Annotated in this window: 102 protein-coding genes and 2 tRNA genes (2 of these 104 cut by a window edge); 52 read left to right on the top strand and 52 right to left on the bottom strand. The window is 70.4% G+C overall.

Annotation, left to right across the window (positions count from 1 at the left end):
- On the bottom strand, positions 1–478 hold the 5' portion of the coding sequence (locus K7957_RS00755) for a bactofilin family protein (RefSeq protein WP_246616594.1). The gene continues 11 nt to the left of window position 1, outside the view; 478 of the gene's 489 nt are visible here — the first part of the coding sequence; its start codon is at positions 476–478; its stop codon lies beyond the left edge, outside the window.
- 2 nt (positions 479–480) lie between these two features.
- Positions 481–1,581 (bottom strand): M23 family metallopeptidase, encoded by a 1,101-nt coding sequence (locus K7957_RS00750; protein ID WP_223010107.1) that lies wholly within the window; start codon positions 1,579–1,581, stop codon positions 481–483.
- Between the two features lie 225 nt (positions 1,582–1,806).
- Between K7957_RS00750 and mobA the strand changes: the two genes are divergently transcribed.
- Entirely contained in the window at positions 1,807–2,337 is a 531-nt protein-coding gene (gene mobA, locus K7957_RS00745) for a molybdenum cofactor guanylyltransferase (protein ID WP_223010106.1), read from the top strand.
- Between the two features lie 10 nt (positions 2,338–2,347).
- Here mobA and K7957_RS00740 read toward each other — a convergent pair whose 3' ends face one another.
- On the bottom strand, positions 2,348–3,070 hold the full coding sequence (locus K7957_RS00740; RefSeq protein WP_343228254.1) for a FadR/GntR family transcriptional regulator: 723 nt from the start codon (positions 3,068–3,070) through the stop codon (positions 2,348–2,350).
- A gap of 246 nt (positions 3,071–3,316) precedes the next feature.
- Here K7957_RS00740 and K7957_RS00735 point away from each other — a divergent pair, with 246 nt between their 5' ends.
- From K7957_RS00735 to K7957_RS00715, 5 genes are all read left to right on the top strand, one after another.
- Positions 3,317–4,459 (top strand): cellulase family glycosylhydrolase, encoded by a 1,143-nt coding sequence (locus K7957_RS00735; protein ID WP_223010104.1) that lies wholly within the window; start codon positions 3,317–3,319, stop codon positions 4,457–4,459.
- Positions 4,456–5,370, top strand: a complete 915-nt coding sequence (locus K7957_RS00730) for a family 43 glycosylhydrolase (RefSeq protein ID WP_223010103.1) — start codon at positions 4,456–4,458, stop codon at positions 5,368–5,370. The genes K7957_RS00735 and K7957_RS00730 overlap by 4 nt, the downstream gene beginning before the upstream one ends.
- Before the next feature lie 315 nt (positions 5,371–5,685).
- Entirely contained in the window at positions 5,686–6,867 is a 1,182-nt protein-coding gene (locus tag K7957_RS00725; RefSeq protein WP_223010102.1) for an HlyD family secretion protein, read from the top strand.
- A gap of 1 nt (position 6,868) precedes the next feature.
- Complete coding sequence (locus K7957_RS00720; protein WP_223010101.1) at positions 6,869–8,449, top strand: MDR family MFS transporter; 1,581 nt, start codon at positions 6,869–6,871, stop codon at positions 8,447–8,449.
- Positions 8,449–9,972 carry an efflux transporter outer membrane subunit gene (locus K7957_RS00715; protein ID WP_223010100.1) on the top strand — a complete coding sequence of 508 codons (1,524 nt, stop codon included), beginning with the start codon at positions 8,449–8,451 and terminating at the stop codon, positions 9,970–9,972. The genes K7957_RS00720 and K7957_RS00715 overlap by 1 nt, the downstream gene beginning before the upstream one ends.
- A 103-nt stretch (positions 9,973–10,075) precedes the next feature.
- On the opposite strand, the gene K7957_RS00710 is transcribed toward K7957_RS00715, so the two are convergent.
- Together K7957_RS00710 and K7957_RS00705 are read right to left on the bottom strand one after the other, a co-directional pair.
- Positions 10,076–10,819, bottom strand: a complete 744-nt coding sequence (locus K7957_RS00710; protein ID WP_223010099.1) for a hypothetical protein — start codon at positions 10,817–10,819, stop codon at positions 10,076–10,078.
- Positions 10,820–11,223: 404 nt separating this feature from the next.
- Positions 11,224–11,814 (bottom strand): TetR/AcrR family transcriptional regulator, encoded by a 591-nt coding sequence (locus tag K7957_RS00705; RefSeq protein ID WP_223010098.1) that lies wholly within the window; start codon positions 11,812–11,814, stop codon positions 11,224–11,226.
- Positions 11,815–11,917: 103 nt separating this feature from the next.
- On the opposite strand from K7957_RS00705, the gene ychF reads away from it, so the two are divergent.
- Positions 11,918–13,018: a redox-regulated ATPase YchF gene (ychF, locus tag K7957_RS00700; protein ID WP_223010097.1), complete on the top strand. Its 1,101-nt coding sequence runs from the start codon at positions 11,918–11,920 to the stop codon at positions 13,016–13,018.
- A gap of 345 nt (positions 13,019–13,363) precedes the next feature.
- Here ychF and K7957_RS20505 read toward each other — a convergent pair whose 3' ends face one another.
- On the bottom strand, positions 13,364–13,495 hold the full coding sequence (locus K7957_RS20505) for a hypothetical protein (RefSeq protein WP_281422786.1): 132 nt from the start codon (positions 13,493–13,495) through the stop codon (positions 13,364–13,366).
- Between the two features lie 202 nt (positions 13,496–13,697).
- On the opposite strand from K7957_RS20505, the gene K7957_RS00695 reads away from it, so the two are divergent.
- The 4 genes from K7957_RS00695 to K7957_RS00680 all read left to right on the top strand — a co-directional run bounded on the left by K7957_RS00695 (position 13,698) and on the right by K7957_RS00680 (position 17,459).
- On the top strand, positions 13,698–14,000 hold the full coding sequence (locus K7957_RS00695) for a hypothetical protein (RefSeq protein WP_223010096.1): 303 nt from the start codon (positions 13,698–13,700) through the stop codon (positions 13,998–14,000).
- Between the two features lie 52 nt (positions 14,001–14,052).
- Positions 14,053–15,516 carry a hypothetical protein gene (locus tag K7957_RS00690; RefSeq protein ID WP_223010095.1) on the top strand — a complete coding sequence of 488 codons (1,464 nt, stop codon included), beginning with the start codon at positions 14,053–14,055 and terminating at the stop codon, positions 15,514–15,516.
- 84 nt (positions 15,517–15,600) lie between these two features.
- The gene (locus K7957_RS00685; RefSeq protein ID WP_223010094.1) at positions 15,601–16,938 is read left to right on the top strand and encodes an alkaline phosphatase family protein; all 1,338 of its coding nucleotides are present in this window, start codon (positions 15,601–15,603) and stop codon (positions 16,936–16,938) included.
- Positions 16,939–17,009: 71 nt separating this feature from the next.
- Complete coding sequence (locus tag K7957_RS00680) at positions 17,010–17,459, top strand: MaoC family dehydratase (protein ID WP_223011049.1); 450 nt, start codon at positions 17,010–17,012, stop codon at positions 17,457–17,459.
- 134 nt (positions 17,460–17,593) lie between these two features.
- Here K7957_RS00680 and K7957_RS00675 read toward each other — a convergent pair whose 3' ends face one another.
- The 3 genes from K7957_RS00675 to gap are packed head-to-tail and all read right to left on the bottom strand — an operon-like array spanning position 17,594 to position 20,266.
- On the bottom strand, positions 17,594–18,784 hold the full coding sequence (locus K7957_RS00675; protein ID WP_223010093.1) for a phosphoglycerate kinase: 1,191 nt from the start codon (positions 18,782–18,784) through the stop codon (positions 17,594–17,596).
- Positions 18,709–19,263, bottom strand: coding sequence for an MOSC domain-containing protein (locus tag K7957_RS00670; protein ID WP_223010092.1), 555 nt, complete (start codon positions 19,261–19,263; stop codon positions 18,709–18,711). The genes K7957_RS00675 and K7957_RS00670 overlap by 76 nt, the downstream gene beginning before the upstream one ends.
- Before the next feature lies 1 nt (position 19,264).
- Positions 19,265–20,266 (bottom strand): type I glyceraldehyde-3-phosphate dehydrogenase, encoded by a 1,002-nt coding sequence (gap, locus tag K7957_RS00665; protein ID WP_219747281.1) that lies wholly within the window; start codon positions 20,264–20,266, stop codon positions 19,265–19,267.
- A gap of 137 nt (positions 20,267–20,403) precedes the next feature.
- Between gap and K7957_RS00660 the strand changes: the two genes are divergently transcribed.
- From K7957_RS00660 to K7957_RS00645, 4 genes are all read left to right on the top strand, one after another.
- The gene (locus K7957_RS00660; RefSeq protein WP_223010091.1) at positions 20,404–20,580 is read left to right on the top strand and encodes a hypothetical protein; all 177 of its coding nucleotides are present in this window, start codon (positions 20,404–20,406) and stop codon (positions 20,578–20,580) included.
- On the top strand, positions 20,580–20,885 hold the full coding sequence (locus K7957_RS00655; RefSeq protein WP_223010090.1) for a cell division protein ZapA: 306 nt from the start codon (positions 20,580–20,582) through the stop codon (positions 20,883–20,885). Before K7957_RS00660 ends, K7957_RS00655 begins: the two co-directional genes overlap by 1 nt.
- 185 nt (positions 20,886–21,070) lie before the next feature.
- A complete protein-coding gene (locus K7957_RS00650; RefSeq protein ID WP_223010089.1) occupies positions 21,071–21,622 on the top strand; it encodes a 5-formyltetrahydrofolate cyclo-ligase in 552 nt (183 codons plus the stop codon).
- Positions 21,619–21,825: a DUF2842 domain-containing protein gene (locus K7957_RS00645; RefSeq protein WP_223010088.1), complete on the top strand. Its 207-nt coding sequence runs from the start codon at positions 21,619–21,621 to the stop codon at positions 21,823–21,825. Before K7957_RS00650 ends, K7957_RS00645 begins: the two co-directional genes overlap by 4 nt.
- Positions 21,826–22,084: 259 nt before the next feature.
- Here the strand turns inward: K7957_RS00645 and K7957_RS00640 are convergent.
- The 5 genes from K7957_RS00640 to K7957_RS00620 all read right to left on the bottom strand — a co-directional run bounded on the left by K7957_RS00640 (position 22,085) and on the right by K7957_RS00620 (position 26,135).
- A tRNA-Asp gene (locus K7957_RS00640) sits at positions 22,085–22,161 on the bottom strand.
- Between the two features lie 75 nt (positions 22,162–22,236).
- Positions 22,237–22,313 (bottom strand) — tRNA-Asp (locus tag K7957_RS00635).
- Between the two features lie 53 nt (positions 22,314–22,366).
- Complete coding sequence (locus K7957_RS00630; protein WP_223010087.1) at positions 22,367–23,584, bottom strand: AI-2E family transporter; 1,218 nt, start codon at positions 23,582–23,584, stop codon at positions 22,367–22,369.
- Positions 23,585–23,630: 46 nt separating this feature from the next.
- Positions 23,631–24,368 carry a Crp/Fnr family transcriptional regulator gene (locus K7957_RS00625; RefSeq protein ID WP_223010086.1) on the bottom strand — a complete coding sequence of 246 codons (738 nt, stop codon included), beginning with the start codon at positions 24,366–24,368 and terminating at the stop codon, positions 23,631–23,633.
- A gap of 30 nt (positions 24,369–24,398) precedes the next feature.
- Entirely contained in the window at positions 24,399–26,135 is a 1,737-nt protein-coding gene (locus K7957_RS00620) for a class I adenylate-forming enzyme family protein (RefSeq protein WP_223010085.1), read from the bottom strand.
- Positions 26,136–26,396: 261 nt separating this feature from the next.
- On the opposite strand from K7957_RS00620, the gene K7957_RS00615 reads away from it, so the two are divergent.
- The 4 genes from K7957_RS00615 to K7957_RS00600 all read left to right on the top strand — a co-directional run bounded on the left by K7957_RS00615 (position 26,397) and on the right by K7957_RS00600 (position 32,029).
- Positions 26,397–28,415, top strand: coding sequence for a 3-hydroxyacyl-CoA dehydrogenase NAD-binding domain-containing protein (locus K7957_RS00615; protein WP_223010084.1), 2,019 nt, complete (start codon positions 26,397–26,399; stop codon positions 28,413–28,415).
- A 322-nt stretch (positions 28,416–28,737) separates the two neighbouring features.
- The gene (locus K7957_RS00610) at positions 28,738–29,925 is read left to right on the top strand and encodes an acyl-CoA dehydrogenase family protein (protein ID WP_223010083.1); all 1,188 of its coding nucleotides are present in this window, start codon (positions 28,738–28,740) and stop codon (positions 29,923–29,925) included.
- Between the two features lie 98 nt (positions 29,926–30,023).
- The gene (locus tag K7957_RS00605) at positions 30,024–31,151 is read left to right on the top strand and encodes an acyl-CoA dehydrogenase family protein (protein WP_223010082.1); all 1,128 of its coding nucleotides are present in this window, start codon (positions 30,024–30,026) and stop codon (positions 31,149–31,151) included.
- An 8-nt stretch (positions 31,152–31,159) separates the two neighbouring features.
- Positions 31,160–32,029 carry an acyl-CoA thioesterase gene (locus tag K7957_RS00600; protein WP_223010081.1) on the top strand — a complete coding sequence of 290 codons (870 nt, stop codon included), beginning with the start codon at positions 31,160–31,162 and terminating at the stop codon, positions 32,027–32,029.
- A gap of 175 nt (positions 32,030–32,204) precedes the next feature.
- Here the strand turns inward: K7957_RS00600 and K7957_RS20500 are convergent, their stop codons facing one another.
- From K7957_RS20500 to alaS, 4 genes are all read right to left on the bottom strand, one after another.
- Entirely contained in the window at positions 32,205–32,852 is a 648-nt protein-coding gene (locus K7957_RS20500; protein ID WP_343228253.1) for a methyl-accepting chemotaxis protein, read from the bottom strand.
- Between the two features lie 71 nt (positions 32,853–32,923).
- The gene (locus K7957_RS00590) at positions 32,924–33,994 is read right to left on the bottom strand and encodes a catalase family protein (RefSeq protein WP_223010080.1); all 1,071 of its coding nucleotides are present in this window, start codon (positions 33,992–33,994) and stop codon (positions 32,924–32,926) included.
- 67 nt (positions 33,995–34,061) lie between these two features.
- Positions 34,062–36,104 carry a S9 family peptidase gene (locus K7957_RS00585; protein ID WP_223010079.1) on the bottom strand — a complete coding sequence of 681 codons (2,043 nt, stop codon included), beginning with the start codon at positions 36,102–36,104 and terminating at the stop codon, positions 34,062–34,064.
- A 298-nt stretch (positions 36,105–36,402) separates the two neighbouring features.
- Positions 36,403–39,081, bottom strand: coding sequence for an alanine--tRNA ligase (gene alaS / locus K7957_RS00580; protein WP_223010078.1), 2,679 nt, complete (start codon positions 39,079–39,081; stop codon positions 36,403–36,405).
- A 160-nt stretch (positions 39,082–39,241) separates the two neighbouring features.
- Between alaS and K7957_RS20205 the strand changes: the two genes are divergently transcribed.
- Positions 39,242–39,979, top strand: a complete 738-nt coding sequence (locus K7957_RS20205; protein WP_246616593.1) for a choice-of-anchor E domain-containing protein — start codon at positions 39,242–39,244, stop codon at positions 39,977–39,979.
- A gap of 4 nt (positions 39,980–39,983) precedes the next feature.
- On the opposite strand, the gene K7957_RS00570 is transcribed toward K7957_RS20205, so the two are convergent.
- On the bottom strand, positions 39,984–41,273 hold the full coding sequence (locus K7957_RS00570) for a M24 family metallopeptidase (protein WP_223010077.1): 1,290 nt from the start codon (positions 41,271–41,273) through the stop codon (positions 39,984–39,986).
- Positions 41,274–41,347: 74 nt separating this feature from the next.
- Here K7957_RS00570 and K7957_RS00565 point away from each other — a divergent pair, with 74 nt between their 5' ends.
- Positions 41,348–42,670: a dicarboxylate/amino acid:cation symporter gene (locus K7957_RS00565; RefSeq protein ID WP_223010076.1), complete on the top strand. Its 1,323-nt coding sequence runs from the start codon at positions 41,348–41,350 to the stop codon at positions 42,668–42,670.
- A gap of 25 nt (positions 42,671–42,695) precedes the next feature.
- Here the strand turns inward: K7957_RS00565 and K7957_RS00560 are convergent, their stop codons facing one another.
- Complete coding sequence (locus K7957_RS00560) at positions 42,696–44,219, bottom strand: YifB family Mg chelatase-like AAA ATPase (protein WP_223010075.1); 1,524 nt, start codon at positions 44,217–44,219, stop codon at positions 42,696–42,698.
- A gap of 189 nt (positions 44,220–44,408) precedes the next feature.
- Here K7957_RS00560 and rpmH point away from each other — a divergent pair, with 189 nt between their 5' ends.
- The 5 genes from rpmH to yihA are packed head-to-tail and all read left to right on the top strand — an operon-like array spanning position 44,409 to position 47,483.
- Positions 44,409–44,543, top strand: coding sequence for a 50S ribosomal protein L34 (gene rpmH, locus K7957_RS00555; RefSeq protein ID WP_076743215.1), 135 nt, complete (start codon positions 44,409–44,411; stop codon positions 44,541–44,543).
- 44 nt (positions 44,544–44,587) lie between these two features.
- Positions 44,588–44,905 (top strand): ribonuclease P protein component, encoded by a 318-nt coding sequence (gene rnpA, locus K7957_RS00550; protein WP_223010074.1) that lies wholly within the window; start codon positions 44,588–44,590, stop codon positions 44,903–44,905.
- On the top strand, positions 44,902–45,114 hold the full coding sequence (gene yidD, locus K7957_RS00545) for a membrane protein insertion efficiency factor YidD (protein WP_223010073.1): 213 nt from the start codon (positions 44,902–44,904) through the stop codon (positions 45,112–45,114). The genes rnpA and yidD overlap by 4 nt, the downstream gene beginning before the upstream one ends.
- An 18-nt stretch (positions 45,115–45,132) precedes the next feature.
- The gene (gene yidC / locus K7957_RS00540) at positions 45,133–46,836 is read left to right on the top strand and encodes a membrane protein insertase YidC (RefSeq protein WP_223010072.1); all 1,704 of its coding nucleotides are present in this window, start codon (positions 45,133–45,135) and stop codon (positions 46,834–46,836) included.
- Entirely contained in the window at positions 46,833–47,483 is a 651-nt protein-coding gene (gene yihA, locus K7957_RS00535) for a ribosome biogenesis GTP-binding protein YihA/YsxC (RefSeq protein WP_223010071.1), read from the top strand. Before yidC ends, yihA begins: the two co-directional genes overlap by 4 nt.
- A 298-nt stretch (positions 47,484–47,781) precedes the next feature.
- Here yihA and K7957_RS00530 read toward each other — a convergent pair whose 3' ends face one another.
- Positions 47,782–48,069: a hypothetical protein gene (locus K7957_RS00530; protein WP_223010070.1), complete on the bottom strand. Its 288-nt coding sequence runs from the start codon at positions 48,067–48,069 to the stop codon at positions 47,782–47,784.
- Between the two features lie 37 nt (positions 48,070–48,106).
- Between K7957_RS00530 and K7957_RS00525 the strand changes: the two genes are divergently transcribed.
- Positions 48,107–48,775 (top strand): glutathione S-transferase family protein, encoded by a 669-nt coding sequence (locus tag K7957_RS00525; RefSeq protein WP_223010069.1) that lies wholly within the window; start codon positions 48,107–48,109, stop codon positions 48,773–48,775.
- Here the strand turns inward: K7957_RS00525 and K7957_RS00520 are convergent.
- A complete protein-coding gene (locus K7957_RS00520) occupies positions 48,772–49,230 on the bottom strand; it encodes a cupin domain-containing protein (protein ID WP_223010068.1) in 459 nt (152 codons plus the stop codon). The genes K7957_RS00525 and K7957_RS00520 overlap by 4 nt on opposite strands.
- A 14-nt stretch (positions 49,231–49,244) precedes the next feature.
- On the opposite strand from K7957_RS00520, the gene dapE reads away from it, so the two are divergent.
- Positions 49,245–50,366, top strand: a complete 1,122-nt coding sequence (gene dapE / locus K7957_RS00515; RefSeq protein ID WP_223010067.1) for a succinyl-diaminopimelate desuccinylase — start codon at positions 49,245–49,247, stop codon at positions 50,364–50,366.
- Positions 50,367–50,555: 189 nt separating this feature from the next.
- Here the strand turns inward: dapE and K7957_RS00510 are convergent, their stop codons facing one another.
- From K7957_RS00510 to K7957_RS00500, 3 genes are read right to left on the bottom strand one after another with little or no spacing between them, the layout of a single operon-like run.
- Positions 50,556–51,092 (bottom strand): Smr/MutS family protein, encoded by a 537-nt coding sequence (locus tag K7957_RS00510; protein WP_223010066.1) that lies wholly within the window; start codon positions 51,090–51,092, stop codon positions 50,556–50,558.
- Positions 51,067–52,398 carry a murein transglycosylase A gene (gene mltA / locus K7957_RS00505; protein ID WP_223010065.1) on the bottom strand — a complete coding sequence of 444 codons (1,332 nt, stop codon included), beginning with the start codon at positions 52,396–52,398 and terminating at the stop codon, positions 51,067–51,069. Before mltA ends, K7957_RS00510 begins: the two co-directional genes overlap by 26 nt.
- Positions 52,399–52,437: 39 nt before the next feature.
- Positions 52,438–53,082, bottom strand: coding sequence for a Tim44/TimA family putative adaptor protein (locus K7957_RS00500; RefSeq protein ID WP_223010064.1), 645 nt, complete (start codon positions 53,080–53,082; stop codon positions 52,438–52,440).
- Positions 53,083–53,275: 193 nt separating this feature from the next.
- Between K7957_RS00500 and secB the strand changes: the two genes are divergently transcribed.
- The 4 genes from secB (at position 53,276) to K7957_RS00480 (ending at position 57,069) form a co-directional block, all read left to right on the top strand.
- Positions 53,276–53,776, top strand: a complete 501-nt coding sequence (secB, locus tag K7957_RS00495) for a protein-export chaperone SecB (protein ID WP_223010063.1) — start codon at positions 53,276–53,278, stop codon at positions 53,774–53,776.
- Positions 53,777–53,882: 106 nt separating this feature from the next.
- Positions 53,883–55,472 carry a murein biosynthesis integral membrane protein MurJ gene (gene murJ / locus K7957_RS00490; protein WP_223010062.1) on the top strand — a complete coding sequence of 530 codons (1,590 nt, stop codon included), beginning with the start codon at positions 53,883–53,885 and terminating at the stop codon, positions 55,470–55,472.
- A gap of 5 nt (positions 55,473–55,477) precedes the next feature.
- On the top strand, positions 55,478–56,485 hold the full coding sequence (trpS, locus tag K7957_RS00485; RefSeq protein WP_223011046.1) for a tryptophan--tRNA ligase: 1,008 nt from the start codon (positions 55,478–55,480) through the stop codon (positions 56,483–56,485).
- Between the two features lie 293 nt (positions 56,486–56,778).
- On the top strand, positions 56,779–57,069 hold the full coding sequence (locus tag K7957_RS00480) for a PspC domain-containing protein (protein WP_223010061.1): 291 nt from the start codon (positions 56,779–56,781) through the stop codon (positions 57,067–57,069).
- A 7-nt stretch (positions 57,070–57,076) separates the two neighbouring features.
- Here K7957_RS00480 and dnaA read toward each other — a convergent pair whose 3' ends face one another.
- From dnaA to mutM, 3 genes are all read right to left on the bottom strand, one after another.
- Positions 57,077–58,438 (bottom strand): chromosomal replication initiator protein DnaA, encoded by a 1,362-nt coding sequence (gene dnaA, locus K7957_RS00475; protein ID WP_223011045.1) that lies wholly within the window; start codon positions 58,436–58,438, stop codon positions 57,077–57,079.
- A gap of 462 nt (positions 58,439–58,900) precedes the next feature.
- Positions 58,901–59,164 (bottom strand): 30S ribosomal protein S20, encoded by a 264-nt coding sequence (gene rpsT, locus K7957_RS00470; protein WP_132909366.1) that lies wholly within the window; start codon positions 59,162–59,164, stop codon positions 58,901–58,903.
- 97 nt (positions 59,165–59,261) lie between these two features.
- Complete coding sequence (gene mutM / locus K7957_RS00465; RefSeq protein WP_223010060.1) at positions 59,262–60,077, bottom strand: bifunctional DNA-formamidopyrimidine glycosylase/DNA-(apurinic or apyrimidinic site) lyase; 816 nt, start codon at positions 60,075–60,077, stop codon at positions 59,262–59,264.
- Positions 60,078–60,184: 107 nt separating this feature from the next.
- Between mutM and K7957_RS00460 the strand changes: the two genes are divergently transcribed.
- Genes K7957_RS00460 through coaBC form a run of 4 tightly spaced genes read left to right on the top strand, consistent with a single transcriptional unit; the run spans position 60,185 to position 64,705 of the window.
- Positions 60,185–60,943, top strand: a complete 759-nt coding sequence (locus tag K7957_RS00460) for a class I SAM-dependent methyltransferase (RefSeq protein ID WP_223010059.1) — start codon at positions 60,185–60,187, stop codon at positions 60,941–60,943.
- A complete protein-coding gene (gene ubiB / locus K7957_RS00455) occupies positions 60,940–62,478 on the top strand; it encodes a 2-polyprenylphenol 6-hydroxylase (protein WP_223010058.1) in 1,539 nt (512 codons plus the stop codon). The genes K7957_RS00460 and ubiB overlap by 4 nt, the downstream gene beginning before the upstream one ends.
- Complete coding sequence (locus tag K7957_RS00450; RefSeq protein WP_223010057.1) at positions 62,475–63,521, top strand: hypothetical protein; 1,047 nt, start codon at positions 62,475–62,477, stop codon at positions 63,519–63,521. The genes ubiB and K7957_RS00450 overlap by 4 nt, the downstream gene beginning before the upstream one ends.
- Entirely contained in the window at positions 63,518–64,705 is a 1,188-nt protein-coding gene (gene coaBC, locus K7957_RS00445; RefSeq protein ID WP_223010056.1) for a bifunctional phosphopantothenoylcysteine decarboxylase/phosphopantothenate--cysteine ligase CoaBC, read from the top strand. The genes K7957_RS00450 and coaBC overlap by 4 nt, the downstream gene beginning before the upstream one ends.
- Before the next feature lie 222 nt (positions 64,706–64,927).
- Here coaBC and K7957_RS00440 read toward each other — a convergent pair whose 3' ends face one another.
- The 4 genes from K7957_RS00440 to K7957_RS00425 form a co-directional block, all read right to left on the bottom strand.
- Positions 64,928–66,379, bottom strand: a complete 1,452-nt coding sequence (locus K7957_RS00440) for a family 43 glycosylhydrolase (protein ID WP_223010055.1) — start codon at positions 66,377–66,379, stop codon at positions 64,928–64,930.
- Positions 66,376–67,098 carry an acetylxylan esterase gene (locus K7957_RS00435; RefSeq protein ID WP_246616592.1) on the bottom strand — a complete coding sequence of 241 codons (723 nt, stop codon included), beginning with the start codon at positions 67,096–67,098 and terminating at the stop codon, positions 66,376–66,378. Before K7957_RS00435 ends, K7957_RS00440 begins: the two co-directional genes overlap by 4 nt.
- 139 nt (positions 67,099–67,237) lie before the next feature.
- Entirely contained in the window at positions 67,238–68,842 is a 1,605-nt protein-coding gene (locus tag K7957_RS00430) for a glycoside hydrolase family 43 protein (protein ID WP_223010054.1), read from the bottom strand.
- Positions 68,839–70,080, bottom strand: a complete 1,242-nt coding sequence (locus K7957_RS00425; protein ID WP_343228251.1) for an MFS transporter — start codon at positions 70,078–70,080, stop codon at positions 68,839–68,841. Before K7957_RS00425 ends, K7957_RS00430 begins: the two co-directional genes overlap by 4 nt.
- Before the next feature lie 144 nt (positions 70,081–70,224).
- On the opposite strand from K7957_RS00425, the gene K7957_RS00420 reads away from it, so the two are divergent.
- Positions 70,225–71,283, top strand: coding sequence for a LacI family DNA-binding transcriptional regulator (locus K7957_RS00420; RefSeq protein WP_223010053.1), 1,059 nt, complete (start codon positions 70,225–70,227; stop codon positions 71,281–71,283).
- A gap of 123 nt (positions 71,284–71,406) precedes the next feature.
- On the opposite strand, the gene K7957_RS00415 is transcribed toward K7957_RS00420, so the two are convergent.
- Both K7957_RS00415 and K7957_RS00410 read right to left on the bottom strand, forming a co-directional pair.
- Positions 71,407–72,366, bottom strand: coding sequence for a cupin domain-containing protein (locus K7957_RS00415; RefSeq protein WP_223010052.1), 960 nt, complete (start codon positions 72,364–72,366; stop codon positions 71,407–71,409).
- Between the two features lie 24 nt (positions 72,367–72,390).
- On the bottom strand, positions 72,391–73,704 hold the full coding sequence (locus K7957_RS00410) for an MFS transporter (RefSeq protein ID WP_223010051.1): 1,314 nt from the start codon (positions 73,702–73,704) through the stop codon (positions 72,391–72,393).
- Positions 73,705–73,822: 118 nt separating this feature from the next.
- Between K7957_RS00410 and K7957_RS00405 the strand changes: the two genes are divergently transcribed.
- Genes K7957_RS00405 through K7957_RS00395 form a run of 3 tightly spaced genes read left to right on the top strand, consistent with a single transcriptional unit; the run spans position 73,823 to position 76,157 of the window.
- Positions 73,823–74,716 (top strand): cupin domain-containing protein, encoded by an 894-nt coding sequence (locus K7957_RS00405; protein WP_343228250.1) that lies wholly within the window; start codon positions 73,823–73,825, stop codon positions 74,714–74,716.
- Between the two features lie 20 nt (positions 74,717–74,736).
- Entirely contained in the window at positions 74,737–75,153 is a 417-nt protein-coding gene (locus K7957_RS00400) for a hypothetical protein (protein WP_223010049.1), read from the top strand.
- A gap of 2 nt (positions 75,154–75,155) precedes the next feature.
- A complete protein-coding gene (locus tag K7957_RS00395; RefSeq protein ID WP_246616591.1) occupies positions 75,156–76,157 on the top strand; it encodes an SMP-30/gluconolactonase/LRE family protein in 1,002 nt (333 codons plus the stop codon).
- A gap of 217 nt (positions 76,158–76,374) precedes the next feature.
- Here K7957_RS00395 and K7957_RS00390 read toward each other — a convergent pair whose 3' ends face one another.
- Positions 76,375–76,716, bottom strand: a complete 342-nt coding sequence (locus K7957_RS00390; protein WP_246616590.1) for a hypothetical protein — start codon at positions 76,714–76,716, stop codon at positions 76,375–76,377.
- A gap of 11 nt (positions 76,717–76,727) precedes the next feature.
- On the bottom strand, positions 76,728–78,599 hold the full coding sequence (locus K7957_RS00385) for an outer membrane protein assembly factor BamB family protein (protein ID WP_246616589.1): 1,872 nt from the start codon (positions 78,597–78,599) through the stop codon (positions 76,728–76,730).
- Between the two features lie 208 nt (positions 78,600–78,807).
- On the opposite strand from K7957_RS00385, the gene K7957_RS00380 reads away from it, so the two are divergent.
- Positions 78,808–79,995: a CaiB/BaiF CoA transferase family protein gene (locus K7957_RS00380; RefSeq protein ID WP_223010047.1), complete on the top strand. Its 1,188-nt coding sequence runs from the start codon at positions 78,808–78,810 to the stop codon at positions 79,993–79,995.
- A complete protein-coding gene (locus tag K7957_RS00375) occupies positions 79,992–80,768 on the top strand; it encodes an enoyl-CoA hydratase (protein ID WP_223010046.1) in 777 nt (258 codons plus the stop codon). Before K7957_RS00380 ends, K7957_RS00375 begins: the two co-directional genes overlap by 4 nt.
- 146 nt (positions 80,769–80,914) lie before the next feature.
- Here K7957_RS00375 and K7957_RS00370 read toward each other — a convergent pair whose 3' ends face one another.
- The 9 genes from K7957_RS00370 to K7957_RS00330 all read right to left on the bottom strand — a co-directional run bounded on the left by K7957_RS00370 (position 80,915) and on the right by K7957_RS00330 (position 94,670).
- Positions 80,915–81,361, bottom strand: coding sequence for a c-type cytochrome (locus tag K7957_RS00370; RefSeq protein WP_223010045.1), 447 nt, complete (start codon positions 81,359–81,361; stop codon positions 80,915–80,917).
- Positions 81,362–81,363: 2 nt separating this feature from the next.
- Positions 81,364–83,475: an outer membrane protein assembly factor BamB family protein gene (locus tag K7957_RS00365; RefSeq protein WP_223010044.1), complete on the bottom strand. Its 2,112-nt coding sequence runs from the start codon at positions 83,473–83,475 to the stop codon at positions 81,364–81,366.
- Entirely contained in the window at positions 83,472–84,938 is a 1,467-nt protein-coding gene (locus K7957_RS00360; protein WP_246616588.1) for an NAD-dependent succinate-semialdehyde dehydrogenase, read from the bottom strand. The genes K7957_RS00365 and K7957_RS00360 overlap by 4 nt, the downstream gene beginning before the upstream one ends.
- A gap of 17 nt (positions 84,939–84,955) precedes the next feature.
- Positions 84,956–86,200, bottom strand: a complete 1,245-nt coding sequence (locus K7957_RS00355) for an iron-containing alcohol dehydrogenase (protein WP_223010042.1) — start codon at positions 86,198–86,200, stop codon at positions 84,956–84,958.
- Positions 86,201–86,217: 17 nt separating this feature from the next.
- Positions 86,218–87,552 (bottom strand): MFS transporter, encoded by a 1,335-nt coding sequence (locus tag K7957_RS00350; protein ID WP_343228249.1) that lies wholly within the window; start codon positions 87,550–87,552, stop codon positions 86,218–86,220.
- Complete coding sequence (locus tag K7957_RS00345) at positions 87,549–88,949, bottom strand: amidohydrolase family protein (RefSeq protein WP_246616587.1); 1,401 nt, start codon at positions 88,947–88,949, stop codon at positions 87,549–87,551. The genes K7957_RS00350 and K7957_RS00345 overlap by 4 nt, the downstream gene beginning before the upstream one ends.
- 92 nt (positions 88,950–89,041) lie before the next feature.
- Positions 89,042–89,758, bottom strand: a complete 717-nt coding sequence (locus K7957_RS00340; RefSeq protein WP_246616586.1) for a GntR family transcriptional regulator — start codon at positions 89,756–89,758, stop codon at positions 89,042–89,044.
- A 246-nt stretch (positions 89,759–90,004) separates the two neighbouring features.
- Positions 90,005–93,025 carry a TonB-dependent receptor plug domain-containing protein gene (locus K7957_RS00335; protein WP_223010040.1) on the bottom strand — a complete coding sequence of 1,007 codons (3,021 nt, stop codon included), beginning with the start codon at positions 93,023–93,025 and terminating at the stop codon, positions 90,005–90,007.
- A 454-nt stretch (positions 93,026–93,479) separates the two neighbouring features.
- Positions 93,480–94,670 carry an alpha/beta hydrolase-fold protein gene (locus tag K7957_RS00330; RefSeq protein ID WP_223010039.1) on the bottom strand — a complete coding sequence of 397 codons (1,191 nt, stop codon included), beginning with the start codon at positions 94,668–94,670 and terminating at the stop codon, positions 93,480–93,482.
- Between the two features lie 258 nt (positions 94,671–94,928).
- Here K7957_RS00330 and K7957_RS00325 point away from each other — a divergent pair, with 258 nt between their 5' ends.
- Positions 94,929–96,587 carry a glycoside hydrolase family 43 protein gene (locus tag K7957_RS00325; RefSeq protein WP_223010038.1) on the top strand — a complete coding sequence of 553 codons (1,659 nt, stop codon included), beginning with the start codon at positions 94,929–94,931 and terminating at the stop codon, positions 96,585–96,587.
- A 174-nt stretch (positions 96,588–96,761) separates the two neighbouring features.
- Here K7957_RS00325 and K7957_RS00320 read toward each other — a convergent pair whose 3' ends face one another.
- From K7957_RS00320 to K7957_RS00310, 3 genes are read right to left on the bottom strand one after another with little or no spacing between them, the layout of a single operon-like run.
- Complete coding sequence (locus tag K7957_RS00320; protein WP_223010037.1) at positions 96,762–99,104, bottom strand: glycoside hydrolase family 95 protein; 2,343 nt, start codon at positions 99,102–99,104, stop codon at positions 96,762–96,764.
- A 16-nt stretch (positions 99,105–99,120) separates the two neighbouring features.
- A complete protein-coding gene (locus tag K7957_RS00315) occupies positions 99,121–100,110 on the bottom strand; it encodes a cupin-like domain-containing protein (RefSeq protein WP_343228248.1) in 990 nt (329 codons plus the stop codon).
- A gap of 8 nt (positions 100,111–100,118) precedes the next feature.
- Positions 100,119–100,805, bottom strand: coding sequence for a SapC family protein (locus K7957_RS00310; RefSeq protein WP_223010035.1), 687 nt, complete (start codon positions 100,803–100,805; stop codon positions 100,119–100,121).
- A 224-nt stretch (positions 100,806–101,029) separates the two neighbouring features.
- On the opposite strand from K7957_RS00310, the gene K7957_RS00305 reads away from it, so the two are divergent.
- From K7957_RS00305 to K7957_RS00290, 4 genes are all read left to right on the top strand, one after another.
- Complete coding sequence (locus K7957_RS00305; protein ID WP_246616585.1) at positions 101,030–104,128, top strand: TonB-dependent receptor; 3,099 nt, start codon at positions 101,030–101,032, stop codon at positions 104,126–104,128.
- 115 nt (positions 104,129–104,243) lie between these two features.
- The gene (dut, locus tag K7957_RS00300) at positions 104,244–104,759 is read left to right on the top strand and encodes a dUTP diphosphatase (protein ID WP_223010034.1); all 516 of its coding nucleotides are present in this window, start codon (positions 104,244–104,246) and stop codon (positions 104,757–104,759) included.
- A gap of 109 nt (positions 104,760–104,868) precedes the next feature.
- Positions 104,869–105,231 carry a hypothetical protein gene (locus tag K7957_RS00295; protein WP_223010033.1) on the top strand — a complete coding sequence of 121 codons (363 nt, stop codon included), beginning with the start codon at positions 104,869–104,871 and terminating at the stop codon, positions 105,229–105,231.
- Positions 105,228–105,989, top strand: coding sequence for a HesA/MoeB/ThiF family protein (locus K7957_RS00290; protein ID WP_223011037.1), 762 nt, complete (start codon positions 105,228–105,230; stop codon positions 105,987–105,989). Before K7957_RS00295 ends, K7957_RS00290 begins: the two co-directional genes overlap by 4 nt.
- Positions 105,990–106,071: 82 nt before the next feature.
- Here the strand turns inward: K7957_RS00290 and galU are convergent, their stop codons facing one another.
- On the bottom strand, positions 106,072–106,941 hold the full coding sequence (gene galU, locus K7957_RS00285) for a UTP--glucose-1-phosphate uridylyltransferase GalU (RefSeq protein WP_219747336.1): 870 nt from the start codon (positions 106,939–106,941) through the stop codon (positions 106,072–106,074).
- 201 nt (positions 106,942–107,142) lie between these two features.
- Here galU and K7957_RS00280 point away from each other — a divergent pair, with 201 nt between their 5' ends.
- Positions 107,143–107,901, top strand: coding sequence for a metallophosphoesterase family protein (locus tag K7957_RS00280; protein ID WP_223010032.1), 759 nt, complete (start codon positions 107,143–107,145; stop codon positions 107,899–107,901).
- A 108-nt stretch (positions 107,902–108,009) separates the two neighbouring features.
- A complete protein-coding gene (locus K7957_RS00275) occupies positions 108,010–108,255 on the top strand; it encodes a hypothetical protein (RefSeq protein WP_223010031.1) in 246 nt (81 codons plus the stop codon).
- A 327-nt stretch (positions 108,256–108,582) separates the two neighbouring features.
- On the opposite strand, the gene K7957_RS00270 is transcribed toward K7957_RS00275, so the two are convergent.
- From K7957_RS00270 to K7957_RS00260, 3 genes are all read right to left on the bottom strand, one after another.
- Positions 108,583–109,149 carry an FKBP-type peptidyl-prolyl cis-trans isomerase gene (locus K7957_RS00270; protein ID WP_223010030.1) on the bottom strand — a complete coding sequence of 189 codons (567 nt, stop codon included), beginning with the start codon at positions 109,147–109,149 and terminating at the stop codon, positions 108,583–108,585.
- 128 nt (positions 109,150–109,277) lie between these two features.
- On the bottom strand, positions 109,278–109,484 hold the full coding sequence (gene rpsU / locus K7957_RS00265) for a 30S ribosomal protein S21 (protein WP_007404630.1): 207 nt from the start codon (positions 109,482–109,484) through the stop codon (positions 109,278–109,280).
- A 105-nt stretch (positions 109,485–109,589) separates the two neighbouring features.
- Positions 109,590–110,417, bottom strand: coding sequence for a carbon-nitrogen hydrolase family protein (locus K7957_RS00260; RefSeq protein ID WP_223010029.1), 828 nt, complete (start codon positions 110,415–110,417; stop codon positions 109,590–109,592).
- Positions 110,418–110,555: 138 nt separating this feature from the next.
- Between K7957_RS00260 and K7957_RS00255 the strand changes: the two genes are divergently transcribed.
- The 3 genes from K7957_RS00255 to K7957_RS00245 all read left to right on the top strand — a co-directional run.
- Positions 110,556–111,320, top strand: coding sequence for a response regulator (locus K7957_RS00255; protein WP_223010028.1), 765 nt, complete (start codon positions 110,556–110,558; stop codon positions 111,318–111,320).
- Between the two features lie 10 nt (positions 111,321–111,330).
- Entirely contained in the window at positions 111,331–112,668 is a 1,338-nt protein-coding gene (locus tag K7957_RS00250; protein WP_223010027.1) for a sensor histidine kinase, read from the top strand.
- A 229-nt stretch (positions 112,669–112,897) separates the two neighbouring features.
- Positions 112,898–113,669, top strand: the 5' portion of a protein-coding gene (locus tag K7957_RS00245; protein ID WP_223010026.1) for a dioxygenase family protein. Its footprint extends 128 nt past the window's final position; 772 of the gene's 900 nt are visible here — the first part of the coding sequence; its start codon is at positions 112,898–112,900; the stop codon falls past the right edge of the window.

Genomic DNA, 113,669 nt, shown 5'->3' with positions numbered 1-113,669 from the left:
AGTGCTCCTCCTCTTCGATCTGCTCGACATATTCCTCTTCCGGCGCGGCGAGCTCGGGCGGCACCACGATCGTGCTCTGCGCCGAGAAGCGTCCCTCCACCTCCGCGCCGTTCTCGACCGCGAGCGTGCCGTAGCGGCAGTCGCCGAAGATGCGTGCGCTGCGCTCGATCACGAGATTGTCGGCGTTGATGCTCCCCTCGACCTGGCCGGCGATGCGCGCGGCCTTCGCGACGATATTGCCGCGGATCACGCTCTCGGCGCCCTGGACCAGCGCGGCGCATTCCAGGTCGCCGTCGATCCGTCCGTCGATATGGATGTCCACCGTCGCCGCGATGTTGCCCGTCACCACGACGTCGCCGCCGATCAGCGAGAAGGGCGTGTGCTTGGCGCCGGTCGCGGGCGCGGGCGGCACCAGCGCGGCGGCGCGGGTGGGCGGCGGCGGCGATGGCGGCGCGTGCCGGCTGCCGAACATCGACATCTTCATTTTCCTTTCGTGTCGCCGAAGACGAGGAAGGGTTGCGGGTTCACCGCAGTGCCGTGGAGCCGCACCTCGAAATGGACGTGGGTGCCGGTGGATCGGCCGGTCGAGCCCATCCGCGCGATCCGCTGACCGCGCGCCACCTGCTCGCCCACGCTGACATCGGCGCCGGAGAGATGGCCGTAGCGCGAGGCGATGCCGTTGCCGTGATCGATCTCGACGAGCCGACCATAGCCCGCGCGCTCGCCGACGAAGCTGACCCGCCCCGCCGCCGCGGCGTAGATCGGCTCGCCGTAGCGGCCGCGGAAATCGAGACCGGCGTGGAAGGTCGGTCTGCCGGTGAACGGATCGGCGCGCACCCCGAAACTGCTCGTCTGGCTCGAGTCGCGCGTCGGGCGGCCGGACGGAACCGCGGTCGCCCCCTGCCCCACGGCGGCCCAGTGCACCACCGCCGCGGCGAGCGTCTCGAGCGCCGCGGGCACCGGCGTGCCATCGTCAGGCCAGGGGATCAGCGGCCCGCCCTCGGCGCGCCGCCCCTGCGCCGCGAGCCGCTCGGCATCGAGCCCGAGCCGGTGCAGCGCCGCGCCGCGTCTCTCCCGGTCCGCGTCAAAGGCTCTGCCGAGCGCACGCGCGAACGATTGCTGCGCCGCGCCGAGTGCGCCCAACGTATCGTCGCCGGGCTTCACAGGTCGGCCGAGCGCGGTGTGCGGCACCGGCTGCCCCAATTTCGAAGCGACGAGCTGCTCGATCAGGCGTTGGCGCCGCAGCAGCTCGCGCATCGCCGCGACGGCATGCCGGTCATCCGCCGCGCGTGTCGGTTGCGGCGCGGAGGCGGGTGCCGCATGAGAGACAGCGACCGCGATCCGCGGCTCGACGCGGCGCGGCGGCGTTGCCGGCGCGCGCAAGCTCCAGACGACGGCGGTGAGCGTCCCACCGCCCCAGACGGTCAGCACGAGCACGCCGGCGGCGGCCGCGCGCAATTGCGTCCGGCGGCTGACGCGGATGAAGCGCACGCGCCCGTCGGTACGCAGGAATAGCTCGCGGTCGACGAAGGTCTGTCGCGACCATGCCGTGATCGCCCGCCACGAGCCGTTCCTCGACAAAAGACGTCATCCCGCCGTTGATCCCACTTGCGCCTAACAATCGCACCCGCCGTACGCCAATGCGTCACGAGCCATTCTCGCCAGAACGGGCTAGCCGCTGATCCGCGACTTGGAGATATTCTCGCCAGGACATGGAGTTGCTCTGCGATCCTCGATCGGAACTCCTCACGTGGTTGACGACACGATCACGCTTTCCAGCCGCGCGGCGGCGCGCGACAAGGGAGCATGAACAGGATACTCGGCGCCGTTCTCGCCGGCGGCCAGGCGCGCCGCTTCGGCAGCGACAAGGCGCTCGCCGCGCTCGGCGGGATCAGGCTGCTCGACCACGCGCTGTCAAGCCTCGCGCCGCATGTCGCCGCACTGGTGGTCGTGGGTCGCGATGCCGCTCCGGTCCCCGTCGTGCCCGACCGGCCCTGCCCGGGACTCGGTCCGCTCGGCGGCATCGCCGGTGCGCTGGCGCATGCCGCGGCGAACGGCTTCGACGCGGTGCTGACGACGGCGTGCGACACGCCCGTTCTGCCCGAGTCGCTCGTTACCGCGCTACGCGGCGCCGGGGCGGCGCACGCCGCGGAGGCGCCGACGGTCGGCTACTGGCCGGTGACGCTGGCCGCGCCGCTCGTCCAGCATCTCGCCGCCGGTGGCGAGCGCTCGGTCCGGCGCTGGGCCGCGGGAGCCGGCGTCATCGCGGTCTGCCCCGGCGTCACGCTCGCCAACGTCAACACGCCCGACGATCTGGCGCGGCTCGTGCCCCGCTGAGGCGCGCCAATCAGCGCGCGGCGGCGACCTCGCGTTCCTTGGCCTCGACCTGGTCGATCAGCGTGAGCACGTTGACGATGAGGACGCGCATCGCCGCGCGCGCGGCCTCGGTGTCTCTCGCCAGGATCGCGTCGCGCACGGCGGTATGTTCGGCGATGCTGGCGGAGCGACCCGAGATCCGGTTGGTGAAACGGATCGAGGTGCGCAACGCCGTCTCGACGATGTCGCGCAGCCGGGTGTAGAAGGGGTTGTTGGAGGCGCGCAGCACCGCGACGTGGAACGCGATATCGGCGTCGAGCGTGTCGTCCTCGCCGCGCTCGGCGGCGCGCATCCGGTCCAGCCCGGCGCTGATCGCCGCCTGCTGCTCGGGCGTGGCACGCTGCGCCGCCAGCGCGGCGCCCTCGGGCTCCATCGCGATGCGCAGCTCGTTGAATTGGCGGAGCAGCTCGATCGAGAGCTTGCGTTCGAGCAGCCAGCGCAGCACGTCGGGATCGAACAGGTTCCACACGTCCTGCGGTCGGACGAACGTGCCCTGCTTTGGCCGCGCGCCGAGCAGCCCCTTGGCCGCCAGCATCTTCACGGCCTCGCGCGTGACCGAGCGGCTGACGCCATGCGCCTTGACGATCTCGGCCTCGTTGGGAAATGGTCGATCGGTATAGTCGCCGACCACGATCGCGCGCCCGAGTACCTCCTGCAGGCCGTAGGTCAGGTTGCGACCGAGTTCATGCTGCACTGCCGAAGCCCCGTAGCTGGACGCGGGCCCCGATCGACCCAACGCGCGACACTAGCCGACGCGATCCATATCGAGAAGATTAATCATGCTTGAGGCGGAGCGGGCTGGGACGCGGGGGCCATACCGTTGCCATGAACAAGGCTTTGATATGATTATACTGCTTCTCTCCTCACCGACGCTCGGCTAGATCGCCGTCGGCCCCCCGCAAGGCCTTATCCCGCGGCACAAAATACGAGAGGAGACGAGATGATCCGCCACCTGCTGCTCGCCGGCACCGCCGCCGCCGGCGCCCTGACCGGGCTGGCGGGAGCACTGCCCGCCGACGCGCGCGCGATGTGGTCGAAGACCGAGGCGAACCGGTGGTACGGCGGTCAGCCCTGGCTCGTCGGCGCGAATTACACCAATCGCTCCGCGATCAACCAGTTCGAGATGTGGCAGGCCGATACGTTCAACCCGCAGCAGATCGACCAGGAACTCGGCTGGGCGCAGGCGATGGGGATGAACGTCATGCGCGTCTATCTTCACAACATGCTCTGGGAGAATGACGCCGCCGGGCTGAAGCGGCGCATGGCGCAGTTCCTCGACATCGCCGAGCGCCATCATATCCGCATCATGTTCGTGCTCTTCGACAGCTGCTGGGACCCCGATCCTGTCGCAGGTCCCCAGCGGCCGCCCATCCCGGGCGTGCACAATTCCGGCTGGATGCAGGCGCCGGGCGCCGCACGGCTCGCCGACGCCAGCCAATATGGCAAGTTCGAGGCCTATGTGAGGGACATCGTCGGTACCTTCGCGCGCGACAAGCGCGTCGTCGCCTGGGACGTGTGGAACGAGCCCAACAACTCGGGCGGCGGCAACTACAAGCCCACGCCGCGCAAGACCGAGCTGGTCGCCGGGCTGCTCGGCCAGGTGTTCGACTGGGCGCGCAGCGTCGATCCGACCCAGCCGCTCACCAGCGGCCTATGGACCGGCGAGACCTGGGACCGGCAGGACACGCTCGACGCGGTCGAGAGGATCCAGGTCGCGCAGTCCGACGTGATGAGCTTCCACGACTACAACTGGCCGGAGCAGTGGGAGAAGCGTGCGCGCCAGATGGCGAGCTACGGCCGCCCCGTGCTGTGCAGCGAATATATGGCGCGCGGCAACGGTTCGACCTTCGACGGCTCGCTGCCGCTCGGGAAGAAACTCAAGGTGGCGATGTTCAACTGGGGCTTCGTCGACGGCAAGACCCAGACCCGCATGCCGTGGGACAGCTGGAAGAAGCCGTACACGTATGAGGAGCCGACCGTGTGGTTCCACGAGGTGCTGCGCGCCGATGGTACGCCCTATCGCGCGGCCGAGGTCGCGTTGATCAAGCGGCTGACCAGCGAGGCCGACGGCGCGCCGCAGTGAGGTGTCGTGCGTCGCTCGCGCTCGCCGCCGCGCTGCTCGCCGGTTGCGCGACGCCGACGCACAACCCGCTGTTCGCGGGCGCCGACCCGGCGGTGCTCGTGGAGCAGGGCACGGTGCGGCTGCTGCCGACCGGCGGAGGCGACACGCTGCGCGGCTGGGTGCGCGAGCGCGGCCACTGGCGTGCCGGACCGCCGCTGATCGCCTTGTCCGATATCCGCTGGGCGCCCGACGGCGCGCCGCGTCACTACCTCTGGGCGCCCGACATGCTGGCGGCGAACGGGCGCTATTACCTCTATTACTCGATCGGGCCACAGGACCCGACGCCCAGCCGCATCGGCGTCGCCACCGCCACCAGCGCAGACGGTCCCTTCGTCGACTCGGGGAAGCCGCTGCTCACCGGCGGCGCCGGGTTCGAGGCGATCGATCCAGCGGTGTTCGCTGACCCGCGCGACGGCCGGACCTATCTGCTCGCGGGTGGCAGCGCGGGCGCGCGGCTGCGCCTGTTCGAGCTCGCGCCCGATCGCGTCTCGATCGCGCGCGAACTGCCCGTGACGCAGCCGCCCGACTTCACCGAGGGCGCCTATCTGCACGAGCGCGGCGGCATCTATTACTTGTCGTACAGCCACGGCCGCTGGAATCGCGGCGACTATTCGATCCACTACGAGACCGCGCCGAGCGTGAACGGGCCCTGGACCTATCGCGGCCGCCTGCTCGCCAGCGATCAGCGCTACAAGGGGCCGGGTCACCACAGCTTCTTCCGCGATCCGGCGGACGGCCGCTGGAAGATCGCCTATCATCGCTGGGAGCGTGTCGCCGGCGACGGCCCGTATCACGGCGAGCGCCAGGTCGCGATCGAGACGATCCGCTACCTCCCCGACGGCCGGATCGCGCCGATCCGGATGACTCCTTAGCGCAGGGGTGAGCCGCCCCTGAGATCCCCCCCGCTTGCGGGGAAGGGAACCGCCGGCCGCGGGCCGGTGGTGGAGGGAGTTCTCCGCGCAGCGCAGCACTCGTGGTGAGTTCCCTCCACCATGCTGCGCATGGTCTTCCTCCCCGAGCCAGGGAGGAGCTTGGGCGTCGCGCCACCTTTCTCCCGCGGCGACGTTACGTCACGACGGCATCCCCTTGCCACGGAGCGTAACCGGACATATTGTCCGCTTACAACGACTCGCCGGCCGCCCGCGGAACGCCTCCGCGGGCGGTCTGCTGCTGCTGGACGAGACGATATGGCTGAACAGGCTGGGCACGAGAACGACACGCCTGGAGAGGAAGCCGACAGCAAGGACACGAGTCAGCAGGCGCCGGCCAAGCGCAAGCTGAGCGGACGTGCGAAGACGATCCTGATCGCGCTCGCACTCGGCGCGCTGGCGGGGATCGCGATCTGGTACCTACGCTACGAGAGCCGCGGGAAATACCTGCAGGACACCAACGACGCCCAGGTGCGCGCCGACATGGTGATCGTGGCGCCCCGGGTGGCGGGCTATGTCGCCGAGGTGTTCGTGCAGGACAATCAGGATGTCCGCGTCGGCCAGCCGCTGGTCCGCATCGACCCGCGCGACTCGCGCGCCCAGGCCGCCCAGGCCAACGCGCAGATCGCGGTGGCCAACGCGCAGGCCGACAGCGCGCGCGCGCAGGTCGAGGAACAATATGCCGCGATCGATCAGGCGCAGGCGCAGCTCACCGCCGCGCAGGCGCGCGCCGCGCACGACGCCGCCGAGGTGAGGCGCTACCGCCCGCTGGCCGCCACGGGCGCGGAGAGTCGCGAGCAGCTCGCCTCGCTCGAGCTCGCCGCGCGCCAGTCCGCCGACCAGGCGCGCGCCCAGGCGGCCGCGGTCGAGATGCAGCGCCGCCGCGTCGCCTCGTACGAGACCCAGATCCGCCAAGGTCTGGCGCAGGCACAGGCCGCGCGCGCGCAGCTCGCCTCGGCCGACGTCAACGTCGGCGCGACGCTGATCCGCGCCGTGATCAACGGCCGCATCGGCGACAAGACGGTGGAGGTGGGCCAATACGCGCAGACCGGCACGCGGCTGATGTCGCTGGTGCCGCTCGACAAGCTCTACGTCACCGCCAACTTCAAGGAGACGCAGCTGGCGCTGATGCGGCCGGGGCAGCCGGTCGAGATCAAGGTCGACGCGCTCGACGGGATCACGCTCAAGGGCCGCGTCGCCAGCTTCTCGCCGGGCACGGGCGCGCAATTCTCCCTGCTGCCGCCGCAGAACGCGACGGGCAATTTCACCAAGATCACCCAGCGCGTGCCGGTGCGGGTCGAGATCGAGGCCACGCCGGAGGTGCGGCGCCTGCTCGTGCCCGGCCTGTCGGTGACCGCGACGGTCGACACGATCTCGGCCAAGGACGAGATCGATCGGCTGCGTGACCGTCAGCAGCAGCTCAACCAGCGGGAGCGCTGAGGTGGCGAGCGCGGCCGCGCCGCGGCGCGGCGCCTCGCCTGCCCCGACGCCGGCGGCACCGCAGCGCGCCGACCTCGCGGCCTGGCTGGCGGTGGCGGCGGGCACGCTCGGCGCCTTCATGGCGACGCTCGACATCTCGATCGTCAACTCGGCGCTGCCGACGATCCAGGGCGAGATCGGCGCGAGCGGTACCGAGGGCGCCTGGGTCGCGACCGCTTATCTCGTCGCCGAGATCGTCATCATCCCGATGTCCGCCTGGCTCACCCGGCTGCTCGGACTGCGCACCTTCCTGCTGATCGCGGCGGTGCTGTTCACGATCTTCTCGGTGCTGTGCGGCACCGCCGACACGCTGCCGCAGATGATCGTCGGCCGCATCGGCCAAGGCTTCACCGGGGGCGCGATGATCCCCACCGCGCAGACCATCATCGCCCAGCGATTGCCGCGCGAGCAGCAGCCGATCGGCATCTCCGCCTTCGGCATGACCGCGATCCTCGGCCCCGTGCTCGGCCCGCTGGTGGGGGGCTGGCTGACCGAGAACATCAGCTGGCACTACGCCTTCTTCATCAACCTGCCGATCTGCGCGATCCTGGTAGTGCTGCTGCTGGTCGGGCTCAAGCACGAGAAGGCGCAGCTGCACCTGATCGGCGAGGCCGACTGGCTGGGCATCCTCGGCCTCGCGCTCGGGCTGGGCGGCCTGACGGTCTTCCTCGAGGAGGGCCAGCGCGAGCAATGGTTCTCGTCCGAGCTGATCCGCTACATGGCCGCCATCTCGCTGCTCGGCTTCGGGTTGCTGATGGCCGGGCAGTTCCTCGCGCGGCGGCCGATCATCAGGCTGAAGCTGCTGCTCGACCGCCAGTTCGGCTCGGTCGCGCTGATGGGGATGGTCGTGGGCGTGGTGCTCTACGGCACGTCCTATGCCATCCCGCAGTTCCTCGCCGCGATCGCGGACTATAACGCGCTGCAATCGGGCAAGGTGGTGCTGCTGTCGGGCATACCGAGCTTCTTCATGATGGCGATCGTGCCGATCCTGCTGCGCCACGTCGACGTGCGAATCGCGGTGGGCGCGGGTCTGCTCATCATGGGGACCTCGGCGCTGCTCGACTCGACGCTGACGATCGACGCGACCGGCACTGACTTCGTCGAGTCGCAGCTGCTGCGCGGTGTCGGCCAGATCCTCGCCATGCTGTTCCTCAGCCAGGCGGCGGTGCGCTCGGTGCCGCCGGTCGAGGCCGGCGACGCCTCGGGTCTGTTCAACTCGGCACGCAACCTCGGCGGCAGCTTCGCGCTCGCGGGAATCTCGGTGATCCAGGACCAGCGCAGCTGGTTCCATAGCCGCCGCATCGAGGAGACGCTCAACGCCAACTCGGTGATGGTGCAGGATTATATCAACAATACCGCGCAATCGCTGGGCGGCCGGTCGACCGCGCTACGCGCGCTCGGCCAGCAGATTCAGGGGCAGGCCCTCGTGATGACCTATAACGACATCTTCTGGATCATGGGCATGGGCACGCTGGCGGTGCTGCCGCTGGTGCTGTTCCTCCGCCCGCTACCAAAGGGCGCCCCTCCGGCGGCGACACATTGATGCGACACGCTCCCTCCCCAGCCCTCGCGTGGCTGCCGCTGGCGCTGCTCGGCGCCTGCACCGTCGGTCCCGACTATCACGGCCCGCCCGCGACTGCCGCGGACGCGGTACAGCGCGGCAGCTTCGTCCGCGCCGCCGACCCGTCGCTCCGCCCCGGCCCTGGTGTGGCACGCTGGTGGGAGGGACTCGGCGACGCCACGCTCACGGCCTTGGTCGACGACGCGCTCGCGCACAGCCCGACGATCGACGCGGCGCAGGCGCGCATCCGAGAGGCCGGTGCGCGGCTTCGGACCCAGCGCGCCGACCGGCTTCCGAGCGTCAGCCCCACCGCCGCCTATGTCCACGCGCGCCTTCCGGGAGGGCTGCTGGGCAGCGGGAGCAGCGGTGGGGAGAGCGGTGGCGCGGAGAGTTCGAGCAGTTCGGGCAGCAATGCACTCGACTTCTACAATCTCGGCGGCACCGCCTCGTGGGAACCCGATTTCTTCGGCGCGCGGCGGCGCAGCGTGGAGAGCGCGCGGGCCACGGTCGAGGAACGCTTCGCCGACCTCGCCGACGCGCAGGTGAGTCTGTCCGCGCAGGTGGCGCAGACCTATGTCGCGCTGCGCGAGGTCCAGGAACGGTCGCGGCTCAACGCCGAGTCGAGCCGGCTCCAACAGCGGCAGCTCGAGCTGACGCGCCAGCGCTACGACGCGGGCGCCGCGTCGCAGCTCCAGGTCGAGCGGCTGCAGAACCAGCTGGCGAGCACCGACGCGCAGCGCATCCCGCTCGCCGCGGAGGTGTCGCAATATCTCGATCAGCTCGCGGTCCTGACCGGGCGCTCGCCCGGCTCGCTGGACCAGACTCTGACGCCCATCGTGCCGGTCCCCTTGCCGCCGACCGAGGTGCCGATCAGTGATCCAGCGGCGCTGATCGCGCATCGGCCCGATATCCGCTCGGCCGAGCGGGCGCTCGCGGCGAGCAACGCGCAGATCGGCGTTAATACCGCCAAGCTCTTTCCATCGCTGAATTTCCTCGGGATCTTCGGCCTTGGCGGCACCAACATCGGCGACGTGGTCGACCCAAGCAAGCTGACCGCGTTGGCGACGCCGATGCTGAGCTGGTCGTTCCTCGACTTCGGCCGAACCCGCGCCGCGATCGATCAGTCGGACGCGCAACGCGACCTCGCTGCCGCACAATACCGCCAGCGCGTGCTCGAGGCGCTGCAGGACGCCGAGACCAGCCTCTCGCGCTTCGGCAATACGCGGCTTCAATATGCGCAGCTGCTTCGTGCCGAACAGTCCGCGGTGCGCGCGGCCACGCTCAACGGTCAGCGGGTCGCCGCCGGGACCAGCAACGTCATCGACCAGCTCGACATCGAGCGCCAGCGTCTCTCCGCCGCGCTCGCGGTCGTGCAGGCGAAGGCGCAACTGACCGACAGCTACATCGCGGTGCAGAAGAGCCTTGGTCTGGGCTGGAGCGAGCCGCCGGCGAGCGCGCCCCTGTCCGGCGCGCAACCGGCCGAGGATCGAGCCGCGACGCGCTAAGACGATGCCTGGCGAGCGGCACCTTCTCGTTGAGCGAGCTCCAGCGAGAGGGGGAGCAAGAGGGGCCAGACGCCGCGCGCGCGAGCGAGCGTCGGCCCTCCTCCTAGGCGATGCTCGCCTCGACCATGCCGAATAGGCCTACGCTGCCCAGCGACGCGGCGATCGCACTCGCGTCCATGCGCGCGCGCGCGTCGATCTCGCCGGGTCGCCGCCTCGCCCGATAGGCTGCGCGCCGCAGCGAGCGGATCAGATTGGCGGCGTCGGTCGCCACCGCGTCCGGACCGTCGCTGGTGTCGAACAGCGGCAGAAGCGGCGACGAGCGCTTCGACAGCACCGCGCTGAGTTCGCGTAGATCATATCGATCGGGGGCGCCACGCACCGAGGCCGCCGCATGCGCGAGCTCGGCAGCCTCAGTCAACGAATCTTCCAAGGTCACCGGCGGCGCCACCGTAGCCATCTCCAGCTCGGCCTCGCCGGCGATCGGCGGCAGGCCCTTCTTGGCGGGCGTCTGCGGACCCAGGATCGGTACCGCATCGGCGATATCAGCGCCGCCACCGCCAGCCGTGGCACAGTCGCGCTCGGCGGCGATGATCGCGCGGGCGAGCTCTTCGAGCTCATCCGCCAGGGCGAGCGCGACGGGCCGATCGCCCCGCAGGATCGCTGCCAACGCCTGCATCTTGAGCAATGTCAGCTTCTGCCGCAACGCCTCGAGCGCGCGCACGGCCAAGTCCTTCCGGTTCGACTCGGCGAGCTTGGCCAAACGCGCCGCGACCTCTTCCATCACTTGGAGACGCCGCTTGGCGGCGCCGTCGTCGCGGGCGGCCAGCGGAGTCTCGGTCGCTGCCACGCCGCTGGCGGCCAGCCGCGACGGACGCGAGCTCGACTCCAGCAAAGTCGCATAGGAGGTGCGCCCCCAGTCGCCGCGCCCGAACGCGAACGCTGACGGGTCGATATATTCTGGCACATGTTGCACGGGCCGTGCCGCGCTCACTGCTGTCACGATGCTCATGGTCGCTCCCCGATTTTTCCTCGCCGTCCAGGACGAGGTGTCAACACAGCGGAACCCGGTCGACGTACATCAGAGACGAACAATGCCGCGCGCGGTACTCCGTAGCTGTCTAGCTTTATAGCAGAGCAGCGCCGCAGCAGGAGGCAGGCCAAGTCTTTAGATTCACCATTATGACGCGGCGACGTGCGAAACTCGACATTCAGCGTGACGTAGGCGATGCTTCGTGCTTACGCATCAAGCGTCTAGGATGTTGGTCGCGGCCGCAGGCCCGCCAGCAGCAGCCGCAGCGCGTCGTCGATCTGCTGGCGCCGTTCCGCCGCGCTGTTATGTTTGAGCAGCAGTCCGCTCAGCATCCGCATCGCCAGCACCAGGTCGCGTGCCCCCAGCTCGAGGGCGAGCGTGCCGTCGCGATGCGCACGCGCGGCGATCGGCTCGAACAGCCGTTCGAGCCGCTGACGCAATCCGTCGAAGGCGGCGCGATCGGCACCGTCGCGCGGCATGTCGAGCGCGAGCCGAGCGAACAATGCTGCCGTCTCGGCGCCGTCCAGGACGATCTGCGCCAGCGCCTCGTCGAGCGGCAGCGCTGGATCGAGTCGCGCGTGCATCCGCTCGATCTCCTGCTCGAACACCGCGAGCGCGAGCGCCATCCGATCCTTGAAGTTGCGGTAGAAGGTACCGCGCCCGACGCCGGCGGCGTCGGCGATGTCCTCCAAGGGCACGAGATAGCCCGCGCGTGCGAAGCACAGTCGTGCCGCCGCGATCAGTGCGTCGCGACGCGCCTGGGCGTCGCGGCGCAGGGGGCGCGCCGCCGCCACGCTGATCTCGTCGCTCATGCGCTCCTGTTAGAGGTTGCGCGGCGGCGGGGAAAGCATGGCCTAGCCAGCGGCGCGCCCCTCGCCTATCTGGCGCGCTTTCCCCATCACACAGGTTCTTCCCATGGGTTTCCGCTGCGGCATCGTGGGCCTGCCCAACGTCGGCAAGTCCACCCTCTTCAACGCGCTGACCGAGACGGCCGCGGCGCAGGCGGCCAATTATCCGTTCTGCACGATCGAACCGAACGTCGGCAACGTCGGCGTGCCCGATCCGCGACTAGCGAAACTGGCCGAGATCGCCAAGTCGGCCAAGGTGATCGAGACCCAGCTCGGCTTCGTCGACATCGCCGGGCTGGTGCGTGGCGCCAGCAAGGGCGAGGGCCTGGGCAACCAGTTCCTCGGCAACATCCGCGAGGTCGACGCGATCGTCCACGTGCTGCGCTGCTTCGAGAACGACGATATCCAGCACGTCGACAACCGCGTCGATCCGATCGCCGACGCCGAGACGGTCGAGACAGAGCTGATGCTCTCGGACCTGGAGAGCCTCGAGAAGCGCGTCCCCAATCTCGTCAAGAAGGGCCAGCAGGGCGACAAGGAGGCCAAGCTCGCGGCGATGGTGCTCGGCCGCGCGCTCGACCTGCTGCGCGACGGCAAGCCCGCGCGGCTGACCGAGGCCACTGACGCCGAGGAGGCGCGCGTGCTCGACCAGGCGCAGCTGCTCACCGCCAAGCCGGTGCTGTACGTCTGCAACGTCAACGAGGAACATGCGTCGGCGGGCAACGATTATTCCGCGCGCGTCTTCGCCAAGGCCGCGGCGGAGGGCGCGCAGGCGGTGGTGGTCTCCGCCGCGATCGAGGCCGAGATCGCGACCATGCCCGCGGACGAGCGCGGCGAGTTCCTGTCCGAGCTGGGGCTGGAGGAGACCGGGCTGACGCGCGTGATCCGCGCCGGCTACGAGCTGCTCCACCTGCTCACCTTCTTCACCGTCGGGCCGAAGGAAGCGCGCGCCTGGACGATCGAGGCGGGTTCCAAGGCGCCGCAGGCGGCGGGCGCGATCCACTCCGACTTCGAGCGCGGCTTCATCCGCGCCGAGACGATCGCCTTCGACGATTATGTCGCCTGCGGCGGCGAGGCCGGCGCGCGCGACGCGGGCAAGCTGCGCCAGGAGGGTAAGGAATATGTCGTCCACGACGGCGACGTGATGCTGTTCCGCTTCAACGTGTGACGTCGCCGCGGCCGGTCGCGCTGGTGGAGCTCGGCCTCGCGATCGGCGCGGCCTTCCACATGGCCGACCTCCTCCTTGACGGATGGTGGCCCTAAGGTTCGGGCCGGCAGCGGGCCGGCTGTTCTGGAACGCGCTGCTGCCGCTCGATCTGGCCGTCATCGCGCTGCTCGCCTGACGCTGCCGCGTCGGCCTGTCCGCGGCGACCTTACTGATGGCGGCGGACGTCGCGGTGGACGGCTATGCGTGGCACATCCCCGGCTATCACGCCTTCGCCATCGCGGTCCCGATCCAACCGGCCTTCGCCCTCCTCGTCCTAGTCGTGACCTGCCTAGTCGTGACCTGCCGCTATTTGGCGGGCGGTCCCTTGACGACCGGCTGGTCGAGCAGGTTGGCATAAGGGGCGCTGGTCGGGGCACCGGGCGCGTCGCGCGGCTCCATCCACTCGGCCTCGTTGCCCGGCGCGGGCGTGATCTGCATCACCGGCGTCCTCGGTGCCGGGCCGGTCGGGCTCGGCGCGGGCGCGGCCCGGTTGCCGCTGCCCTCCTTGCCACCGCTACCGCAGGCCGTCAGCGAGAGGAGGATCAGGAGGGAAAGCGCGCGCATGATGGGACAAAGCGCCAGCGCCCCGCGCGTTCCCGCCGGCTGGTGCGAGCGCGTGCGAACGGCTAGAGCCGCGGTGATGCTTCGCCTGCTCGTCTCCCTCCTCGCGCTGCTGCTCGCGCTGCCCGCGAGCGCGGCGCCGGCGTGCCACGTCGCGACGGTCGCGGTGTCGGCGCCGATGCAGCACCACCAGCACCCGCCGTCCGCACCCGCGACCCAAGCGGCGCACGACTGCCTCGGCTGCGTGCCGCCGCTCGATCTCGCGGCCGGCGTGGTCGCGTCGCCGTGGCAGCCGACAGAGCGGCAGCGACCGCCGATGCGCGCGAGCATGACCGCCGGGGCGCTGCTGGTGCCGCTCTCCCCGCCTCCGCGCGCGGCGTGATCCGCCGGGGCGTCGCGCCCCGGCCCGTCACGACCGCAACCGGAGAGAATCGATGTTTCGCTACACCCTGTTCGCCGCCACCGCGGCGGCGGCCCTCTGCCCGACGCTCGCGTCGGCGCAGGACCATCCGCACGCCGCGACATCAACGCTTTCGCCCACACCTGCCCCGACCCCCGCGGATGCCGCGATCATGGACCACAGCGCGATGGATCATGCGGCCATGGCGCGAGCGACGCCGGCGCGGAGCGACCCCCATGCCGACATGAACCACGCGACGGCGACGGTCACTGCCCCGCCGCGCTGGCGAGACGCGTCCGACGCCGCCCTCGCGCGCGCGCCCGCCGGTGCCGCCATGCCCGGCATGACGATGGGCACCGCCGATGGCTGGTACACGCCGGGCAGCGGCACCGCGCGCAACCCGGCCGGCGAGGGACCGATGCGCGGCGCGATGCTCCACGCCGGCGACTGGATGCTGATGGCGCACGGCTACGCCTGGACGATGGTCACCGACCAGGGCGGACCGCGCGGCGGCAACGGTGCCTATGTGCAATCCATGGCCATGGTCATGGCCGACAACGACCTGACCGACCGCATCCACCTCCAGCTCCGCGGCATGGGCAGCCTGGAGCCCGCGATGGGCGCACGCGGCTATCCCAACCTGTTCGCCACCGGCGAGACCGCGCATGGCCGCGCGCTGGTCGACCGACAGCACCCGCACGACCTGTTCATGGAGCTGGCCGCGCGGGTCGACTACCGGCTCGGCGGCGCCACCAGCCTGTTCGTCTACGCCGCCCCCGTGGGTGAGCCCGCGCTGGGGCCGAGCGCCTTCATGCACCGCGGCTCGGCGCGCTACCTGCCGATGTCGCCGATCACCCACCATTGGTTCGACTCGACCCATATCACCTACGGCGTGCTCACCGCGGGCGTGTCCGCGCCCACGCTCCAGCTCGAGGGGTCGTGGTTCAAGGGCCGCGAGCCCGACGAGCGGCGCTGGGGCTTCGATCCCCTACGACTCGACTCGTGGAGCGTGCGCGGCACCTGGACGCCCTCCCCCTTTGTCGCGCTGCAGGTCAGCCACGGGAGGCTGAAGGAGCCCGAGGCGCTGCACCCCGGCGAGGACGAGGACCGCACCACCGCGAGCGTGCAATATGCGCGCGCCGGGCTCGCGACGACGCTGGCCTGGTCGCGCAAGGACCGTCAGCCCGGCGACGTGCTCAACGCCTTCCTCGCCGAGGCGACCTACGAGGTGACGCCGCGCCACGCGGTCTTCGCGCGGGTGGAGAATGTCGCCAACGACGAGCTCTTCCCCGATCACGACGACCCGCTCCACGACCGACGCTTCCGCGTCACTAAGGCGGAGGCGGGCTATGCCTATCGGTTGCCGATCGTCGGGCCGCTCGGCGTCGCGCTGGGCGGCACGGTCGCGGCCTATGCCAAGCCGGCGGCGCTCGACGCCGCCTACGGCGACTCGCCGGTGAGCTGGACGCTGTTCGCCAAGTTCGCGGTCGGGCTCTAACGATGGAGGATCTCCTCTCGCGGCGACGCTCCCCTCGTCGCCGCGAGACTTTCAGCCGTCATCGCAGCGGCGTAAGCGCGCGGCATGACGCTCCGCCCGCTTCTCGCCGCCGCGCTCCTCACTCTCGGCGCCTGCGCCTATCGCTACACGCCGCCGGCCTTGCCGGCGGTGACCGCGCCCGCGCCGGGCGCCTCGTCGCATGCCGCTCAAGCCGGCGTGGCAGCGACCGCGGCGCGCGCGTCGGTCCTTCCTCCGGTGACGATCCTCGTCTCGATCGACGGCTTTCGCCACGATTATCTCGATCGCGGAGTGACGCCCCGCCTCTCGGCGCTCGCGGCCGGCGGGGTCAGCGCGGCGATGCGCCCCTCGTTCCCGTCCAAGACCTTCCCCAATCATTGGACGCTCGTCACCGGGCTGGTGCCGGACCGGCACGGGATCGTCGCCAACCGGATGGAGGACGAGGCGCGGCCCGGCGAGACCTTCACCATGGCGAGCGACGACCCGTTCTGGTGGAACGCCGCCGAGCCCCTATGGGTCACCGCCGAGCGCGCCGGCATGCCGACCGCGACGATGTTCTGGCCGGGCTCAAACGTCGCCTGGGGCGGCACGCGCGATCCCGCTCGCCCGCACGAGGTCGCCGGTATCCGCCCGCGCGACTGGCAGCAGTATAACGAGGCAGTGAGCGATCGACAGCGCGTCGACGCGGTGATCGACTGGCTGCGCCGCCCGGCCGAGACGCGCCCACGGTTCGTCACGCTCTATTTCGACGAGGTCGATACCGCCGGCCACGATTACGGCCCCACTGATCGACGGACGCTGTCAGCAGTGGCCGCGGCCGACGCGAGTATCGGTCGCCTGGTGGACGGACTCGCCGCTCTGGGCCAATCCGCCAATATCGTGATCGTCTCGGACCATGGCATGGCGCCGATCGCGCCCGAGCGGCGCATCGCGATCGACTCGATCGTCCCCGCGACCGACGCGCGGGTGGTCGAGAGCGGCCCGTACGCGACCTTCGCGCCGCTGCCGGGACGCGACGCTGCGGTAGCGCAGGCGCTGCTGCGCCCGCACCCGCATATGACGTGCTGGCGCAAGGAGGCGCTGCCGCCGCGCTTCCGCTATGGCCGCAACCCGCGCGTGCCCGCCTTCCTCTGCCTCGCCGAGGACGACGCATCGGGCGGCTGGATCCTCGCCAGGAGCGCGACGGACGAGGCCACCCACCGCGGTGCGCACGGCTTTGACAATGACTCGCCCGACATGCGCGCCTTGTTCATCGCTTATGGCCCCGCCTTCGCCGCGGGAAAGCGGCTGCCGACCTTCGACAATACCGACGTGGCGCCGCTGCTGCGCGACCTGCTCGGCCTGCCCCGTGGCAGCGGCCTGGACGGCGACGATGCGCCGTTCCGACGCGTGATGCGGCGCTGACGACCTAGGCAAAATCTTGAAGAGCGGCCAGGAACGTGGCGATATGGCGGCGCGAGAGGAGAGCGCCGCCGGTGCAATATTTCGAGGACATCACGGTCGGCGCGACCGCCCGCTTCGGCGCCTATCCGGTCACCCGCGACGAGGTGATCGAGTTCGCGCGAAAATACGACCCGCAGCCCTTCCATCTCTCCGACGAGGCCGCCGCAGCGACCCATTTCGGCCGCCTGTCGGCGAGTGGCTGGCACAGCTGCGCGATGGTGATGGCGATGCTGGTCGAGCAGCTCCGCGCGGTCGAGCAGGCCGGGCTAGGCTCGCCCGGGATCGACGAGCTGCGCTGGCTCACCCCGGTCTATCCGGGCGACACGCTGCGCTGCGAGACCGAGGTGATCGAGAAACGCGTCTCGCGCTCGCGGCCCGAGCTGGGGATCTACAAGAGCCGGCTCATCGCCTTCAACCAGCACGACGTCGCGGTGTTGACCATGGTGTCCAACGCGCTGATCGCGACTCGGCCCGCGGGATGAGCGGGGTGTTCCGCCGATCGCCGTGCTCCTGCGCACGCAGGAGCCCAGAATGATCGGAGGGCGCGCTCGCCGCACTGGGCTCCTGCGTGCGCAGGAGCGCGGCTGAGCGAGGCGCTACCCTCGCCCCACCCTCGTCACCGCTGCAGCGCGGCGACCCCCGGCAGCTCGCGGCCTTCCATCCACTCCAGGAAGGCGCCGCCCGCGGCCGAGACGAAGCTGAACTGCTCCGCCACCCCGGCCTGGTTGAGCGCCGCGACCGTGTCGCCGCCGCCCGCGACCGAGACGAGGCTGCCCTCCTTGGTCAGCGCCGCGGCCGTGCGCGCCAGCGCCACCGTCGCGGCGTCGAACGGCGGCGTCTCGAACGCGCCGAGCGGGCCGTTCCACACGAGCGTTCGGCAGTTCTTGAGCACATCGCCCAGCGCCTCGACGGCGGCGGGGCCGACGTCGAGGATCATCTCGTCGGCGGCGACCTCGTGGACGTTGACGGTGCGTACCGGCGGGTTGGCGCGGAACTCGGTCGCCACGACCACGTCATAGGGCAGATGGACCGTGCAGCCAGCGCGATCGGCGGCCTCCAGGATCTCGTCGGCGGTGCCGGTCAGATCGTGCTCGCACAGGCTCTTGCCCACGTTCACGCCGCGCGCGGCGAGGAAGGTGTTCGCCATGCCGCCGCCGATGATCAGGTGGTCCACCTTGCCGACGAGGTGCTTGAGCACGTCGAGCTTGGTCGACACCTTGGCGCCGCCGACCACCGCCGCGACCGGATGCTCGGGCGCGCCGAGCGCCTTCTCGAGCGCGTCGAGCTCGGCCTCCATCGCGCGCCCGGCGAAGGCGGGAAGCACCTGCGCCAGCCCCGCGGTGGAGGCGTGCGCGCGGTGCGCGGCAGAGAAAGCGTCGTTGACGTAGAGGTCGCCGAGCGCGGCGATGCGGTCGATCGTCTCGCGGTCGTTCTTCTCCTCGCCGGCGAAGAAGCGCGTGTTCTCCAGCACCGCGACGTCGCCGGGCTGGAGCGTGGCGACCGCCTCGGCGGCACCCGCCCAGTCGACGAAGCGCACCGGGCGACCGAGCACGCTCTCATACGGCCGGGTGATCTGCGCCAGCGAGAACTCGGGCGCGGGCTGCCCCTTGGGGCGGCCGAAATGCGCGAGAACGAGCACGATCGCGCCCTTGTCGGCGAGCTCGGCGACCGTCGCGACGGTGGCGCGCAGCCGCGTGTCGTCGGTGACGTGGCCGTCCTTGAAGGGGACGTTCAGATCCCCGCGGACGAGGACCCGCTTGCCGGCGACGTCGCCGATGTCGTCGAGCGTTCGAAAAGACTTGGCCATGGGTCCTCGATCCTGATCCTGTCACCGACGGCGATCGTGCCGCCCTGTATCACCATCGCGCAGGCGCCACCGCGCCAGTCGGGCGTCATCGCCTGCTTGAGCCCAGGGGCGAGCGCTTCCATCCGCTCGCACGGGTCGCACTCGCGCGTGATCTCGAGCAGCACGTCCGCGCCGATGCGGAGCACCGTTCCCGCCTTCTGCGGCAGGTCGAGCGCGTCGACCAGCAGGTTGGCGCGCCGCTCGGTCCAGTCGATCGTGTGGCCGACCAGCCGCATCGCCGCCGCCCAGTCACCGCGCTCGATCAGCGTGACCTGGCGCTTGTAGGGCTTGCCCCGCATCGCGCCGCGGAAGTCGCCGTGGATGCCGCGCGCGAGCGACACCTCGGCGCGCACGACGGTCTCGACCGGCGCGCGCGAGCGGGCGTGACGCGCGATGCCGAGCAGCACGCCCGTCACGCCCGCCCCGCCCGCATGCTCCATCTCAGCCGAGCTTCGCCATCGCGGTCGCGGTATCGACCATGCGGTTGGAGAAGCCCCATTCATTGTCGTACCAGCTGACCACGCGGACCAGCTTGCCGTCGATCACCGCGGTCTCGAGGCTGTCGACCGTCGACGAGTAGGGCGTGTGGACGATGTCGATCGAGACGAGCGGCTCGTCCGAATAATGCAGCACGCCCTGCATCGCGCCCTCGGCCGCGGCCTTGAGCAGCTGGTTGACCTCTTCCTTGCTGGTGTCGCGCTTCGGCGTGAAGGTGAGGTCGACGAGGCTGCCGTCGGGCACGGGAACGCGGATCGCCGAGCCGTCCAGCTTGCCCTTCAGCTCGGGGAGCACCTCGCCCACCGCGCGCGCCGCGCCGGTCGTCGTCGGGATGATGTTCATCGCCGCCGCGCGCGCCCGGCGCAGGTCGCTGTGGATCTGGTCGAGGATCTTCTGGTCGTTCGTATAGGCGTGGATCGTGGTCATCAGGCCGCGCTCGATGCCGATCGCGTCGTTGAGCACCTTGGCGACCGGCGCGAGGCAGTTGGTGGTGCACGACGCGTTCGACACGATCGTGTGCCCGGCCTCGAGCTTGTCGTGGTTGACGCCGTAGACCACGGTGAGGTCGACGTTCTTGGCGGGGGCCGAGATCAGCACCTTCTTGGCGCCGGCGTCGATATGCTTCTGCGCGCTGGCGCGATCGGTGAAGAAGCCGGTGCATTCCAGCACGATGTCGACGCCGAGCTCCTTGTGCGGCAGGTTGGCGGGGTCGCGCTCGGCGGTGACGCGAATGCGCTTGCCGTCGATCACCATGTCCTGCCCGTCGGCCTCGACCGTGCCGGCGTACTTGCCGTGGACGCTGTCGCGGCTGAACAGCCACGCGTTCGACTTGGTGTCGGCGAGATCGTTGATCGCCACCAGCTCGAGGTCGCTGCCGCGCTCGATCAGCGCGCGTGCCACCAGCCGCCCGATCCGTCCGAAGCCGTTGATCGCTACCTTGGTCATGCGCCTGTCTCCGCCGTAAGTTCGGTGTCGCGCGGGTCTTTGCGCCGGACGGCGCGCGGCCGTCAACCGCTGCGGTGCATCCACTCGTCTCTACGCCATCTTGTCGGCGCGCGCGCGCGATCCTATCGCCTCTCCCCATGGACAACCCAGCGATCGACCGGCTCGATGCCGCCATCACCCGCGTCGAACGCGTCTTGGAACAGCGCCTAGCGGCTGCCGCCACGCTCGCACGCCGCCACGAAGCACTGCGCGAGAAGATGGGCGAGGCGGTCGCCGCGCTCGACGAGATCATCGCGCGCGGGGGGCAGGACTGATGGCGCGGGTAACGCTCCGCATCGGCGAGACGAGCTATGACCTGGGCTGCGGCGACGGCGGCGAGGCCCGACTGATGCAGGCCGCCGCGCTGATCGACGAGCGCTGGGAGGACGCGCGCCGCGCCGCAGGAGCCGGCGGGGTCAACCGTACCATGCTGCTCGCCGCGCTGATGGTGGCGGACGCGTTGATCGAGGCGCGCGAGGCACCCCCGCCCGAGACGCCGGAGGGGATCGCGCTCGATCGTCTGTCGGAACGGCTCGAGAAGCTCGCCGAGGCCCTTGAGCAGGCGCCGCCGACGTCCTAGATAGGTGTTGGCGGGTTCTGCCCGGTACGAGCTCATAAAATCCCTGAGGCTATTCATCTTCCATGGGGGTTGTCCCTGCCCGGATCCTGGTCCGACGTATATGACTCCCACCTGACGTACTGGGCGTCAGTGGATACATCGGCCAACGGCCACGGCGGTCCCGCCACCCCGCCCCCCTCTCTACGATGACTGACAAGCGCGCTCTTCGCGCCGCCGCGCGTGCCGCGCGCGACGCCTTCGTAGCGGCGGGTGCGCCTCCCCTCTCCTGCCCGCGCGAGTTCGTCGCGCTGCTCGCGCCCGGCCTGGTGGTGGCGAGCTACGCGCCGATCGGCAGCGAGGCCGATCCCTCCGAATTGGAGAACGTCGCTCGTGCCGCCGGCTGCCGGCTGGCGCTGCCCCACGTCGTCGATCGGGCGACCCCGATCCGCTTCCTGGCCTGGAGCGGCGACCACGCGCTCGCTGACGGACCATTCGGGCTGCGCCAGCCCGATGGTGCGCACGCCGAGATCGTACCCGACGTGGTGCTCACTCCTCTGGTGGCGTTCGATGCCGCGCTCAACCGCGTCGGCCAGGGGGCCGGCCACTACGACCGCGCCTTCGCGACCTATCCCGCGGCGCACCGCATCGGTATCGCGTGGAGCGTGCAACAGCTCGACTCGATACCCCCCGACCCCTGGGACGCCCCCCTTGACGCGATCGTGACCGAGCGCGGCTGGATCGCGGGGCGGTCGCGATGACGCCGTCGTGGCGCAAGCCGGTGGGGATGCTCGCGATCCTGCTGCTGATCGCGCTGTGGTGCGTGGCCATCGCCTCGCTCTCGGGCGTCATAGGGCAATGGCCGGCGTTGCTCCAGCTCGGCTTCTATCTCGTGACGGGAATCATCTGGATCACGCCGCTCAAGCCGCTGCTGCGCTGGATGGAGACCGGGCGTTGGCGGTGAGGTGAGGCCCGCGGCGGTGCGGACAGTGGATGCCGACGCTCTCGCTGATCGTCGGTCTCGATCCCGTCCCTGCCCCACCCCTCTTCGTCATTCCCGCGAAAGCGGGAGTCCAGACATGCTAACGTCCGCGATGGAGCCGCACCGTCCGCGCGGCTGGATTCCCGCCTGCGCGTCGATGACGGGCTGGGTGCTGACCTTCCGGACGGAGAAAGGGCGAGTGACTGGTCAAGCTCTTCTCTAGAGCAACCACCACCGACCGTGGCGCGAGTGACGGGGCTCGAACCCGCGACCTCCGGCGTGACAGGCCGGCGCTCTAACCAACTGAGCTACACCCGCAACGTGCCGCGCCGGGCCAGACGGCCCGCAACGACGATCGACGGTCATGCTTGGATCTGCGGCCTCCCCGGGGGGTGGCGCGAGTGACGGGGCTCGAACCCGCGACCTCCGGCGTGACAGGCCGGCGCTCTAACCAACTGAGCTACACCCGCTTGCAGAAGCGTGAGGCGCGCCAACTAGGCGGCACACCGGGGGCTGTCAACGGCTATTCGGCGTCTTTCTCGCCGCGCCGCGCGAGCCCGGCCGGGCGACCCTCGCGCGTGCGAGTCAGCGTGCCGTGCTCGAAGAGGAAACCCGCGATGTCGGGCCGTCCTGCCGCCGACAGGATGGTCTGCACGATGATCAGGATCGGCACCGCCAGCAGCGCGCCCACCGTGCCCCATACCCAGCCCCAGAAGGAGATCGAGATCAGGATCATCACCGGATTGATGGTGAGCCGATGCCCGACGATCAGCGGCGTCACGACGTTCGCCTCGATCAGATGGGCGCCGTACATGATCGCGGGCGCCGACAGCGCCGTCCAGACATCGGAGAAGGTCATCAGCCCACCTACCGCGAGCAGCAGCGCCGCCACGACCGGGCCGAAATAGGGGATATAGTTGAGCAGCGCGACGATGCCGCCCCACATCAGCGGGAACGGCATCCCGAGCAGGTGGAGCGCGCCCGCGATGATGGCGCCGAGCGCGACGTTGATGACCGTGATCGTGCCGAGATACGAGGACACGTCGTCCACCATCTCCTGCAGCACGCGCGCGGTCGCCATCGCGCCGCCGAAGCTGGCGCGCTCGGTGATCATGCGCTCGCGCGTCCGGGTCCAGCCCGACAGGAAGAAGAAGGCGACGAGGATCGCGTAGAAGACCTGGATGATGACCGCCGGCGCCGAAGTGGCGGCGAGCTCGACGATCGAGCTGGGTGGCGCCACCGCCGCGGTAGGCGACGGCCGCACCGGCGTGCTCGCGATCTGGTGCAGCGTGCGGTTCGCGTATTTCTCCAGACTGGAATAGAGATCGAGCAACGGCGCGAGATTGTCCTGGATCCGCCCGATCCGTGAGGGCAACAACCGGAAGAACTCGGTCGCGGGCACGACGATCGCGGCGAGCGCGACGTTGGCGATCACGAGGAACAACAGCACGCAGACCAGCGCCGCCATGGCCGAGGGCAGTCGGCGTCGCTCGAGCCACTCGAGCAGCGGGATCAGCGCGAGCGCGACCACCAGCGCGACCGCGGTGGGCATGAAGAACTCGGCGCCCGACTTGAGCGCGAACGGCAGGCCCAACATCAGCCCGATACCCGAGGTGAGCGTCAGCGCGGCGAGCAGCCGGTCGCGCCGCAGCACCACGTGCGGGTCGCCCTCCGCCGACAGCGCGGCGGAATCGGGCGGGAGCGTGACCGGCGCTGGAGCGGGCGGCGGGAGATCGGCCATCAGGGAAACCTAGCGAGAGGAAAGGAGGCGCGAAAGAGCGCTGCGCTCAGGCAGCGGCGGCCTGCCAGGGTCCTTCCTCAAGGTAGAGGTAATCGGGGTCGAACTCGCCGACGCGCGCCAGCCCGGGCTCGTCGAGGATCGTCACGGTGCCGCGCACCGCCTCGACGAGTTTCTCCTCACGCAGCCGCCGCAGCGTGCGGTTGACGTGCACGCTGGTGAGCCCGCACGCCTCGCCGAGATCCTGCTGGATCAGCGCGAGCTCGAACACACCGTCGCCGCCGCGCCCGGTGGCCTTGAGGCGATGGTAGGTCTCCAGCAGGAAGTGCGCGATCCGCCCCGCGGCGTCGAGCCGGCCGATGCGGAAGATCCACTCGCGATGCAGCGCGGCGTCGAGCAACGTCGAACGCCACAGGACGCGCGCGAGCTGAGGATGATCGGCGACGATCGAGTCGATCGCGGCGTGCGGGATCACCGCGACGCGCGCCTCGGTGAGCGTGCCGACGTCATGGTCGAGCCGATGCAGCGGGTAGCCGTGGAGATCGACGAAGTCGCCCGGCACCTGCAACGCGACGAGCTGGCGGAAGCCGTCGCGTGCGTCCATGTAGCGGCACATCGCGCCCTCGAGCAGCAGCATGCTGTTGCGCAGCCGGTCGCCGCGCCGGGTGACGATCGTGCGCGCGGGCAGCGTATCGATGCGCTCGACCGCGCGCTCGAGGATGGCTTTGTCCGACTCGCTCATCGCGTCGCGACCGCGGCCGCGCAGGAAGTCCCGTGTCACCCGCATCGTCGTTCCCCGCTCCACCGGGGAACAGCCCTACGCCGCGAAACGTTCCCGGAACAAGCCCTTGAGCTCGCGCTTCAGGATCTTGCCGTTGGCGTTACGGGGCAGCGGCTCGGCGGTGAAGCGGATCTCCGCGGGCACCTTGAAGGCGGCGAGCCGCGCGCGAACCCAGTGCTGCAGCTCGGCCTCGTCCACGCTACCCGCCGGGGTCAGCCGCACCACCGCGACCGCTTCCTCGCCCAGCACGCGGTGCGGCGCGCCGAGCACGGCACATTCGCTCACCGCGGGATGCGCCTCCAGCACGTTCTCGATCTCGATCGAGTAGATGTTCTCGCCGCCGCGGATCACCACGTCCTTGGCGCGATCGAGGATGTAGAGGAAGCCGTCCTCGTCGAGGCGACCGACGTCGCCGGTGCGGACCCAGCCCTCGACGAAGGTCTCGGCGCTCGCCTCGGGACGGTTCCAATAGCCCGCCACCACCATCGGACCGCGCGCGCGCACCTCCCCCACAGCTCCGGGCGGCAGCGGGGCGCCCTCCCCGTCGGTGACGATCACATCGGCCACCGCCACCGGCAGGCCGGCGCTCTCCGGTCGCGCGAGATAATCCTCCGCTGCCAGCGACGTCACCGTCGCCATCGTCTCGGTCATGCCCCAGCCGTTCTGCGGCCACACGCCGAACTCGGCGCGGAGCCGCCGCGCCAGCTCGGGCGCCGCGGGGGCGCCACCATAAGCGATCGACTCGAGGCTGGAGAGGTCGAAGCGCGCGCGCTCGGGATGATCGAGCAGCTGCCACGCGATCGTCGGCACCCCGCCCGTGACGGTGACCCGCTCGCGCTCGACCAGCTCCATCGCGCGCACCGCGTCCCAGCGTCGCATATAGATCGTGGTCGACCCGCTCGCCACCGCGCCCATCAGCGCGGCCGAGCAGGCGGTGACGTGAAACAGCGGGATCACGGTCAGCACGACTCGTGGCGTCGTGGGCGGCGGCAGCTCGCCCCGGCGCAGCGCGGTGCGCGCGGCGGCGTAGGCGCTGCTCATGATATTGGTGGTGAGATTGCGGTGCGTGCCCAGCGCGCCCTTCGGGCGCCCGGTGGTGCCGCTGGTATAGAAGATCGCGGCGGGATCATCCGGCCCGAGCGGTGTATCCGGCAGCGGTCGCTCGGGCAGCGCTTCCCAGCGCATGGGTGCGCCGATGAGCGCTTCGAGGGCGACCGCCGGCCGCGCGAGCGTCCCGCTGGCGCGGGTCACCAGAACGTCGCCGAGGTGGCGCAACAGCCCGTACAGCGGGAGCAGCAGCTCGTGCCGCTCGGCGTCCACGATCAGCAGCCGCGCGGCCGAATCGTCGAGTGCGTAGCGCAGCTCCTCGCCGCTCCACCAGGCATTCAGCGGCACCGCCACGGCGCCGAGCGCGGTGACCGCGAACAGTGCCGCGGGATATTCGGGCAGATTTCGCATCGCGATCGCGACCCGGTCGCCCGCGCGCACGCCCTTCTCCGCCAGCACAGCAGCGAGCGCGGCCACCGCCCGCGCGTGCGCGGCGTAGCTGACCCGCTCGTCCTCGTAGATCGTCATCAGCCGCTCGCCGTGGGCGCGGCTCACCTCCAGCAGGGCGCGAAGCGTCGGCGGCGCGTTCTTCCACGTGCGGGTCGGCACGCCGCGGATCGTCACCGTCTCGATCTCGAAGGCGCTGCCCGGCGCGGTGAGCAGCGCGCGCACCTCGTCGTGCGAGCGCGCTGGCCAGCCGGTCTCCTGCCCGTGCCCCATTGCCATCAGCGCCTCCGTCGCTCGAACATCGGGTTCGTTGCGACGCGAGACTAGAGTTGATTTGCGAGACGCTCAAGGCGATACAGTGACGGAGGGTTAGAAGGTGAGGTATGGCCAGTGCGACCGCGGCCCTTCGATATGACAGAGGCTTTGTACGACCCCAGCGTGCCCTCCGGCGCGACGGTGTGACGCGAGATCGCGTGCTACCGCCCCTTCAATGACCCATTCCGACAAACACCAACACTGCCGTCGCAGGAGCATCCACGCATGACCGCCTCTTCCCCGATCCGCACCGAGCGCCACGGCGACGTGCTCGTCATCGTCTCCGACAACCCGCCGGTGAACGCGCTGGGCGCCGCGGTGCGGATCGGGCTGGAGGCAGCGATCAAGGAGGGCGCGGCGGACCAGTCGATCGCGGCGATGGTGATCCGCTGTGATGGCCGCACCTTCTTCGCGGGAGCGGACATCACCGAGTTCGGCAAGCCGCCGGTCGAGCCGATGCTGCCGGTGCTCGTCGACATGATCGAGGCGTGCGGCAAGCCGGTGGTCGCGGCGATCCACGGCACCGCGCTGGGCGGCGGCTGCGAGGTCGCGCTCGGCTGCCATTATCGTGTCGCGGTGCCCTCGGCCAAGATCGGCACGCCCGAGGTCAAGCTCGGCCTGCTGCCGGGGGCGGGCGGCACGCAGCGGCTACCGCGGCTCGCCGGGGTGACGCTGGCGCTCGAGTTGACCGCCAAGGGCGAGCCGATCTCGGCCCGGCGCGCCCAGGAGGCGGGACTGATCGACCGCATCGTCGGCGAGGACAGCCTCGCCGCCGACGCGCTCGCCTTCGCCGACGAGATCAAGGCGACGCGGCCGATCCCGCGCGCCGCCGAGAAGACCGTCGCGCCCGACCCCGCGGCGGTCGCCGCCTTCCAGAAAGAGAACGCCCGACGCTTCCGCGGCTTCGACGCGCCCGCCGCCAACATCGACTGCGTCGTCAAGGCGACCGAACTGCCGTTCGCCGAGGGGCTCGCCTATGAGCGGCAGGCGTTCATGCGGCTGATGACCGGCACCCAGTCGGCGGCGCAGCGCCATATCTTCTTCGCCGAGCGTCAGGCGGCCAAGATCGACGACGTTCCGGCCGACATCGCGCTGCGCCCGATCGCGCGGGTCGGCGTGATCGGCGCGGGCACGATGGGCGGCGGCATCGCGATGAACTTCCTCTCGGCCGGCCTCCCCGTGACGATCGTCGAGACCGCGCAGGAAGCACTCGACCGTGGCACCGGCGTCATCCGCAGGAATTACGAGGCGACCGCGGCCAAGGGACGGATGAAGCCCGAGCAGGTCGGGGCGGCGATGGCGGCTTTGACGCCGACGCTCGACTTCGACTCGCTCGCCGACTGCGACCTCATCATCGAGGCGGTGTACGAGAATATGGAGGTGAAGCAGGAGATCTTCACGCGTCTCGACGCCATCGCCAAGCCGGGCGCAATCCTCGCTTCGAACACCTCCTACCTCGACATTGACGCGATCGCCGCCTGCACGACGCGGCCGCAGGACGTGCTCGGCCTGCACTTCTTCTCGCCCGCCAACGTGATGAAGCTGCTGGAGGTGGTGCGCGGCGCGCGGACCGCGCCCGACGTGCTCGCGACGGTGATGGCGCTGGCCAAGCGCATCCGCAAGGTCGCGGTGGTGGCGGGCGTCACCTACGGCTTCATCGGCAACCGCATGCTGATGCCGCGCCAGGTCGAGGCCAACAAGCTGCTGCTGGAGGGCGCCTCGCCCGAGCAGATCGATCGCGTCCACACCGAGTTCGGTATGCCGATGGGTCCGTTCCAGATGGCCGATCTCGCCGGCGTCGACATCGGCTGGCACCGCGACCCGAGCCGGATCGAGAACGTCCGCGACGCGCTCGCCGCCGAGGGCCGCTGGGGCCAGAAACGCCAGGCAGGCTTCTACGATTACGACGAGAAGCGCACCCCCACCCCCTCGCCGCGGGTCGCCGAGATCATCCAGGAGTGGCGCGAGAAGACCGGCACGCCGCAGCATCACGTCACCGACGAGGAGATCGTCGAGCGCACGCTCTACCCGATGGTCAACGAGGGCGCGCTGATCCTGGAGGAGGGCAAGGCGCAGCGCGCGTCCGACGTCGATGTGGTGTGGATCTACGGCTACGGCTGGCCGGTCTACCGCGGCGGCCCGATGTTCTGGGCGCGGACCGAGGGATATGACAAGGTCGTCGCCGGCCTGGAGAAGCACGGCTTCGCGGTGGCGCGGAGCCTGCGCGAGGGTTCGATCAAGTGACGGGGCGCCATCGCAGGCGGCCGGAGCGTCTTGGGAGGATGTCGGCCAACGGCGGCGGCGGCATAGGCGCCCTCCCCACCCACTTCCGTCATCCTGAACTCGTTTCAGGATCCACCGTCCCGCAAGCACCGCCGCACCTGAGTACGCGGCGCCGCGGTGTACGCGCGAGATCGTGTCCCCCATACACGATCTTGGCTCAGCGCGGGCGATCCAAGGCGCGTACACGGAACAAGTCCGGGATGACGGCAGTGACTGGGGCGAGCGACCTCGCTCCTGTCGCCGCTCCCGCCGACCCCATCACCTCACCCGCGAGGACCCAGTCATGACCGACCTCGACACCTTCCGCACCGAGACCCGCGTTTGGCTCGCCGAGAACTGCCCGCCCGAGATGCGCGAGCCGGTGCGCGCGGACACGGACGTCTGCTGGGGCGGTCGACGCTACGACCCCGCCTCGAACCCGCCGCAGGCGCGCTGGCTCAAGCTGATGGCCGAGCGCGGCTGGACTGTGCCCGACTGGCCGAAAGACTATGGCGGCGGCGGCCTCTCCCCCGCCGAGACCAAGATCCTGCGCGAGGAGATGGCCGCGATCCGCGCGCGCAACCCGCTCAACTCCTTCGGCATCTCGATGCTCGGGCCGGCGCTGCTCAGATATGGCACCGAGGAACAGAAGCGCGAGCATCTCCCCAAGATCGCGTGCGGCGAGATCCGCTGGTGCCAGGGCTATTCCGAGCCCAACGCCGGCTCAGACCTGGCCGGGCTCGCCGCCAGCGCCGAGGACGCCGGCGACCATTATATCGTCAACGGCCAGAAGGTGTGGACCAGCTACGCCGACAAGGCCGACTGGATCTTCTGCCTGGTGCGGACCAGCAGGGAATCGAAGCAGGGCGGGATCAGCTTCGTGCTGTTCGACATGGACTCGCCCGGCGTCTCGACCAAGCCGATCCTGCTGATCAGCGGCTATTCGCCCTTCTGCGAGACCTTCTTCGACGACGTGAAGGTGCCCAAGGCCAACCGCATCCACGACGAGAACAAGGGCTGGGACGTCGCTAAATATCTCCTCGGCCACGAGCGCGAGATGATCAGCGGCATGGGGCTGGCGAGCGGCGGGCGTAACCCGCTGGTCGAGGGCGCGATCGCGACGGTCGGGCGCGACCACGACGGGCGCCTCGCCGACCCGCTGCTGCGCGCGCAGATCGCGCTGTTCGAGGTACGCGCCAAGGCGTTCGCGGCGATGTCCGAGCGGTTCATCGACGAGCTCAAGGCCGGGAGGGCGCATCCCGCGCAGCCGAGCATGATGAAATATGTCGGTACCGAGCTGAACAAGGCGCGCCACGAGCTGATGATGGCCGCGGGCGGCTCGGACGCGCTCGAGTGGGAGAGCGAGCGCTCGCGCGGCGGTGCGGGCGCGCGGGCGTGGCTGCGCACCAAGGCCAACTCGATCGAGGGCGGGACGAGCGAGATCCAGCTCAACATCGTCGCCAAAAGGATCCTCGAGCTGCCGGGGGCCTAGGCCGGGTCCGTGCTCCTGCGAACGCAGGAGCCCAGGGCCATCAAGCGGCGCGCCTGGAACCCTGGGTTCCGGCTTGCGCCGAACACGGGAATGAGACCATGCCGCTGTACCTCAACGACGAACAGACGATGCTGCGCGACACCGCCAAGGACTTCGTCGCCGAGCACGCCCCCGTCGCGCACCTGCGTAGCATACGTGACTCGAACGACCCCGCCGGCTTCTCGCGCGACCTGTGGAAGCAGTTCGCCGAGATGGGCTTCACCGGCATCCTGATCGGCGAGGACCAGGGCGGGCTCGGGCTCGGCCATGTCGAGGCGGGCGTGGTGCTCGAGGAGATCGGGCGCAACCTCTCACCCTCGCCCTTCCTCACCACCGCGGTCGCGGCGGTGGAGGCCTTGCGCGGCAGCGCGCAGGCAGAGCGCTGGTATCCCGGCATCCTCGCGGGCGAGACCGTCGCCGCGCTCGCGGTCGACGAGGGCGCCAAGCACCGCGACCGCGTCGCGCTGCGTGCAGAGCGTGCCGGCAACGGCTTCCGTCTCTCCGGCGCCAAGCAGTTCGTCACGCACGGTCATGTCGCCGACGTGCTGATCGTCGCCGCGCGCACCGCCGGCGGCGAGGATGAGGCGGACGGCGTGACGCTCTTCGCCGTGCCGCGCGACGCCGCCGGACTGACCGCCACGCCCGAGCGCCTCACCGACTCGAGCGTCGCCGCGCGGTTGACGCTGGAGGACGTGACGGTCGACGCCGACGCGGTGCTGGGCGAGGTCGACGGCGGCCGCGCGGTGCTCGACCGCGCGCTGCGCGCCGGGCGCACCGGCGTGGCCGCCGAGCTGGTCGGCGTCGGCGCGGGCGCGATGGACATGACGATCGGCTATCTCAAGCAGCGCAAGCAGTTCGGCGTGCCGATCGGCAGCTTCCAGGCGCTCCAGCACCGCGCCGCGCATCTCTACAGCGAGATGGAGGTGGCGCGCGCCGCGGTGTTGCGCGCACAGCAACTGCTCGACGCCGGCAGTGACGCCGCCGACGAGGCGGTCTCGGTCGCCAAGGCCATGACCGGGCTCGCGACGACCTTGTCGGTGCAGGAGAGCGTGCAGATGCATGGCGGCATCGGCATGACGGACGAATATGACGTCGGCTTCTACACGAAGCGCGCGCGCGTGCTCGCCGAGATGTTCGGCGACGCGCATTACCACGCCGATCGGCTCGCGCGCGCGGCCGGCTATTGAACCCGGCGGTGGCGAAGACCACGCCCGCGGCGCGCGTCGCCGACCTCGTCGATCTGCTCGACGTCGTCGCGATCGACGTCGATCTGTTCCGCGGGCGGCGCTCGACCGACGGGGTCGGGCGCGTGTTCGGGGGACAGGTGGTGGCACAGGCGCTCCAGGCGGCGCAGCGTACCGTCGACGGCCGCGCCGCGCACTCGCTCCACGCCTACTTCATGCGGCCCGGATCGGAGTCGGCGTCGATCGACTATCGCGTCGCCCGCGACTTCGACGGCGCGAGCTTCGCCACCCGGCGGGTGGTCGCGTCGCAGGACGAGCGGCCGATCCTGACGCTCACCGCCTCGTTTCAGCGCGACGAGGGCGGCTTCCATCATCAGGCGACGATGCCCGACGTGCCCGCGCCCGAGACGCTGCGGAGCGAGCGCGAGTGGCGGATCGAGCAGCGCGAGACGATCCCGGAACGCTGGCGCGAGTCGCTGCTGCGCGAGCGCCCGATCGAGTTCCGCCCGGTCGCGCCGCGGCGCTGGACCGACCCCGCGCCGCGCGAGGCGGTGCAGCACAGCTGGTTCCGCGCGGTGGCGCCGCTGGGTGAGGACGCCGCGGTGCATCGCGCGGTCCTGGCCTATGCCAGCGACACCGCGCTGCTCAGCACCGCCATGCTGCCACACGGCGTGAGTTGGACTACGCCGGGTATGCAGACCGCGAGCCTCGACCATGCGCTGTGGCTGCATGCGCCGGTGCGCGCCGACGAGTGGCTGCTGTACGCGGCGGACAGTCCCTGGGCGGGCAGCGGACGCGGCTTCAACCGCGGGGCGATCTACGCGCGCGACGGCCGTCTGGTGGCGAGCGTGGCGCAGGAGGGGCTGATCCGGCGGCGGTAGCGATCCGGGATCGCAGACGGTCGTCCAAGGTTTGATCGGCCTTGTCCGACGCCCCAACGGGCTCCTGCGCAAGCAGGAGCCCAGAGCCACGAACGTCGCTCCCCAGATCCTGGGCTCCGGCGTCCGCCGGAGCACGCTTCAACTTCGGTAGATCAGACGTTCGCGACGCTCCGCGCTACCCAGCGATCATCTGCCGCGCGCGCAGCGTCGCCGCCTGCGTGTCGCCCGCCAATTTCTTCACCTCGGCCGCGACCACCGCGAAGCCGCGCCCGGCATCGCCCGCGCGTGCCGCCTCGATCGAGGCGTTGAGCGCGAGCAGGTTGGTCTGCGCCGCGATGCCCGCGATCGCGTCGACGACGCCGGCGAGCCGCTCGACGAGCGCCTCCATCTTGCCGCGATCGACCTCGGCCTCGCCGCGATAGCGCTGGCTCTCCCGCAGGCGCAGCTCGACCTCGTCGGCGAGGTTGACCTCGGCGGTGACGTCGCTGGCAAACTTGACGATGCGCTCGACGGTGCCGTCCTCCCGCGTGATCGGGGTATAGACCGCGCGCAGCCAGACCGCGGTGCCGTCGCGCGCGACGCGCTCGAACAGCCCGCTCTGGTGCTTGCCCTCCGCCAGCGCGCGCCACAGCGCGGCATAGTCGCTTGAGGCGGCGAAAGCGGCCGGGCACAAGGTGCGATGATGCTGTCCCTCCACCTCGCGCGCGGCATAGCCCATCGCCTTGAGGAAGCGCTCGTTCACCCAGGTGATCGTGCCGTCTGGCGTGAACTCGATCACCAGCTGCGATCGCTTGATCGCGTCCCACAGCGGACTCTCGCGCACGAACAAATCCTCGATCGCCTGAGGAAATTACGTTAATTGCGCGAGATTAAGGAAATGCTACTTCCTTGCGATCACGCCGGCTCGTGGATCGGACAGCCATTCGCCCGCGTGCGGAACTCGGCCGAATGGCGATACGTGTCGCGGCGCGCGCGGTTGATGTTGCCCAGCGGCTGGTGCGCGGCCAGCCCTGTCCACACACTGAAGCGCATCTGCTCGTTGACCTGCTCGACCCGTGCGGGGTCCCAGCTGTCCTGCGCCCTGGTGCGGATCACGCCGACGCGATGGAACGGCGCCTCCTCCTCGTCCCACTCGACGGTGGGATCCTCGATCGGCTGATGCGCCTCGTCGCGCGCGAGCTGGACGCGGAACTCCCACTCGCCGTCGGTGTCGCGCAGGTCCTCCTGCACGGTGCGGCGGATCGCGTCGCGGTCGCCGTCAGTGTCGATGATGTCACCCTTGCGCGCGCGCAGTCCCGGCGCGATCGGCCGCAGGCTGAACTTGGCGACGTGGTCGCCGTAGCGGAACGGCGTCACGCTGTAATAGGTCTCGCCGACCGGATCGACGTTGGGCGCGCCGCCGAGCGAGTTGATCGCCGGGCTCTCGAGGCCGACCGAGCCGATCGCGCTGCGCACGCCGCGCAGCACCGCGGACAGCACCTTCTTGCCGCCCTCGATCGCGTCGGTGGTCGGCGCGAGCAGCTTGAGGCTGCCGAGGAACTTGTCCGCGTCCTTCGCCTGAAACACCTTGCTATTGACCATGACGAAGTCCTGCGTGCGTCCTTCCGCGCCGGGGAGCCGCTCACCGTCGACGTCGAACACCTTGATCGCCAGCCCGCGCGGCAGCGAGATGGCGTCGTCGAGGATGTCGCCGGGATTGGTCGAGAGCCGCATCATCACGCGGTGTTCTCCCGGCGTGGCGAACAGCCCCTGCGCCAGCTCGGGCGGCAGGTCGGCGTCGATCGTCAGAGTCCCCTCGAGAACGCCGTGTGCTTTGGCATGAACGGCGCGAACGGCATGGCCGTAATCCTCGTGCGTGGTCGCGAGGATCCGGTCGAACGTCGCGTTGAGCTGCGCAACCGTCTCCGCCTCGTCCGGCTTCACCTGCTCGAGATCGGGGCGGTAGCGGATCGGGGCAGCATACATCGTCGGCTCTCCTGGCAGGTGCTACACCAACCCAGGTTAACCCGGCACGTTCCGCCCTCAGCCTACCTCACCGCGCCGCGCGCGCGGTCCAACGGTTCATCCAGCCGATCACCTCGCGATACCATTGCCGCGAATCCTTGGGCTTGAGCACCCAATGGTTCTCGGCGGGAAAGACGAGCAGCCGCGACGGGACCTCACGCCGCTGCAACGCGGTGAACGCGGCCAGCCCCTGCGTGTACGGGATACGGAAGTCCTTCTCGCCGGTGATCACCAGCTGCGGCGTCTTCCAGCGATCGACATAATTGACCGGGTTCCACTTCTCGAACGCCTGCGGGTCCTGGAAATAGGCCTTGCCGCCATGTTCCCACTCGTCGAACCACAGTTCCTCGGTCTCGTACGCCATGGAGCGCGCGTCGAAGACGCCGTCATGCTGGACGATACACTTGAACCGATCGGGCCAGCGCCCCTCGATCCAGTTCATCATATAGCCGCCGTAGCTCGCGCCGAGCGCGCAGGCGTTGCCACCGTCCATCCAGTCGAACCTCGCGGTCGCGGCGGCGAGCCCCTTCTGCAGGTCCTCGAGCGGCCAGCCGCCCCAATTGTTGCGGATCGCGTCGGTGAAGGCTTGGCCATAACCGGTCGAGCCGTGGAAATCGACCGCCACCAGCGCGTAGCCTGCGCCGGCGAACACCGCCGGGTTCCAGCGATACGACCAGCTGTTGTTGCTCGATCCCTGCGGCCCGCCGTGGACCATGTAAGCGATCGGCAGCTTCCCGGTGCTGCCCGCCGGCCGCACCGCATAGCCCCAGACGGTGTCGTCGTTGGCGCCCTTGAAGCTGAAGCGCTCCACCGATGGCATGTCGATGCCCGCGAGCCTGGCGGCGTTGACGCTGGTGAGCCGCTGGGCCGCGCGGCCCGGCGCCACGCGGTAGAAGTCGTCGGGCGCGGTGAGGCTGTTCATCGCCACCACCGCGCCGCGCGCGCCGACCGCCACCGCGGCGACATTGCCCTGCTCGGTCAGCCGCGTGACCTGCCCACTCGCGGCATCGACGCGCCACAGAGGGTTCTCCTGCGTGTCCTCGGCGGTGACGTAGAGCGAGCGCGAGTCGGGCGCCCAGCGCAGCGACCCGACCGAGCGGTCCCAGCGCTCGGTCAGCGAGGTCGAGCGACCGGTGGCGAGGTCGCGGAGCGTGAGCACGTAGCGATCGGCCTCATAGCCGGGCCGCCGCATCGCGATATAGGCGAGCGTGCGGCCGTCGGGGGAGACGCTCGGCTGGGTGTCGGTGGCGCGGTTGGCGGCGGTGAGGTTGGTCGGCGCCGTGCTGGCGTCGGCGGGTACCTGGAAGACATCCAGGTTGGTCGACAGCGGCTCGATCCGCCCCGCCTCGCGCAGCGCGAAATAGAGCGTGCGACCGTCCGGGCTCCAGCTCACTTCCTCGCCGCCGCCGAACGGCTTGGACGGCGTGTCGCCGACCAGCCCGCCCATCACCGAGCGCCCGTTGCCGCGCGCGCCTTGCGCGCTGAGCGGCAGGACGAACAGCTGCGAGCGGGTGCCGTCCGCCCAGCTGTCCCAGTGACGCACGAAGAGCTGGTCATAGGTGCGCCCCGCGCCGGCGTCGGCGCGGCGCTTCACCATCGGCGGCTCGAGCGTGGGCGCGCCGGGGTTGCGGTCGGCCCAGACCACGAGCCTGTCGCCGGTGGGCGCGACCTTGAACCCGCCGAAGCCGCCCCTGAAGTCAGTGAGCCGGCGCGGGGTGCCCCCGGTGACGGGCACCGACCAGATCGCGTCGTCGGCGCTGAAGAAGACGGTGGTGCCGACGATCTGCGGATCGTTCTCGTCCAGCTTGGGGTCGGAGGCGAGCTTCTCGGGTGTGGCGCCGGCGCGAGCCAGATCGAGCCGCCACAGGTCGTAGCGGCCACGATCGGCGTCGAGGTCGGTCTCGCGCTGCGCCCAGACGAGCCAGTGGCCGTCGTCGGACAGGGCAGGCGCGCCGACGCGGCTCAGCATCGTGACGTCGTCGATGGTGAGCTGGCGCGCGGCGGCGGGAGCGATACCCGCCAGCGCGGCGGCGGCGAGCGCGAGCAGACTCGCGGCGAAGCTACGGTTCATCGCGCGACGATACAGCAGAAGGTGACGGCGGAGACAATCCGGGCGGTGGCGACGAAGGTGGAGCGCCGTCCCCGCTCCTCCATCACCCCGGCGAACGCTGGGGTCCAGAGGGGAGACATCGCGTGCAGCCACTCCGTCCATCCCGACTGGACCCCGGATCGCGCCGGGGTGGCAGCTCAGATGAGGAGCAGCTCACCCCCGATCGACGCGCCGTACTCCTGCGCACGCGGGAGCCCAGATGCGGCAGACGACACGCTCGCGGCCCTGGGTTCCTGCGTTCGCAGGAACACGACCGCCCTCACGCGGCGGCGGTCGCCCCTTCCAGCGTCGCGCGAATCGCGGCGAGCGCCTCCGCGGCCTTGGTCCCATCCGGCCCGCCGCCCTGCGCCATGTCGGGGCGACCGCCGCCGCCCTGCCCACCCAGCGCGGCGACCGCGCGGCGCAGAAGCTCGACCGCGTTGTAGCGCGCCACCAGATCCTCCGTCACCCCGACCGCGACCGAGGCGCGCCCGTCATTGACCGCGATCACCGCCGCCACGCCCGAGCCGAGGCGCTGCTTGGCCTCGTCGACCGCGCCGCGCAGGCCCTTGGCGTCGAAGCCGTCGAGGACCTGGCCCACGAAGGCGACGTCGCCGACCTGATCGGGCCCGGCGGGTGCGGCGCCCGCACCACCGCCGAGCGCGAGTGCCTTCTTCGCCTCGGCGAGATCGCGCTCGAGCCGACGTCGATCGTCCAGCAGCGCGCTGACACGACCGGGCACCTCGTCGGGCGTGGTGCGCAGCGTCGCCGCCACCGCGCGCAGCGTCTCGTCGCGCGCGCTCAGGTAAGCGCGCGCCGCCTCGCCGGTCAGCGCCTCGACGCGGCGGACGCCGCTCGACACCGCGCTCTCGCCGACGATCTTCAACAGGCCGATATCGCCGAGCGCGCCGACATGCGTGCCGCCGCACAGCTCGATCGAGTAGGTCGCGCCGTCCGCCTCGCGGCCCATCGACACGACGCGGACCTCGTCGCCGTATTTCTCGCCGAACAATGCCATCGCGCCCATCGCGATCGCGTCGTCGGGCGTCATCAAACGCGTCTCGACCGCGCCATTGCCGCGGATCTGCGCGTTGACCGCGGCCTCGGCATCGGCGAGCTCGCCCGGCGTCATCGCGGTGGAGTGCGAGACATCGAAGCGCAGCCGCTCGGGTGCGACCAGCGAGCCCTTCTGCGCGACATGCGTGCCCAGCCGCTGGCGCAGCGCCTCGTGCAGCAGGTGGGTGGCGGAGTGGTTGGCGCGGATCGCGCCGCGGCGCGCGTGATCGACCGTCAGCCGCACCGTGTCGCCGACCGTCAGCTCGCCCGAAACGAGATTGGCGTGGTGGACCCAGAGCTTGCCGAGCTGCTTCGACGTGTCGGTGACCCGCGCGCTGGTGCCCGCTTCGGTCGCGAGCGTGCCCGCGTCGCCGACCTGGCCGCCACTCTCGCCGTAGAAAGGCGTCTGGTTGACGATCACGTCGACCTGGTCGCCCGCGGCGGCGCGCTCGACCCGTGCCCCGTCCTTGACCAATGCGAGCAAGACGCCCTCGCCACTCTCGCTGGCATAGCCGGTGAACTCGGTCGCGCCGAACTGGTCGGCGAGGTCGAACCATAGTTCGTCCGAGGCCTTGGCGCCCGATCCCTTCCACGCCGCGCGCGCGGCACGCTTCTGCTCGGCCATCGCGGCGTCGAAGCCGGCACGGTCGACGCGATAGCCCTGCGCGCGCAGCGCGTCCTCCGTGAGGTCGTAGGGGAAACCGAACGTGTCGTAGAGCTTGAACGCGGTCTCGCCCGCGAGCGTGTCGCCCGGCCGCATCCCGCCGGTGGCGTCGTCGAGCAGGCGCAGGCCCTTCTCCAGCGTCTGGCGGAAACGGGTCTCTTCCTGCTGGAGCGTCGCCTCGATCAGCGGCTGCGCGCGCACCAGCTCGGGATAGGCCGCCCCCATCTCGGCGACGAGCGCGGGCACCAGCCGGTGCATCAGCGGCTCCTTGGCGCCGAGCAGGTGCGCGTGGCGCATCGCGCGGCGCATGATGCGGCGCAGGACATAGCCGCGCCCTTCGTTGGCGGGCAGCACGCCGTCGGCGACGAGGAATCCCGAGCAGCGCAGGTGATCGGCGATGACGCGGTGGCTCGCCTGATTGTTGCCGGTGGTGGCGGTGTGGGTCAGCGCGCCCGAGGCGGCGATCAGCGCCTTGAACGTGTCCGTGTCGTAATTGTCATGGACGCCCTGCATGACCGCCGCGACGCGCTCCAGCCCCATGCCGGTGTCGATCGAGGGGCGCGGCAGGTCGCCGACGATCGCGTCGGCCTCCTGCACGAACTGCATGAAGACGAGGTTCCAGATCTCGACGAACCGGTCGCCGTCCTCGTCGGGCGATCCCGGCGGCCCGCCCGGGATATGCTCGCCGTGGTCGAAGAAGATCTCGGAGCACGGCCCACAGGGCCCGTCCGATCCCATCGCCCAGAAATTGTCCTTGGTGGGGATGCGGATGATACGGTGGTCGGGCAGGCCGGCGATCTTCTTCCACAGCTCGAACGCCTGATCGTCGGTGTGGAAGACGGTGGCGGTCAACTTGTCGGCCGGCAGCCCCCATTCCTTGGTCAGCAGCGTCCACGCGTGCGTGATCGCCTGCTCCTTGAAATAGTCGCCGAACGAGAAATTGCCGAGCATCTCGAAGAAGGTGTGGTGGCGCGCGGTATAGCCGACATTGTCGAGATCATTGTGCTTGCCGCCGGCCCGGACGCATTTCTGCGCGCTGGTCGCCGTGGTGTAGGGCCGGGTCTCCAGCCCGGTGAAGACGTTCTTGAACGGCACCATGCCCGCGTTGACGAACATCAGCGTCGGGTCGTTCTGCGGCACCAACGGCGCCGAGGGAACGATGCGATGCCCGGTCCCGCCGAAATAGTCGAGGAACGAGCGGCGGAGGTCGTTGGTGGAGGTGGTGCTGGTCGAGCTCATGGCGGGGTGACTTAATCGCCCCGGGCGGCGCTGCCTAGCCTCGGGCGTTGCAAAGCGGCAACGCTCCGGCCTCATCCCGCTTTGGGACAAAGCGAGGCTCTTTGTGAATTCAAGGTTAACGATTAAAGGTCCGTATACAGGAGCAGGGGGTTTTCACGACATGAACGTACGGAAGTGGCTTCTCGCCGCAGCGGCCGGTGCTGCGCTCGCGCCGCTGGGTGCCTCGGCGGCGACGATCGTTGCCACCGACAGCGAGGCGGTGTTGCTGGGCATCCCCCGCTTCGATGCCACATTGGGTACCTTGAACAAGGTGACGCTCGACGTGAGCGTGACGAAGTTCCGCTCGTGGCTGCTGCGCGCTCCCTCCGGCACGGCGTCGCCGGTCGCGCTCGACTGGTCGGTGAACGGCAATTGGCAGCTGCTCGGCAACGGTCTCGCGGCGCCGCTGCTGGTCCCGATCGTCGGCAGCGGCAGCAGCGCCGTCGCGCTCTCGCCGGCCCAGGGCGTCGACGTCGGCTTTTTCGAGGTCTCCGGCAGCGGCACCGGGTCGGCGACGCTCGACACGAGCTACTTCATCGGCTCGCAGCGCGTCTATTTCAACGGCTTCGACCTGGGCTTCACGACGCCCCCGCCGGGCGACACGACGGTCACCGGCGTGCCGGCCGGCGGCGCGCTGACCCATCTGTCGCGCTCCTGCCAGCTCGGCTTCGGCGGCACGCCCGTGCCCGCGGACGACGATCTCTGCGGCAGCGTGCGCTATACGCTCACCTACGATTACACGCCCTTCGGTGCCGCCGTGCCCGAGCCCTCGACCTGGGCGATGATGGTGCTCGGCTTCGGTCTCGCGGGCGCCGCGATCCGGCGCCGCCGCGCCGCCGGCGCGCCCGCCGCCGCCTGACGCCTCAGACGGGCCGCTCGATCGTTTCGGGCGGCTCGCTGAACCAGCGCGGGCCGTCGGCGGTGACGTGGAAGCAGTCCTCCAGCCGCACGCCGAACTTCCCGGGCAGGTACAGGCCGGGCTCGTCCGAGAAGCACATGCCGGGCGCGAGCCGGGTGGTCTCGCCGCGGACGAGGTTGACTGGCTCGTGCCCGTCCATGCCGATGCCATGCCCGGTGCGATGGGACAGGCCGGGCAGGCGGTAGCCCGGGCCGTAGCCGAGCGGCTCGTAATAGCCGCGCACGGCGTCGTCGACCGCGCCCGCCGCGACGCCGACGCGCGCGGTGCGGAACGCGAGCGCCTGCGCCGCTCTCACCTGGTCCCACACGCGCCGCTGCTCGGCCGAGGCGCTGCCATGCACCCAGGTGCGCGACACGTCGGACTGATAGCCCTGGACGGTGCAGCCGCAGTCCATCAGCACCACCTGCCCGTCGGTGACCCGGATCACCTCGCGGCTGCCGTGCGGCAGCGCCGCGGCGGGGCCGATCAGCGCCAGCGCGAACTCGGGCTCGCCGCCGAGCTTCTCGGTCGCGGCCTTCATGAGCGCGCCGATCTGTTGGCCGGTCATGCCCTGCTCGACCCGCGGGTAGGTCCAGCGATAGGCCGCGAGCGTCACGTCGGTGGCGCGCTGCATCAGCGCGATCTCCGCCGCGGTCTTGATCATGCGGCAACCGCGCACGACCGGGTCGGCGCTCACCAACCGTGCCCCCGGCAGGTCGCGCATCAGCCCGGCGTGGACGAAGTAGCGCACGCTCTCCTCGACGCCGACCGGGTGCCCCGCCAGCCCGCGATCGCGCAGGAAGCCGGCGACGGTCGCGAGCGGGTCTTGGTCTTCCTGCCACACGCGCACCTCGGCGGGCACCGCCAGCGTCTGCCGCACCGACGGTTCCTCGAAGAAAGGCGTGACGATACACGGCTCGCCCTCGACCGGCAGGATCGCCGCGGTGAGCCGCTCGCTGCGTCCCCAGCGCACGCCGGTGAAATAGATCAGGCTCGATCCCGGCTCGACCAGCACCGCGCCGATCCCGTGCGCGCGCATCAACGCCTGCGCCCGCGCCAGCCGAGCGGCGCGCTCGGCGGCGTCGATCGGGCGCGTGCCGGCGGTGAGGTCGCGCAGCGCAGCGAGATCAGGCGCGGCGGCGCGCACCGCCGCGGCGGCCGCGTCGGACGGGACGGCGCCCGCTGCGGCGAGCAGCGCGGCGCCGCCCGCCAACACGTCACGGCGGGCGGGGCGATAGGGGCTTCGCGTCGTCATGCACCGGCACTAGGGCGCTTGACCGAGTGCCCGCAATCTCCTTCCCTCGCGCGCGCAGTCAACCGGAGCGACGAATGGCCAAAAGGCTGACCCTCTACATCCTCGTCGGGCTCGCGCTCGGCCTCGTGCTGGGCCTCGTGCTCAACGTGTGGCTCGACGACGGCACGCCGGCGGGCGCGGGGCGCGCCACCGAGGTCGCCGGCTATTTCTCGATCATCACCACCTTGTTCCTGCGACTGATCAAGATGATCATCGCGCCGCTGGTGTTCGCGACGCTGGTCTCGGGCATCGCGCAGATGGGCGACACGCGCGCGCTCGGCCGGATCGGCGCGCGCAGCCTCGCCTGGTTCCTCTCGGCCAGCCTGCTGTCGCTCACGCTCGGGCTGATCATGGTCAACCTGCTCCAGCCCGGCGTCGGGGTCGGGCTGGCGCTGCCGGCGGCGAGCGGGACCAGCGGGCTGGAGACCGCGGCGTTCAACCTCAAGGACTTCTTCACCCACATCGTGCCGTCCTCGATGGTCGACGCGATGGCCAAGAACGAGATCCTCCAGATCGTCGTCATGTCGGTCTTCGTCGGCGTCGCGATCACCGCGGTGGGCGACAAGGCCGCGCCGCTGGTGCGCGCGATCGACGCGCTGGTGCACGTCATGCTGCAGGTGACCGACTATGTCATGCGCGTCGCACCGGTCGCGGTGTTCGCCGCCGTCGCGGGCACGCTGACGGAGCGCGGCCCCGACGTGATCGGCCAGCTCGCCTATTTCATGGGCAGTTTCTATCTCACCCTCCTGGTGCTGTGGGCGGCGCTGCTGGGGATCGGCTTCCTGTTTCTGGGCCCGCGCATCGGCGCGCTGATCCGCCACGTGCGCGAGCCGCTGCTGGTGGCCTTCTCCACCGCCTCGTCGGAGGCGGCCTATCCGCGCATGCTCGAGGCGCTCGATCGCTTCGGCGTGCCGCCGCGGATCGCCAGCTTCGTGCTGCCGCTCGGCTATTCGTTCAACCTCGACGGCTCGATGATCTACATGACCTTCGCGTCGCTGTTCATCGCCCAGGCGTACGGCATCGACATGTCGCTGGGGCAGATGGTGACGATGCTGTTGGTGCTGATGGTCACCAGCAAGGGCATCGCGGGGGTGCCGCGCGCCAGCCTGGTGGTGATCGCGGCGACGCTGCCGATGTTCAAGCTGCCCGAGGCGGGGCTGCTGCTGATCCTCGCGATCGACCATTTCCTCGACATGGGGCGCACCGCCACCAACGTGATCGGCAACGCGGTGGCGAGCGCGGTGATCGCGAAGTGGGAGGGCGGTTTGGACCCGCTCGAGCCGGTCGCGGTCGAGCCGGCGCGCGCGCCCGCGGGCGACGGTCCGGCGCGGAAGGTCGAGCGCTTCGACGACGTGTGAGTCGCTTCGCCGGTTACCTTACGTACTAGGACGCGATCGCTTGTCCCACCGCCGGGCGCCGACGATAGCTCAGCGCCTCGGCGACATGCGCGCGGCGAACCGGATCGGACCCAGCCAGGTCGGCGATCGTGCGGCTCGTCCGCAGCACACGGGTATAGCCGCGCGCGGATAGCCGCAGCGTCGTGGCCGCCTCGACCAGCAGCGCGCGGCCGGGGTCGTCGGGTGTGGCGAAACGGTCGAGCAGGTCGCCGTCCAGCTCCGCGTTGGTGCGCAGCGCAGTGCCCGCGAGCCGCTCGCGCTGCACCTGGCGCGCGGTGGCCACCCGCGCGCCGACCTCGGCCGAGCCTTCCGCGGCGGGCGGCAGCGCCAGCTCGAGCGCGGTCAATGCGGCGACCTCGACGTGCAGGTCGATACGGTCGAGCAGCGGGCCGGAGACCCGCGCCTGATAGTCGACGGCGCAGCGCGGCGCGCGCCCGCACGACAGCGTGGGATCGCCGAGATGGCCGCAGCGGCAGGGGTTCATCGCCGCTACCAGCTGCACCCGGGCGGGATAGGTCACGTGCGCGTTGGCGCGGGCGATGCTGACGGTACCGCTCTCGAGCGGCTGGCGCAGCGAGTCGAGCACCGCGCGCTGGAACTCGGGCAGTTCGTCGAGGAATAGCACGCCGTCGTGCGCGAGGCTCACCTCGCCCGGCCGCACGCGCAGCCCGCCGCCGGTCAGCGCCGCGATGCTCGCCGAATGGTGCGGGGCGCGGAACGGGCGCACGCGCGTCAGCGCGCCGCCCGCGAGCGTCCCCGCGACCGACTGGACCATCGACACCTCCAGCGCCTCGGCCGAGTCGAGCGGCGGCAGGATGCCGGGCAGGCACGCCGCCATCAGCGACTTGCCCGCGCCGGGCGGGCCGACGAACAGAAGGTTGTGCGCGCCCGCGGCGGCGACCTCGAGCGCGCGCTTGGCGGTCTCCTGCCCGCGCACCTGGCGCAGGTCGGGGCCGTCGCGCCGCTCGATCACCTCGCCCGGGCGCGGCGCCGCGAGCAGCTGGCGCCCTTTCAGATGGTTGAGCAAAGCGATGAGATCGGGCGCGGCGATCACCTCGAGCTGGCCCGCCCAGGCCGCCTCGCTGCCCTGCGCCGCGGGGCAGATCAGCCCCCTGCCCGCGGCGCCCGCGTGGAGCGCGGCGAGCAGGACGCCCGGCGAGGGCGCCAAGCGCCCGTCGAGCCCGAGCTCGCCGACGACGACGTAGCGTTCCAGCGCTCCGCCGTCGATCAACCCCATCGCGGCGAGCAGCGCCAGCGCGATCGGCAAATCGAAGTGCGACCCTTCCTTGGGCAGGTCGGCGGGCGAGAGATTGACCGCGATCCGCTTGGGCGGGAGCGACAGGCCCATCGCGGCGATCGCGCCGCGCACGCGCTCGCGGCTCTCCCCCACCGCCTTGTCGGCGAGGCCGACGAGGTTGAAGGCGGGCAGGCCGGGGATGAGCTGCACCTGCACCTCGACGGCGCGCGCCTCGAGCCCCAGATACGCGAGTGTGGAGACGATCGCGACCATGAAGCTGACGCAGACCGTGCCGAGCTCCGGCTTGTCAACGTCACGGCGCCGTCCATGCTGACCCAGCGTGGCCGATCAAGCCTCCGCGCCCCGCGCGCGTTGACTTTCACGCGCCGTTCGCTTAGCGGCCCCGATCATTCGGGCCGTCCGCGTGGCGGCCCTTTGCCATTCGAATTCGGGAAATGACTCATGAAGCGGACCTTTCAGCCGAGCAATCTGGTGCGCGCCCGCCGTCACGGCTTCCGCGCGCGGATGGCCACGGTCGGCGGCCGGTCGGTGATCCGGGCGCGTCGCGCGCGCGGCCGCAAGAAGCTGTCGGCGTAATCGAGCGCTCCGCCGGTCCGGAGCCACGAATGGCTGTGGGCCGGATGACGAAGCGGTCGGACTATCTGGCCGCCAATACCGGGCGTCGCGCGCCGATGCCCGGCTTCGTGCTTCTGGTAAAGGGGCGCGACGACGGCGACGCGACCATGCGGCTCGGCATCACCGTCACCAAGAAGGTGGGCAACGCGGTGGTGCGCAACCGCATCAAGCGGCGCTTCCGCGCGCTGGCGCGCGAGGTCCTGCCCAGCCACGGGACGGCGGGCGCCGACCACGTGCTGATCGGCCGACTCGCCGCGACCGATCGCGACTGGGCGCAGCTCGGCGCCGATCTCGCCCGCGCGCTGGCGAAGACACGCAAGTGATCGCGCGCGCGCTGATCTGGGTGGCGCGCGGCTGGCAGCTGGGGCCGTCGCTGGTGCTGCCGCCCTCATGTCGCTTCCAACCGTCATGTTCCGCCTATGCAATTGAGGCGCTTGGCCGCTATGGCGCGGTCAAGGGCGGGTGGCTGGCGGTGCGGCGGATCGCGCGCTGTCACCCCTGGGGCGGGCACGGCCATGATCCGGTGCCATAAGGAAAGCTTGGGACGCCTGTGAAGGACGAGAGCAAGAACTTCGTGCTGTTCGCGGTGATCGCCGCGCTCATCCTGTTCGGATGGCCGCTGGTGCAGAGCCGCTTCTTCCCGTCGGCGAACCCGCCCGCGACCAAGGTCGAGCAGGGCAAGTCGCGCGCGCTGCCGCAGCCGGGCGCCGATCCCACCGCCGACTCGCCCGCCGCGCTGCGCGACCGCGCGAAGGTGCTGGCGGAGAGCCCGCGCGTCCGCATCGAGACGCCTGCGCTCAAGGGCTCGATCAACCTCAAGGGCGCACGGATCGATGATCTGGTGCTGACCCGCTACAGCGAGACGGTCGCCAAGGATTCACCGCCGATCCGCCTGTTCTCCCCGGCGGGCACGCAGGACGCCTATTTCGCCGCGTTCGGCTGGCGCGACGAGGGGCTGCGGCCGCCCGCCGCCGACGCGGTATGGACCACCTCCGCGCCGACGCTCACCCCGGGCAAGCCGGTGACGCTCACCGCGAGCAACGCGCAGGGGCAGCGCTTCGCGATCGAGCTGGCGGTCGACAACGATTATCTCTTCACGGTCAAGCAGACCGTGGCCAACGCCGGCGGCGGCGCGGTGCCGGTCGCGGCCTACGGCCTCGTCAACCGTATCGGCGTGTCGAAGGACCCGGACAGCTGGACGATCCACACCGGACCGATGTCGGTCAACAACGGCGCGGCGCACTACAACCCCAATTTCAAGGACCTCGCCTCTGGGCCGGCGCGCTTCACCAGCAACGGCGGCTGGCTCGGCTTCACCGACAAATATTGGCTCGCCGCGATGGTACCCGACCAGGGCCGCGCGTTCGACGGCCAGTTCCGTGCCGGGCCGAACCAGAGCTACCAGGCCGATTTCACCACCGCGCCGCAGCTGCTGCCGCCCGGCCGCCAGCTGAGTCAGACCGCCAAGCTGTTCGCCGGCGCCAAGGAAGTGAAGCTGCTCGACCGCTACACCGACACGGGTGCGGTGACGAAGCTCGACTATGCGATCGACTGGGGCTGGTTCCGCCTCGTCGAGAAGCCGATCTTCTACTACCTCGACCTGCTGTTCCGGCTGATCGGCAATTTCGGCGTCGCGATAATCATCCTCACGCTGACGATCCGGCTGCTCGTCTTCCCGATCGCGCAGCGCCAGTTCGCCAGCATGGCGGCGATGCGCGCGCTCCAGCCCAAGATGAAGGCGATCCAGGAGCGCTACAAGGACGATAAGCCGCGCCAGCAGCAGGAGATCATGGCGCTGTACAAGGCGGAGAAGGTCAACCCGCTGGCGGGCTGCCTGCCGACCTTCATCCAGATCCCGATCTTCTACGCGCTGTACAAGGCGCTGCTGCTGACGATCGAGATGCGCCACCAGCCGTTCGCGCTGTGGATCAAGGACCTCTCCGCGCCCGACCCGGCGACGATCCTCAACCTGTTCGGCTATATCCCGATCACCCTTCCGCACTTCCTCGCGATCGGCGTGGTGCCGGTGCTGCTGGGCATCTCGATGTTCTTCCAGTTCCGGCTCAACCCGGCGCCGATGGACGACGCGCAGAAGCAGGTCTTCGCGATCCTGCCCTGGGTGCTGATGTTCGTGATGGCACCGTTCGCGGTCGGGCTGCAGATCTACTGGATCACCACCAACTGCATCTCGATCGCGCAGCAGAAGTGGCTCTACAGCCGCCACCCGCAGCTCAAGCAGGCGCCGGCCAAGTGAGCGAGGACGGCGCCGGCTTCGACGACGAGCTGATCGAGGCGGCGCGCAAGCGCTTCGCCGGCCCGGTGGAGTTCCTGAAGTCCGCGCCCGCGCTCGAATATTTGCCGCCGGCGGAGATGCCCGAGGTCGCGTTCGCGGGGCGCTCGAACGTCGGCAAATCGTCGCTGCTCAACGCGTTGGTCGGCCGCAAGGCGCTGGCACGCACCTCGGTGACGCCGGGGCGGACGCAGGAGCTCAACTTCTTCGACGTCGGCGCGCCGGCGGTGTTCCGGCTGGTCGACATGCCGGGCTACGGCTTCGCCAAGGCGCCCAAGGATATCGTCAAGAAGTGGCGCTTCCTCGTCAACGATTATCTGCGCGGGCGGCAGGCGCTCAAGCGCACGCTGGTGCTGATCGACAGCCGCCACGGCATCAAGGAGGTCGACCGCGAGGTACTCGCGATGCTCGACAAGGCCGCGGTGAGCTATCGCCTGGTGTTGACCAAGGCGGACAAGGTGAAGGCGACGGATCTCGCCGAGGTGCTCGCGCGCACCCGGGAGGAAGCGCGCAAACGCCCCGCGGCGCACCCGCAGATCCTCACGACGGCGAGCGAGACCGGGATGGGGATCGCCGAGCTGCGCGCGGCGGTGATCGAGTCGATCGGCTAGGCTGAGAGCCTGCTAGGCGCCTACCCGGGACCGGGTTGAGGAACATGGGCGTGCGGGCGGGGGGCTCGACGCCTCCGCCCATCCCGCTTCCGTCGTTCCTGCGGAGGCAGGAATCCAGACACGCTGACGTTAGCGATGGAGCCGAGACGTCGGCGCGTCCACATCCCCGCCTCCGCGGGGATGTCGGAAAGGGGCGCGGCGGCTAACCCTCGCCGCGGCCGGAACGACTGTTACGCGATGTGTCCGCTCCATTCGCGCCTATCCGGCGCGGCAGTCGCCAGCTTCGGAGCCCATCCCCTCAGTGCGCCCGCACGCGCTCCCGCGCCGCGGCGATCTGTTGGCGCAGCAGCTCGGAGCGGCTCGGCGCGGCCAGCGGCGAGCCGGACACCAGCCGCGGCGCCCGGACGAAGGCAGGTGCGCGCGCCGATAAGTCGGCGGTGAACGGCGGTGTGACGAGCGGGTCCAAGGTCATCGACGTTACCCTTCGGCCGAGAATGGCCCGCCGCATGACTACGCCGAGCATCACTGCCGCCGGCTCTACGATCGCGGTTAACTGCACGCACACGCCTGCGGGGACGACACGCACGATTGCCCTCCTCGTCCGCCACGCCTAACCAGCGGGGATGAAGCTGATCATCGGCAACAAGGCCTATTCCTCCTGGTCGCTGCGCGGCTGGCTCGCCTGCCGCCAGTCGGGCTTAGCCTTCGAGGAAGTGGTCGTACCGCTCTACGACGAGGCGTGGGACAAGCGCCGCGAGGGCGACGAGTTCGCCCCCTCCTCGGGCAAGGTGCCGATCCTGTGGGACGGCGACGCGGTGGTGTGGGACAGCCTCGCGATCGTCGAGTATCTCGCCGACAAGGTCGCGCGCGCGCGATTCTGGCCCGAGGACGAGGCGGCGCGCGCCATGGCGCGCTCGATGGCGGCGGAGATGCACTCCAGCTTCGCGGCCCTGCGCCGCAAGCACGGCATGAACGTACGCCAGATCTACGCGCCCGCCCCGATCGACGACGACGTCGCGGCCGATCTCACGCGCATCTTCGAGCTCTGGGCGCAGGCACGTGCACGCTTCGGCGGCGCCGGCGAGGGCGATTTCCTCTTCGGCGCCTTCGGCGCGGCCGACATCATGTTCGCGCCGGTGTGCACACGCATCGTCACCTACTCGCTCCCCGCCCCGCGCTTCGCCGCCGCTTATATCGGCGCGGTGCTGCACCATCCCTTCCTGCAGGACTGGATCGCGGGCGCGCAGGAGGAGGAGTGGGTGATCGAGAAGTTCGAGCAGCCGGTCGCCTAGTGCGCCCCCTCCCCGCCCGGCCTCCGGTCGGCCTCATAGCCGTGCAGCGGATGCCAGCGCATCGCGATGTCCGGGTAACGGACCGTCGACGCCTCGGGCAGGCTCACCGCGAACAGCACGCAGGGGGAGTCGCTCTCGTTGCGGAGATGGTGCGCATTCGCCACGCCCTTGCGGAAGGTGGCGACGTCGCCCGCGCGCATCGGGTGGCGACCGGCGTCGTCGACCAGCACCGCCTCGCCGCTGAGCACGATCACCAGCTCGTCCTCGCCCTCGTGCCAGTGGCGCTGCGACGACCAGCCGCCCGGCGGCACGGTGACGTGCGTGGCGACGAAGTCGCTCAGCCCCATCGCCTCGGACAGCACGCGCACGGTGCGATCGGACGCCGCCGCATCGAACGGCGCGGGATAGTCGCTCCCCTGGCACGATGGCAGGCGCTCGACATCGACCTTGGGCATGAGGAACTCCTCGCGTGATCGACGTGATTCAACTCGCGGGCGCGCTGATCGCTGCGGAGAGCGTGACGCCGGCCCGCGGTGCGGTGTTCGACGTGCTCGAGGCGGCGCTGCTGCCGCTCGGCTTCGCGGTCGAGCGCTTCGTCGCCGGGGAGGCCCCCGACGGGCCGGTCGAGAATCTGCTGGCGACCCGCGGCAGCGGGCGTCACCTCGCCTTCGCCGGTCACGTCGACGTCGTGCCACCGGGGCCGGGCTGGAGCGCGGGCGCGTTCGAGCCGGTGATCGCCGGCGGGCTGCTGCGCGGGCGCGGCGCGGTCGACATGAAGGGCGCGGTGGCCGCGTTCGTCACCGCCGCGGCGCGCGTCCCGGCCGACGCCGGCCGCTTGTCGCTCGTCATCACCGGCGACGAGGAGGGACCCGCCACCTATGGCACCGTCGCGCTGATCGAGCGGATGCGCGCGCGCGGGCTGCTCCCCGACATGTGCCTGGTCGGCGAGCCCACCTCGGTCGCGTCGCTCGGCGACATGATCAAGATCGGCCGTCGCGGCTCGGTCAATATCTGGATCGACGTGCCGGGACGACAGGGCCATGTCGCCTATCCCCACCTCGCCGACAATCCGATCCCGCGGCTGATCGCGGCGCTGGCCGAGCTCGACTCGCTCGTGCTCGACACGGGCAGCGACTGGTTCCAGCCCTCCAACCTCGAGATCACCGACGTGACGGTCGGGAACCCGGCAACCAACGTCATTCCCGCCCACGCCAGCGCGCGGCTCAGCATCCGCTTCAACGACCTGCATCGCGGCGCCGAGCTGGCGTCGCGTGTGGAGTCGATCGTGCACGCGCACGCCCCCGCCGCGCAGGTGGTGGCGCGAGTCTCGGGTGAGGCGTTCCTCACCGAGCCGGGCGCGTTGTCGGCGCTGGTGTCGGCGGCGATCGTCGAGGTGACAGGACGAACCCCCGAACTGTCGACCACCGGCGGCACCTCGGACGCGCGCTTCCTGCGCGCGCTATGCCCGGTGGTGGAGTTCGGCCTGCTCAACGCGACGATGCACAAGCCCGACGAGGCGGTCGCGCTCGACGATCTGGCACAGCTGTCCGACATCTATGAGCGGGTGATCGTGCGCGCGTTCGCGGGGTGAGGCGCCGCCCGGCCGCGCCGACGGTCGCATATGAGGGTGGTGTCGGACGTTCACGTCACCATCAAGATTCGTACGTGTTCTGCGAACCACCTCGTGCAACGACGAGCGCTGCCGGTGACGCTCAGCAGCAGACCCCGGACCGAGTCCGGGGTGACGGAGGAAAGAAGGAGCGAGGGAGGATCACCGCGCTCACCGCTTGCGCCGCAGGATCACATAGAGCGCCCCCGCACCGCCGTGCCGCGGGTGAGCGTTGCGGACCGCGGCGATCGCGCCGGCGTGACGCGAGAGCTGGAGCCAGTCGAGCACCGAGGCGCGGATCGCGCCGCGCGCGTGCGGGCGCTGGCTCTCCGGGCGCGGCGGCTTGCCCGTGACGAGCAGCACCACCCGCTCCCCGCGCGCGATCGCCGCGCCCAGGCCGAAGTCGAGCGCGCTATGCGCCGAGGCAAGCGTGTGACCGTGCAGGTCGATCGTCCGCTCGGGCGCGACATGGCCGGTCGCGAGCCGCCGGTCCCAGCCGCGGTCGAGCGTCTCACCGGGGCCGCGCGGCGTGGGCTTCACGGGCGCGCTGACCGGGGTCACCGTCGACGGACGCGGCGGCGCGGCCGGCTCGGGCGTCCGCGGCGCGACGGCAACGGGCTCGGCACGTCGGCCGGGCAGCGCGCGCACCGTGGCGCGCACGCGCGCCCACAAAGCTTCCTCGTCAGCGCCGAGGCGTCGTCCCGCCACCCACGCCTCCCGCGGCGCGGCGCGCTACCCAGCGGTCGTAGCTGCCGACCGGGAGGAGCAGGAAGGCGGTGCCGCGCGCGCTCATCCCGCCCGCGGTAGCGCGCGCCGCCTCGCCCGCGCCCCAGAAGGTGTCGACCCGGTTGGCACCCTTGATCGCGCCGCCGGTGTCCTGGGCGATCCACACGCCGTTGGCGTCGGTGCGGTCCATCGAGAGGAAGATCGGCGCGCCGAGCGGCACGAAGCGCGGGTCGGCGGCGACGGTGACGCCGCCCGTGACGGGCAGGCCCAGCGCGCCGAGCGGTGGCCCGTCGAGCTCGCGGAAGAAGACGTAGCTCTTGTTCTCGCGCATGATCGCGCGGCCTTCCTCGGGATGCGCATGGAGCCAGGCGACGATCCCCTGCATCGACGACTGGCCCGGGCCGAGCAGCCCGCGACTCTTCATCAGCGCGCCGATCCCGGTGTATTCGCGGCCGTTCTGCGTCTCATAGCCGATGCGCAGCACGTCGCCGTCGCGCATCCGCACCAGCCCCGAGCCCTGTACCTGGAGGAAGAACAGCTCGACCGGGTCGGCGGCATAACCCAGCACGCGCGCGCGACCTTCCAGCGCACCCTGCTCGATCGCGGTGCGATCGTAATAGGGCACCAGGCGGTTGCCCTCGACCCGCCCACGGATCTTCTTGCCGGCGAGCGTATCGACGAAACTGCCGAGGTCGACGTCGATCAGATCAGTGGGGCGCGCGTAGATCGGCGCGTAGCCCGGCCGCAGCTCGCGCGAGCCGGCGATCTCGGGGATGAAATAACCGGTGGCGAAGGCACGACCGTCGCCGACCTGCACCGCCTCGAACCAGCGCTGGAAGAAGGCGGTGGCATCGCGGTCTCCGACGGTCGAGGCAGCGGCGCAGGCCGCCTGCCAGTCGGCGCCGAGCGTCAGCCCGCTCGAGTCGGTGCGGCGGACGAGGCTGGGACAGCTCAGTCGAAAGGCGGCGAGTGCGGCGCTGGCCTGGTCGCTTTCGAGCGGCAGCGTGCTGACCGCGGGGCCCCGCACCACGCCGTTGGCATACGCGCTGACCGCCCCCGGAACGGTGATGCCCGTCACCGGCGCTAGCGGGGTAGAAGCGACCGGCTGCCGTGCCGGGCGATCGAGCGGATAGGAGGTCCGCGCTGGCGCACGCTCGGGGCGGGACCTCGTCTGAGGAGCCACCGGCCGGCTCGCGCTGCTGCGCGGCGGTGTCGGCCGCTCGCCGGGGCCGACGCATGCCGCGACCGCCATCGCGCTCGCCACCGCGAGCGCCCCCCTCATCCGCATTCCGCCCCTTTCCCTATCGCACCGACACCGGCGGCGTCCTCACGCCTCGTCGGTGTCCGCGAGGATCCAGTTCGGGTCAGCGGTCTTCACCTGCCGCACGAAGGTCCACACGTCATGAGTGTCGACCGCGTCGCTCGTCGAGCCGGCGACCACTTGCCCATCGCCGTCTCGGGTCACCGCGGCGATATCGGCGTCGAAGCGCACCGTCACGCGCGCCTCGCCGCTGCCGACCGAGGCCGAGGCGATACTGGCTCGCTCGACCGAGATCAGGCGGTTGTCGAGCACATGGCCCGCCGCTTGACGCGCCTCGATCGCCTCCTGGAACGCCGCGAGCACGTCGGGCGCGACCAGACCGCGCAGCGCCTCGACGTCGCCGCGCCAATAGGCCTCGAGGATCAGGCGATAGGCGGACTTGGCGCCCTCGATGAAGCGGTTGACGTCGAACTGCGGCTCGGCGGCGACCAAAGCGCGCAGGCCAGGCTCGGTGCCGCTGTCGAACGGCCGCATGACCGGCTCGCGCACCTCCGGCGTCACGTCGACGGTGCGCGGCAGCGCCGCCGTGCCGACTCGCTCCTCGGCCGGCTTGGGCAGCGGCTGCTCGTGGCCCGAGCGCTTACCGAGAACCGAGTAGAGCCGCAGAGCGAGGAAGCCGGCGACCATGGCGAGCAGGACTACGTAGAACACGGCAACTCCAGACGGCTGGTCTGCGAAAACTTGACGTCGTACATAGGCATGAAGGCTACGAACATCAAACTGCCCTGGGTCAAATCGCCGGGGCGGCGATTGTATCCCGCCGACCGCGCTGCTAACCGCCGCTGACTGCTGCGCCCTGGTTCACTCTGGCGCGCGCGACACAGGATCGGTGAAGGGACGGACGATGGACAGCCAGGACAATCTCGGCGGCGAACCGCTCGCCAACGGCGCGGACACGGGCCCGGCGGCGGGGCTGATCTCGCAATACGTCAAGGATCTGTCGTTCGAGAACCCGAACGCTCCGGCGGTCTATCAGGAGCCCAACCCACCCGAGATCAACGTCCAGTTCGACATCGGCGCGGCGCAGGTCGGCGAGGACGTCCATGAGGTGACGCTCAAGATCGAGGTGCGCGCCACCACCGGCGGCAAGACCGCCTTCATCGCCGAGCTGTCCTATGCGGGCCTGTTCGGCCTGCGCAACGTGCCGGCCGAGCATGTCCAGCCCTTCCTCCTCGGCGAGGGTCCGCGGCTGCTCTTCCCGTTCGCCCGCCGCGTCGTCGCCGACGCGATTCGGGACGGAGGCTTCCCGCCGCTGCTGCTCGAGCCGATCGACTTCAACGCCTTGTTCCTCCAGCAGGCGCAGGCACAGGGCGTATCGTTCGGCGGCGCGATCGGCCAGGCCTGAGGCCGATGCGCGGTGCTCCTGCGCAGGCAGGAGCCCAGGGCGGCGGGCGCTGCTCCCGTGACTCTGGGTTCCCGCGGGTGCGGGAACACCGGCGGCCGTTGACGCTATGAACCTCGCGAAAGCGCTCGGGTCGGTCGGCGGGCTGACGCTCGCCAGCCGCGTGCTCGCGCTGGTGCGCGACACGCTGCAGGCGAGCTATGTCGGCGCGGGCTTCGCGTCCGACGCTTTCTTCGTCGCCTTCCGCCTGCCGAACATGTTTCGCGCCCTCTTCGCCGAGGGCGCCTTCTCCGCCGCTTTCATCCCCTTGTTCAACCGCAAGGTCGCGGAGGGTGGCGGCACCCCCGCCGGGGTCGACTTCGCCGAGCGGGCGCTGGCAGTGCTGTTCCCGGTGCTGCTCGTCTTCACCGCGGCGATGCTGGTCGCGGCGTGGCCGATCACCTTGGCGCTCTCGGGCGGGTTCGATCGCCAGCATCCCACGCCCGAGCAGTTCGCCTTCGCGGTGACGCTGTCGCGCTTCACCATCCCCTACCTCATGCTGATCTCGCTGGTCTCGCTGCTCGGTGGCATCCTCAACTCGCTCGACCGCTTCTGGGTCAATGCCGCGGCGCCGATCCTGCTCAACGTGGCGATGGTCGGCGCGCTGATCTTCTTCCACGGCACAGATCCCTATGCCACCGCGCGGATACAGGCGATCTCGGTCACCGTCGGCGGCGCGTTCCAGCTCGCCTGGCTGTGGTGGGCGTGCGGTCGCGCGGGCGTCTCGCTCCGGCTGCGCCGGCCGCGCGTCGACGACGACGTCAGGAGGCTGCTCACGCTGATCGTCCCGGCCGCGGCGGGTGCGGGCGCGGCGCAGGTCAACCTCGCCATCTCGACCGCGCTGGCGGGCTGGCTGCTGCCGGCGGGATCGATCTCGGCGATCTATTACGCCGACCGGCTGAACCAGCTGCCGCTCGGCATGATCGGCATCGGGCTCGGCACGATCCTGCTGCCGGTCGTGTCGCGGCTGCTGAGCGAGGGACGCGAGACCGAGGCGATGGAGACGCAGAACCGCGGGCTGGAGCTCGCGCTGTTCCTTACCCTGCCCGCGACCGCCGCCTTCGTCTTCGCCGCCGAGCCGATCGTGCGCGGACTGTTCCAGCACGGCGCCTTCACCGGCGCGGACAGCGCGCGCTCGGCGCAGGCACTCGCCGCCTTCTCGCTCGGGCTGCCGAGCTACGTGCTGGTCAAGGTGCTCACCCCCGGTTTCTACGCGCGCGCCGACACGCGCACGCCGGTGCGGCTGGCGCTCTACTCGGTCGCGCTCAACCTCCTCGGCAACCTCGTGCTGATCCCGACGCTGGCGCACTGGAACATCGGCCAGATCGGCCCGCCGCTCGCCACCGCGCTGGCGTCGACGGTCAACGTCGCCTCGCTCTACGTCGTGCTGGCGCGGCGCGGTCACTTCGCGCTCGACCCGCAGCTCAAGCGCAAAGTGCCGCGGCTCGCGCTCGCCGCGCTGCTGATGGGCGTCGCGCTGCTGCTGGTGACACCGCTGGTCGACCCCTATCTCACCGGCAGCCTCGTCGTGCGCGGCGTCGCGCTGGCGGTGCTGGTCGGCGCGGGCGTGACGATCTACGCGCTCGCCTGTTTCGCCACCGGCGCGTTCCGCGTCGCCGACCTCCGTTCCCTCCTCCGTCGCAGAGCCTCCTCCCGATGACCAAGATGCGCGTCGTCTCCGGCATCAAGCCGACCGGCAACCTCCACCTCGGCAATTATCTGGGGGCGGTGAAGCAGTGGGTCGCGATGCAGGATCAGATCCAGGCGCGGGGCGGCGAGACGATGTACTTCATCGCCGACCTGCACGGCCTGACCGAGTTCATCGCGCCCGCCGAGCTGACCGCCAACACGATCGAGATGACCGCCACCTTGGTCGCCGCCGGGATCGACCCCGAGCGCTCGATCCTGTTCAACCAGGTACGCGTGCCCGCGCACAGCGAGCTCGCCTGGCTGCTCAACAATGTCGCGCGCGTCGGCTGGCTCAACCGCATGACCCAGTTCAAGGACAAGGCGGGAAAGAACCGCGAGGGCGCCAGCGTCGGGTTGTACGATTACCCCGTTCTCATGGCGGCGGACGTGCTGCTGTACAACGGCACGCACGTCCCCGTCGGCGAGGACCAGAAGCAGCATCTCGAGCTGGCGCGCGACATCGCGACCAAGTTCAACACCGACTATAACAGCGCGCTGTTCACCCTGCCCGAACCGCTGATCAGCGCAGCGGCGCCGCGGATCATGTCGCTGCGCGATGCCGCGGCGAAGATGAGCAAGTCCAACCCGTCGGAACAGTCGCTGGTCAAGCTGATCGACAGCGACGAGGTGATCGCGGACAAGTTCCGCAAGGCGAAGACCGACCCCGACCTGCTCCCCGCCACGGTGGAGGAGCTCGACGGCCGGCCCGAGGCGCGCAACCTGCTGACGATCTTCGCCGCGCTCGCCGACCGCGCGCCACAGGACGTGCTCGGCGATTTCGCCGGCAAGGGCTTCGGCGCGTTCAAGCCGGCGCTGGCGGACCTGGCCGTGGCCAAGCTCGCGCCGATCCGCGACGAGATGGTGCGGCTGCTCGACGACCGCGCCGCGATCGTCTCGATCCTGGAGCGCGGCGCGGAGAAGGCGCGCACGCTGGCGGCGCCGACGCTCCGGGCGGCGCAGCGCGCCATGGGATTGTTGGCGTAACCTGCCATCGGCGATGGCCTCTCGCGCCAGATGATGGCGTGTCTGAGTGGTTGGCGCGGTTTCTCATCCTCTTCTGCAAGGGGAGGTGGCAGGCCGCAGGCCTGACGGAGGGGTGTCGCGGCCGGTGGAGTGTCGCCGGCATCACCTCTGGCGACACCCCTCCACCAGCCTTCGGCTGGTCCACCTCCCCTTTGCAGGGGAGGATTTTGCGGGCTTACCATCGCCGGTTGGCATCACTCTTGCTCAGCAACTCGCGAACCGCGGCGACCGCCGCCAGACGAGCGAGAGAGCGCATGACCGAGACCACCACCCCGCCCGCCCCGCGCGACAATCTCCTCGGCGTGTGCGCCGCGGTCGGCGAGGACCTGGGCTTCAACCCGCTGTGGCTGCGAGCCGCCTTCGCCGGGGCGCTATTGTTCAGCCTGGAAGCGGTGCTGGCGACCTATGCCGCGCTGGGTGTGATCGTCCTCGCCAGCCGGCTGCTCTTCCCCGATCGCCGGCGCGCCAGCGCCATCGCCGAGGTCACTCGGCTTCCCCTGACGGCGAGGCCGATCGAGGAGGAGCCGCTGCGTCGCGCGGCGTGAGCGGCGCTCAGCCGCCCAGCTGGCCCAGTAGCAGACGGACCGCGCCGTCGACGTCGCGGTCGGTGTCGCGCAGCGCCTCGATCCGCTTCACCGCGTGGATCACCGTGGAGTGATCGCGCCCGCCGAACTTGCGGCCGATCTCGGGCAAGGAGCGCGTGGTCAGGCGCTTGGCTAGGTACATCGCGATCTGCCGCGGCCGCGCCACCGCGCGCGCACGGCGCGCCGATATCAGGTCGAGCGGCTTGAGCTCGAAATGGTCTGATACCAGCTTCTGGATCTGATCGATCGTCACGCGGCGCTGGTGGCCGCGCAGCATGTCGCCGAGCGTCTGTGTCGCGAAGTCGAGGTCGATCGTCGCGCCGGTCAGCATCGAATAAGCGGTGACACGGGTCAGCGCGCCCTCCAGCTCGCGGATGCTCGCGGTGATCCGGGTCGCGAGGAGGTCGAGTATCGCGGCGGGGACGCGCACGTCGGGCATGTCCGCGACGCGCCGAGCGAGCACCTCGCGGCGAAGTGCCAGCGAAGAGGGCTTGATGTCCGCCACCAGACCCCCGCCGAGGCGGCCGAGGATGCGCGGCTCGATCCCCTCTAGCGCCTGGGGCGCGCGATCGGCGGCGATCACGAGCCGCTTACCCGCGGCCGTGATCTCGTTGACGGTGTGGAAGAACTCCTCCTGCGTCGAGTCCTTGCCGGCGATGAACTGGAGATCGTCGATCAGCAGCAGGTCGCATCCGCGCAGCTTGGCCTTGAACGCGAACGTGTCGCGCGCGCGCACCGCGGCGACGAACTCGAACATGAAGCGCTCCGCCGACATCAGCATCACCCGCGCGCCCGGATGCGCCGCGAGGAAGGCGTGCGCCACCGCGTTCATCAGGTGGGTCTTGCCCTGCCCAGTCGCGCCGTGGAGGAACAAGGGGCTGAACCGCACCGGGCCCGGCTCGGCCAGCGCACGCGCGGCGTTGACGGCGACGAAGTTCGATTCGTCCACGACGAAGCGGTCGAAGGTCAGCCGCGGGTCAAGCTGCGGGCGCTCCCCAGCCGGCCTCGGGCCGTCGGCGATCGGCTCGGCCGGCGCAGCGACGACGGCGGGCGCGGTCAGCACGGCGGCGACCGGCGCGCGGGGCGCGGTCTCTACCTCGACGCTGCGCACGCCCGGCAGCACCGCGCGGAACTCGTGCACGAGCCGCTCGGCATAATGGCTGCGGACCCAGTTGGTCATGAACGGCGACGGCAGCGTCAGGCGGACGTCGAGCGGGTCGGCGGCGTCGGCCAGCGCGATCGGCGCGAGCCACTGATCGAACAGCCGCGCCCCGGCGGACTGGCGCAGGTTGGCGCGCACCCGGGTCCAGGCCCGTGCCACGTCGCTCATCCCGTCCACTCGCTCCGCCAGTTCCGCCACGCACACCTCTCCCGTTGCCGCGAACGCGAGCGTTCGCGGATCCTGCATCCGCAAAGTCAAACGTCCCCTGCCCGCGGCCCCTCTCGCGTCGGCTATCAGACGGTGCCTCTGTGCCGCGCCGGACGATCGCCGGTGCGGTTCGACAGGATTAGGAACAGCCGGCTGAGTCGATCAAGACCGGTCGCGGACACAAAATCGAAATAAAGCAGGTTGACTCGCCACCAGCCGCGCAAATGCGTCAGATTTCTCACAAGCTACTGTAAAGACTGGGTTTTATTGGAGATCTCGCGATCGTGCCGGATGCGAATCGCAGGATTCCCGAGGCTTTTGCAAAGAAGTGCCGACCCGGTCTGGGGATCGTCGACCGACATACGAAAACGCCCGCCGGGACGATCCCGACGGGCGTTTTCATAGCGCTGAGAAGGCGTTAAATCAGGCGAGCCCGGCCACGCGCTTGGTCAGGCGCGAGAACTTGCGCGCTGCCGTGTTCTTGTGGAGTACGCCCTTGGCGACGCCGCGCGCGATCTCGGGCTGCGCCGCCTGCAGCGCGGTCGCCGCACCGGCCTTGTCGCCGGCCGCGAGCGCTGCCTCGACCTTCTTGACGAAGGTGCGGATGCGGCCGACGCGGTTACCATTGACTTCGGCCCGACGCTCGTTGCGGCGGATGCGCTTCTTGGCTTGCGGCGTGTTCGCCATGAACGTCCTCTGACTGTTTCGAATCGATGGAAAGCAGGGCGGTCGGTAACACCGTCACCCTCGAAGGCGCGGCCCATAGCGCGGGAGCCGCACAGCGTCAACCGCGCTGGCAGGCCGGGCACCAGAAGGTCGAGCGTCCGCCCTCAGCGTAGCGGTGCACCGTGCCGCCGCAGCCGCACGGCTCGCCCGCGCGCCCGTAGACCGCGAACTGCTTGGAGAAATAGCCGAGCTCGCCGTTGGGTCGGGCATAGTCACGCAGTGTCGACCCGCCCGCCGCGATCGCGGACTCGAGCACGTCATGAACCGCCGCGACCAACCGCTCCAGCCGCGACCGTGCGATCCGACCCGCCGCGCGGCGTGGGTTGATCCGCGCGTGGTAGAGCGCCTCGCACACGTAGATATTGCCGAGGCCCGCGACGACTCGCTGATCGAGCAGCGCGAGCTTGATCGACGTCGTCTTGCCTGTCAGCACGCCGCGCAGATAGTCGGCCGTGAAGGCCGGACCGAGCGGCTCGGGGCCGAGCGCGCCGAAGGCAGGGAAGTCGCCCAGCGCGGCGGTCGGCCATAGGTCGACGGAGCCGAAACGACGCGGATCGTTGAGCGCGAGCCGTCGCCCCGCCACGGTCTCGATCAGCAGATGATCGTGCGCGAGCAGTTCGGCGGGATCGACTCGCCAGCGCCCCGACATGCCGAGATGAAAGATCAGCGTGTCGCCGCGATCGGTATCGATCAGACCGTATTTGGCGCGGCGAACCAGAGCGGTCACTCGCGCGCCCGTGAGCCGCTGGCGCAGCTCGGGCGGGAACGGCCGACGCAGATCGCCGCGTCGCGGCTCGACCAGCGCCAGCGTGGCGTCGAGCAGCACCGGCGTGAGCCCGCGAACGGTGGTCTCGACCTCGGGAAGTTCGGGCATGGCGGTCACTTAGGCATCGCGCGCCGTCGCGGCTAGATCGCACGATCGACGCCGTGGCCGCGCTCGCCCCCTTCCCTCCCCCCGGCGCACGCCCTAGAGCGGCGGGCATGAGCGACACCCCCGGCAGCGCCGCCAGCGAGCGCGTGGTCTCCTTCGGTTACGAGGACGTCACCCCGGTCGAGAAGACCGCGCGCGTGCGCGGCGTCTTCTCCAACGTGGCGAGCCGCTACGATCTGATGAACGACGCCATGTCGGGGGGCATGCACCGGCTGTGGAAAGATCGCTTCGTGCGCCGCGTGAAGCCGCGCGCGGGCGAACAGATCCTCGACATGGCAGGCGGTACGGGCGACATCGCCTTCCGCCTCGCCGCGCAGGGTGCAGCAGTGACGGTCGCCGACATCAACCCCGAGATGCTCGAGGTCGGCATGGGACGCGCGCAGCAGCGCGGGATCGACGGGCTGGTGTGGACCGAGGCCAATGCCGAGACGCTGACCTTCCCGGACCGCTTCTTCGACGCCTATACGATCGCCTTTGGCATCCGCAACGTCACCGACATACCGGCGGCGCTGCGCGAGGCGCACCGCGTGCTGCGTCGCGGGGGCCGCTTCTACTGCCTCGAGTTCTCGACCACGCAATGGCCCGGCTTCGCCGAGGTGTACGACGCCTATTCGCACCGCATGGTGCCCAGGCTCGGCCAGCTGCTCGCCGGTGACTCGGACAGCTACCGTTATCTCATCGAGTCTATCCGCCGCTTCCCCGACATGCCCGCGTTCGAGCGGATGATCGCGGAGGCCGGCTTCGTGCAGACCCGCGTCGAGGCGGTGCTCGGCGGGCTGGTGGCGATCCACAGCGGCTGGAAGATGTGACTTCATCCGTCGTTCACGCCTGGCGGCTGCTCAGCTGGGGGCGCACGCTGGCGCGCCACGGCGCGCTGCGCGGGCTCGAGCGCGACCTCAACACGCCGCCGCGCCTGCGTCGGCTGCTGCGGCTCGCTCGGCTCGGCGCGCGCGTGCCCGCGACGCCTCGCTACGCCGACGCGTTCGAGGCGCTCGGGCCGGCGGCGATCAAGTTCGGCCAGACGCTCGCCACCCGCCCCGACCTGGTCGGCGAGGAGGCCGCGCACGACCTGCTGCGGCTGCAGGACTCGATCCCGCCGGTGCCATATGCGGCGATCTCGCAGGTCATGCGGACCAGCTTCGGGCGCCCGCTCGACACCTTGTTCCGCGAGATCGAGGAGGTGCCGGTCGGCTCGGCCTCGATCGCGCAGGTCCACCGCGCGGTCACCACCGACGGCCGGCGCGTCGCGGTGAAGGTGCTGCGCCCCGGCGTCGAGGAGGATTTCGCGCGCGCGATCGACACCTATGAATGGGCCGCGGCGCAGATCGAGCCGATGGGCGGCGAGATCGCACGGCTACAGCCGCGGCTGGTGATCGAGACGTTCAAACGCTGGACCGCGCGCGAGCTCAACTTCACGCGCGAGGCGGCGTCGGCCTCCGAGCTGGCCGAGACGATGACGGCCGAACCGAAGTTCTTCGTACCAGCCGTCGACTGGGCGCGCACCACGGGCAAGGTGCTGACGATCGAGTGGATCGACGGCATCAAATTGTCCGATCGCGCGGCGCTGATCGAGGCTGGCTACGACCTGCCCGAGCTCGCTCGCGTGCTCGTCCACGCCTTCCTCCGCCAGGCGATTGCCGACGGCTTCTTCCACGCCGACCTGCACCAGGGCAATCTGTTCGCGCTGCCCGGCGACCAGGTCGCGGCGATCGACTTCGGCATCATGGGGCGGATCGACCGACGCGCGCGCGTCTGGCTGGCCGAGATCCTCTATGGGCTGATCACGGGCAATTACCGCCGGGTCGCCGAGATCCACTTCGAGGCGCAATATGTGCCGGCACACCACAATGTTGAGGAGTTCGCCACCGCGCTGCGCGCCGTCGGCGAGCCGATGCGCGGGCTGCCGGTCAAGGACATGTCGATCGGCATGATGCTCGACGGGCTGTTCGGCATCACGCGCGACTTCGACATGGTCACCCAGCCGCACCTCTTGCTCCTGCAGAAAACGATGGTGATGGTGGAGGGCGTCGCCACCGCGCTCGACCCCGACATCAACCTCTGGATCACCGCCGCACCGCTGGTCGAGGACTGGATCCGCACTGAACTCGGCCCCGAGGCGGCGATCGCGGATCGGCTCGTCGCCGACGTGCGCACGCTGGCGCGACTGCCCGAGCTGGTGCGCCGCATCGAGGCGCGCTTCCCTGCGCCGGGCGGCGCGCCGCCGCGTCCGCCGCTCAAGGAGATCCAGCTGGTGCGAGTCGGCGGCGGCTGGCGCTACGCTTTGGTCGGCGCGCTCGGCCTGGCCGCGGGCGCGGGCGCGATGCTGCTGGCGGCGCCGTGGTGACGCGCTCGGCGCTGCTGCTCGTGGCGCCGACCCGCCTTGGTCGGGTCGAGCGCGGCGCGGCGCGGTGGTGGTGCGCGGGGCTGCTGCTCGGGCTGATCGCCGCGGTCGGCCTGTCCGAGGCGAGCGCGCGCCCCGCCGCCGAACTGCTCCACGACTCGATCGTCGCGGCGATGCGCCACGGCGGCCGCTATTACGAGACCTTCCGCGACCTGGCACGCACCGCGCCCGACGGCGAGGAGGCGCGCGCGCTGCCCCCGACGCTCGCCGCGGTGAGCGCCGCCGTGCCGAGTTGGGCGATGCTGCTGCTCGTCGGCGCGGCGCTCGCCGGGCTGGTCGCGGTAGGGGTACAGCGGCTCACCGCGCTCTTCGCGGGCGCCGCGGGCCAGGTACTCGCCGCGCTGCTGCTCGTCGCCGGGACCGTTGCGGTCGCGCTGCTGTGGGAGCAGGCGCCGCACGCGGGCTGGGCCGCGCTGCTCGCCGCCTACGCCGTGCTGCTGCGACGGGCGGAGCGCTGGGGCACCGCCGCCGCGCTCGGCTGTGCCGCCGCGGTGATCGATCCCGCCGCGCTGCTGGTGCCGGCGCTGATGGCCGCGTTCGCGCTCTTCGACGGCGGCGCACGTGAGGCGCTCGGCTGGCTCGTCGCGCTCGCGGTCGGCGGCGCGGTGCTGGCCTGCCACTTATGGGCCGTCGCCGCGGCGGTGCCGCTGCCGGCCGAGGTGCCTCCGCTCCTGGTCGCGCCGCCGGACGCGCTGGCGCGGCTGCTCGGCGCCGCGCTGCCGGGTGTCGCGCCCGGGATCGCGGCGGCGCTGATGCTGCTCGCGCTGCTCGGCTGGGCGGCGCTCCCGCGCGCGCTCGGCCCTCGCGTGGTCGCGCTCGTGCTGGCGGGGCTCGCCGCCGACGATCGGATCGCCGGACTGCACAGCGCCACGCTCGCCGCCGCGCTGGTCGCCCCCGGGCTCGCGCTCGTGCCTGACGCGGTTGCCGACCTGCTGCGCGGCGCGCCCGGGCGACGTCGCATCACGGTGACGAGGGTGACACGATGAGCCGCATCCTGCTGATCGTGGGCGGCGGCATCGCCGCCTATAAGTCGTGCGAGCTGGTGCGCGAGCTGCGTCGCCGCGGCCACCGGGTGCGTTGCGTGCTGACCGAGGGCGGCGCGCATTTCGTCACCGCGATGACGCTCGCCGCGCTGAGTGAGGACAAGGTCTACACCGACCTGTGGGACCTCAAGGACGAGGCCGAGATGGGGCATATCCAGCTCAGTCGCGAGGCTGATCTCGTCGTCGTGGCGCCCGCCACCGCCGACCTGCTCGCGCGCATGGCGGCGGGTCTGGCGAACGATCTCGCCACTACCCTGCTGCTCGCCACCGACAAGCCGGTGCTCGCCGCGCCGGCGATGAACGTGCGTATGTGGCTGCACGCCGCGACCCAGCGCAACGTCGCGCGGCTGCGCGCCGACGGCGTCACGGTGATGGAGCCGGACGAGGGCGCGATGGCGTGCGGCGAGTTCGGCCCGGGCCGGCTCCCCGAGCCGCTCGCGATCGCCCAACGGATCGAGCGCGCGCTCGCGCCGCGTGCCCCGGGCGCGCTGGCGGGGCGGCACGTATTGGTCACGGCCGGGCCGACGCACGAGCCGATCGACCCGGTGCGCTACATCGCGAACCGCTCCTCAGGGAAGCAGGGTTTCGCCCTCGCCGCGGCGCTCGTCGCGCTCGGCGCGCGCGTCACGCTGGTGGCGGGCCCGGTGGCGCTCGCCACGCCCGTCGGGGTCGACCGGGTCGACGTCGGGACTGCGGCCGAGATGGCGGCGGCGGTCGACGCCGCGCTTCCCGCCGATGCCGCAGTGATGGTGGCCGCGGTGGCGGACTGGCGCGTCGAGCAGGCGGCGGTGCAGAAGCTCAAGAAGGGCGGCAGCGCGCCCGCGCCGCTGGCGCTGATCGCCAACCCCGACATCCTCGCCACGCTCGCGCGCGACCCGCGCCGACCCCGCCTGCTGGTCGGGTTCGCCGCCGAGACCGAGCAGGTGATCGAGCACGCCACCGCCAAGCGCGCGCACAAGGGAGCCGACTGGATCGTCGCCAACGACGTCTCGGGCGACGTGATGGGCGGGGACGCCAACGCGGTCCAGCTCGTGACCGCGGAAGGCGTCGAGACCTGGGAGCGACTGCCCAAGGCGGCGGTCGCGGCGCGACTGGCGGAGCGGATCGCCGCCGCGCTGGCGGGCTGAGCCCGGGACGCTACGAAGCCGCGGCATCACCGTCGCACCGCACCCGCGCTTCCGTCATCCTGGACCCGCTTGAGGATCCACCGCGCCGCGAGACGGCATACCGAGGCGCTCTACGCGCCGTGGATCGTGAAACGAGTTCAGGATGACGCCAAGGTAACGCGGGGACGGCCGTTCTCGCACCACGAGTCCTGCTGCTCGCCCCTCACCTTCGCCGTCCGCTGGTCAGGGCCGCTGGAAGGTCCAGCGGCCGGCGTCGCTGGCCGGGTCGAAGCGGACGAGTGCGGGGGTGCTGCGGCCGATCGCGACCAGCGCCAGCGACGCGCGCGCCCCCGCCGCCGGCTTGGGCATGATGCGGTAGCTGCCGTCGGTGAGCTGGTCGATCCGCCACAATTGCTCGGGCGCACCGGTGAAGCGCGGCACGGTCTGCAGCCGGTTGCCGGGCGCGACCGCTAGGACGCGCTCGGTGCCGGCCACTGCGATGCGATAGTAAGGCGCCCCCATCGCGCCGCCCGCACCCTCCACCGGGGTGACGGACCACTGCTGCTGCGGGCGGATCAGATAGTCGCCGAGGTCCACGTCGATCGCACCCGCCGGCCAGGTGGCGCGGCTCTCGTCGAGCGTCTGGTTGGCGATCGGCGCGACCGGGTCGTCCGGCTTCGCCACGAAGCTGCGCCGCGGGTCGAACGCGATCCGCACCGGGTCGACCGCGAGCTGCAGCGCGGTGCCGGCGCGCTCCGACTGGATCTCATAGGTGCCCGGCGCGACATTCTCGCCGGCGACCGGCCAGCCGTCCTGCCAGCGCAACGGCAGAATGCCCAGCACGCTGCGCCCGCTGCGGTCCATATCGGCCTCATAGTGAACCGAAAATTTCTCGACCCCGTCGCCGAGGTCGATCAGCCCGAAATGCCCTGGACCATAGACCCGCCCCCGCCCCGCCACGACGAGCTTCCCCCCGCCCCTGAGCAGCGGCACGCCCATCTGGTCGACGAAGGGTCCGGTCGGCTGGCGCGAGCGACCGGCGCGGATGTTGTAGGAAGAGTTCGGCCCGTCGCAGCAGGTGCCGTGCGTGCCGAGCAGGTAATACCAGCCGTCGCGATGCAGCAGCGCGGTCGCCTCCATGTCGATCGCGACGTCTACGGGCCGGTTGCCGGGCAGCCGCGCGCCGCTGCGCGGATCGAGCTCCACCATGCGGATAAAGCCGAAATAGGTGCCGTAGCTGAGCCAGAGCCGTCCCTCGGCGTAGAGGAAGGCCGGATCGATCGCGTCGGCGAGCTCGATGCCGTCGGTCGCCGCCACGACGCCGACATCGTGGTAGCCGAAGGACGATGACGTGGGATCGAGCGAGCGCGTCCACATGACCTTGACCTGGCTCGCGTGGCCGCCGTTCATCCCGCCGCCGCCGACGGCATAGGCGACATAGAACCGGTCGCCGATCTTGATGACGTCGGGCGCGACGCCGCCGCCGGGGCGCTCGCCACCGCCGTGCCAGGTCCAGCCATCGTCGGAGACGAGCCCGCCGCCGCGCGTACCGAAGGTCCACCAGCGCCCGTCCGAGTACGTGACGGTCGAGGGATCGTGGATGAACGGCTCGCCGGCGAGCTGCGCGTCGACCGCCACTGCGGGCGCGACGGCGAGCGCGAGTGCCGTGGCGGCGCGGACTAGGGGCTTCCTCATCGTACGTCCACCGTGATGTCGCGCAGCGGCTGCCCGGCCGAGTCGAGGAACCGCAGGCAGAAGTCGCTCATGCCCGGCCCGTTGATCACCGCACCGCGGAGCAGGTTGCGGCCGCGGCGCAGCCGCAGCGGCGCGGAGACGACGTCGTCCATCACCATGCGCCGGTCGCCGTAGAGGCCCACCGCCTCCGCGCCGTTGAGCCACCAGCGCGACGCCGAGTTGGACCCGACCGCCAGCCGCACGCCGTCATAGTCGCGCGGGCTGTCGATCACCGTCACCGCCCAGAAGATCACGCCGTAGGTCGGCTTGCCGAGCCCCTGCGCGAGCTTGAACAGCTTGACGTCGAAGGGCACGGCGTCGAGCGCGTGCCAGCGCGGCCGCTCCGGTGCCGGGGCTACGTCGCCGTCGCGCGGCAGCCGGTCCGGGCGGCCGGGATAGCGCCCCAGCGCGAGCTTCTCGCGTACGTAGCTGGGGGTGAAGCCGGCGTTGGTGCGATTGGGCTCGACGAGCGGCTCGAGCAGCAGCCAGCGCCGCACGAAGCCATCCGCGTCGAGCTTCGCCGGTCCGCTGGTGACGGGGGCGAGATAAGGCGCGAGGCCGGTCGGAGGTGGCAGCGCCTCCGTCACGTTGCCGGCGGTCTGCGCGAGTACCGGCACGGTGAGTGACAGCAGCCCGGCTGCCGCGAACGACGCCGCGCCACATCGTAACCGTGAGGCCATCCCGCCGTCCTCCCCGCCGAGCGACTCCGCTCTGTTATCGGTATCACCGTGGAGATTGAGGCCGATCGCGAGCCCGGTCAAGGGACGGCAGGCACGGCTACCCCCAGCTCTGTTAGCGCTACACTGATTGTTGCAGCTCTCAGCATTCCTCCAGATAATGGAAGTAGCGGAAATCCGCCGGCAGTCCGACGCCCGACATGTCCTGGCACGCCATTCCGATGAACGTTCCCGTGAAATTGGGCAGGCCGGGCAAGGTGGCCTCGTCGGAGAGCAGGTCGGCGGCGAAGGTCTCGGGCAGCCACGTCCACTCCTGCTCACCTTCCCCGCGCACCCCGAAGCGCAACTGCTCGTGATCCACCTCCGCGCGCAGTGCCACCGTGCCCTCGCCGACCGCGACCGACCTGCTCACCGCGCTGACGCCCTCCTCGAGCGGGAGTACCGACAGCACCTGCGCCAGCCGCTCGCCCGCGTCGCCGACGGTGATGTGGAGGAAGTGGAACTTGGTGGCGTTGTAGTAACACACCAACCCCGCCGCCTGCTGGAAATTGGCGGGCGCATAATCGAGCAGCGTCTCTGCCGCGTAGCGGAAGGCGAGTGGTCGGCGCGCGACCAGCGCCTGGGTGAAGTGGCTCCCGATCGTCTCGCGCCCGTGCAGCCGCAGCCAGCCCGGCCGTGCCGAGAGGCTGAAGATCTGCTCCGGATAGGGCGTTCGCAGCCACTGGAAGGCCGGCGGCAGCACGGCGCCTGCGAAATCGTCACGCTCGCGCGCCGGCGCGGATTCGCTGGCCGCGCTACCGACGGTGGCGACCGGCAGCGCGTCGCCGTCGAGTGTGCGCAGCCAGCCGTCCTCGCCCCAGCGCATCGGCTGGATCGCGGTCTCGCGCCCCAGCGTGCACCGGTCGCTGTGGGGCAGCGGGCGGCCGCACAGATAGGTGAGCCAGGTGGTGCCCTCGGGCGAGTCGACCAGATCGCCGTGGCCCGTCCGCTGCAACGGCGCGTCGGGGCGATCCTTGGCGGTGAGTACCGGCCCGTCGGGGTGCGGCTCATAGGGCCCGAAAAAGGTGCGCGAGCGTGCCATCACCACCGCGTGGTTGCGCTCGGTCCCGCCCTCGGCGACGAGGAGATGGTACCAGCCGTCGCGCTTGTAGAGGTGTGGCCCCTCGGTGAAGCCCAGAGGAGTGCCGTCGAAGATGACGCGGCGCTCGCCGATCAGGTGGCCTGCGGCACGGTCCAATTCCTGCACCACGATCCCGCCGAAGCGACCGCGGCCGGGGCGGTGATCCCACAGCATGTTGAGCAGCCAGCTGCGCCCGTCGTCGTCGTGGAAGAGGGCGGGGTCGAAACCGCTGCTGTTGAGATGAACGGGATCAGACCAGTCGCCGTCGATCCTGTCGCTCCACACCCAGTAATTGTGGAAGTCGCGCAGCGACACGCCCGCCGCGCCGCCCACCGTGGTGCGCCCGTAGCGCTTCACGTCGGTGTAGACGAGGTGGAAGCGACCGTCGGCGTGGCTGAGATCGGCGGCCCAGACACCGCACGAATCCGGATCGCCGCGCAGGTCGAGCTGGCCCGGGCGGTGCAGCGGCCGCGCCACGAGCCGCCAGTCGGCGAGGTCGCGGGAATGGTGGATCTGCACGCCGGGGAACCACTCGAAGGTCGAGGTGGCGAGATAATAATCCGCGCCGACGCGGACGATCGACGGGTCGGGGTTGAACCCGCGCAGGATGGGATTGCGGATGATCATGACGGCTTTCGGATGTTCGTCCAGAGCAGCGCGGCGCCGACGAGGTCGAGTAGGCCGAGCAGGATGAAGAAGGGCTGGTAGCCGACCTGGTCGACCAACGCACCGAGCACCAGGGTGAAGATCAGCACGCCCAGGTTGGCCGCGGTCCCCGAGATGCCGGTCGCGGTCGCCACCTGGTCCTGCGGGAACAGGTCGGACACCATCGTGATCACGGTGACCGACAGCGTCTGGTGCGCGAAGCCGCCGAGGCACAGCAGCGCCACCGCCGCGACCGGGCTGGTCACGGTGCCGACGAAGATCATGCCCGTCATCAGCACCGCGCCCAGCGTGAAGGCGCCGCGTCGCGCGTCGATCAGGTTGACGCCGCGGCGCTGCAGCCAGGCCACCACCGCGGGGCCAAACAGGCAGCCGAGATCGGCGGCGAGGAAGGGCAGCCAGGCGAACAGCGCGATCTGCTTGAGGTCGAAGTGGCGCGCCTGGACGAGGTACAACGGCATCCACAGCGACAGCATGCCCCATACCGGATCGGCCAGGAAGCGCGCGCCGGCGATCGCCCACAGGTTGCGCCGGCGCAGCAGCTCACCGAGCGGCGGCCGACGGCGGTGGTGCGCCAGCGCCGCCTCCTGCCCGTCCGCGATCAGCTGTCGCTCGCCCGCCGAGATCAGGCGGTGGCGCGCGGGCGGCGCGTACCACAGCAGCCAGGCGACAACCCACAAGAGTCCGAGCCCACCCGCGACGAAGAAGGCGGCGCGCCAGCTGTGGTGGAACACCGCCCAGGCGACCAGCGGCGGCGCGAAGACCGCGCCGAACGAGGCGCCGATCTGGTAGATCCCGCCCGCGACGCCACGCTCGCGCGCGGGGAACCACTCCGCCACCACCTTCATGCCGGCCGGCTGCGCGGATCCCTCGACCAGCCCGAGCGCGCCGCGCAGGCCGGCGAAGCCGAGCCAGCCGCTCGCCAGTCCGTGCCCGACGGTGATCAGCGACCAGACCGCGACGAACAGGGTGAAGCCGATCTTGAGCCCGATCACGTCGAGCAGATAGCCCGCCACCGGCTGGAACATGATGCCGAGCTGGAAGGCGCCGGTGATCCAGGAATATTGTGCCGAGGAGATCGACTGCTCGGCCATGATCGCCGGCGCGGCGACGCCGAGGACGCTACGCGCGAGATAATTGATCACCATCGCACCGACGAACAGCGCGATGATCGTCCAGCGCACATAGGGAAATCGCGCCACCCGCCCTCCTCGGTAACGTTACCAGCGTCGTCGTACGCGGTTGCACCCGCGGCTGACAAGCGTTCGCTAGCAGATCGCGGCGGACAGGCGCCATTGACGCGCCCTCCTGCGGCGAGGCAGGTCGGCAGGCGATAGGCGCCGACGATGGTCGACGGCGCGGAGACAAGGATCGACGTGCCCCAGCCGAGAGGACGCCGCCGCGGGGTGACGATCATCGACGTCGCCAAACAGGCCGGCGTCTCGCCGATGACGGTCTCGCGCGTGATCAACGGCGACCCGGGCGTGCGCGAGGAGACGCGCGTGCTGGTCAACGCGACGATCCGCGCGCTCAACTACACGCCCAACCTCTCGGCGCGCAGCCTCGTCACCTCGCGTGAGCTGCGCATCGGCGTGATCTACGCCAATCCCAGCGCCGCCTTCATGAGCGGCTTTCTCGCCGGCGTGTTCGAGGAAGCCTCGGCGCGCGCGGCGCAGCTGATCCTGCTCAAGGGCAGGCAGGGCGGCGTGCCGACCCATGAGGAGATCGAGCAGCTGATCGCCTCCGGCATCGGCGGCGTGATCCTGACGCCGCCGCTCGGCGAGTCAGGCGCAGTGCGGCAGATCCTGCGCGACGCCGGGCTGCCGCTGGCGGTGGTGGCGGGGCGAGTCGCCGACGCCATCTCGGTCGGGATCGACGATCGCCGCGCCGCGCACGACATGACCCGCCACCTGATCGGGCTGGGCCATCGCCGGCTCGGCTTCATCGTCGGCAACCCCGACCAGACCGCCAGCGCCGAGCGGCTCGCCGGCTTCAGCGAGGCCGCGCGCGAGGCGGGAGTGGAGACCTGCGTCGCGCAGGGCGACTTCAGCTACGCCTCGGGATTGGTCGCGGGCGAGCGGCTGCTCGACTCCCCCGCGCCGCCGAGCGCGATCTTCGCGAGCAACGACGACATGGCCGCGGCGGTCGTCTCGGTGGCGCATCGCCGCCACCTCGACGTGCCGCGCGACCTCACCGTGGCGGGCATGGACGACAGCATCGCCGCCACGACTTTATGGCCGCCGCTGACCACGATCCGCCAGCCGGTGCAGGAGCTCGCGGGCGAGGCGCTGCGGCTGCTGATCGACGAGATGCGCGCGGCGCAGGGCAAGGGCCCGCGCTGCGTGGCGCGCGTGCTCGACCACGTGCTGGTCGAGCGCGAGTCGACCGCGCCGCCGAGGCGATAAATGCGGCTAAGCCGTGCGCCTGCGAAGGCAGGCGCCCAGGGCGGTTGGCGAAGCGCCTGCGAACCTGGGCTTCGGCGTTCGCCGGAGCACGGGTGAGTTTAGCGCGTGATAAATTCTCTGGCCTCACTGCCGCCCGCGCGACTCGACGCTATAGCCGTGCATCCCCATCGGATAGGAATTGACCGCCACGCGGGTTCCCATCTGCCCTTCCGGGCCGCCGAAGCTGGCGCGATGCCAGCGTCCCTGTTTGGCGATCAGCACGTCGCCGGGAGCCGCGGCCTTGATCAGCGGCTCGCCCTCGATCTGCAGGTCGACGTTGCCCTCCATCACGAACCAGAACTCGTCGTAGCCGACGTGGAAGTGGCCGAGGTTGGAGGCAGGCGGCGTCGGCGTGGCGCGGCCGCGGATGTTGTTCACGAACAGGTGCTGCGTCGCCACGAAGGCGGTGGCGCGCGCGCCGCCCTGGACCACGTCCTTGTAGTAATCGAGGGACAAGGGGTTGGCCTCGTCCGGCGTGCCCGCCCCACCCGCGGCCAGCCGCCGCTCATAGTGGAAGCCGGCTACGTCGCGCGGCCGCTCGGTCGTGCTCGCCACCGGATAGAGCGGCATGTCGGCCGCGGCATGGATCTCGAACCACAGAGCCGGCCGGTCGCCGACGGTCTCGAGCGTGAAGGGCACGCGCAGTGGCACGTCGATCTCGAAGCCCTTGCTCGCGACGAAGCTCGGCTGCCCCGCGATCGCGACGCGCAGCTGCCCGCCCCACACGATGATCACGGTGCGGTTGTCCGAGTAAGCGACCTCGGTCGTGCGCTTGCCGGCTCCCTGCTGGTGCCAGTCGGCGACCAAGTCGCGGTTGCGCACGATCGGCTGCGACCAGTCGCTCGCGCCGCGGTGGAGCGCTAGCACGTCGGCGAGCTTCCACCAGGGGCGGTTGGGCGAATCATAGGCGGCGTAGGGCGTCTTCTTGGGCACCCACATCTCGACCGGCGCGGGCGGCGCAGGGCGCGGCGCCTGCGCGGTGAGCAGCAGTGCCGCGGCCGCCGCGGCCGCGACGCGCGCGCGGCGTCGGGTCAGATGGATCATGTGCTCCCCTCCTCTGTCGTGTCACTAGGCCGCGGCGACCGCGGGATCATGGCTCGGCGTGCGCTCGCCGCCGATCAGCCGGCGCGGGTCGACAATCGCCCAGGCGGCGAGGCCGAGCACCACGACCCCGGCGCCGGTGCCGAACGCCGCCGCCCAGCCGTAGCGCGCCGCGATCCACGGCGTCAGCGAGGCGGTCAGCGCGCCGCCGACCTGGCAGCCGACGTTCATCAGCCCCGACACCACGCCGGTGTGGCGCCCCGCGATGTCCGCGGTGACCGACCAGAAGGAGCTCTGCGACAGATAGATCGCGCCGCCGCCCAGCGCGAGCGTCAGCACCGCGAGCGGCGCGCTGTCGACCTGCGACCCGACCAGCAAGAACATAGCGGTCAGCGCGAACGACAGCATCGCCAGCCCCGAGCGCCCCCAGTAGAGGCCGTGCCGCCGCGACACCGCGTCGTTGATCACGCCGCCGGCGAGGCAGCCGACCGTCATCGCCAGGAACGGCGCCATGCCGAACAAGGCGCTCGACTTCAGGTCCAGCCCGCGCGCCTCCGCGAGATAGATGAAGAACCAACTGAAGAAGATCCAGATCACGTAGCCGAACGCGAAATAGCTGAGAAACAGCCCCCACACCGCGCGGCTCGACAGGATCGCGCGCCACGGGATCGGACCGGCGGCGCTCTCCGGCTCGCCGGGTAGCCCCGCCTCGATGTGCGCCAGCTCGGCCGCGTTCACCGCCGGATGCTCCTGCGGCCGATCGCGCGCGACGCTGTACCACACGATCGCCGCGACCAGGCCGATCAGCGCGCAGACATAGAAGGACGCGCGCCAGCCGCCATAAGCGACCACCGCGCTGATCAGCGGCGGGGTCAGCCCCGAGCCCGCGCCGACGCCCGCGAAGATCAGGCCGTTGGCCTTGCCGCGCTCCTGCGCCGGCACCCAGCGCGAGACGAACTGGTTGCCCGACGGATAGACCGCCGCCTCGCCGATGCCGAGGCCGAAGCGCACCAACATCAGCAGCGTGATCGCATGCGCGCTTCCGGGCGGCACCCAGGCGGTGGCGACGCTGAACACGCCCCACCACAGCAGAGCGAGCGTCAGCAGCCGTCGCGGCCCGATCCGCGCCGCGAGCCACCCCGCGGGCACCTGGAACGCGGCATAGCCGATCAGGAAGGCGCTGAAGACCCAGCCGAGCCGGATCTGGTCGATCGCATAGTCCTGCCGCATCTGCACGCCGGCGACCGAGATGTTGGTGCGATCGAGGAAGGCGATCGCGCTGATGACGAACAGCATCGCGACCAGCTTTACCCGGACGTTGCTCCGACCCGCTCCCGTCATCACCGCTCTCCCGGACGCGCCGCGTTGGCACCGCATTATATCCTATATGATTCTGTGTAGAGCCGTTGTAAGCGTGCGTAAAGCCCGGCGAAGTCGGGTGCGGAAGGGGAGAGAGAGGGTGGAGGCGATCGGATCGCTCGCGCGCGGCGCGTTGCTGCTCACGCTGACGCTGGCCGGCGCCGCGAGCGCGCAGCAGGCGGCGACGCCGCGACCACTGGCGGAGCGGATCGGCCACACCGATCCCTCCCGCTACCGCCAGCTCGCCAAGGTGCATGACGGCGCGGGGACCATGGCCTTCGCGCCGCTGCTCGGTGCCGACGCGCTCTCCACCAACCTGATCTTCGTCCACCGCGGCGTGATCGCGCCGCACAGCGGGATCGGGCAGCATTTCCACCACCAGTGCGAGGAGATGTTCGTCATCCTCGACGGCGAGGCGCAGTTCACCGTCGACGGGCGCACCACGACGATCGCGGGACCGGCAGCGGTGCCCGACCGCATGGGCCACGCGCACGCGCTGTACAACGCCTCGGACCGGCCAGTGCAGTGGCTCAACATCAACGTCGGCCAGACCAAGCGCTACGATAATCTCGACCTCGGCGACTCGCGCGAGGGCGCCCCGCTCGACCCCGTCGCGCAGTTCGCCGCGGTGAAGTTCGACCGCGACAGGCTCAAGCCGCAGGGCGCGGTGCGCGTGCGCCGACTGCTCGGGCCCGAGGTCTTCAGCACCCCCTGGACCTTCGTCGACCATGTGCTGGTGCCCCCCGGGGCCGCGCTCGACGCCGCCGCCGCGCCGGGCATCGGCGAGATGGTCTATGTCATCGCCGGCGAGGGCGAGGCGCGGGTCGCCGGCGAGCGCGCGCCGCTGCGCACCGGCGACGCGCTGCCGATCGAGGTCGGCGCCGCGCGCACGCTGCGCGCCGCCGGCGCCGCGCCGCTCGAGCTGATGGTGGTCGGCGTCGCGCGCGATCTCGCCGCCAAGGCCGCCTACGCCGCCTCACTTCCCCCACGCTGACCCTCGGAAAGGACCTGCCGATGCAACGCCGCTCGCTCCTGCAACTGATCGCCGCGCTAGGGGCCAGCTCGGCCGTGCCGGCCGCCGCGCGCGCCGCCGCGCCGACGCGCAAGCCGATCGTGCTCTACTGCGACCTCGCGGTCGACCCGGCACGCGAGCAGGAGATGCTCGACGCCTACCACCAGCACTTCCTGCCCGCGGCGCAGAGCTTCCGCGGTCGCGGCTTCATCGACCTCAAGATGCTCAAGCTGCGCACGGTGATCCAGGGCCGGCCAGCGCCCCCGGCCGGGGTGAACTATCGCTTCCAGCTCACCTATGAGAGCGAGGAGCAGCGGCAGGTGTGGATCCGCTCGGACGTGCACCAGCGCAACTGGCCGCTGATCGAGCGCACCGTGCTCAACCGCGACTATCTCGTCCTGCTGACCGACGCGGTCTGATCATGCGGATCGCTCCCCTGCTCGCCGCCGCGCTGCTCGCGCCGCTCGCGCTCCACGCCCCCGCCGCCGCGGCGCAGGAGAAGGGTCCGCGTGTCGAGCGGCTCGACCCCGCGCTCGACTCGCTGATCGCGCCGGGCACGACGGTCGAGCGAGTCGCGACGGGTTTCGGCTTCACCGAGGGGCCGCTGTGGCACGAGAGCCGACTGTGGTTCTCCGACGTCAGCGGCGACACGCTGCGCGCGGTCGACCCGTCGGGCCGCGTCGAGGAGCTGATCGCGAACGCCGGCGGCCTCCCGAACCCGCCCGCGGGCAAGAGCATCGGCCCCAACGGCATGGTGCCCGACCGCGACGGCGGCGTGCTGATGGCGCAGATGGGCGCGCGCCGGATCGTGCGCGTCGGTGCCGACCGAAGCGTCACGCCGGTGATCGACGACTATCGTGGCAAGCGGCTCAACAGCCCGAACGATCTCGTGTTCGCCAGCGACGGCGCCTTGTGGTTCACCGACCCGCCGTTCGGACTGTACAACGGCATGGACAAAGATCCCGCCAAGCAGCTGCCGTACAACGCGGTGTTCCGCTACGCCGGCGGCATGCTGACGCCGGTGATCACCGACCTGAAGCTCCCCAACGGTATCGGCTTCTCGCCCGACGGACGCACGTTGTACGTGACCGATTATGGGCCGCCGGGCGTGATCTACGCCTACAAGGTGGGACGCGGCGGGGTCTTGTCGGGCCGGCGCGTGCTGATCAGCTTCCCCGCGGGCGGTGCCGGCGGGGCGGACGGGCTCAAGGTCGATCGTCGCGGGAACGTCTGGGCGACCGGGCCGGGCGGCCTCCGCGTGATCTCGCCCGCGGGCAAGGTGCTCGGCCGCATCGTGCTGCCCGAGGTCGCCGCCAACCTTGCCTTCGCGGGTGACGGGCACACGCTGTACATCACGGCGTCGACCAGCGTGTACCGCCTGCGGACCACGGTGGCGGGGGTGCTGCCGCGCTACGCCCGGTAGCGGTTGGCTCTCCCCCCCCGTTGCTGCTCGTCTTACCGCCCTCGCCCCACCCTGGCGTCATCCTGAACTCGTTTCAGGATCTACCGCGCCGCATACTCAGCCGCCGAGGCGTTCGCGGGCCGGTGGATCCTGAGACAAGCTCAGGATGACGCCGGGATAGGATCGAGCGGGTGGCCCGAAGCTCGAGCCGCGCTTGCCCCAATTTCGTCCACCCCCCTCACTGTCCCGTCGCGCCGGCCTTCTTGTCCGTCGCGAGATTGGCGACGAGATAGTCGCTCATCACCTTCTGCTCCTCGGGCGAGAGCTCGGCGCCGCGGTCGATCATCGCCTGCACCAGCGCGGGCCACTCGGCCGCGGTCTTGTGCGCGGTGAAGACCTGGTTCGTGGTGTGGCAGAAACCGCAGCGCTCGTTGATCAGGTCGAGCCCCGGCCCTGGCGCGGGCGCCGCCGCGGGCGCGGCGGGCTGCTGCGCGGCCAGCGCCACCGCGCCGAGCAGCGCTGTGCCCGCGAAGGCGACGCAGCCGGCGGCGAGGCGGACGATCGGGTCGATACGCGTCATGGCAAACATCCTCAGCGGACGGCGAAGGCGACCACCTGGTCGCTGGTCGCGGGTTGGAAGGCGAAGCCGCCGGTCGCCACCGCGGCGACCATCTGGCGGCCGTCGGCGGCCTGATAGGTCATCGGTGTGCCGTAATTGGAGGCGGGCAGCGGCGCCGACCACAGCAGCGCGCCGCTCTTCGTCTCGAAGGCTCGGATCGTGGCGTCGCGCGTCGCACCGATGAAGGTCAGCCCGCTCGCGGTGGTGATCGGCCCGCCCGCGCTGATCACGCCGTTCGCGGCGAAGGCGGGATCGTCGTTCTTGCCCAGCACCTTGCGCCATGCCACCGCGCCGGTGTCGACGTTCACCGCGACCAGCTCGCCCCACGGCCCCTTCTGGCACGGCAGGCCGGTCTCGGAATCCTGGAAATAGGCGTAGCCGGCCTTCATCCCCCAGCTGCCGTCGGGCTGCTGCGCGAGCTGCTGCGGGCTGGCGAGATTGTTGACGTTGATGACGTACAGCCCGCTCCTCGGATCGAAGGCCCCCCCGCCCCAGTCGACCCCGCCGAGGCTACCGGGGAAGAAGTTGACCGCGCTGTCGGCACGCAGCGGCTGGAACGGCTTGCTGGGCGCGATGGTGAGATCGGCGACCAGCTTCTCGCACGCGGCACGGTGCTCGGGCGGGCCGTCGACCAGGTCGGCGGCGGCGTAGCTGGTGCGCGCCAGCGGGGGCGGGGTGACCGGCATCGGCTGGGTCGGCCAGGGCTGCTCGCCGGGCACGTCGGTGTCGGTCGGCACGGGCACCTCGCGCACGTCGTACAGCGGCTCGCCGGTGACGCGGTCGAGGATGAACATCGTCGCGGTCTTGTTCATCACCGCGATCGCCGGGATCGTGCGGCCGCGGCGGCGCACCTCGATCAGCGTCGCGGTAGGCAGGTCGACGTCCCAGATATCGTGGTGCACGGTCTGGAAGTGCCAGAGGTACTTGCCCGTCGCCGCCTCGACCGCGACGATCGAGTTGCCGTAGAGGTTCTGTCCCTTGCGGTCGCCGCCCCAGCGATCGAACGTCGGCGCGCCGACGGGCAGGTAGGCGATACCGCGCTTGTCGTCGACGAGCACGAAGGTCCAGACGTTCGTGCCCGAGCGCTTCTGCCAACTGTCCCCCTCCCAGGTGCCGAAGTTCGGCTCGCCCGGCTGCGGGATCGTGTGGAAGGTCCAGAGCAATCTGCCGGTGCGCGCGTCCCAGCCGCGCACGTCCCCGGCCGCCCCCTTCACGGGCATCTCCTGCACGCGCGAGCCGGTGATGATGACGTCGCGGTAGATCGCGGGCGGGCTGCTCATCCCGAGCGGCGCGCGCGTGCCGTTCATCACCTCGGGCGTCTTCATGTCAACCGTGCCCGCGGTGCCGAAGGCCGCGGCGGGCTGGCCGGTCGTGGCGTCGAGCGCGATCAGCTTGCCGCTGCGCGTGCCGAAGACGATCCGCGCGCCCGTCCCCTTGCCCCCGGGCCAGTAGGCGACGCCGCGGGTCGAGGCCTGGTCGTTGCCGGGCAGCGGGAACACCCAGCGCTCCGCTCCCGTCGCGGCGTCGAGCGCGACCACGCGCTTGTACGGAGTGGCGAGATACATCACGCCCTTCACCACCAGCGGCGTCGCCTCAGAGGCCGAGAAGCCCGTGCGAAACTTGGCGGGGACGCTGTCGGGCATGGGGATCGCCTCGCCGGACGTGCCCGCGGGGCGCATGTGATAGGTCCACACCTGCCGCAACTTGGCGACGTTCGCCGGCGTGACCTCGGTCAGCGGCGAGTAGCGCGCGTGGCTCTCGTCGCGGCCGTAGCCCTGCCAGTCGCCCTTGGCCTGCGCCGCGACGGGCGTGGCGGGCGAGAGCGCGACGGCGGCGGTCACCATCATGCCTGCCCGCGCTACGCGCCATCCCTGCTGCCTGGTCCTGCTCGCCACGCGTCACTCTCCTGTCCGGCGGCGTTGCGTTCCACCCGCGGCGGTCGCAACGTTGTCCTGTCATTTCAACGGTGCTAGCAAGCCGCACGATCCTATACAATATGATCCGTGAGATAGGCCGCGACACGGCCTGCGCGCGACACGAGAGGAGACCGACATGCCGGAACTGCCGCTGAAAGGCCTGAGAGTGCTCGATATCTCGCAGGTGATGGCGGGGCCGTTCTGCTGCATGCTGCTCGGCGACATGGGCGCGGACGTGATCAAGATCGAACCGCCGCGCACCGGCGACTCGACGCGCCACTCGATGGGGTTCCGGCTCAAGGGCGAGGACAGCCCGGGCTTTCTCGCGCTCAACCGCAACAAGCGCAGCATCACGCTCGACCTCAAGGACGAGGCCGACCGCGCCGTGCTCTACGCGCTGGTGCAGACCGCCGATATCGTGGTGGAGAACGCGCGGCCCGGCGTCGCGAAGCGGCTCGGCATCGACTATGACACGCTCGCCGCGCTTAACCCGCGGCTGATCTACGCCAGCATCTCTGGTTTCGGCCAGACCGGGCCGTGGGCGCAGCGCCCCGGCTTCGACCTGATCGCGCAGGCGATGTCGGGGGTGCTGAGCTCCAACGGCTTCCCCGGCATGGAGCCGGCCAAGAACTCGATCGCAGTGGCCGACCTCGGCGCGGGGCTGTTCTCCGTCTACGGCATCCTCAGCGCGGTGATCGGGCGTCAGTCGTCGGGCCAGGGGCAATATATCGACGCCTCGCTGCTCGAGGCCGCCTTGGGGCTCTCGATCTGGGAGACGACCGAATATTGGGGCACCGGCCGCGCGCCCACCCCGATCGGCTCGGCCAACCGCATGTCGGCACCCTATCAGGCGGTGCGCGCGTCGGACGATTGGTTCGTGATCGGCGCGGCGAACCAGGGCCTGTGGCTCAAGCTGCTCGAGGTAATCGGCCGGCCCGAGCTGCAGGAGGATGAGCGCTACGGCACCAACGCCGCGCGCGTGGCCAATCGCGAGGTGCTGATCGAGGAGCTGGCGCCGACCTTCGTGACGCGCGCCAGCCAAGAGTGGATCGACGCGCTGCTCGCCGCCGGCGTTCCCGCCGCGCCGATCCTCGACTATGGCGAGGCGGTGGCGAGCGAGCAGGCGGTCGCGCGCGACATGGTGATGCAGGTGCCGCATCCGGTCGAGGGCGAGTTCCGCGCGCTCGGCTTCCCCGTGAAGATGCGCGGCACGCCGCAGGAGGTGCGACTGCCCCCGCCCCTGCTCAACGAGCATGACGCCGAGATCCGCCGCGAGCTGGCCGAGCGCGGGCTGCTCCCTTCCGCGGAAGAGGCGGCGGCGTGAGCGGCGTCGTCGTCACGCGCGACGGGGCCGCGGTCCACGTCCGCTTCGACAACCCGGCCGCGCACAACGCGCTCACCGGCGCGATGTGGCTCGCGCTGCGGGACGCCGCGTACGCGATCGCCGACGATCCGAGCGTGCGGGTGGTCACCTTCCGCGGCACCGGCGGCAAAGCGTTCATCTCGGGCACCGACATCACCAAGTTCGCCGATTACGCCGAGGGCGCGCAGGGCGTCGCCTATGAGCGCGAGATCGACGAGTGCATGGGCGCGGTCGACGCGATCCCGTGCACGACGATCGCGGTGGTGGAAGGCTGGGCGGTCGGTGGCGGGCTCAACATCAGCTCGGCCTGCGACTTCCGTCTCGCCACGCCGGACGCGCGCTTCGGCTCGCCGATCGGGCGCACGATCGGCAATTGCCTGTCGGCGTCGAGCGTGGCGCGGATCGGCGCGGCGGTGGGCGTCGCGGTGGCACGGCGGATGGTGCTGCTCGGGGAGATCGTCGGCGCGGAGGAGCTGCGCGCGAACGGTTTCCTGCTCAAGGTGGTGGAACGCGAGGCGCTCGACGCCGAGGTGGCGGCACTGTGCGCGCGCGCCGCGGAGAACGCGCCGCTGACGACACGCGCGACCAAGGAGACGCTGCGGCAGATGACCTTCGACGGTCTGCCAGACATCGAGCCGCTGATCGCGGAGGTATACGGCAGCGCCGACTTCCGGCGCGGGGTGGCGGACTTCCTCTCGAAGACCAGGCGCGTGCCCGAGTGGCGCGGGGAGTGATGGGAGCGGCGCACCGCCCACTAGCGTCATCCTGAACTCGTTTCAGGATCCACCGTGCCGCATGACCAGGTGCCTAGGCGCTCGCGGGACCGTGGATCCTGAAACGAGTTCAGGATGACGGCAGAATGCCCTTCCGAACTCGTCCCCTACCCCACTGGCTTGGGCGCGATCATGATCCCCGCCGCCATCGGCTGGCTCGGCGGCAGCGGCAGCTTGCCCGCGGGGAAGCCGTTGACCTCGAAGATATAGGCCTGGATGTCGGCGACGGTCTTGCCAGGCAGGCTGCCGGGCGCGCTCAGCGGCATCGTCGTCTTGATGCGCGAGAACAGGTCGCCCGCCGAGGTGCCGTTCCAGTTGTTGAGGAAGCCGCCCCCCGCCAGCGCCGGCGCGACGTCGATCCCCGCGAGCGTGTCGCCGTGGCAGGCGGCACAATTCTCGGCATAGGCGACCTTGCCGCGCGCGGCCTGCTCGGCCGTGTAGACGCCGTTCCAGACGTCTCGCTGCCCACCCTGGGCGCGCACCACCACCGCACTGCCGAGCGTCAGCGCCGCCGCGCCGAGCGCCCACAGGCCATATCGCGTCGTCCGCTCCATCATCACGCTACTCCCGGTAGTCGGTAGGCGACCAGCTCCGCGCTGGCGTTGCCGCCGCCCGTGGCGACGACGATATACTGGCGTCCTTTCAGACGATAGGTCATCGGCGAGCCGCTCTGCGGCGCGGTCATGTACACCGCGCCTTTCTCCTCGCCCGTGGCCTTGTCATAGGCGCGCAGCATCGCGCCGCGGATGCCATATTCGTTGGTGTAGAAACCCGCCTCGCCGCAGATGACCAGCGTCTTGGTCACCAGCGGGCCGAGATTGCCGGCGCGGCCAGTGCGCGGGATCTTGAGCCCCTTGAGCGCGGGATGATTGCGCACGTTGTCGGGCGTCTCGCCGTGCGCGACCTGCCAGGCGAGGTCGCCCTTGCTGAGGTCGATCGCGGTGATCCGGCCGTAGGGTGGCTTGAGCAGCGGCAGGCCATCGATCGCGAGGAAGCCCGGCGGCGGCCCCTTGGAAGCGCCGGCGGGCTTGCCGCCCGCGGGGGCGCCCGCTGGGGGCGCCTCCATGCTGCGCATCCGCGGCCCCGGGGCGCCCATCGCCGGCATCGCACGCGCCTCGAGCCCGGCGACGCCGTGCACCTGCGGGAACTCGGACACTTTGAGATCGGCGTTGGGGACGATGCCGATCAGCGAGGGCTGCGTCTTCGAGTAGACGTACACCATGTGCGTCTCGGGGTCGTAGCAGCCGCCCGGCCAGTTGGTGCCACCCTGGATGCCCGGCGCCGAGATCGTGCCCCAGCGACCCGGCTTGCTCACCGTCGGCGGCGTGAAGAGCGGGCCGATCTTGTACGACTTCACGAACTCGACCGCTTTGGCGCGCAGCTCGGGGGTGAAATCGATGAGATCGTTCTCGCTGACGCCCTGAACGTCATAGGCGGGCGGCTTGGACGGGACCGGCTGGGTCGGGCTGTACCACTCGCCGGGCACGTCGCCGCGCTCGACCTTGCGCTCGACGATCGGCCAGATCGGCTTCCCCGTCTCGCGGTCGAGCACGTACAGGAACGCCTGTTTGGTCGGCTGCGCGAGCGCTTTCACGGTCCGTCCGCCGACCGGGATGTCGCACAGGATCGGCGCGCACGGTACGTCGCGGTCCCACAGGCCGTGGTGGACGAACTGATAGTGCCAGCGGCGCTGCCCGGTCTCGAGGTCGAGCGCCACCAGCGACTCGCCGAACAGCGCGTTGCCGCGGCGGAACATGCCCATCTCGTCGCCGGTCGGCAGCTCGACCGGGACATAGACCAGCCCGAGCTCCTCGTCCGCGGACATCTCGGCCCAGGCGCCGCCGTTGCCCGCCTCGTCGGCGTCGCCGTTGAGCCAGGTGTCGTAGCCGAACTCACCCTTCTTCGGGATGGTGTGGAAGATCCACTTGCGCTTGCCGGTGCGCACATCGAAGCCGCGGATATAGCCCTTCACGTTCTTCCGCACCGCCGGCACGTCGCCCGCGGTATGCGCGGCGCCGACAACCACCGTGTCGCGCGCCACCATCGGCGTGGCATGGAGGCCGACGTCGGCGGTCTCGACGTCGAGCTGCTGGTCAAAGTCCTTCTTGAGGTCGACGATGCCGTTGGTGCCGAAATTCGGATCGGGGATGCCGGTGTTGGCATCGAGCGAGACCAGCTGGTAGCCGATCGTGACGTAGAGGATCCGCTCGACCTTGCCGTCGGTCCAGTAGGACACGCCGTGGCCGGAGAGCTGGCGCGGCGAGTTGAGCGCGCGCTGGCCCTCGTCGACGCGGTGCATCCACAGCAGCTCGCCCGTCGCCGCGTCGAGCGCGACGCAGTCGCGGCGCGAGCCGGCGGGAAGGAACAATCGTCCCTTCACCAGCAGCGGGGTCGGCTCGAACTGATATTCCTTGCGCGCGCCGAACACGTCGGTCCTGACGCTCCAGGCGATCTCGAGGTCGTTGAAATTCTCGGCGTTGATCTGGTCGAGCGGCGAGTAGCGCGTGTTCGCCTTGTCGGCGGCGTAGCTGCGCCACTCGGTGTCGGGCGCCGGCGCGTCCGCGTCCTGCATCGGCGCCGCCAGCGCCGCGGGGTCGATCGCAAGGATAAACGCCGAGGCGGCGGTGCCCGCCAGCAGGTGGCGGCGGGTGAGACCGGGCGCGCTCACCACGTCACCGCGATGTACTTCGCCTCGCAATATTCGAGCAGACCATGGTGCGACCCTTCGCGCCCGAGACCGCTCTGCTTCATGCCGCCGAACGGCGCCGCGGCGTCCGACACCAGCCCGCGGTTGACCGCGACCATGCCGCACTCGATCCGCTCGGCCACCGCCAGCGCGCGCTTGAGGTCGGCCGAATAGACATAGGCGGCGAGCCCGTATTCGGTGTCGTTGGCGAGCGCGACCGCCTCGTCGGCGCTGTCGAACGCGGTCACCGCGGCCACCGGGCCGAACACTTCCTCGCGCAGGATCTCGGAGCCGGGCCTCACGTCCGCGATCACCGAGGGCGGATAGAAATAGCCGTCGCCCGCGGGGGTCTCGCCGCCCAGCTCGACGCGCGCGCCCTTGCCCACCGCGTCGGCGACGAGCCGCTCGATCTTGTCGACCGCCTTACGGTTGATCATCGCGCCGCACTGGGTCGCGGGATCGGTGCCGGCCCCGACCTTCAGCGCGCCCATCCGCTCGACCAGCTTCGCCACGAACGCGTCGTGGATGCCGCGCTGGACGTAGAAGCGGTTGGCGGCGGTGCAGGCCTCGCCCGCGTTGCGCATCTTGGCGATCATCGCCCCCTCGATCGCGGCGTCGAGGTCGGCGTCGTCGAACACCACGAAGGGCGCGTTGCCACCGAGCTCCATCGACGAGCTGATCACCTGGTCCGCCGCCTCGCGCAGCAGCACGCGCCCGACCTGGGTCGAGCCGGTGAAGGACAGCTTGCGCACGCGCGGGTCGTGCAGGATCGCGCTGCACACCGGCCCGGGCTGACTGGTGGTGACGACGTTGACCACGCCCGCGGGCACGCCGGCGCGCCGCATGATCTCGGCCACCGCGAGCGCGGTCAGCGGCGTCTCGGAGGCGGGCTTGAGGATACAGGTGCAGCCCGCCGCCAGCGCGGGCGCGATCTTGCGCGTCGCCATCGCCGCGGGGAAGTTCCAGGGCGTGATCAGCAGCGCGACGCCGATCGGCTGATACTGCACCATGATGCGGTTGCCGCCCGCGGGCGATGTCCCGAGCTCGCCGGGGATCCGCACCGCTTCCTCGGCGTACCATCGGAAGAACTCGGCGGCATAGGCCACCTCGCCGCGGGCGTCGGACAGCGCCTTGCCGTTCTCCAGCGAGATCAGCTGCGCGAGCCACTCCTGCTGCGCCATCATCGCGTGGAAACAGGCGAGCAGCACGTCGGCGCGCTTGCGCGGCGCGGTCGCGGCCCAGTCCGCCGCGGCGGCCGCGGCGGCGTCGACCGCGGCGATCCCCTCCGCCACCGCGGCGTCGGCGACCGCGGTGAACGTCGCGCCCGTGGCGGGATCGTCGACCGCGATGGTCGCACCGCTCGCCGCGGCGGTCCAGCGCTCGCCGATCAGCAGGCCGGTGGGGATGGCGAACGGGCCGTCGCCGGGCGGGGTGTAGCTGGTCATCGGAGGCGTCCCGTGCATCAGGCGTGGAGGAGCGTGGCGCGGTCGCCGGCGAAGGCGGCGCGCGTGATGGTCTGCATCGCGGCGAGATTGAGCGGCCGCGGGTTGTTCTTGATCAGCCGCGCCGCGTTGAGCGAATATTCGGCGACATGGTCCTGCTGATCGGCGCGCAAACCCAGGTCGGCGAGCGAGCGCGGGATGGCGATCCGCTGGAACAGCGCATCGACCGCGTCGATGAACGCCTGCGCGCGCTCGGCCGGCGTGGCGCCCGCGATCCCGACCAACTCGGCGAGCTCGGCGAAACCATCGGCGCAGGCGGGGCGGTTGAACTGCATGACATAAGGCAGCAGCGTCGCCACTCCCTGCCCGTGCGCCGTGTGCGTGAGGTTGCCGACCGGATATTGCAGCGCGTGCGCCGCCGCGGTGCCGGCCGTCCCGAAGGCGCAACCCGCCGCGAGCGACGCGAGCATCACGCCCTCGCGCGCCTCGATGTCGCTGCCGTCAACCACGGCGCGCTCGAGATAGCGGAACACATTCGTCACCGCGAGCTTGGCGAAATGATCCGACAGCACGTTCTTGCCGACGAAGACGTGCTGCTCGGTCAGCATCGCGTCGATCGGGCGCGCCAGCGTGGTATAGGCCTCCACCGCGTGGGTCAGCGCGTCCGCGCCCGAGAAAGCGGTGAGCGCGGGCGGACAGGTCACGGTCAGTTCGGGGTCGCAGATCGCCACCTGCGCGATCAGGTGCGGGCTGGCGATGCCGACCTTGGCGCCGCGCTCCTCGTCCGCCACCACCGCCACCGGGGTCGCCTCCGAGCCCGTGCCCGAGGTGGTCGGCACGGCGACCAGCGGCATCACCGGGCCGGGCACCGCGAACTCGCCGTAATAGTCGCGTACGCTGCCGCCATGGGTGAGCAGCACCGCCGCCACCTTGGCGAGGTCGAGCGAGCTGCCCCCGCCGACGCCGATCACCACGTCGGCGTCGAAGCCGCTCGCCGCGGCAACGCAGGCATCGATCGAGCGCAGCGGCAGATCCGGCACGGTGCCGTCGAACACGCGCGTCTCGACGCCGTGCGCGGCGAGGTCGGCGAGCATCGCGGTGAACTCGGGCTGCGCGGCCTGGCGCTCGTCGGTGCAGAGCAAAGCGCGCTTGCCGAGCCGCGCGCTGGCCGAGCCGAGCGCAGCGCGCTGGCCGCGCCCGAACAGGATGGAGCGCGGCAGGCGCGCCGCGCCGAACAATGCGGGCGCGGTCGGGTCGGACGTCATCGAAGTGTCTCCAGAAGTCATGCCGCGGTGACCTCGTCGGCGGTGGCGAGCCGCTTCGACGCGTCGATCCGCAGGAACAGAAGAGCGGCGATCGCGCACAGCACCGCGAGCACCATGAAGGCGGGGAACCAGCCGCTGACCGTGACGATATAGCCTGTCACCGCGGCAGCGATCGCCGCGCCGAGGTTGCCGAGCGTGTTCATCACCGCGGAGACCGAGCCGGCGAACTCGCCGCCGATGTCGAGCGTGACGGCCCAGGACACGCCGACGGTCAGCTCGAGCCCGAACACCGCGACGCAGAAGCAGATGATGCTCGCGATCGGCGCATCGATCGCGGCGGCGAGCGGCATCATCACCGCGGCGGTGACGAAACCGACCACCGCGACCGAGCGCCGCGCCATCTTCAGCCCCGTGCCGCGCTTCACCAGCAGGTCCGAGGTCCAGCCGCCGGCGAGATCGCCCACCACGCCCGCCATCAGCGGCAGGCTCGCGAACAGCCCCATCACCGCGAGGTCGTAGCCGCGCGCGTCGTGCAGGTACTTCGGGAACCAGGTCAGGAAGATGTTGATGCAATAGGCGTAGCAGAAATACATCGCCGACAGCGTCCACAGCTGCGGCTGGCGCAGCAGCCGGCGCCACGGCACCTTCGCGCGCGCCGGGCCGGTGCCGAGCGCGCCCTCGATCATCGCGCGCTCGGTCGCGTTGACGCCGCGATGCTCGCGCGGCGTGTCGCGGTAGTAAGCGAACCAGAACACCGCCCAGACAAGCCCGACGCCGGCGAACAGCAGGAACGGCATGCGCCAGCCGAAGTCGAGGATCAGCAGTGCCACGAACACGGGGGTCACCGCGCCGCCCAGTCGTGCGCCGGCGTGGGTGAGCCCCTGCGCCCAGCCGCGCTCGGCGGGCAACATCCAGCGCGACAGCGACCGCGTGGCGATCGGGAAGGCCCCAGCCTCGCCGAGGCCGAACAGAAAGCGGCACACCATCATCGAGCCCGCCGACCAGGTCAGCGCGGTCGCGGCGGTGAAGGTCGACCACCACACCACCACCCCGGTCAGCGCGCGGCGCGGGCCGAAGCGGTCGCCGAGCCACCCGCCCGGGATCTGGAACAGTGCGTAGGCGAACTGGAAGGCGGCGAAGATCCAGCCCATCGTGACGAGCGAGAAGCCATATTCCTTCTGGATCGACGGCGCCGCGGTGGCGATCACCACGCGGTCCATATAAGTGATCAGATAGGCCAGTACGGTGAGCCACAGCACCGCGTGGCGCACGCGCGTCGGGCGCGCGGCCTGCTCGCCCGCGCTTCCGACGACCGGCGCCGCCGGCTCGACCATCGCGCCCGAGGCGCTCACGGCCGCGCCGGGCCGCAGGCGTCGACGGCGCGGCCGACGCAGGTCTGCCAGATCGTCGGCACCTTGCGGCCGGCGACATAGACCGCGTCGATCGCGCGCGTGTTGCGGATGTCGCGCGTCGGGTCGCGATCGAGCACGAGCAGGTCGGCCCATTTGCCCGGCTTCAGCACGCCGCTCTCGTTCTCGCGCAGGAAGCTCGCGTTAGTGCCAGTCGCGGCGGTGAGCGCCTGGAGCGGGGTCAGGCCGGCCTTGACCATCAGCTCGAGCTCCCAATGCGCGAAATAGCCGGGGAAGCGTGCGGTCGGGCCGCTGTCGGTCCCCATGCCGTAGCGCACCCCGCCCTTCACCTCGGCGGCGAGGCTGGCCATCGCGTTGCGCAGCACCGGCGGATATTTCGGGAACAGCGGCGAGGCCTCGAGCTTCTGCTGGCGCTCCTGACTCTTCAGCGTGGCGATGGTCGAGGGCGCGACACCGCGCGAGAAGAAGGGCTCGTCGACGAACGGCAGCAGCGTGTAGGTGAAGCTCGCCTCGCGGCTGAGCGTCGAGGCGAGCTGCCACGTCCCGCGCCGCTTCATCGCGCCGACGAGCGTCGGGTCGGCGACGCGATCGCGCACCTGGTGCATGAAGACGTCGACGCCCTCGCGCGTCAGCTCGGCGGCGTTATCGTAGTAGAAGATGTGCGCCGCCGCTTTCTTGTCCGCGGCGTGCGCGGCGTCGATCACCGCTCTGCTCACGTCATAGGGCATGCGCTTGGCGACGGTGCCGAACTCGTCGTCCATCCACAATTTGACGAAATCGTCGCCCTTGGCGGTCTCGCGCTGGACCATCGCGGTCGCCTCGGCCGGCGTGGCGACCGACTGCTCCAGCCCGGGGACGCCGCCATAGCTGCCCTTGTACACCACGCCGCGACCGGCGGTGTAAGCGCGCGCGCGGTCGATCCGCCCGACGCGGCGCTGATCGGCGATGACCTGGTGGATCAGGTCGCCGTCGGTGCCGAGCGTATAGACCGAGGTGATGCCGTAAGCGGCGTACAGCTTGAGCTGCTCCTCGACGTTGGCGCGGTCGTAATATTTGGGGAAGCTCTGGTCGACGCCGTCGACCAGCCCGAGATGGACGTGGCTGTCGATCAGGCCCGGCATCAGGAACTTGCCGCGCAGATTCTCGACCGTGGCGTCGCTCGGCCGGGGTCGCGCCGCCGCGGCGCCGACCCAGGTGATGCGGCCCTCGGTCATGATCAAGGCCTGATCGGCGCGCGGCGCGGCCCCGGTGCCGTCGAACAGCGTGACGTGATCGAGCACGACCGTCTCCGCCGCGGCTGCACCGCCGAGACACAGCGCCGCTATGGCGACGCCGACGCGGATCATCGACCGCGCGCGACCTGGGCGAAACCGCCGCATCGCACTCCCCTCCATGTCATATCCTATATGATCTGACTAAGTGGGGGCCGGAACGCTGTCAAGCGCCGCGAGCGGGCGCAAGACAAAGGAAGTCAGTCGCTTGCCGCACTCTTCGCGAGCACGTCGTCCATCCGCTGCTGCGAACATTCGAGATGGTGGCGCACCGCGCGCTCGGCCGCCGCGGGATCATGCGCGACCAGCGCGTCGATGATCGCGCGGTGCTCGCGCGCCGCCTCGTGCGGCGCGTTGGTGGCGTAGAGCGCGCGGAAGATGTGGAGATGCGCGTGGAGCCGCTCGACGGTCTCGGCGATCAGGCGGTTGCCGCTGCCGGTCGCGATCAGCCGGTGGAGTGCGGCATCCGCTTCGGCGAAGCGCGAGTAAGCGCGCGCGTCGCCGTCCGCCACGCCCGACATGTCGCGGTCGATCGAGCGCAGCGTCGCGATCGCGGCGTCGGTCATCGCCTCGGCGGCGCGGGCGGCCGCATAGGGCTCGATCAGCTGGCGCAGCGTGTAAAGGTCACGCACTTCCTCGCGCGTCATCTGCGGGCTGGCGCGATAGCCGACGTTCGGCATCTTGTAGACCAGCTTCTCCGCCTCGAGCTGGCTCATCGCCTCGCGCACCGGCGTCTGCGAGATGCCGAGCTGGCGCGCGACGGTGTCGATCGCGATCCGCTCGCCCGGCGCGATCTTCAGGCTCATCAGCATGTCGAGCAGATGGTCGTAGGCGCGTTCCACCATCGTCGGTCCCGGCGCGGGGCGCGCCGCACGCACGTGGGTCGAGGCGGTGCTGGTCGTGTCGAGGTGCCGCAAGTGGGTTCGCCGGTCCGTGGTGAGTACGGGACCGATCATATAGGGTTTATACGATCGACGTAAGATACCGTGCGCGGCGGTTCGGCGCCGTACGTCGCGCGTGACCCGCCGCCAAGTGATCCACGTCGCGCGCGACCTCCTCGTCGTGCCGGGCTGTACCCGACATCCATGGTGCCGCCTCAGGGTCGGGACGACGCTGGTGGATCGGTGTAGGCGCGCAGTGCTGGTGCTGCGCGCCCACGGTCGTCAGAAGCTGAACCGCACGCCCAGGCGATAGGTGCGCCCGAGCACGTCGTACAGCGCCGGGTTGACGAAGAACGGCGACTTGGCCGGGTCGCGGTTGAAGAGGTTGTCGACCTTGGCATAGGCCGTCACCGCCTCGGTGATGTTGTAGGTGCCGCCCACGTCCATGTAGAAGGCGCCCGGCATGAAGTTCTGATCGATCGTCGGGTGCTGGTTGGTCGAGACTGGGCAGGTGCCGGGATCGCAGACGACGTACTGGTTGCCGAGCACGCCGTCGCTGAACCAGCGCTCCTGCACCAGCAGCGAGAAGTCGTCACCCTCATAGGTCTGCACCGCCAGCCACTTCCAATCAGGCGTGTTGCCGGTGTTGACCCCGGCGGTGTCGTTCGGGATCGTGCCGGTGAGCCCGGTGTCAGTGACGAACTTGCTGATGTGCGTCGCCAGCGCGCGCACCGTCAGCCGGCCCGGCAGGCCGAGCGGCCGCTGCCAGCGATAGCTCGCCTCGATGTCGAAGCCCGAGGTGTCGATCGACGCCAGGTTGAAGGCCTGGACGTTGATGAAGTTCGGTCCCGCCTGGTTGTTCAGGTTGAAGGCGCTGCACGTACCCGGCAGGATGTTGCGATAGCAAAGGTCGACGATGTCGCCCGCGCCCAGGCTCGAGATCACGTCGGTGATCTTGAGCTTGTACCAGTCGAACGACAGGCTCAGGCCCGGCAACCAGCTCGATCCCGAGAAGGCGATGCCCGCGGTGGTGTTGCGCGCGATCTCGGGGGTGAGCGCGGGGTTGCCGATCGTGTTCTGGATCGCGAGCACGTTGACGTTGCGGAACGGGTCGAAGAAGTTCGGCTGCGTCGTCGTCACCGGCGCGGCGAACAGCTCGGACAGGTTGGGTGCGCGGACGTCGCGCGAGGTGACGCCGCGCAGGCGGAAGCCGTCGATCGGCAGGTCCCAGGTGCCGCCGACCTTCCACGCCCAGACCGTGCCGGAGGTGCTGTAGTCGGTGACGCGCGCCGCGCCGCTGACGCTCGCGCGACCGACCGAGTCACCGTCGAGCAGCGGCACCGCGGCCTCGAAGAAGGCCTCCTTCACGCTGTAGGCGCCGGTCCCGTTCTTATAGTTGCCGGCGTACCAATTGTTGCCCGCGGGCAGCTGGACCGGATCGAACGGGTAGATCGAGTCATAGGGCTGATTGGCGATCCCCGCGCCGTAAGGGTCGGCGGTGACCTTGTAGAATTCATGGCGGAACTCACCGCCGAAAGCGATCGACACTGGCCCTGCCCAGGAGCTGAACGGCGAGCCCGAGAAGTTGAGGCTGGCGACGTCCTGCGTCTGGCGCGTGCGCTGACGAGGGCCGTTGGCGGGCATGACGTAGTCCAGCGACTGCTGCGACGGGTTCCCGCCGAAGACGTTGAGCGGCTGACAGCCCGCGGCGCGCGCGACCGGGTTGGCGCAGACGATCGCGCCGTCTAGCGAGGTCGCGTTGATGGCGTTGTTATAGCGCTGGGTCAGCAGGATGTTATCGACGTCGATCTTGGTCTTGTTGGTGCCGTGCTCGACGTAGATGTCGTAGCTCCAGTCCGATCCGAGCACCGGCTGGCGCCCCTTCGCGCCGACGACGAAGCGATACTGGCGCCGGTCGGTGTGGACCTGGGTGTTGCCCAGCGCGGCGTTGCTGGTGCCGAACTGGAACTGGCTGATCCCCGCGGTGGTGCAGGCCGCCTTGATCTGCGCCGGGACGTAAGGGTTGGTACACTGGATCGTCAGCGCGGGGCGGTTCTGCCCGCCGACCGGCTGGTTGTTGGTCTTCACCTGCGCGATGTTCGACGTGACGTAGATCTCGTTGTTGGGCGCGAAGTCGAAGCCGATCCGCCCGTAGCTGTTGAGCCGTTCCAGCCCCGACAGCAGCGAGCGCCCGGCGTCGACGTTGCCGGAAAGATCGCCGCCCTGGCAGAAGCCCGCGAAACAGCCGATCACCGCGCCAGAGGCGGTCCGCGACGGCACGCCGTTCGAGCCGTACTGGAATTGGAACGGGCTGCCCGACTGGTCGAAGGCGATGCCCTGGAGCGGTCCCGCGGTGATCAGGCCATATTTGGTGAAGGTGATCGACTGCGCGTAATCGCGCAGCACGTACTGCGGTGAGCCGTCATTGGTGACGTTGCGGTTGACCAACGTGGTCTGCTTGAACCAGTCGCGTCCGCCGGCCAGCCCGATGCCGAACTCGCCGCCGCCGACGCCCTCGTCCCGCGCATATTCGGTGCTGCCGACGATATGGAGTCGGTCGTCGAGCAGGCTGGTACCCGCGGCGAGCTGGACGAGTACCTGCTCGTTGTCGCCATAGTCGGTGATGCCACCCTGGACGTTGCCCTTGACGCCCTTGAAGCGCGTGTCGGTGATGAAGTTGACCACGCCGCCGACCGCGTCCGAGCCGTAGGAGGCGGAAGCGCCGCCGTTGACCACGTCGACCCGCTTGATCAGCAGCTGCGGGAACTGGCTCACGTCGGGCACGCCGGTGACATTGGCGCCGACGACGCGCTGCCCGTCGATCAGGGTCAGCGTGCGGATCGCGCCGACACCGCGCAGCGAGAAGGAGCTCAGCCCCTGCGCGCCGCTCGACGTGCTGAAGGTGTTGACGCTGGTGCCCGTTGAGCCCTGGAGCGAGGGTAGCTGCGAGATGGTGGTGAAGACGTTGGGCTGCGCGTTGGCCGCGATCGCGCCCGAGTCGATCACGGTCGTCGGCGTCGGCGCGGTGAAGCCACCCGTGGTGATGCGCGAGCCGGTGACGATGATATCCTGCGCCGCGGCATCGCGCGTGCCCGCGGTCTCCTGCTCCGGCTGGGCGGTGGAAGCGGCGGTGGTGTCGAGCTGCGGCGGCACGTCGGCCGGCGTCGTCGCGGCGCCCGCTTCTTGTCCGGCCGGTGCCGACTGTGCCCAAGCGGTCGCGGGCAGCGCGATCGCGGTGACCAGCGCGGCGAAGGCGACACCGCCCCGCATCCCGGCGCGGCGCGCGCTCGTAGTGGCTCTCATCATCGTCCCCTCCTCCAAGAGTTTCTGTCGTTTATCTCTGATTGTCAGCACCATGCGGCAGCCGGCTCGACGATGAGCCGCACTCCTCGGCATGGTCATGGCGAGACTCGGGCGCTGGTGGCACGTCTTCGTTCCGGCGATCGTACAAGACCTCGGCCCGCCGCGCGTTCGCGCTTCGTAACGAAAGCTTTCCCACCACCGCGACGATGGTGCGCCACCCTCCTCTTCCCGCACGCTTTTACATGGTTCGGGGAGGCAGGTCTTCGATCAGACGATCGATTCGGCGACCAGCCGCCACGGTAACGTTACCATAGAAGCCTAGTCATGCCCCCTTCTGTGTCAACACTCTCTCGCACATAAAAACAGCCGGTGCTTATCTCGCGTGTTCGACGAAGAGACCCGCGCTCCGCCTGGGATTATCGATGTTGTACCAGCATCGAGGCCTAGCCCGCGGCTACCGGTCGCGGAACAGCAGCGGCGCCATCTGGTACAGGCTGCGGCGCCACGTCAGGAATTCGTGTCCGGTGTCGGGCGACACGTAGAAGACGCTGTTGAGCCCCGCCCGCTTCAGCGCCTCGGCGTTGGCGCGCGGATCGGTGCTCGGCCGCCCCGGTCCGCCGCGGGTGCGCCCGTCCTCGAGCTCGCGGCTGCCGTAGCTGACGAAGGTGAGGCGCACCTTGTCCTTGTAGCCCGGTGCCACCGCGACGTCCTCGGGCGCGATGGTACCGCCGCTCAGCAGCCCGATCGCGCCGAACGTGTCGAGATTCTTGGGCGCGATCAGCTTGGTCTCGAAGCCGCCCATCGACAGCCCCGCCATCGCGCGGTGCGGGGCGTCCGCGCGCGTGCGATAGTGCCGGTCGACGTTGGGGATCAGCTCGTCGATCAGCACCGTGCGGAACGGCGTGATGTCGAAGCTGGCGAGACCCCCCGGGCTGCCGGGCCGGACGTCGTTGGTCATGCCATAGGTCATGACGATGATGAAGGGCGTCGCCTTCCCGGCGGCGATCAGATTGTCCATGATGAGGTTGGCATGGCCCTGGTTGGACCAGGCGGTCTCATCCTCGCCCCAGCCGTGCTGCAGGTACAGGACCGGGTAGCGTGTGCCGCCCGCGGCGTCATAGCCCGGCGGCGTGTAGACGAAGGCGCGGCGGTGCGTGCGCGTGCTCGGCGAGGCGAACAGGATCTGCTCGACGCGGCCGTGCGGCACGTCCTTCACCGCGTAGAAGTCGGCATCGCGCGCGGGGATCTCGATCCCGCTCTCCCACCGTGTCGAGCCGTAGAAGTTGAGCGTGCCGGGATCGTTGAAGGTCCCGCCGTCCACGGTGAGGTGGTAGTAATGGAAGCCCTCGTCGAGCGGCCCCTCCGACGTGCCCGTCCAGCTGCCGTCCGCCGCCTTGGTCAGCACGGTGCCGCCGCGCCCGCCGAGGCCGAGGCTGACCCGCACCGCCGTGGCGTCAGGCGCGGTGACGCGGAAGCGGACATAGCCCTGTGAGTTGACCTGCGGATAGGTCTGGCCGGGCTGGTTAAGCGACGAGGGTTTGAAGTCTTCGCTCACCGCGGCCGTCGTTGAGGCCGGCGTCGTCTGCGCGAGCGCCGGCGCGGCGGCGACGAGGCACGCGATGATGGTGGCCCGAGCTAGTCTCATCGCCCTCTCCTCTCCCGGTTCGCGATGCTCTACCCGGCTCGGCGAATCCTATCTGATATGTTCTACAGCATTCGTGAGGCGGTGCAAGGCGCAGGAATCTGAACTCGATCAGGATCCACCGCTCGCTGGTGCAACGGCCTCGACAACGAGCGCACGGTGGATGTCGGGCCGAGCTCAGGACGCCGCCTCAGCAAGGCCGTGCCTTGTCATGGTAGCGGTAACCCGTACGATGCGGCTGATACAAGACAGGGGGGCGAGATGCGGCGGGTCACGGGGCAGATAGGAACAGGTGCGGCCGCGCTGCTGACGGTCATCAGCGCCACCGCCGCCGCACAGGTCGCGCGCTTCGAGCGCTTCACGTACGAGGGTCGCACGCAGGAGCAGGCGCCGCTGTCGAGCGGCCAGTACCGCAACCCGATCCTCAGCGGCTATTATCCCGACCCGTCGGTCACGCGCGTCGGCGACGATTACTACCTCGTCAACTCGTCGTTCGCGCACTTTCCCGGCTTGCCCGTGTTCCACTCGAAGAACCTGGTCGACTGGACCCAGATCGGCAACGCGATCGACCGACCCGATCAGCTCGATCTCACCGGCCGGCGCGTCTCCGAGGCCGTGTTCGCGCCGGACATCTCCTACCACGCCGGCGTCTTCTACATCGCCAACACCTGCGTCTCCTGCGGCGGCAATTTCGTCATCACCGCACGTGATCCGAGCGGCCCCTGGTCCCAGCCGATCTGGCTGCCCTTCGAGGGGATCGACCCGTCGATCTTCTGGGAGGGCGACCGCGCTTATATCATCAACAACCGCGCGCCGAACGAGCCGCCGCGCTACGACGGCCACCGCGCGCTGTGGGTGCAGGAATATGACTGGCGCGCGGGCAAGATGGTCGGGGAGAGCACGCAGCTCGTCAACGGCGGTGTCGATCTCGCCACCAAGCCGGTGTGGATCGAGGGGCCGCACCTGCTCAAGAGAGACGGCTTCTACTATCTCACCGCGGCGGAGGGGGGCACCGGCGACAACCACTCGCAGGTGGTGTTCCGAGCGAGCGCGCTGCGCGGGCCGTTCACCCCCTATTCGGGCAACCCGATCCTGACGCAGCGCGACCTGGCCGCGGGCCGCGCGCATCCGGTCACCTCGGCGGGGCACGCCAAGCTGGTCCAGACGCAGAACGGCGACTGGTGGGCCACCTTCCTGGCGACGCGGCCCTATGCCGACGGTCATTATAATATCGGGCGCGAGACCTTCCTGCTGCCGGTGACGTGGCGCGACGGCTGGCCGCACATCCTAGAGCGCGGCCGCGCGATCCCCTTCACCGCGCCGCGGCCCCGGCTCCCCGCCGGGCCCGCCGCGACGCTGCCGACGGGGGACGATTTCGGCTATGTCGACGAGTTCGACGGCGGCAAGCTCGCCATGCAGTGGATCGGCATCCGCACGCCGCGTCAGCCCTTCTACCGGCTCGCCGGGGGCGCGCTCGAGCTGCGTCCCGCCGCGCGCTTCGGGGACCTGAGCGGCACGCCCGCCTTCCTCGGGCGGCGCCAGCAGCACCATGTCGCCACGATATCGACCGTGCTTCGCTTCGATCCCCATCGCGACGGCGCGCGCGCGGGGCTGGCGGCGGTGCAGAACGACCGCTCGCTGCTCGAATTCGCGGTCGCCCGCGTCGATGGCAGGACGGTGGTGGCGCTGTACCAGCGTGACCTGGCGGACAGCGACACGCTGGTCGCCTCGGCGCCGGTCGACGTCACCGGTACGGTGACGCTGACGATCCGCGCGGACGGCGGGACGATGGCGTTCGACTATACGGTGGGCAGGCAGAAGCGGACGCTCACCGACCGGCTCGACTCCACCTTCCTCAGTACGCAGCGCGCCGGCGGCTTCGTCGGTACCGTGATCGGGCCGTTCGTCGAGGCGCCGTGATGTGGAGCGGGTGCCGGTGACGCGCCCTGCGCTATCGCTCACGCACGTGCGGCCTGCGCGGTGATGACAGGCCGCGTGAGAGCGGAGTGAGCCCCTCCCTTCTTGGGGGGATTGGGGTGGGGCGTCGCCACAGGCGCTCCGCTCGAGGAGGCGCCCCAACCCTCACCCCTCCACCTATCCCCGCCGCAGATCCGGTCCGCGCAGCCGCAGCACCTCGCCCGCGCCCAGCCGCGCGTTGACGCGCCGCGTGCCGGCGCGCACGGTCACGGTCCCCGCGACGTCGGCGCTGACTGCGACACGCTCGACCGCGCCCGCCCGCCACGTCAGCTCCACCCGCCGCGCGCCGCGCGCGCGCAGCCCGCTGACCGCGCCGCTCGGCCAGGCGCGCGGCAGCGCGGGGAGCAGCAGGATCTCGTCGCCGTGGCTCTGCAGCAGCATCTCGGCGATCGCGCGCGCGCCGCCGAAATTGCCGTCGATCTGGAACGGCGGGTGGGAGTCGAACAGGTTGGGATAAGTACGCTCGGGGCCGAGCAGATAGGCCAGGATGCGGTGCGCATGCTCGCCGTCGCGCAGACGCGCCCATAGGTTGGCGCGCCACGCGGTCGCCCATCCGGTCGACTCGTCGCCGCGCAGCTCGAGCGAGCGCCGCGCCGCCGCGGCCAGCGCGGGGCTGCGCTCGACGTCGATCTGCGTGCTGGGGAACAGGGCATACAGATGCGAGACGTGGCGGTGGTTTGGCTCGGGGGCGGCCGCGTCCCAGTCCTCCTGCCATTCCTGCAGCTGCCCCTGCGCGCCGATCTTGTCTGGCGCGAGCCGCGCGCGCGCCGCGGTGATCTCGCTCGCGAGGACGGCGTCGCTGCCGAGCAGCGCCGCGGCGCGCGCGGTCTGGTCGAACAGGTCGCGCAGGATCTGCTGGTCCATCGCCGGCCCGGCGCAGATCGCGGCGCCACGCGGGTGGACGTTCTCGGGCGAGAGCGAGGGACTCGTCATCAAACGCCCGCTCGCCGCGTCGACCTGGAGCGTGTCGAGGAAGAACAGCGCGGCGCCGCGCATCAGCGGGTAGACCGAGCGCAGATAGTCGAGGTCGCGGCCATAATCGTAGCGGTCCCACAGGTGCGTGCAGAGCCACGCGCCGCCGGTCGGCCACAGGCCATATTGCGCGCCGTCGATCGGCGCCGTGGCGCGCCAGCCGTCGGTATTGTGGTGTGCCACCCAGCCGCGCGCTCCGTACATCGCGCGCGCGGTGCGCTCGCCCGTCACCGCCAGGTCGCGCACCATCTGCACTAGCGGCGTGGTGCACTCGGCGAGCGCGGTCACCTCGGCCGGCCAATAATTCATCTCGGTGTTGATGTTGATCGTGTACTTCGAGCCCCACGGCGGCTTGACGCTCTCGTTCCACAGGCCTTGCAGGTTGGCGGGCTGGCCGCCGGGGCGCGACGAGCAGATCAGCAGGTAGCGGCCATAGTCGAAGTAGAGCTGCGCCAGGGCGGGATCGTCGCCCCGCTGGCTGGCACGCACGCGCTCGTCGGTCGGCCGCTCGGCCGCGGCGGTGCGGCCGAGATCGAGCGTGACTCGGCGGAACAGCCGGCGATGCTCGCGCGCGGTGTCGGCGGCGAGGAGCGCGAAGGGCTTGGTGGCCGCGCGCGCGAGCTCCGCCATCGCGAAGGCGCCGGCGTCGCCGCCGACGTCGTCGAAGCGGCGGTAGCTCGTCGCCAGCGCGACCAGGATCGTCACCGCGTCGGCGCCGCGCAGCGTCAGCCGCCCCTCGCCCACTTCCAGAATGCCGCCGCGCGGCAGCACCCGCACGCGCCCTGCGAACCTCGTCGCGCCCGCCACGCCGTGCTCGTCGGGCGCGCGCCCATCGAGCGCGAGCGTGTCGCCAGCGACCGTCACCGCACCGCGCTGCGGCGTGTCGAACATGACGTCGAGGTCGATCGCGCCGGCGCGGTCGGCGCTGAGCTCGACCGCGATGACCTGGTCGAGCGGCGACGCCAGCACGCGCCGCCGATAGCGCACGCCACCCGCGGTGAAGCTGGTGGTCGCCAGCGCCGCGTCGAGGTCGAGCTCGCGGTGATAGTCGCTCACCGCGCCCAGGCCGGGGAGTTTCAGGATCAGGTCGCCGATCGGCTGGTACGACATCTGACTGAGCGGCTTGGCCATCACCTCGGCGTTGGCGAGCGCCTGCGCCTCGGCGTAGCGCCCGGCGGCGATCAGCCGCCGCACCTCGGGCAGCGCCGCACGCGCCGCAGGGTTGACCGGATCATAGGGGCCCCCGCCCCACAGGCTGCTCTCGTTGAGCTGGAGCCGCTCACGCGCGGTGCCGCCGAACACCATCGCGCCGAGCCGGCCGTTACCGACCGGCAGCGCCTCGGTCCACACGCTCGCGGGCTGGCGGTACCAGAGGCGCTGACGATCGGCCGCTCTCTCCTCGCCGCGCGCGGGCAGCGCCGCGAGCGCCGCCGTCCCCGCCGCCGCGCCGATCGCGTCGCGTCGCGTCACCCCGTCCCGCTGCGTCATCCTCGCCCTCCCCCGCTCAGCCGCGTAACAGCCGCATCACCGTGGCGCGGATCCGACCGCTTTGCCCGCGCGCGAGCAGCCCGTGCCGTTCCTCGGGCAGATGCGCGAGCGGGTGGCCGTCCGGCCGGAACACATAATGGTCGAAGAAGGCGCGCCACGCCGCGCGCTCGCGCTCGGGCCGCTCCGCGATCGCCGCGACCGCGAGCAGCATCGCGGTGTAAGGCGCGTCCGGACCCGTGGCGGCAGCATCCCACCAATAGTTCACCAGCACGTTGACCGGGCTGAGCGCCTCGACCTGGTGCCACCACAGTTTGGGGAGATAGAGCGCGTCGCCGGGTTCGAGCTCGACCGTGATCGCGCGCGCGCGCGCGGTGGCGAAGCGCGGGTAGCGCGCGTCGTCCGCGGGCGCGCCGACCGCGAGCCCGACCGGCTGTCCCGCCATATTATGGTCGATCGGGCCGACGTAGAGGTCGCCGATCGCCTCGGGCGGGAAGAGCGTGAAACGCCGCCGCCCGTCGACGACACAGGCGAGATTGTCGAAATTGTCGTGGTGACACGCTACGGTCGAGGCGTGGCCGAGCCAGATGCGGGGGCGCGCCGCGACGGGGAGCAGCGGCATCGCATTATCCTCCGCGAAGCGCGGCAGATAGGCGGCGGTGGGGAGCGAGCCGAGGTAGAGCGTCGCCGCGCCGTCGACTCCCGCGGTCTCGATCATGCGCCGCAGCGCCGCGCCCACCCCGATCGTCTCGCGCGCGAAGTTGAAGCCGTCGAGCGCCTCCTCGTAATAGTAACGACCACCGATCGCGGGCGCGCCGACGAAGGCCTCGGCCGACTTGCCGGCGTCGAGTGCGGCGACATAGTCGAGCAGCGCCGCGGGCGATCGGCGCGCCGCGCGCGTGACCGGCCAGTCGACGCACAGGCCGCGTACCGCGAATGGCTCGCACGCCGCGACAAGCGCGTCGAATCGGTCGGGTGCGCTGACCTCGGCGTGCGTATATTCCGCCACGGTAGCGCTCACGCGCCGGCCAGCCGCTCGTTGCGCCGATGCGCCAGCACGGCGACCTGCGCGAGCGAGTCCACCAAGGTGTGCGCGTGATGGAGGTGGCCGGCGCGGTACAATCTCAGCACCGCCGCGTCGTCGAGCTCGGCCAGCGCGTCGCGGCTGACGGTGTACAGGCCGTCGAGCCGCAGCCGCTCGCCGTCGTCGAACGAGAGCGAGACGTCGATCGGCTCGATCAGCCGCGCGCCGAGCAGCGCCGCCATCAGCGCCTCGCTCTCGGCCAGCCCGGCGTGGAGCAGCCCGAGCGCGCGCTGGACCCGGCGGAGATGCGACGAGGGTGCACCCGCCGGGTCGAACAGCGCGACCCCCTCCTCGTCCGCGGCGAAGCGGGCGTGATCGAGGTCGACGGCGATATCCTGCTCGACCACGAAGAACCCCTCGCGCTCGAGATCGAGCGGCATGAGGCCGTCCATCGCGCCGTTCGCGTCGGCGATAAGGTTCTCGCCGGGCACGAGGCCGAGCAGCGCGCCGGCGTAGAAGCGGCCGGTCTCTGGATGTTTGGTCAGCACGATCGGGCAGCGCGTCGCCACGATGGCGAACTCGCTCGGCACGACCTGGACGAAGTGTCGCCCCGCGGCGCTGGCGCGGCGCATCGCGAGCGCGGCGTGTCGCTCGCCGGCCAACAGCTCCCAGACCGCCATGTCCTCTCCCTCTCACCGGGCGCCCGCCTCGGCTCACGCGAAGGATCAGCGGATCGCGGGCATGCGTCAAGTCGTTAGCGCTAAACCGATACTATATGATGACTTGCCAGATCGAACCGGCCAGGTATGTTAGCGCTACATCGCCGTGAAAGCCGGGCCGTCCGAGTCGGGCACGCGCGATGATCGAACATGCCGGAGTCACCGGTGCAGAGGAGGAGAGGGCCATGATAGAGCCTGAGAGCGTACGTCCCGTCGGTCGCGGCGGACGCAACACCACCCGTCGCAGCCTGATCGCCGCGTGCAGCGGCGCCGCGCTCACTGCCGCGCTGATCGCGCCGGCCCCCGCGATGGCGCAGCAGGCCGATCCCAGCAGCATGCAGAACAGCCAGGCGCAGCCCTCGGCGGGCGTGCAGCCGGCGGTCCCCTCCACGGCCAATACGACCAGTGCCAATGAGGCCGGCCGTCCGCAGGACGAGGCGACCGCCCCCGACACCAACGGCGCCAACACCGCGGGCGACCAGGCCGGGCTGAACGGCGACACGACGCAGGACATCATCGTCACCGGCCTGCGCGGCTCGCTCCAGCGCAACCTCGACATCAAGCGCACCGCCACCGGCGTGGTCGACGCGATCTCGGCCGAGGACATCGGCAAGTTCCCCGACACCAACGTCGCGGCGTCGCTGCAGCGCCTGCCCGGCGTCTCGATCCAGCGCTCGGGTACCCGCGGCGAAGCGACCGGCATCACCGTCCGCGGCTTCGGCGGCGACTTCAACACCACGCTGTACGACGGCCGCCGCATCTCGACCGGAACCGGCAGCCGGCAGATCGACTTCTCGACCGTCGGCTCGGACTTCATCGGCCAGCTGAGCGTGCTCAAGACGCCCGACGTCACGCTGGCGTCGAGCTCGATCGGCGCCACCGTCGACATCCAGTTCCCCAAGCCCTTCGATCACCCCGGACTGCGCGTCGCGGCGAGCGCCGCGGGATCGATCCAGGACCGTTCGGGCAAGATCGTCCCGACCGCGGGCGTGCTCGTCAGCAACACCTTCGCCGGCGACACGCTCGGCGTGCTGGCCGACGTGATCTACACGCGGCGCGACACCAAGACCAACCGCGTCTCGGTGTCGGGCTGGGCCGGCGGCTTCTACGCGCCGTGCCAGCTCCAGGGCAGCACCGCGGCGAGCTGTAACCCGACCAGCACCGCCGGCGCGGCCGCGGCGCAGCGCCAGACAGTGGTGGGCTGGTTCCCGCAGCAATATGTCATCGACCAGCAGAGCACCAAAGACGAGCGCGTCGACGCGCGCCTGGCGCTGCAATGGCATCCGTCCGAGGACGTGATGGTCACGCTCGACGACAATTTCTCGCGCCAGGAGATCGTCACCCGCTCGTCGGCACTGGGCGTCTGGTTCAACCAGGGCGCGCTGCGCAACGTCGAACTCGACGACAACGGCACCGCGGTCGACTTCACCCAGGCGGGCTCGCCGACCGACTTCACCGCTGCGCTCAACACGCAGATCCTGCGCACCAACCAGATCGGCGGCAACGTCAAATGGGACGTCAGCGAGAACTTCACGCTGGAGGGTGACCTCTCCTACGCGAAGAGCTGGCTCAACCCCGACGACGACACGATCGGCAGCCAGAACGGCGACATCGGCTACGGCGGCAATCTCGCCAACAACACCGGGCTGCAGATCAGCGGCAAGAGCACCAACAGCTTCCCGTCGCTCACGGTCGTGGGGCCGAACGGGAACGCCGCGGCCTTCGCCGATCCCACGCTGATCGGCTCGCACGTCACGGTCAACCAGACCCAGCAGAACACCGACGAGCTCAAGCAGGCGCGCTTCACCGCGACGTGGAAGCAGGACGACCTGACCATCCGCGCCGGCGGCCAATATGTCGACGATCAGTTCCGCCTGTCGAACAAGAGCACCTTCACCAACAACTTCTGGCAGGCCTATTCGGGCTACGGCACGCCCTCCGGGCAGGGCAGCGGAGTCGCGCCGCTGCCGGCATCGCTCTACCAGGGCAGCGTCTCGCTCGGGCGCAACTTCATCCCGGGCTTCAAGGGCTCGCTGCCGCCGTCGCTGATCGTGTTCAGCCCTGTCGCCTACCAGCAGTTCCTCAGCGGGCTCGGCAACCCGCAGACGCAGAACATCCCCGGCTTCAACTATGCCGCGGCTAGCACCACCGGACTGAGCGGCTTCACCGGCAGCTTCGACCAGCTGGTCGATCCCAACAGCCTCCAGAACATCAACGAGAAGACCTGGTCGCTCTACCTCAACGTCGCCTATACCGCCGATATCGCGGGCATGCCGTTCCACTTCGCGGCGGGCGTGCGCAACGAGAACACGCACCTGACCTCGACCGGCCAGGGTCGCCTCCCCGTCTCGATCTCGACCAGCGCCGCGGATCCGACGCTGCTGAGCGTGGCGTTCGGCGAGGTGACGCCAATCAGCGCGAAGAGCAACTATTCGTATCTGCTCCCCACCGTCGACATGCGGCTCGAGGTCACGCCCGAGCTCCAGCTGCGCTTCGACGCCTCGCGCACGCTGACTCGCCCGGGGCTCGCCACGCTCAACCCGGTGCTCGCGGTCGGCATCGGCCAGCGCGTCGGCGCGCTCACCGCCAGCGGCGGCAACCCCTCGCTGCAACCCTATCTCGCGGACAATTTCGACGTCGCCGCGGAATGGTATTACAAGCGCAACTCGTACCTGTCGGTCGACTTCTTCCTGAAGAACGTCAGCAACTTCATCGTGCAGGGCGTGACGCGCCAGGCGATCAACGGCGTAGTCGACCCGACCACGGGCAACGCCGCCAACTTCGCGGTGTCGCAGCAGGTCAACGGCCCGGACGCGACCGTGCGCGGCGTCGAGCTGGCGTGGCAGCAGGTGTTCGGCGACACCGGCTTCGGCTTCCAGGCCAACGCCACGTTGGTCGACACCAACAAGCCGTATGACTCGTCCGACATCTCGCAGACCGGCTTCGCGGTGACCGGCCTGGCGAACTCGGCGAACTTCGTTGGCTTCTATGACAAGAACGGCTTCCAGTTCCGCGCCGCGCTCAACTGGCGCGACGAGTATCTGCTGCAATTCGGTCAGAACCAGAACACCAGCCAGTTCGGCGCCGAGCCGACCTTCGTCAACTCGAGTCTCCAGCTCGATCTCTCGACGAGCTATGACATCAACAAGAACTTCAGCATCTTCGCCGCGGCGGAGAATGTGAACAACAACCAGCAGAGCACGCACGGACGCTTCAGCAACCAGCTGCTCGACGTGTTCGACTATGGGCGCCGCTTCATCGTCGGCGGGCACGTCCGCTTCTGACCTGGCACGGGGCCGCGCGTCACGGCGCGGCCCTGCTCACCGTCGCGGCCGCGGTGGCAGCACCGCGGCCGACGCGCTAAGGCCCCGTCGCGACAGATCGAGGAGCTTCGGGGCGATGGCGGAACATGACACGGCGCGCGCGGTGGAGCTGCGCGTGATCGACGAGCGGCTGCATGACTGGGGGCTGCCCCAGTACCAGACCGAGATGGCGGCCGGGATCGACCTGCACGCCTGCATCGACGCGCCGCTGACCCTCCAGCCGCAGGCGCCCGCGGTGCTGATCCCCTCGGGCATCGCGCTGCTGATGAACGATCCCTACATGGCCGCGGTGCTGCTCGCGCGATCCGGCCTGGGCCACAAGAAAGGCCTGATCCTCGGCCAATCGGTCGGGCTGATCGACGCGGACTACACAGATCAGATCTACATCAGCGCGTGGCTGCGCACCCCGCCCGGCTCCGCGCCGCTAGTGATCGAGCCCGGCGACCGCGTGGCGCAGCTCGTCTTCGTGCCGATCCTCCGGCCCGAACTGCGCGTGGTCGAGGCCTTTTCCTCCGAAACGGCCCGTGGCCTTGGCGGCTTCGGCTCGACCGGCTACGGTAGTGCCGCCGCGCGGTCGCCCGCGAGCGAGTGAAAGGAGCCCGGACGGACGTCTCGATGGTGGATCGCGAGAGGTACCAGCGCGACGTATCCGCCGTCGGGTCGCAGCGCGTGACGCATTCGGTACGCGCGGAAATCGCACGGTGATCGTCGCGCTCGCGCTGCTGCTGCAGGCGTCCCCGCTGGCACCGCCGATCGACTGGAGCACGCTCCAGCAGGTGCCGCTGCTGCGTCGCTGGGAGCCGGGCGAGCAGGTCACCGCCTTCGTCCGCGACGAGGTGCGCGCCGGGCGCTGCCCCACGTCGGAGACGAAGCGGGTCACGGTCGACTTCGTCGTCTTCCTGGGTGCCGAGGGCCAGGTCCGGCGGATCGTGCCACGCGCGATCGACTGTCCGACGGTGGAGCAATATGCCTCCGGCCTGACGCTGCGCGCGATGCGCGGCAACGTCGCCGACATTCCCGCGGCGGGCTGGTATCGCAGCTCGATCACCTTCGAGTGGCCCTGATGCTCAGCCCCGACGAGCTCGCGCGCTACGCGCGGCATATCGTCTTGCCCGAGGTTGGGGGCGCCGGGCAGCTAAGGCTGCGGCGGGCGCGCGTGCTGGTGATCGGTGCCGGCGGGATCGGCTCGCCCGTGCTCCATTATCTCGGCGCCGCGGGCGTGGGTCGACTCGACGTGGTCGACGACGACCGAGTCGACACGAGCAACCTCCAGCGACAGACGCTCTACACCACCGCCGACCTGGGTCAGGCCAAAGCGGAGGCAGCGGCGGCGGCGGTGGGACGGCTCAACCCGCACGTGACGGTGCGGCCGTTGGTGACGCGCATCCATGCCGCCAACGCCGCGTCGCTGCTCGACGGCGCCGACGCGGTGATCGACGGCAGCGACAATTTCGACACGCGGCTCGCCGTCGCCGACGCGGCGCTCGCATCGCGCGTACCCTTGATCTCCGCCGCCGTGGGGCGGTTCGAGGGACAGATCGGCGTCTTCCGCGGCTGGGAGCCCGACCGGCCCTGCTATCGCTGCTTCGTCGGCGAGTCGCCGCAGCGCGACGGGCTCACCTGCGCTGAGGAAGGCGTGCTGGGGCCGGTCACCGGGGTCGTGGGCAGCCTCGCCGCGCTCGAGGTGATCCGCCAACTGGCACCGTTCGGCGAGGACAGCGCGGGCAAGCTGGTACTGATCGACCTGCTCGCCCTGCGCTTCCGCACCTTGTCGCTGCCCAAGGATCCGGGATGCACCGCCTGCGGAACAGGCGGCGGCTGAGCGAGCGACCGCTGCGACCTAGGAGGTGGTGCAACGAACGTCGCCGCCCGCTGTCCCGGCCTCCTCACCCCTCGTCGAGATCTTACCCCAGCCGCTGCTGCGCGAAGGCGCGAACCGCCGGGCCGATGTCGTCGCGGGCGAGCGCCAGTGCGAGGTTCGCCATGATGAAGCCGGTCTTGTCGCCGCAGTCGAAACGCTCGCCGTTGAAGGTGAAGCCGTGGAACGGCTGGCGGCCGATCAGCTTGGCCATCGCGTCGGTCAGCTGGATCTCGCCGCCCGCACCCGTCTCCTTGGCGTCGAGGATCTGCATGACCTCGGGCTGGAGGATGTAGCGGCCGGGGATCATCAGGTTGGACGGGGCGGAGCCGGCGGCGGGCTTCTCTACCAGCGCGGTGACCTCGGTCAGCGCGCCGTCGCGCTGGCCCGGCGAGATGATGCCGTATTTGTTGGTCTCCTCGGGGGCGACCTCGAGCGCGCCGATGACGTTGCCGCCGACCTGCTGGTAGGCGTCGACCATCTGCTTGAGGAAGTTGGGCGAGCCAACCATCAGCTCGTCGGGGAGCAGCACCGCGAAGGGCTCGTCACCGACGATCTCGCGCGCACACCACACCGCGTGGCCGAGCCCGAGCGGCTCCTGCTGGCGGACATAGACCGGCGAGCCCGGCTGCTGGCGGATCGTCTCGATTACCGCCAGGCTCTTGCCGCGCGCGCGCATCGTCGTCTCGAGCTCGAACGAGACGTCGAAATGGTCCTCCAATGCGCCCTTGCCGCGGCCCGTGACGAAGATCAGCTGCTCGATGCCGGCCTCGAGCGCTTCCTCGACGGCATATTGGATCAGCGGCTTGTCGACGACCGTCAGCATCTCCTTCGGCATCGCCTTGGTCGCGGGGAGGAAGCGCGTTCCCAGGCCGGCGACGGGGAAGATGGCCTTGCGCACGGGCTTGATGGTCATTCGGTCCTCCTGATGGCGCCGGCTGTGTACCGGCCGCCGCTATTCGCGGCAAACCGTTAGCGCGCCCGTAACGACGCCGCGAGCCGATTCGTGTTGCGCTGCACCAAATCCGGGCCCAATGGGACGCTCAAGCGCGGTTGTCTCGTGCCGACGCCGCGCCTATGGCGACGCGTTCCGCTCCCGTGCCGGCCGTCCGCGACCATGCTGTCCAAATTCCTCCGACCTTCCCGCCCGGCCCCGGCCGCGAGCCCCTCCGTCGCGTCCGGGGAGCGGCTCTACGCGATCGGCGACGTTCACGGCTGCCGCGACGAGCTGGAGCGCTTGCTGGCGCTGGTCGACGCCGACGACGCGGCCCGAGGCGGCGCTCAGACATCGCTGATCTTCCTCGGCGATCTGGTCGATCGCGGCCCTGACTCGGCCGGTGCCGTGGCACGGCTGCTCGACCTCGCGCGCGAGCGGCCGAGCACGCGCTTTCTCAAGGGCAATCACGAGGAGGTATTCCTCCTCGCGCTGGCGGGCGACCGCGAGGCGCTGCGGCTGTTCTGCCGCGTCGGCGGCCGCGAGACGCTGATGAGCTACGGCCTGTCGCGGCAAGACTATGACGCGCTAGACTATGACGCGCTGGCGGAGCGGCTGCCCGCGCTCGTTCCGGTGGCGCATCGCGACTTCCTCGACGGCTTCGAGGATCTTGTCATCTCCGGCGACTATGCCTTCGTTCACGCCGGCATCCGCCCGGAGGTGCCGCTCGACGAGCAGGTCGCCGCGGACCTGCGCTGGATCCGCGGCAGCTTCCTCGATTACCGCCGCCCTCATCCCAAGATGATCGTCCACGGCCACACCATCACCGACGGGATCGATCGCCGTGCCAACCGGATCGGCGTCGATACGGGCGCCTATGCCAGCGGGAAGCTGAGCGCGCTCGGACTCGAGGGCGGGGAGAGTTGGACGCTGCAGACCTGAGCCGCCGCGTGGCGGATATACCATAGGATCGCAACAATCGCGCATCCGCCCTCTTGCTTTTCATGCTCGTCTCGGTAAGTGACAGGCGGAATGCAAAGGGAGTTTGACATGCGTCTTGCCAAGTACATGCTCGCTGCTGCTGCTGCCACGATGGCGGTTGCTCCGGCGGTTGCCGCTCCGGCCAACCCGGCGTCGAGCCTGTCGGTCGCCAAGTCGGCGCGCGCCGGCTCGGCTTCCGCGAAGAAGAGCGACGTCGCCGGTGGCGGTGTCATCGTCGCGGTCCTGGCGGCCGCTGCGGTCGTCGCGGGCATCGTCGTCGTCGCGAAAGAGGACGACAACTCGGACAGCAACTGAGCTGATCGGGCTCCCCCGGGAGTAGGAGATAGCGGCCTTCGGGCCGCTATTTTTTTGTCCTAGCGCCTCAGGATGGGCGCCTCGCCCTCGCTTATACTGCCGGTCGGGCCCCCGCGGCACGCGGGAGAACGCAGGGCCGCGAGCGCTATTTATGTAGTCCGAGCCGTTCGGCGTATAGGAGGACGACAGCGGCGCGGCTGCCGTCACCACGCCATCTGCCGCATCGCGTGCTGAGAGAGGACGGGCAGCGCTGCGTGCGGCTAAGCCCAACGACAAAGGGCGGCCTTCCGGCCACCCTCCCCATCTCAGCTACTGACCGCCCCGCTTTCAGCGGCCCCCGGGCGCTCCACCCGGCATGCCGGGCATGCCACCGCCGGGCATAGCACCCCCCGGTGCTCCGCCCATCATCTGCTGCTGCATCTGCAGCTGGCGCAGCGTCGCCTCGGGGATGAAATCCTGCAGCTCGACGTCGAACACCAATGTCGAGTTCGGTGGGATCGGCCCAGTCGAGCGCTCGCCGTAGCCCAACTCGGGCTTGATCCACAGGCGATACTTGCCGCCCTTGTGCATCAGCTTGAGCCCTTCGGAGAATCCCGGCACCACCCCCGAGACCGGCAGCGGCGTCGGCTGCTGCGACTTGTCGAAAACGGTACCGTCGAGCAGTCGGCCCTCGTAGTTCACCAGCGTGACATCGGCGTTGGTCGGGCTCGGTCCCTTGGCGTCACCGGCCTTGAGCACCTTGTAGCGCAGCCCTGACGGCGTAGTGATGATCCCGGTGTCACCCGCGCGCGCCAGCGCGACACCGGCGACGAGCGCGATCAGCAGGCCAGCGACCAGCCATAGCACGTAGGCGCGCTTGACCGGCTGGAGCGGGACGGCGGTGACGGTGGACATCGGTTCAGGGCACCCCGGTTGCGCCGCCGGCGGCGGCGATCACGTGCGGCAGGCGGTTCGCGCCGGCCGGGCGGACGCCGCGCGGCCGCCCTCACCCCCGCGCCCGCGAGCGCAGGGAGAATAGCCGCTTACCGGGCGCCGTCGCGCTCGGCGCGCTTGCGCTCCAGCTTGCGGGCGCGACGGACCGCGGCGGCACGCTCACGCGCGCGCTTCTCCGACGGCTTCTCGTAGTGGCGACGCAGCTTCATCTCGCGATACACACCCTCGCGCTGCAGCTTCTTCTTGAGCGCGCGGAGGGCCTGGTCGACGTTGTTGTCGCGAACGATGATCTGCATAAAACCGATAAACTCCGGATCAAACGGCTAAAGCGGCAGCGGACGAGGTCCGCGCCGAACACGCCGCCTCTAGCAGCATGGGTGCGGGCCCGCAAGCACCGCGGCTCAGCCGATCACCATCGGCGCGGGAATGACGCGGCGGTGCTGCAACGCGGGCACGCGCGCGCGCACGTCGCGCTGTGTCTCGGGGTCGATCTCGGCGTAGCCGATGCCGGGCGCCTCGCCCATGTCGAGCAGCACCTCGCCCCAGGGATCCACCACCAGCGAGTGGCCGTAGGTGGCGCGTCCGTCCTCGTGGATCCCGCTCTGCGCCGCCGCCACGACGTAGCACGCCGCCTCGATCGCGCGCGCGCGCAGCAGCACGTGCCAGTGCGCCGCGCCCGTCGGCCGCGTGAAGGACGCGGGCACCGTCAGGATCGTGGCCCCATTGTCCGACAGCGCGCGGTAGAGATCGGGGAAGCGCATGTCATAGCAGATCGACAGGCCCATCCGCCCCAGCGGCGTCGCCGCCAGCACCGGCCGGTCTCCCGCGGCATAGGCCGCCGATTCGCGCCAGCTCTCGCCGCTGGGCAGATCGACGTCGAAGAGGTGCATCTTGTCGTAGCGCGCGCGAATGTTGCCCTGCGAATCGATGACGAAACTGCGGTTGGCGTAGCGCGCGTCGTGACGCCGCAGCGCGAGCGAGCCGAGCTGCACCCACACGCCCGCGCGCGTCGCCGCCTCACGCACCGCCACCAGCACCTGATCCTCGCCCTCGCGCACGATCGACTGCGCGGCACGCGCTCGGTCGCGGTCGAGCACGCCCGACATCTCGGGGGTGAACACCATCTCGGCGCCGTTCGCGCCAGCTTCCTCGATCGCCGCGGCGAGCGCGGTGGCGTTGCGCGCGGGATCGATCCCGCTGGTGGTCTGGACGACCGCGATCTTGCTCAAACGAAACTCCTCGCCCGCTCCCCAAGAGCAACGCGGTTCGGCGCGCAAGTGTTGCACGCGCGCCACAGGCGTTGCGCGAAGACGCTTTGTTGCAGCGACGTCATCCGCGCGATACGCGTGGTCACCAGTCGGGTCGCCATGCCCGACGCTTCGCTCGCTCTCGCCCCGGATCCCGCCGTGGACCTCGCCACCCGCATCCTCATCGTCGACGACGATCCCGGCATCCGCGAGCTCACCGCCGCCTTCCTCGCGGGCCACGGCTATGTCGTCGATGTCGCCGCCGACGGGGTCGAGATGCGCGCGCGGCTCGAGCAGGAGAGCTACGCGCTGATCGTGCTCGACGTGATGATGCCGGGCGAGGACGGCCTCTCGATCCTGCGCTCGCTCGATCGTTCGACCAGCCCGGCGGTGATCATCATGTCGGTGATCAGCGAGGAGGTCGACCGCATCGTCGGGCTCGAGATGGGCGCCGACGATTACGTCGCCAAGCCCGCCAACCCGCGCGAGCTGCTCGCCCGAATCCGCTCGGTGCTGCGCCGCAATCAGGCCGCGGCCAGCGCGGCTCCGAGCTCGGGGCGCCCCTATCTGCGCTTCGCGGGGTGGCGGCTCGATCCGGTCGGACGCCAGCTGTTCGACCCCGATCAGGTCGTCATCAATCTGTCCGACGGCGAATTCCGCCTGCTGCTCGCCTTCGCCGAGCACCCGCGCCGCGTGCTCACCCGCGACCAGCTGCTCGACCTCTCGCGCGGGCTCAACGCCGAGCATTTCGACCGCGCGATCGACGTCCAGGTCAGCCGCCTACGGCGCAAGCTGACGCGCGACGACTCGCTCGTCGGCGACGAACTGATCCGCACCGTGCGCAACGAAGGGTATATGTTCACCAGCGACGTCGAGCGGCGCTGAGGCGCCGGCGATGACGCGCCCGTACCGGCGAGCCCATTCGATCGCGCAGCCGATCTTCGCGCTCGTGATCGCCTCGGTGATCGCGGCCACCGCGATCCTGTTCTTCGTCACCTTCAGCGGCCCGCCGCCGCGCGTGCCGCCGCGCCCGCTCGAGGCGATCACCGCGGCGCTGCGCGGCCTGCCGCCGCCGCCGCTGCCGCCCGAGTTCCGGCGCTTTCGCCCGCCCGGCGGCCGCTTCCGCGAGTGGCGGATCGAGCCGCTCGAGACGCTTACCGCCGCCGTGCCGCCCATGCCGCGCTGGCGCGAGAAGCCCGACGCGCTGACCCAGGCGCGCATCGCCGCGCTCCTCCGCGTCGCGCCGCGCACTGTGCTCGCCTTCACCGAACTGAGTCCGCGCGGCGGCGGGCGCGAGCTGTTCGGCTCGTTCACCGTCGCCTGGCACCTGCCGCAGGGGTGGCGCGTGGTGCGCAGCCCGCCGCTCCCGCTGTTCACGCGCTGGCACGCCAACACGCTGATCGCGATGCTGGTCGCGATCGTGGCGCTGTCGATCCCGGCGTGGATGCTGTCGCGCGCGATCTCGCGCCCGCTCGCCCGGCTGGCCGCCGCGGCCGACCGCGCCGGCACCGGCGCGCCGCTGCCACCTCTGCCCGAGGGCGGGCGCGAGGTGCGCGAGCTGGCGCACGCGGTCTCGACCATGCACGCGCGGCTCGCCGGCCACGCCGAGTCGCGCACCGCGATGCTCGCCGCGATCGCGCACGATCTCGGCACGCCGCTGTCGCGGCTCGCTTTCTGGGTCGAGCAACTGCCCGAGGCCGCGCGCGATCGCGCGGTCGCCGACATCGACGAGATGCGCGCGATGATCGCCGAGGTGCTCCGCTTCGCGCGCCACGACGTCGGCCGGCGCGAGGAGACGCTGGTCGAGCTGTCGAGCCTGCTCGATAGCCTCGCCGAGGACATGGCGGTCGGCGGCGCCGCGGTGACCGTCGCCGCCGGACCGCGCGCGGTGGTGAGCGGCGACCCCAGCGGACTGCGCCGCCTCTTCGCCAACCTGATCGGCAACGCGTTGCGCTACGGCGACTCCGCTGAGATGGGGTGGCAGATCGAGGCGGGGCGGGTCACCGTCACCATCGCCGATCGCGGTCCTGGCATCGACCCGGCACAGGCGGAGCGCCTGTTCGAGCCGTTCGTGCGCGGCGACCCGTCGCGCAACCGCTCGACCGGCGGCACCGGGCTGGGGCTCGCGATCGTCCGCTCGATCGCCGCGCGCCACGGCGGCACCGCCCTGCTCGCCAACCGCGAGGACGCGACGGGCGCCGTCGCGACGGTGACCCTGCCGCTGGCACGGTGACACAATCGGAAACGTCGCGGTCGCGCGCCGACATCACGGCATGCGGCGAGGCCGGCAGGAGGGGCGCGACGTTCGGGAGCGTCGCTTTCTTCCCGTCATGCCGGACCTGATCCGGGGCTCTTCGTTCGCGCGCACCACGATCGCGGTGCGCGCGGCAGAATGGACCCCGGCGCGAGACGCGGATGACGACGAGGCGGAGGGCGGCCCCCGGCAGCGAAAGGGACCCTCCATGTACCACGACGACCACGACCACGATCTCGGCCTCGCTCACGACCTCCAGGTGATGGAGCGGATGGTGCAGCGTCGCCGCGCGCTCCGATGGTTCGCGGGCGCGGGCACGCTCGCGCTGGTGGCGGGTTGCGGTGGCTCGGGGGATGCCGAGACGGACGCCACGACCGCCGCGACTACCGCCACCCCGACGCCCACGCCGACGCCGACGCCCAGCGCGAGCAGCAGCAGCAGCGCGACCGCCAGCTGCGTCGCCGACGCGAGCGAGACCGGCGGCCCCTACCCCGCCGACGGCACCAACTCGTCGAGCGGTTCGACCTCGAACGTGCTCACCGCGACCGGGATCGTGCGCAGCGACATCCGCGCCAGCTTTCTCAGCAGCACCACGGTGGCTACCGGCGTGCAGGTCACGCTCACGCTCACGCTCGTCGACGTCAACCAGTCCTGCGCCCCGCTGGCCGGCTACGCCATCTATCTGTGGCACTGCGATCGCCAGGGTCTCTACTCGCTCTACACCGTCGCGGCGGAGAGCTACCTGCGCGGCGTGCAGGTCACCGACAGCAACGGTCAGGTGACCTTCACCACGATCTTCCCGGGCTGTTACGACGGGCGCTGGCCGCACATCCACTTCGAGGTGTTCTCCAGCCTCGCCAACGCGCTGGGCGGCCGCTACGCGACGCTTACCTCGCAGCTGGCGCTGCCGTCCTCGACCTGCGCGACCGTCTACGCGGACACCGCCACCTACCCGTCGAGCGCGAGCAACTTCGCCCGTG

Source organism: Sphingomonas yunnanensis, assembly GCF_019898765.1.
Classification (GTDB): Bacteria; Pseudomonadota; Alphaproteobacteria; order Sphingomonadales; family Sphingomonadaceae; genus Sphingomonas; species Sphingomonas yunnanensis.
This window is presented reverse-complemented; position numbering and strand designations above follow the sequence as displayed.

What these genes read in the sequence shown, in the direction of transcription:
- mobA (WP_223010106.1), top strand. Translation starts at nt 1,807, where the DNA reads ATGAACAGGATACTCGGCGCCGTTCTCGCCGGCGGCCAGGCGCGCCGC.
- K7957_RS00735 (WP_223010104.1), top strand. Translation starts at nt 3,317, where the DNA reads ATGATCCGCCACCTGCTGCTCGCCGGCACCGCCGCCGCCGGCGCCCTG.
- K7957_RS00725 (WP_223010102.1), top strand. Translation starts at nt 5,686, where the DNA reads ATGGCTGAACAGGCTGGGCACGAGAACGACACGCCTGGAGAGGAAGCC.
- K7957_RS00715 (WP_223010100.1), top strand. Translation starts at nt 8,449, where the DNA reads ATGCGACACGCTCCCTCCCCAGCCCTCGCGTGGCTGCCGCTGGCGCTG.
- K7957_RS00705 (WP_223010098.1), bottom strand. Translation starts at nt 11,814, where the DNA reads ATGAGCGACGAGATCAGCGTGGCGGCGGCGCGCCCCCTGCGCCGCGAC.
- ychF (WP_223010097.1), top strand. Translation starts at nt 11,918, where the DNA reads ATGGGTTTCCGCTGCGGCATCGTGGGCCTGCCCAACGTCGGCAAGTCC.
- K7957_RS20505 (WP_281422786.1), bottom strand. Translation starts at nt 13,495, where the DNA reads ATGCAGATCACGCCCGCGCCGGGCAACGAGGCCGAGTGGATGGAGCCG.
- K7957_RS00695 (WP_223010096.1), top strand. Translation starts at nt 13,698, where the DNA reads ATGCTTCGCCTGCTCGTCTCCCTCCTCGCGCTGCTGCTCGCGCTGCCC.
- K7957_RS00690 (WP_223010095.1), top strand. Translation starts at nt 14,053, where the DNA reads ATGTTTCGCTACACCCTGTTCGCCGCCACCGCGGCGGCGGCCCTCTGC.
- K7957_RS00685 (WP_223010094.1), top strand. Translation starts at nt 15,601, where the DNA reads ATGACGCTCCGCCCGCTTCTCGCCGCCGCGCTCCTCACTCTCGGCGCC.
- K7957_RS00675 (WP_223010093.1), bottom strand. Translation starts at nt 18,784, where the DNA reads ATGGCCAAGTCTTTTCGAACGCTCGACGACATCGGCGACGTCGCCGGC.
- K7957_RS00670 (WP_223010092.1), bottom strand. Translation starts at nt 19,263, where the DNA reads ATGGAGCATGCGGGCGGGGCGGGCGTGACGGGCGTGCTGCTCGGCATC.
- gap (WP_219747281.1), bottom strand. Translation starts at nt 20,266, where the DNA reads ATGACCAAGGTAGCGATCAACGGCTTCGGACGGATCGGGCGGCTGGTG.
- K7957_RS00660 (WP_223010091.1), top strand. Translation starts at nt 20,404, where the DNA reads ATGGACAACCCAGCGATCGACCGGCTCGATGCCGCCATCACCCGCGTC.
- K7957_RS00655 (WP_223010090.1), top strand. Translation starts at nt 20,580, where the DNA reads ATGGCGCGGGTAACGCTCCGCATCGGCGAGACGAGCTATGACCTGGGC.
- K7957_RS00650 (WP_223010089.1), top strand. Translation starts at nt 21,071, where the DNA reads ATGACTGACAAGCGCGCTCTTCGCGCCGCCGCGCGTGCCGCGCGCGAC.
- K7957_RS00645 (WP_223010088.1), top strand. Translation starts at nt 21,619, where the DNA reads ATGACGCCGTCGTGGCGCAAGCCGGTGGGGATGCTCGCGATCCTGCTG.
- K7957_RS00630 (WP_223010087.1), bottom strand. Translation starts at nt 23,584, where the DNA reads ATGGCCGATCTCCCGCCGCCCGCTCCAGCGCCGGTCACGCTCCCGCCC.
- K7957_RS00625 (WP_223010086.1), bottom strand. Translation starts at nt 24,368, where the DNA reads ATGCGGGTGACACGGGACTTCCTGCGCGGCCGCGGTCGCGACGCGATG.
- K7957_RS00620 (WP_223010085.1), bottom strand. Translation starts at nt 26,135, where the DNA reads ATGGCAATGGGGCACGGGCAGGAGACCGGCTGGCCAGCGCGCTCGCAC.
- K7957_RS00615 (WP_223010084.1), top strand. Translation starts at nt 26,397, where the DNA reads ATGACCGCCTCTTCCCCGATCCGCACCGAGCGCCACGGCGACGTGCTC.
- K7957_RS00610 (WP_223010083.1), top strand. Translation starts at nt 28,738, where the DNA reads ATGACCGACCTCGACACCTTCCGCACCGAGACCCGCGTTTGGCTCGCC.
- K7957_RS00605 (WP_223010082.1), top strand. Translation starts at nt 30,024, where the DNA reads ATGCCGCTGTACCTCAACGACGAACAGACGATGCTGCGCGACACCGCC.
- K7957_RS00590 (WP_223010080.1), bottom strand. Translation starts at nt 33,994, where the DNA reads ATGTATGCTGCCCCGATCCGCTACCGCCCCGATCTCGAGCAGGTGAAG.
- K7957_RS00585 (WP_223010079.1), bottom strand. Translation starts at nt 36,104, where the DNA reads ATGAACCGTAGCTTCGCCGCGAGTCTGCTCGCGCTCGCCGCCGCCGCG.
- alaS (WP_223010078.1), bottom strand. Translation starts at nt 39,081, where the DNA reads ATGAGCTCGACCAGCACCACCTCCACCAACGACCTCCGCCGCTCGTTC.
- K7957_RS20205 (WP_246616593.1), top strand. Translation starts at nt 39,242, where the DNA reads ATGAACGTACGGAAGTGGCTTCTCGCCGCAGCGGCCGGTGCTGCGCTC.
- K7957_RS00570 (WP_223010077.1), bottom strand. Translation starts at nt 41,273, where the DNA reads ATGACGACGCGAAGCCCCTATCGCCCCGCCCGCCGTGACGTGTTGGCG.
- K7957_RS00565 (WP_223010076.1), top strand. Translation starts at nt 41,348, where the DNA reads ATGGCCAAAAGGCTGACCCTCTACATCCTCGTCGGGCTCGCGCTCGGC.
- K7957_RS00560 (WP_223010075.1), bottom strand. Translation starts at nt 44,219, where the DNA reads ATGGTCGCGATCGTCTCCACACTCGCGTATCTGGGGCTCGAGGCGCGC.
- rpmH (WP_076743215.1), top strand. Translation starts at nt 44,409, where the DNA reads ATGAAGCGGACCTTTCAGCCGAGCAATCTGGTGCGCGCCCGCCGTCAC.
- rnpA (WP_223010074.1), top strand. Translation starts at nt 44,588, where the DNA reads ATGACGAAGCGGTCGGACTATCTGGCCGCCAATACCGGGCGTCGCGCG.
- K7957_RS00525 (WP_223010069.1), top strand. Translation starts at nt 48,107, where the DNA reads ATGAAGCTGATCATCGGCAACAAGGCCTATTCCTCCTGGTCGCTGCGC.
- K7957_RS00520 (WP_223010068.1), bottom strand. Translation starts at nt 49,230, where the DNA reads ATGCCCAAGGTCGATGTCGAGCGCCTGCCATCGTGCCAGGGGAGCGAC.
- mltA (WP_223010065.1), bottom strand. Translation starts at nt 52,398, where the DNA reads ATGCGGATGAGGGGGGCGCTCGCGGTGGCGAGCGCGATGGCGGTCGCG.
- secB (WP_223010063.1), top strand. Translation starts at nt 53,276, where the DNA reads ATGGACAGCCAGGACAATCTCGGCGGCGAACCGCTCGCCAACGGCGCG.
- murJ (WP_223010062.1), top strand. Translation starts at nt 53,883, where the DNA reads ATGAACCTCGCGAAAGCGCTCGGGTCGGTCGGCGGGCTGACGCTCGCC.
- trpS (WP_223011046.1), top strand. Translation starts at nt 55,478, where the DNA reads ATGCGCGTCGTCTCCGGCATCAAGCCGACCGGCAACCTCCACCTCGGC.
- K7957_RS00480 (WP_223010061.1), top strand. Translation starts at nt 56,779, where the DNA reads ATGACCGAGACCACCACCCCGCCCGCCCCGCGCGACAATCTCCTCGGC.
- dnaA (WP_223011045.1), bottom strand. Translation starts at nt 58,438, where the DNA reads ATGAGCGACGTGGCACGGGCCTGGACCCGGGTGCGCGCCAACCTGCGC.
- rpsT (WP_132909366.1), bottom strand. Translation starts at nt 59,164, where the DNA reads ATGGCGAACACGCCGCAAGCCAAGAAGCGCATCCGCCGCAACGAGCGT.
- mutM (WP_223010060.1), bottom strand. Translation starts at nt 60,077, where the DNA reads ATGCCCGAACTTCCCGAGGTCGAGACCACCGTTCGCGGGCTCACGCCG.
- K7957_RS00460 (WP_223010059.1), top strand. Translation starts at nt 60,185, where the DNA reads ATGAGCGACACCCCCGGCAGCGCCGCCAGCGAGCGCGTGGTCTCCTTC.
- coaBC (WP_223010056.1), top strand. Translation starts at nt 63,518, where the DNA reads ATGAGCCGCATCCTGCTGATCGTGGGCGGCGGCATCGCCGCCTATAAG.
- K7957_RS00440 (WP_223010055.1), bottom strand. Translation starts at nt 66,379, where the DNA reads ATGAGGAAGCCCCTAGTCCGCGCCGCCACGGCACTCGCGCTCGCCGTC.
- K7957_RS00435 (WP_246616592.1), bottom strand. Translation starts at nt 67,098, where the DNA reads ATGGCCTCACGGTTACGATGTGGCGCGGCGTCGTTCGCGGCAGCCGGG.
- K7957_RS00430 (WP_223010054.1), bottom strand. Translation starts at nt 68,842, where the DNA reads ATGATCATCCGCAATCCCATCCTGCGCGGGTTCAACCCCGACCCGTCG.
- K7957_RS00420 (WP_223010053.1), top strand. Translation starts at nt 70,225, where the DNA reads ATGGTCGACGGCGCGGAGACAAGGATCGACGTGCCCCAGCCGAGAGGA.
- K7957_RS00415 (WP_223010052.1), bottom strand. Translation starts at nt 72,366, where the DNA reads ATGATCCATCTGACCCGACGCCGCGCGCGCGTCGCGGCCGCGGCGGCC.
- K7957_RS00410 (WP_223010051.1), bottom strand. Translation starts at nt 73,704, where the DNA reads ATGACGGGAGCGGGTCGGAGCAACGTCCGGGTAAAGCTGGTCGCGATG.
- K7957_RS00400 (WP_223010049.1), top strand. Translation starts at nt 74,737, where the DNA reads ATGCAACGCCGCTCGCTCCTGCAACTGATCGCCGCGCTAGGGGCCAGC.
- K7957_RS00395 (WP_246616591.1), top strand. Translation starts at nt 75,156, where the DNA reads ATGCGGATCGCTCCCCTGCTCGCCGCCGCGCTGCTCGCGCCGCTCGCG.
- K7957_RS00390 (WP_246616590.1), bottom strand. Translation starts at nt 76,716, where the DNA reads ATGACGCGTATCGACCCGATCGTCCGCCTCGCCGCCGGCTGCGTCGCC.
- K7957_RS00385 (WP_246616589.1), bottom strand. Translation starts at nt 78,599, where the DNA reads ATGGTGACCGCCGCCGTCGCGCTCTCGCCCGCCACGCCCGTCGCGGCG.
- K7957_RS00380 (WP_223010047.1), top strand. Translation starts at nt 78,808, where the DNA reads ATGCCGGAACTGCCGCTGAAAGGCCTGAGAGTGCTCGATATCTCGCAG.
- K7957_RS00370 (WP_223010045.1), bottom strand. Translation starts at nt 81,361, where the DNA reads ATGGAGCGGACGACGCGATATGGCCTGTGGGCGCTCGGCGCGGCGGCG.
- K7957_RS00360 (WP_246616588.1), bottom strand. Translation starts at nt 84,938, where the DNA reads ATGACCAGCTACACCCCGCCCGGCGACGGCCCGTTCGCCATCCCCACC.
- K7957_RS00355 (WP_223010042.1), bottom strand. Translation starts at nt 86,200, where the DNA reads ATGACGTCCGACCCGACCGCGCCCGCATTGTTCGGCGCGGCGCGCCTG.
- K7957_RS00345 (WP_246616587.1), bottom strand. Translation starts at nt 88,949, where the DNA reads ATGCGGCGGTTTCGCCCAGGTCGCGCGCGGTCGATGATCCGCGTCGGC.
- K7957_RS00335 (WP_223010040.1), bottom strand. Translation starts at nt 93,025, where the DNA reads ATGAGAGCCACTACGAGCGCGCGCCGCGCCGGGATGCGGGGCGGTGTC.
- K7957_RS00330 (WP_223010039.1), bottom strand. Translation starts at nt 94,670, where the DNA reads ATGAGACTAGCTCGGGCCACCATCATCGCGTGCCTCGTCGCCGCCGCG.
- K7957_RS00325 (WP_223010038.1), top strand. Translation starts at nt 94,929, where the DNA reads ATGCGGCGGGTCACGGGGCAGATAGGAACAGGTGCGGCCGCGCTGCTG.
- K7957_RS00320 (WP_223010037.1), bottom strand. Translation starts at nt 99,104, where the DNA reads ATGACGCAGCGGGACGGGGTGACGCGACGCGACGCGATCGGCGCGGCG.
- K7957_RS00310 (WP_223010035.1), bottom strand. Translation starts at nt 100,805, where the DNA reads ATGGCGGTCTGGGAGCTGTTGGCCGGCGAGCGACACGCCGCGCTCGCG.
- K7957_RS00305 (WP_246616585.1), top strand. Translation starts at nt 101,030, where the DNA reads ATGATAGAGCCTGAGAGCGTACGTCCCGTCGGTCGCGGCGGACGCAAC.
- dut (WP_223010034.1), top strand. Translation starts at nt 104,244, where the DNA reads ATGGCGGAACATGACACGGCGCGCGCGGTGGAGCTGCGCGTGATCGAC.
- galU (WP_219747336.1), bottom strand. Translation starts at nt 106,941, where the DNA reads ATGACCATCAAGCCCGTGCGCAAGGCCATCTTCCCCGTCGCCGGCCTG.
- K7957_RS00280 (WP_223010032.1), top strand. Translation starts at nt 107,143, where the DNA reads ATGCTGTCCAAATTCCTCCGACCTTCCCGCCCGGCCCCGGCCGCGAGC.
- K7957_RS00275 (WP_223010031.1), top strand. Translation starts at nt 108,010, where the DNA reads ATGCGTCTTGCCAAGTACATGCTCGCTGCTGCTGCTGCCACGATGGCG.
- K7957_RS00270 (WP_223010030.1), bottom strand. Translation starts at nt 109,149, where the DNA reads ATGTCCACCGTCACCGCCGTCCCGCTCCAGCCGGTCAAGCGCGCCTAC.
- rpsU (WP_007404630.1), bottom strand. Translation starts at nt 109,484, where the DNA reads ATGCAGATCATCGTTCGCGACAACAACGTCGACCAGGCCCTCCGCGCG.
- K7957_RS00255 (WP_223010028.1), top strand. Translation starts at nt 110,556, where the DNA reads ATGCCCGACGCTTCGCTCGCTCTCGCCCCGGATCCCGCCGTGGACCTC.
- K7957_RS00250 (WP_223010027.1), top strand. Translation starts at nt 111,331, where the DNA reads ATGACGCGCCCGTACCGGCGAGCCCATTCGATCGCGCAGCCGATCTTC.